87 protein-coding genes (2 of these 87 only partly in view) are annotated in these 115,343 nt (G+C 72.0%); 34 read left to right on the plus strand and 53 right to left on the minus strand.

The features are described from left to right. Positions 1–10,497 carry the 5' portion of a non-ribosomal peptide synthetase gene (locus OO60_RS32590; RefSeq protein WP_033262781.1) on the minus strand. The gene continues 7,146 nt to the left of window position 1, outside the view, so only the first 10,497 of its 17,643 coding nucleotides appear in the window; the start codon lies at positions 10,495–10,497; its stop codon lies beyond the left edge, outside the window. A gap of 872 nt (positions 10,498–11,369) precedes the next feature. Between OO60_RS32590 and OO60_RS32595 the strand changes: the two genes are divergently transcribed. Both OO60_RS32595 and OO60_RS32600 read left to right on the plus strand, forming a co-directional pair. Continuing rightward, the gene (locus OO60_RS32595; RefSeq protein ID WP_003081099.1) at positions 11,370–12,773 is read left to right on the plus strand and encodes an alpha/beta hydrolase; all 1,404 of its coding nucleotides are present in this window, start codon (positions 11,370–11,372) and stop codon (positions 12,771–12,773) included. Positions 12,774–12,923: 150 nt separating this feature from the next. Further along, positions 12,924–14,561: a CotH kinase family protein gene (locus OO60_RS32600; RefSeq protein ID WP_003081101.1), complete on the plus strand. Its 1,638-nt coding sequence runs from the start codon at positions 12,924–12,926 to the stop codon at positions 14,559–14,561. Here OO60_RS32600 and OO60_RS32605 read toward each other — a convergent pair whose 3' ends face one another. Continuing rightward, positions 14,562–15,428, minus strand: coding sequence for a DUF3616 domain-containing protein (locus OO60_RS32605; RefSeq protein WP_033262782.1), 867 nt, complete (start codon positions 15,426–15,428; stop codon positions 14,562–14,564). It lies immediately after the preceding gene. Positions 15,429–15,564: 136 nt separating this feature from the next. Between OO60_RS32605 and OO60_RS32610 the strand changes: the two genes are divergently transcribed. The 5 genes from OO60_RS32610 to OO60_RS32630 all read left to right on the plus strand — a co-directional run bounded on the left by OO60_RS32610 (position 15,565) and on the right by OO60_RS32630 (position 22,472). After that, a complete protein-coding gene (locus OO60_RS32610; protein WP_033262783.1) occupies positions 15,565–16,527 on the plus strand; it encodes an Lrp/AsnC family transcriptional regulator in 963 nt (320 codons plus the stop codon). Positions 16,528–16,624: 97 nt separating this feature from the next. Further along, positions 16,625–17,455 (plus strand): LLM class flavin-dependent oxidoreductase, encoded by an 831-nt coding sequence (locus tag OO60_RS32615; RefSeq protein WP_033262784.1) that lies wholly within the window; start codon positions 16,625–16,627, stop codon positions 17,453–17,455. 274 nt (positions 17,456–17,729) lie between these two features. After that, on the plus strand, positions 17,730–19,133 hold the full coding sequence (locus tag OO60_RS32620) for a glycoside hydrolase family 10 protein (protein WP_205624130.1): 1,404 nt from the start codon (positions 17,730–17,732) through the stop codon (positions 19,131–19,133). Beyond that, on the plus strand, positions 19,118–20,473 hold the full coding sequence (locus OO60_RS32625; protein WP_003073880.1) for a glycoside hydrolase family 43 protein: 1,356 nt from the start codon (positions 19,118–19,120) through the stop codon (positions 20,471–20,473). The genes OO60_RS32620 and OO60_RS32625 overlap by 16 nt, the downstream gene beginning before the upstream one ends. Positions 20,474–20,498: 25 nt before the next feature. Further along, complete coding sequence (locus OO60_RS32630) at positions 20,499–22,472, plus strand: family 43 glycosylhydrolase (RefSeq protein ID WP_033262785.1); 1,974 nt, start codon at positions 20,499–20,501, stop codon at positions 22,470–22,472. A 173-nt stretch (positions 22,473–22,645) separates the two neighbouring features. Here the strand turns inward: OO60_RS32630 and OO60_RS32635 are convergent, their stop codons facing one another. From OO60_RS32635 to OO60_RS32645, 3 genes are all read right to left on the minus strand, one after another. Then, positions 22,646–23,368 (minus strand): trypsin-like serine peptidase, encoded by a 723-nt coding sequence (locus OO60_RS32635; RefSeq protein WP_003073884.1) that lies wholly within the window; start codon positions 23,366–23,368, stop codon positions 22,646–22,648. 25 nt (positions 23,369–23,393) lie between these two features. Beyond that, entirely contained in the window at positions 23,394–24,797 is a 1,404-nt protein-coding gene (locus OO60_RS32640) for a hypothetical protein (RefSeq protein WP_003073885.1), read from the minus strand. Positions 24,798–25,212: 415 nt separating this feature from the next. After that, complete coding sequence (locus OO60_RS32645; protein WP_033262848.1) at positions 25,213–26,367, minus strand: TetR/AcrR family transcriptional regulator; 1,155 nt, start codon at positions 26,365–26,367, stop codon at positions 25,213–25,215. A gap of 180 nt (positions 26,368–26,547) precedes the next feature. On the opposite strand from OO60_RS32645, the gene OO60_RS32650 reads away from it, so the two are divergent. After that, positions 26,548–27,726, plus strand: coding sequence for an oxygenase MpaB family protein (locus tag OO60_RS32650; protein ID WP_033262786.1), 1,179 nt, complete (start codon positions 26,548–26,550; stop codon positions 27,724–27,726). A gap of 54 nt (positions 27,727–27,780) precedes the next feature. On the opposite strand, the gene OO60_RS32655 is transcribed toward OO60_RS32650, so the two are convergent. After that, positions 27,781–28,065, minus strand: a complete 285-nt coding sequence (locus OO60_RS32655) for a hypothetical protein (RefSeq protein ID WP_003104721.1) — start codon at positions 28,063–28,065, stop codon at positions 27,781–27,783. A 16-nt stretch (positions 28,066–28,081) separates the two neighbouring features. Next, positions 28,082–28,729, minus strand: a complete 648-nt coding sequence (locus tag OO60_RS32660; protein ID WP_155848983.1) for a hypothetical protein — start codon at positions 28,727–28,729, stop codon at positions 28,082–28,084. Positions 28,730–28,848: 119 nt separating this feature from the next. On the opposite strand from OO60_RS32660, the gene OO60_RS32665 reads away from it, so the two are divergent. The 3 genes from OO60_RS32665 to OO60_RS32675 all read left to right on the plus strand — a co-directional run bounded on the left by OO60_RS32665 (position 28,849) and on the right by OO60_RS32675 (position 30,947). After that, complete coding sequence (locus OO60_RS32665) at positions 28,849–29,460, plus strand: helix-turn-helix domain-containing protein (protein ID WP_033262787.1); 612 nt, start codon at positions 28,849–28,851, stop codon at positions 29,458–29,460. Between the two features lie 84 nt (positions 29,461–29,544). Then, the gene (locus tag OO60_RS32670) at positions 29,545–30,438 is read left to right on the plus strand and encodes a hypothetical protein (protein WP_003104726.1); all 894 of its coding nucleotides are present in this window, start codon (positions 29,545–29,547) and stop codon (positions 30,436–30,438) included. A 14-nt stretch (positions 30,439–30,452) separates the two neighbouring features. After that, positions 30,453–30,947 (plus strand): hypothetical protein, encoded by a 495-nt coding sequence (locus OO60_RS32675; RefSeq protein WP_155848984.1) that lies wholly within the window; start codon positions 30,453–30,455, stop codon positions 30,945–30,947. Here the strand turns inward: OO60_RS32675 and OO60_RS32680 are convergent. From OO60_RS32680 to OO60_RS32720, 8 genes are all read right to left on the minus strand, one after another. Further along, positions 30,926–31,459: a hypothetical protein gene (locus OO60_RS32680; RefSeq protein WP_003104730.1), complete on the minus strand. Its 534-nt coding sequence runs from the start codon at positions 31,457–31,459 to the stop codon at positions 30,926–30,928. The two genes, OO60_RS32675 and OO60_RS32680, sit on opposite strands and share 22 nt — an antisense overlap. 10 nt (positions 31,460–31,469) lie before the next feature. Next, entirely contained in the window at positions 31,470–31,949 is a 480-nt protein-coding gene (locus OO60_RS32685) for a TspO/MBR family protein (RefSeq protein WP_003104732.1), read from the minus strand. Further along, positions 31,946–33,310: a TIGR01777 family oxidoreductase gene (locus OO60_RS32690; protein WP_051767833.1), complete on the minus strand. Its 1,365-nt coding sequence runs from the start codon at positions 33,308–33,310 to the stop codon at positions 31,946–31,948. Before OO60_RS32690 ends, OO60_RS32685 begins: the two co-directional genes overlap by 4 nt. A 103-nt stretch (positions 33,311–33,413) precedes the next feature. Continuing rightward, positions 33,414–35,402, minus strand: a complete 1,989-nt coding sequence (locus OO60_RS32695; protein WP_033262788.1) for a hypothetical protein — start codon at positions 35,400–35,402, stop codon at positions 33,414–33,416. Then, complete coding sequence (locus tag OO60_RS32700) at positions 35,399–37,246, minus strand: hypothetical protein (RefSeq protein ID WP_003099825.1); 1,848 nt, start codon at positions 37,244–37,246, stop codon at positions 35,399–35,401. The genes OO60_RS32695 and OO60_RS32700 overlap by 4 nt, the downstream gene beginning before the upstream one ends. A gap of 102 nt (positions 37,247–37,348) precedes the next feature. Continuing rightward, a complete protein-coding gene (locus OO60_RS32705) occupies positions 37,349–39,142 on the minus strand; it encodes an SPFH domain-containing protein (protein WP_003099828.1) in 1,794 nt (597 codons plus the stop codon). A 1-nt stretch (position 39,143) separates the two neighbouring features. Beyond that, entirely contained in the window at positions 39,144–40,325 is a 1,182-nt protein-coding gene (locus tag OO60_RS45145; protein WP_003099831.1) for a GUN4 domain-containing protein, read from the minus strand. 122 nt (positions 40,326–40,447) lie between these two features. Then, on the minus strand, positions 40,448–41,038 hold the full coding sequence (locus OO60_RS32720) for a TetR/AcrR family transcriptional regulator (protein ID WP_003099833.1): 591 nt from the start codon (positions 41,036–41,038) through the stop codon (positions 40,448–40,450). A gap of 93 nt (positions 41,039–41,131) precedes the next feature. On the opposite strand from OO60_RS32720, the gene OO60_RS32725 reads away from it, so the two are divergent. After that, a complete protein-coding gene (locus OO60_RS32725) occupies positions 41,132–42,151 on the plus strand; it encodes an NAD(P)-dependent alcohol dehydrogenase (RefSeq protein ID WP_003099836.1) in 1,020 nt (339 codons plus the stop codon). A gap of 6 nt (positions 42,152–42,157) precedes the next feature. Here the strand turns inward: OO60_RS32725 and OO60_RS32730 are convergent, their stop codons facing one another. Next, the gene (locus tag OO60_RS32730) at positions 42,158–45,130 is read right to left on the minus strand and encodes an NACHT domain-containing protein (RefSeq protein ID WP_162146236.1); all 2,973 of its coding nucleotides are present in this window, start codon (positions 45,128–45,130) and stop codon (positions 42,158–42,160) included. A 136-nt stretch (positions 45,131–45,266) separates the two neighbouring features. Here OO60_RS32730 and OO60_RS32735 point away from each other — a divergent pair, with 136 nt between their 5' ends. Beyond that, positions 45,267–46,274, plus strand: a complete 1,008-nt coding sequence (locus OO60_RS32735; RefSeq protein WP_003099840.1) for a LacI family DNA-binding transcriptional regulator — start codon at positions 45,267–45,269, stop codon at positions 46,272–46,274. A 6-nt stretch (positions 46,275–46,280) separates the two neighbouring features. On the opposite strand, the gene OO60_RS32740 is transcribed toward OO60_RS32735, so the two are convergent. Next, positions 46,281–46,730 (minus strand): MarR family winged helix-turn-helix transcriptional regulator, encoded by a 450-nt coding sequence (locus OO60_RS32740; protein WP_003099842.1) that lies wholly within the window; start codon positions 46,728–46,730, stop codon positions 46,281–46,283. 90 nt (positions 46,731–46,820) lie between these two features. On the opposite strand from OO60_RS32740, the gene OO60_RS32745 reads away from it, so the two are divergent. Next, a complete protein-coding gene (locus OO60_RS32745) occupies positions 46,821–48,038 on the plus strand; it encodes an amidohydrolase family protein (RefSeq protein WP_003099846.1) in 1,218 nt (405 codons plus the stop codon). Between the two features lie 97 nt (positions 48,039–48,135). On the opposite strand, the gene OO60_RS32750 is transcribed toward OO60_RS32745, so the two are convergent. Together OO60_RS32750 and OO60_RS32755 are read right to left on the minus strand one after the other, a co-directional pair. Beyond that, positions 48,136–50,007, minus strand: a complete 1,872-nt coding sequence (locus OO60_RS32750; RefSeq protein WP_240490777.1) for a glycoside hydrolase family 55 protein — start codon at positions 50,005–50,007, stop codon at positions 48,136–48,138. Positions 50,008–50,167: 160 nt separating this feature from the next. After that, positions 50,168–51,013, minus strand: a complete 846-nt coding sequence (locus OO60_RS32755; protein WP_033262789.1) for an SDR family oxidoreductase — start codon at positions 51,011–51,013, stop codon at positions 50,168–50,170. Between the two features lie 79 nt (positions 51,014–51,092). On the opposite strand from OO60_RS32755, the gene OO60_RS32760 reads away from it, so the two are divergent. Continuing rightward, positions 51,093–51,887 (plus strand): helix-turn-helix transcriptional regulator, encoded by a 795-nt coding sequence (locus tag OO60_RS32760; protein ID WP_033262790.1) that lies wholly within the window; start codon positions 51,093–51,095, stop codon positions 51,885–51,887. A gap of 34 nt (positions 51,888–51,921) precedes the next feature. Here the strand turns inward: OO60_RS32760 and OO60_RS32765 are convergent, their stop codons facing one another. Further along, positions 51,922–54,231, minus strand: coding sequence for an Hsp70 family protein (locus OO60_RS32765; RefSeq protein ID WP_003098190.1), 2,310 nt, complete (start codon positions 54,229–54,231; stop codon positions 51,922–51,924). Then, positions 54,228–54,554, minus strand: coding sequence for a Pepco domain-containing protein (locus OO60_RS32770; protein ID WP_240490761.1), 327 nt, complete (start codon positions 54,552–54,554; stop codon positions 54,228–54,230). The genes OO60_RS32765 and OO60_RS32770 overlap by 4 nt, the downstream gene beginning before the upstream one ends. Positions 54,555–54,741: 187 nt before the next feature. Between OO60_RS32770 and OO60_RS32775 the strand changes: the two genes are divergently transcribed. Then, positions 54,742–55,362 carry a TetR/AcrR family transcriptional regulator gene (locus OO60_RS32775; RefSeq protein ID WP_003098196.1) on the plus strand — a complete coding sequence of 207 codons (621 nt, stop codon included), beginning with the start codon at positions 54,742–54,744 and terminating at the stop codon, positions 55,360–55,362. A gap of 67 nt (positions 55,363–55,429) precedes the next feature. Continuing rightward, a complete protein-coding gene (locus OO60_RS32780; RefSeq protein ID WP_033262791.1) occupies positions 55,430–56,518 on the plus strand; it encodes a winged helix DNA-binding domain-containing protein in 1,089 nt (362 codons plus the stop codon). Here OO60_RS32780 and OO60_RS32785 read toward each other — a convergent pair. Then, entirely contained in the window at positions 56,515–57,474 is a 960-nt protein-coding gene (locus tag OO60_RS32785) for a helix-turn-helix transcriptional regulator (protein WP_004560492.1), read from the minus strand. The two genes, OO60_RS32780 and OO60_RS32785, sit on opposite strands and share 4 nt — an antisense overlap. Before the next feature lie 111 nt (positions 57,475–57,585). Here OO60_RS32785 and OO60_RS32790 point away from each other — a divergent pair, with 111 nt between their 5' ends. After that, positions 57,586–58,044: a nucleoside deaminase gene (locus tag OO60_RS32790; protein ID WP_004560491.1), complete on the plus strand. Its 459-nt coding sequence runs from the start codon at positions 57,586–57,588 to the stop codon at positions 58,042–58,044. A gap of 24 nt (positions 58,045–58,068) precedes the next feature. Further along, a complete protein-coding gene (locus tag OO60_RS32795; RefSeq protein ID WP_033262792.1) occupies positions 58,069–59,031 on the plus strand; it encodes an isopenicillin N synthase family dioxygenase in 963 nt (320 codons plus the stop codon). Here the strand turns inward: OO60_RS32795 and OO60_RS32800 are convergent. Further along, positions 59,018–60,298 carry a GGDEF domain-containing protein gene (locus OO60_RS32800; protein WP_033262793.1) on the minus strand — a complete coding sequence of 427 codons (1,281 nt, stop codon included), beginning with the start codon at positions 60,296–60,298 and terminating at the stop codon, positions 59,018–59,020. The two genes, OO60_RS32795 and OO60_RS32800, sit on opposite strands and share 14 nt — an antisense overlap. 217 nt (positions 60,299–60,515) lie before the next feature. Here OO60_RS32800 and OO60_RS32805 point away from each other — a divergent pair, with 217 nt between their 5' ends. Continuing rightward, positions 60,516–61,475: a chitinase gene (locus OO60_RS32805; RefSeq protein ID WP_205624223.1), complete on the plus strand. Its 960-nt coding sequence runs from the start codon at positions 60,516–60,518 to the stop codon at positions 61,473–61,475. Positions 61,476–61,545: 70 nt separating this feature from the next. Here OO60_RS32805 and OO60_RS32810 read toward each other — a convergent pair whose 3' ends face one another. The 11 genes from OO60_RS32810 to OO60_RS32860 form a co-directional block, all read right to left on the minus strand. Then, positions 61,546–62,037 carry a hypothetical protein gene (locus OO60_RS32810; protein ID WP_003097509.1) on the minus strand — a complete coding sequence of 164 codons (492 nt, stop codon included), beginning with the start codon at positions 62,035–62,037 and terminating at the stop codon, positions 61,546–61,548. 260 nt (positions 62,038–62,297) lie between these two features. After that, a complete protein-coding gene (gene murJ, locus OO60_RS32815) occupies positions 62,298–64,079 on the minus strand; it encodes a murein biosynthesis integral membrane protein MurJ (RefSeq protein WP_240490756.1) in 1,782 nt (593 codons plus the stop codon). A gap of 75 nt (positions 64,080–64,154) precedes the next feature. After that, complete coding sequence (locus OO60_RS32820) at positions 64,155–64,412, minus strand: hypothetical protein (RefSeq protein WP_033262794.1); 258 nt, start codon at positions 64,410–64,412, stop codon at positions 64,155–64,157. A 382-nt stretch (positions 64,413–64,794) separates the two neighbouring features. Next, positions 64,795–65,391, minus strand: coding sequence for a TetR/AcrR family transcriptional regulator (locus OO60_RS32825; protein ID WP_003097506.1), 597 nt, complete (start codon positions 65,389–65,391; stop codon positions 64,795–64,797). After that, positions 65,391–66,557: an acyl-CoA dehydrogenase family protein gene (locus OO60_RS32830; RefSeq protein WP_081655924.1), complete on the minus strand. Its 1,167-nt coding sequence runs from the start codon at positions 66,555–66,557 to the stop codon at positions 65,391–65,393. The genes OO60_RS32825 and OO60_RS32830 overlap by 1 nt, the downstream gene beginning before the upstream one ends. After that, positions 66,554–68,503: an acetyl/propionyl/methylcrotonyl-CoA carboxylase subunit alpha gene (locus tag OO60_RS32835; protein ID WP_003097504.1), complete on the minus strand. Its 1,950-nt coding sequence runs from the start codon at positions 68,501–68,503 to the stop codon at positions 66,554–66,556. The genes OO60_RS32830 and OO60_RS32835 overlap by 4 nt, the downstream gene beginning before the upstream one ends. Positions 68,504–68,510: 7 nt before the next feature. After that, on the minus strand, positions 68,511–70,109 hold the full coding sequence (locus tag OO60_RS32840; protein WP_003097503.1) for an acyl-CoA carboxylase subunit beta: 1,599 nt from the start codon (positions 70,107–70,109) through the stop codon (positions 68,511–68,513). After that, complete coding sequence (locus tag OO60_RS32845; RefSeq protein WP_003097502.1) at positions 70,106–71,254, minus strand: acyl-CoA dehydrogenase family protein; 1,149 nt, start codon at positions 71,252–71,254, stop codon at positions 70,106–70,108. Before OO60_RS32845 ends, OO60_RS32840 begins: the two co-directional genes overlap by 4 nt. After that, a complete protein-coding gene (locus OO60_RS32850; RefSeq protein ID WP_003097501.1) occupies positions 71,251–72,939 on the minus strand; it encodes an acyclic terpene utilization AtuA family protein in 1,689 nt (562 codons plus the stop codon). The genes OO60_RS32845 and OO60_RS32850 overlap by 4 nt, the downstream gene beginning before the upstream one ends. After that, the gene (locus tag OO60_RS32855; RefSeq protein ID WP_003097500.1) at positions 72,936–73,727 is read right to left on the minus strand and encodes a TIGR03084 family metal-binding protein; all 792 of its coding nucleotides are present in this window, start codon (positions 73,725–73,727) and stop codon (positions 72,936–72,938) included. The genes OO60_RS32850 and OO60_RS32855 overlap by 4 nt, the downstream gene beginning before the upstream one ends. 115 nt (positions 73,728–73,842) lie before the next feature. Continuing rightward, positions 73,843–76,929, minus strand: a complete 3,087-nt coding sequence (locus tag OO60_RS32860; protein WP_003097499.1) for an NACHT domain-containing protein — start codon at positions 76,927–76,929, stop codon at positions 73,843–73,845. 775 nt (positions 76,930–77,704) lie between these two features. Here OO60_RS32860 and OO60_RS32870 point away from each other — a divergent pair. From OO60_RS32870 to OO60_RS32885, 4 genes are all read left to right on the plus strand, one after another. Then, positions 77,705–78,544: an enoyl-CoA hydratase-related protein gene (locus OO60_RS32870; protein ID WP_003097493.1), complete on the plus strand. Its 840-nt coding sequence runs from the start codon at positions 77,705–77,707 to the stop codon at positions 78,542–78,544. Then, on the plus strand, positions 78,541–79,125 hold the full coding sequence (locus tag OO60_RS32875) for an acetoacetate decarboxylase family protein (RefSeq protein ID WP_003097491.1): 585 nt from the start codon (positions 78,541–78,543) through the stop codon (positions 79,123–79,125). The genes OO60_RS32870 and OO60_RS32875 overlap by 4 nt, the downstream gene beginning before the upstream one ends. 224 nt (positions 79,126–79,349) lie before the next feature. Next, a complete protein-coding gene (locus OO60_RS32880) occupies positions 79,350–82,283 on the plus strand; it encodes a ribonucleoside-diphosphate reductase subunit alpha (RefSeq protein WP_033262798.1) in 2,934 nt (977 codons plus the stop codon). Positions 82,284–82,369: 86 nt separating this feature from the next. Further along, positions 82,370–83,443, plus strand: a complete 1,074-nt coding sequence (locus tag OO60_RS32885) for a ribonucleotide-diphosphate reductase subunit beta (protein WP_033262799.1) — start codon at positions 82,370–82,372, stop codon at positions 83,441–83,443. A gap of 48 nt (positions 83,444–83,491) precedes the next feature. Here OO60_RS32885 and OO60_RS32890 read toward each other — a convergent pair whose 3' ends face one another. Then, complete coding sequence (locus tag OO60_RS32890) at positions 83,492–83,944, minus strand: NUDIX hydrolase (protein WP_004560247.1); 453 nt, start codon at positions 83,942–83,944, stop codon at positions 83,492–83,494. Positions 83,945–83,951: 7 nt separating this feature from the next. Further along, complete coding sequence (locus OO60_RS32895; RefSeq protein WP_004560249.1) at positions 83,952–84,356, minus strand: pyridoxamine 5'-phosphate oxidase family protein; 405 nt, start codon at positions 84,354–84,356, stop codon at positions 83,952–83,954. 102 nt (positions 84,357–84,458) lie between these two features. Between OO60_RS32895 and OO60_RS32900 the strand changes: the two genes are divergently transcribed. The 3 genes from OO60_RS32900 to OO60_RS32910 all read left to right on the plus strand — a co-directional run bounded on the left by OO60_RS32900 (position 84,459) and on the right by OO60_RS32910 (position 88,512). After that, on the plus strand, positions 84,459–85,919 hold the full coding sequence (locus OO60_RS32900) for a cytochrome P450 (protein WP_004560250.1): 1,461 nt from the start codon (positions 84,459–84,461) through the stop codon (positions 85,917–85,919). Between the two features lie 237 nt (positions 85,920–86,156). Then, on the plus strand, positions 86,157–87,974 hold the full coding sequence (locus OO60_RS32905; protein ID WP_004560252.1) for a putative bifunctional diguanylate cyclase/phosphodiesterase: 1,818 nt from the start codon (positions 86,157–86,159) through the stop codon (positions 87,972–87,974). Between the two features lie 76 nt (positions 87,975–88,050). Further along, positions 88,051–88,512, plus strand: coding sequence for a peroxiredoxin (locus tag OO60_RS32910; protein ID WP_004560254.1), 462 nt, complete (start codon positions 88,051–88,053; stop codon positions 88,510–88,512). On the opposite strand, the gene OO60_RS32915 is transcribed toward OO60_RS32910, so the two are convergent. From OO60_RS32915 to OO60_RS32930, 4 genes are all read right to left on the minus strand, one after another. Beyond that, positions 88,478–89,032 carry a GNAT family N-acetyltransferase gene (locus OO60_RS32915; protein WP_004560256.1) on the minus strand — a complete coding sequence of 185 codons (555 nt, stop codon included), beginning with the start codon at positions 89,030–89,032 and terminating at the stop codon, positions 88,478–88,480. The genes OO60_RS32910 and OO60_RS32915 overlap by 35 nt on opposite strands. 38 nt (positions 89,033–89,070) lie before the next feature. Further along, on the minus strand, positions 89,071–90,279 hold the full coding sequence (locus OO60_RS32920; RefSeq protein ID WP_033262800.1) for an LCP family protein: 1,209 nt from the start codon (positions 90,277–90,279) through the stop codon (positions 89,071–89,073). A gap of 96 nt (positions 90,280–90,375) precedes the next feature. Beyond that, complete coding sequence (locus OO60_RS32925) at positions 90,376–91,629, minus strand: SAM-dependent methyltransferase (RefSeq protein WP_003071203.1); 1,254 nt, start codon at positions 91,627–91,629, stop codon at positions 90,376–90,378. A 94-nt stretch (positions 91,630–91,723) separates the two neighbouring features. Continuing rightward, positions 91,724–92,416, minus strand: a complete 693-nt coding sequence (locus OO60_RS32930) for an alpha/beta hydrolase (protein ID WP_003071205.1) — start codon at positions 92,414–92,416, stop codon at positions 91,724–91,726. 118 nt (positions 92,417–92,534) lie between these two features. Between OO60_RS32930 and OO60_RS32935 the strand changes: the two genes are divergently transcribed. Together OO60_RS32935 and OO60_RS32940 are read left to right on the plus strand one after the other, a co-directional pair. Beyond that, entirely contained in the window at positions 92,535–93,263 is a 729-nt protein-coding gene (locus OO60_RS32935; protein ID WP_003071209.1) for an SIS domain-containing protein, read from the plus strand. Positions 93,264–93,375: 112 nt separating this feature from the next. After that, entirely contained in the window at positions 93,376–94,530 is a 1,155-nt protein-coding gene (locus OO60_RS32940; protein WP_003071212.1) for a serine hydrolase domain-containing protein, read from the plus strand. A gap of 125 nt (positions 94,531–94,655) precedes the next feature. On the opposite strand, the gene OO60_RS32945 is transcribed toward OO60_RS32940, so the two are convergent. Continuing rightward, on the minus strand, positions 94,656–96,530 hold the full coding sequence (locus OO60_RS32945) for an ABC transporter ATP-binding protein (protein WP_033262801.1): 1,875 nt from the start codon (positions 96,528–96,530) through the stop codon (positions 94,656–94,658). 97 nt (positions 96,531–96,627) lie between these two features. Beyond that, on the minus strand, positions 96,628–97,059 hold the full coding sequence (locus OO60_RS32950) for a MarR family winged helix-turn-helix transcriptional regulator (RefSeq protein ID WP_003071217.1): 432 nt from the start codon (positions 97,057–97,059) through the stop codon (positions 96,628–96,630). A 56-nt stretch (positions 97,060–97,115) separates the two neighbouring features. On the opposite strand from OO60_RS32950, the gene OO60_RS32955 reads away from it, so the two are divergent. Together OO60_RS32955 and OO60_RS32960 are read left to right on the plus strand one after the other, a co-directional pair. Further along, on the plus strand, positions 97,116–97,970 hold the full coding sequence (locus OO60_RS32955) for an LLM class flavin-dependent oxidoreductase (RefSeq protein ID WP_033262802.1): 855 nt from the start codon (positions 97,116–97,118) through the stop codon (positions 97,968–97,970). 32 nt (positions 97,971–98,002) lie between these two features. Beyond that, positions 98,003–99,358 carry a glycosyltransferase 87 family protein gene (locus OO60_RS32960; RefSeq protein WP_051767834.1) on the plus strand — a complete coding sequence of 452 codons (1,356 nt, stop codon included), beginning with the start codon at positions 98,003–98,005 and terminating at the stop codon, positions 99,356–99,358. Here OO60_RS32960 and OO60_RS32965 read toward each other — a convergent pair. From OO60_RS32965 to OO60_RS32985, 5 genes are all read right to left on the minus strand, one after another. Further along, the gene (locus tag OO60_RS32965) at positions 99,345–99,554 is read right to left on the minus strand and encodes a helix-turn-helix domain-containing protein (protein WP_003071237.1); all 210 of its coding nucleotides are present in this window, start codon (positions 99,552–99,554) and stop codon (positions 99,345–99,347) included. The two genes, OO60_RS32960 and OO60_RS32965, sit on opposite strands and share 14 nt — an antisense overlap. Positions 99,555–99,732: 178 nt before the next feature. Then, positions 99,733–101,361, minus strand: a complete 1,629-nt coding sequence (locus OO60_RS32970; protein WP_003071241.1) for an ABC-F family ATP-binding cassette domain-containing protein — start codon at positions 101,359–101,361, stop codon at positions 99,733–99,735. Between the two features lie 182 nt (positions 101,362–101,543). Beyond that, positions 101,544–102,194, minus strand: coding sequence for an acVLRF1 family peptidyl-tRNA hydrolase (locus OO60_RS32975; protein ID WP_003071244.1), 651 nt, complete (start codon positions 102,192–102,194; stop codon positions 101,544–101,546). A 57-nt stretch (positions 102,195–102,251) separates the two neighbouring features. Continuing rightward, positions 102,252–105,134 carry a S8 family serine peptidase gene (locus tag OO60_RS32980; protein WP_003071246.1) on the minus strand — a complete coding sequence of 961 codons (2,883 nt, stop codon included), beginning with the start codon at positions 105,132–105,134 and terminating at the stop codon, positions 102,252–102,254. A 352-nt stretch (positions 105,135–105,486) separates the two neighbouring features. Beyond that, positions 105,487–107,049 carry a deoxyguanosinetriphosphate triphosphohydrolase family protein gene (locus OO60_RS32985; RefSeq protein ID WP_003071249.1) on the minus strand — a complete coding sequence of 521 codons (1,563 nt, stop codon included), beginning with the start codon at positions 107,047–107,049 and terminating at the stop codon, positions 105,487–105,489. A gap of 116 nt (positions 107,050–107,165) precedes the next feature. Between OO60_RS32985 and OO60_RS44735 the strand changes: the two genes are divergently transcribed. After that, complete coding sequence (locus OO60_RS44735; protein ID WP_003071252.1) at positions 107,166–107,462, plus strand: PASTA domain-containing protein; 297 nt, start codon at positions 107,166–107,168, stop codon at positions 107,460–107,462. A 173-nt stretch (positions 107,463–107,635) separates the two neighbouring features. Here OO60_RS44735 and OO60_RS32995 read toward each other — a convergent pair whose 3' ends face one another. Continuing rightward, positions 107,636–108,271 (minus strand): SRPBCC family protein, encoded by a 636-nt coding sequence (locus OO60_RS32995; protein WP_003071255.1) that lies wholly within the window; start codon positions 108,269–108,271, stop codon positions 107,636–107,638. Further along, a complete protein-coding gene (locus OO60_RS33000; protein WP_003071258.1) occupies positions 108,268–108,615 on the minus strand; it encodes an ArsR/SmtB family transcription factor in 348 nt (115 codons plus the stop codon). Before OO60_RS33000 ends, OO60_RS32995 begins: the two co-directional genes overlap by 4 nt. A gap of 137 nt (positions 108,616–108,752) precedes the next feature. Between OO60_RS33000 and OO60_RS33005 the strand changes: the two genes are divergently transcribed. Then, positions 108,753–110,426: a GGDEF domain-containing protein gene (locus tag OO60_RS33005; RefSeq protein ID WP_033262803.1), complete on the plus strand. Its 1,674-nt coding sequence runs from the start codon at positions 108,753–108,755 to the stop codon at positions 110,424–110,426. On the opposite strand, the gene OO60_RS33010 is transcribed toward OO60_RS33005, so the two are convergent. Next, the gene (locus tag OO60_RS33010; protein WP_033262804.1) at positions 110,406–111,044 is read right to left on the minus strand and encodes a TetR/AcrR family transcriptional regulator; all 639 of its coding nucleotides are present in this window, start codon (positions 111,042–111,044) and stop codon (positions 110,406–110,408) included. The two genes, OO60_RS33005 and OO60_RS33010, sit on opposite strands and share 21 nt — an antisense overlap. Before the next feature lie 38 nt (positions 111,045–111,082). On the opposite strand from OO60_RS33010, the gene OO60_RS33015 reads away from it, so the two are divergent. Further along, positions 111,083–112,291 carry a glycosyltransferase gene (locus OO60_RS33015; protein ID WP_003071336.1) on the plus strand — a complete coding sequence of 403 codons (1,209 nt, stop codon included), beginning with the start codon at positions 111,083–111,085 and terminating at the stop codon, positions 112,289–112,291. A gap of 64 nt (positions 112,292–112,355) precedes the next feature. Here OO60_RS33015 and OO60_RS33020 read toward each other — a convergent pair whose 3' ends face one another. The 3 genes in view from OO60_RS33020 to OO60_RS33030 are tightly spaced (at most 8 nt apart) and all read right to left on the minus strand, a layout consistent with a single transcriptional unit that may run on beyond the window. Continuing rightward, positions 112,356–113,366: a sulfotransferase family protein gene (locus tag OO60_RS33020; protein WP_280513809.1), complete on the minus strand. Its 1,011-nt coding sequence runs from the start codon at positions 113,364–113,366 to the stop codon at positions 112,356–112,358. A gap of 8 nt (positions 113,367–113,374) precedes the next feature. Then, on the minus strand, positions 113,375–114,163 hold the full coding sequence (locus OO60_RS33025; protein WP_003071342.1) for an SDR family oxidoreductase: 789 nt from the start codon (positions 114,161–114,163) through the stop codon (positions 113,375–113,377). Beyond that, positions 114,160–115,343 carry the 3' portion of a hypothetical protein gene (locus OO60_RS33030; protein WP_003071345.1) on the minus strand. It continues 7 nt past the right edge of the window, so only the last 1,184 of its 1,191 coding nucleotides appear in the window; its start codon lies off the right edge, out of view; its stop codon occupies positions 114,160–114,162. Before OO60_RS33030 ends, OO60_RS33025 begins: the two co-directional genes overlap by 4 nt.

Consider the following 115,343-nt stretch of genomic DNA (forward strand, 5'->3'; position numbering starts at 1 on the left):
GTCCCAGACGACGCGGCTGCGCAGCACCGGCGTGTCCGCGACCACCCGCTGCCACGCGCGGGCGAGGCGGGCGGGGTCGTCGATGCCGGTCAGCCGCAGCCGCACCTGGTTGAGGTAGGTCCCGGCGGCGCCGTCGACGAGGCTGTGGAAGACCATGCCCGCCTGCATCGGCGTGAGCGGGTAGATGTCCTCGACCCCGCGGCCGTCGCCGGCCAGCCGGTCCACTCCGGCCTGGTCGAGCCGGGCGAGCGGGAAGTCCGACGGCGTGCGGCCGCCGGCGTCCGGCCGGGCGCAGTGCTCGACGATCCCGGTGAGCGCCTCGAGCAGGGCGCCGGCCAGCCGGCGCACGGTGGCTTCGGTGTGCACGCCCGGCGCGTAGTGCCAGGTCAGCTCCAGCTCGTCGCCGACGACCGCGCCGATGACGTCCAGCTGGTGCGGCCGGGTCTGCCCGGGGTGGGCCGCGCCGCCGAGGCCGCCGCCGTGGTCGAACCGGCCCAGGTAGTTGAAGCTGATCCGCGGGTCGATCTCCGGGACAGTGCCGGTGAGGTAGCGCAGGGCGCCGTAGCCGATGCCCCGGCGGGGAACCGCGCGGAGCTGTTCCTTCGTCGCCTTGAGCGCGTCACCCCAGTCGCCGCCGGTCGCGGTCAGCTCGACCGGGAAGATCGACGTGAACCAGCCGACCGTGCGGGAGAGGTCGAGGCCGGGGAACAGGTCTTCCCGGCCGTGGCCTTCGACGTCGGCCAGCACGCGGTCGCGGCCGGTCCAGTCCCGCAGGACCCGGCCGAGCGCGGCCAGCAGGACGTCGTTGACCTGCGTCCGGTACGCCGCCGGCACGTCGTGCAGCACCGCACGGGTCGCTTCGGCGGGCAGCCGCACGACCACGGATTCCGCCGAGCCGTAGGTGTTCTCGCCCGTTCCGTCGACCGGCAGCACCGGGTCGGCGCCGATCGCCGCCCAGTGGGCGAGTTCGTCGTCGAACCCGCCGCCGTCCGCGTGGCCGGCCAGGGTGCGGGCCCAGTCGCCGAAGGACGTCGTCCGGGGCGGGAGCTCGCCGCCGGCCAGCAGGGTTTCCAGGTCCTCCAGGAGGATCCGCCAGGACACGCCGTCGACGACCAGGTGGTGCGCGGTGAGCGTCAGCGTCGTCCCGGCCAGCCCGGCGCGCAGCAGCGGCCCCTTTTCGAGGTCGATGGTGGCGTCGAGGACATCGGCGACGTCGTCGGTGTAGTGCTGGCCGCCGGGGGTGAACCGCAGGCGCAGGGCGTCGTGGTGCCGTTGGAGGTCCTGCAGCGCGCGGCGCAGCACGGCCGGGTCGGGCGGCTCGGGCAGTTCCACCGAAACGGACTGGACGAACTGCTCCGGGTGCACCGGCCGCGGGTCGAGGTACCAGTGCTGCACCGGTGTCAGCGGGACCTCGCCGGTCATCGGCCCGTCGTGCGCCGCGACGGGCGCGGCCGGGGTGGCGGCGAGGGCGAGCGCGGCGACGGTCGGGTGGTCGAACACCTGGCCGGGCATCAGGTCGAGCCCGGCGCGGCGGGCGCGCGACACCACCTGGATGGACAGGATCGAGTCGCCGCCGAGCTCGAAGAAGTTGTCGTCGGCGCCGACCCGGGCCACCCGCAGCACCTCGGCCCAGATCCCGGCGAGCAGCCGCTCGGCGTCGGTGGCGGGTTCGCGGTAGCCCGGCGAGGCGGCGAAGTCCGGTGCGGGCAGCGCCCGGCGGTCGACCTTCCCGTTTTCGCTGAGCGGCAGGGCGTCGAGCGGCACGAACACGGCCGGCACGAGGTAGTCCGGCAGCGACCACAGCAGGAACTCGCGCAGGTCCGGTGTCCCGGCCGCGACGACGTAGGCGACGAGCCGTTTGGTGCCGGCGGTTTCCGCCGCGACGACGACGGCCTCGGTGACGTCCGGGTGGGCGGTCAGCGCGGTTTCGATTTCGCCGAGTTCGACGCGGAAGCCGCGGATCTTGACCTGGTCGTCGGCGCGGCCGACGAACTCCAGGACCCCGGCGCGGGTCCAGCGGACGAGGTCACCGGTGCGGTACATCCGCTCCCCGGGCGCGTCGAACGGGTTCGCCACGAACCGTTCGGCGGTCAGCCCCGGCTGCCCGAGGTAGCCGCGGGCGAGCCCGGTACCGGCCAGGTACAGCTCGCCGACCGCGCCCGGCGGCACCGGCCGCAGCCCGTGGTCGAGGACGTGGGCGGCCATGTCGTCCAGGGGGCCGCCGATCGGCACCACGTCCGGCACCACGTCCCCGGGTGCCACCGCGAACCGGCTGGCGAAGGTCGTCGTCTCGGTCGGGCCGTAGCCGTCGACGACGGTCAGGCCCCGGCACGCGGCCCGCACCTGGCGGATCGCTTCGGCGGGCACGACGTCCCCGCCCGTCCACACCTCGGCCGCCCCGGCCAGGCAGGCCGGGTCTTCCTGGGCCAGCAGGCGGAACAGGCCGGCGGTCAGCCAGAGCGCGGTCACGCCGTGCGCGCCGATCAGCCGGCGCAGGGCGTCCGCGTCGATGTCGCCCGGCGGCGCGACGACCACGCGGCCGCCGTTGAGCAGCGGTACCCAGACCTCGTACGTCGAGGCGTCGAACGCCAGCGGGGAGTGCATGAGCACCGTCCGGTGCGCGGGGCCGGCGAAGCTGCGGTCGCGCGCCAGGCCGGTGATGTCCCGGTGGCTGACGGCCACGCCCTTCGGCGTCCCGGTCGAGCCCGAGGTGTACATGACGTACGCCAGGTTCGTGGGCCGCACCACGACATCGGGGGCTTCGGCCGGGCCGTCCCCGAGTTCGCCGACCCGCAGAATGTGTCCACTGTGGACGTCCTGCGCGAGCGCGCGGCCGGCGTCGTCGGTGATCAGCACGCGCACGCCGTCGAGCAGCGTCGTCAGCCGCTCGCGGGGCGCTCGGGCGTCCAGCGGCAGGTAGGCGCCGCCGGCCTTGAGCACCGCCAGTTCGGCGACGACGACGTCGGCCGACCGGCCGAGCAGCAGCGCCACCAGGCCGTCCCGCCCCGCTCCGGCGCCGAGCAGGCGGTGGGCCAGCCGGTTCGCCCGGGCGTCCAGTTCCGCGTAGGTCAGGGTTTCCCCGCCGGTGACGGCGACCGCGCCGGGCGTGCGGCGGACCTGCTCGGCGAACAGCTCCGGCACGGTCGCGGCCGGGTGGTGCTGCGCGGTGTCGTTCCACCGCGCCAGGTCGTGCCGCTCGGCCTCGGTGAGCATGCGCAGCCGCGAGATCGGCTCGTCCGGCCGGGCCGCGAGTTCGGCCAGGAGGATTTCCAGGTGCCCGGCGAACCCGGCGACCGTCTCGGCGTCGAAGAGCGCGGGGTCGTAGCCGAACAGCAGCTCCAGGCGGTCCTCGCCGGGGTAGGCGACGACGCTGAGCGGGTAGTTGGTCGTTTCGACGCCCCGCAGTTCGCGCAGGCCCAGCTCCGCGGTCACCGGGTAGTTCTCGAAGACCAGCAGCGTGTCGAACTCCCCGCCCCAGCTCTGCAGCCGCGCCAGTGACAGGTGGTCGAACCGGCGGGCCTCGGCCTGCGCGGCCTGGAGGTCGCGCAGCCAGTCGGCGACGCGGGCCTGCTCGCCGACGTCGGCGACGACCGGCAGCGTGGTGATGAACATGCCGGTGATCTCGTCGGCGCCGGGCAGTTCGGCGGGCCGCCCGGACACCGTGGTGCCGAAGCAGACCTCCGGCCGGCCGCCGTGGCGGGCCAGCAGCACCGCCCAGGCACCCTGGACGAGCGTGTTGAGGGTCAGGCCCTGCCGCTGGGCGGCGGTCCGCAGCGGCGCCGCGGGCAGCTCGACCCGCAGCGACGCCGTCGACTCGACGGCGTGGCCGTCGGGGGTGCGGTCGGTGCGCAGCCGGACAGGCTCGGGCCGGCCCGCCAGCTGCGCGCGCCAGAACCGTTCCGCGGCCGGCTGGTCCTGCCCGGCCAGCCACCGGACGTGGTCGGCGAACGGGCGCCGCGCCGGCAGCGGGCGCCCGGCGTGCGCGGCCGAGACGTCCGAGAGCACCTGGAACAGGCTCCAGCCGTCGAGCAGCAGGTGGTGGAACGTCCAGACCACGCGGACCTCGGTCGGCGAGACCCTGGCCAGCAGCAGCCGCATCAGCGGCACGGAACCGAGGTCGAGGCCGGCGGCGCGGTCGGCGGCCAGCACGGTCTCCGGGTCCTCGGGCGCGGTGGTCCAGTCGCGGTACTCGATCGGCAGGGTGACCTGCCGGTGCACCACCTGCACGGGCTCGTCGACGCCGTCCCAGACCACCTGGCTGCGCAGGACTGGCGTCCGGTCCGCCACCCGCTGCCAGGCGCGGCCCAGCGCCGCCGGGTCCGGGACGTCGCTCTGTACGAACGTCACCTGCTGGAGGTAGGCGTGCCGGCCGCCGCCGGTGAGCCGGTGGAAGAGCATGCCGGCCTGGGCCGGGGTGAGCGGGTAGATGTCCTCGACGTCGCGGCCGTCGCCGGCCAGCCGGTCCACCCCGGCCTGGTCCAGGTGCGCGAGGGGGAAGTCCGACGGCGTGCGGCCGCCGGCGCCCGGTTTCGCGCAGTGCGCGACGATCCCGGCCAGTCCCCGGGCGAGGTCGTCGGCGGCCGTGCGGATGGTGGCTTCCTCGTGCAGCTGGTCCGAGTAGAACCAGGTGATCTCCAGGCGGCCCCCGGTGACCCGGGCGACGACGTCGACGGCGTGCGCACGGACGTCGGCGGGGTGCTGCCGGAGTTCCAGGTCCCGTTCGAGGCCCCGGTACAGCTCGCCCCCGGCCTCGAACCGGCCGAGGTAGTTGAAGCTGAGCCGGGGCCTCACCGCGGGAGCGGAACCGGTGAGGTGGTGCAGCACGCCGTAGGACAGGCCGCGGGCGGGGACCGCGCGCAGCTGTTCCTTGACGGACTTGAGGAGGGTGGCGACGTCGCTCCCGGGGACGTCGAGCGCGACCGGGAACAGGGAGGTGAACCAGCCGACCGTGCGGGACAGGTCGACGTCGTCGAACAGGTCCTCGCGGCCGTGGCCTTCGAGGTCGACCAGCACGCGCTCGGCGCCGGTCCAGCGGCGCAGGGCTCCGCCCAGCGCGGCCAGGAGGACGTCGTTGACCTGCGTCCGGTAGACGCCGGGGACGTCCTGCAGCAGCGCCCGGGTCAGCTCGGCGTCGAGCCGGGTGGTGACCGTGCGGGTGCTCGCCACCGTGCCGTCGCCGTCGGTGTCGAGGGGGATCTGGGCGCCGTCGACCGCCTGCCAGTACGGGAGGTCGCCGCCGAAGTCGTGCCCGGCGAGCCGGTTCGCCCACTCCTGGAAGGCCGTCGTGCGGGCACCGAGGGCGCGCCCGTGGTAGGCGTGGTCGAGGTCCTCCAGCAGGATCCGCCACGAGACGCCGTCCACCACCAGGTGGTGCACGGCCAGGCGCAGGGTCGTGCCGGTGAGCTCCGCGCTGACCAGCGGGCCGCGTTCGATGTCGATCTCCGCGCCGAAGACGTCGGCCTCGGCCGGCTCGGCGTGGTGCTGCGTCCACCCGCCGGCCGTCTTCCGGAAGCGCAGCCGCAGGGCGTCGTGGTGGGCGACGACGGTGTTGACCGCCGCGCGCAGCCGGTCTTCGTCGACGTCTTCGGCGAGCCGGACGCTCAGCTGCTGGACGAAGTGGTCCGGGTCGGCCGGGCCGGTGTCGAGGAACCAGTGCTGGATCGGCGTGACGACAACCTCGCCGGTCGCCGCGGGCCGCTCGGCCGCGGGCGCGGCGACCCCGGCCGCCGCGGCGAGCGCGGCGATCGTCTGGTGCCGGAAGACGTCCTTGGTGGTGATCCGCAGGCCGGCCTTCGCCGCTTCGGACACGAGCCGGATGCTCAGGATCGAGTCGCCGCCGAGCTCGAAGAAGTTGTCCTCGACGCCGACCTCGGGCAGGCCGAGTGCGTCGGCCCAGATGGCCGCGAGCAGCCGCTCGGTCTCGGTCCGCGGGGCGACGCGGGTGGTGCCGCCGGTGAAGTCCGGGGCGGGCAGGGCACGCCGGTCGAGCTTGCCGCTGGGGTTCAGCGGCAGGCGGCCGAGCGGCACGAACGCCGACGGCACGAGGTGCGCGGGCAGCGAGGCACCGAGGAACTCCCGCAGGTCGGCGGGTGCCTCGGGCACGACGTAGGCGACCAGCCGCTGGTGCCCGCCGTCGGTGCGGGCGACGACCACGGCCTCGGTGACGTCCGGGTGCTGCCGCAGCGCGGTCTCCACCTCGCCGGGCTCGATCCGGAACCCGCGGATCTTGACCTGGTGGTCGGCGCGGCCCAGGTACTCCAGCTCACCGCGCGCGGTCCAGCGCACGACGTCGCCGGTGCGGTACATCCGGGCGCCCGGCTCGCCGAAGGGGTCGGCGACGAACCGGCCGGCGGTCAGGCCCGGCCGGCCGAGGTAGCCGCGGGCCACCCCGGCGCCGCCGAGGTGCAGCTCGCCGGGGACGCCGACCGGCACCGGCCGCATCCCGGCGTCGAGGACGCAGGCGCGGAGGCCGGCGATCGGGCGGCCGATCGGCGGGGTGCGGTCGGTGTCGTGGTACCACGCGGTGGCGTACACAGTGGACTCGGTGGGCCCGTAGATGTTGGCGATCCGGCTGCCGGGCAACGCCTTCCGGATGTCGTGCAGCGCGTGCAGCGTCAGCGCTTCGCCGGCCAGGACCACAGTGGACGGCCGGACCGACACCGCGCCCTGGGCCAGCAGCTGCGCGAACGCCGACGGCACGCCGCTGACCAGGCCGACCGGCCGGCCGGTGTCCTCGCCCTCGCCGAGGGCCAGCACGTCCCGGACCACCTCGACGGTGGCGCCGGTCATCAGCGGCGCGAAGATCTCGAACACCGAGACGTCGAAGTTCAGCGACGTCGAAGCGACCACTGTGGACCCCGGCCGGAAGACGTCCCGGAAGTCGTTGCCCGCCCACGCCATCAGGTTCGCGGCGCTGCGGTGGGCGACCACGACCCCCTTGGGGCGGCCGGTCGAGCCGGACGTGTGGATCACGTAGGCCGGGTGGTCCGGGTTCGTGGCGCGGCCGAGCGGCTCGCCGGAGCAGCCGTCGAGCAGGCCGGGGTCGTCGAACGCCAAGGTGGGCACGGCGCCGGGACCGCGGCCGTCCGGCGTGAGCAGCAGGGCCGGGGCGGCGTCCTCGAGGATCAGTTCCTGGCGGTCGGCCGGGTAGGCCGGGTCGACCGGGAGGTAGGCGGCGCCGGACTTGAGCACGCCGAGCAGCGCCACCAGGATCCGCTCGGTGCGCGGCAGCGAAACGGCGACGAACCGCTCGGGCCCGGCACCCCGTCCGGCCAGGATCCGGGCCAGCCGGTTGGCCTGCTCGTCGAGCTCGGCGTAGGTGAGCGAGCGGCCCTCGCAGACGACGGCGACCGCGTCCGGCGTGCGGGCCGCCTGGGCCTCGAACAGCTGCGGCAGCGTGGCTTCCGGCGCGGCGGGCACCGGACCGCGGGAGAGCTCGGCGAGGTGGGCCAGCTCGGCGTCGCCCATGATCGGCAGCCCGGCCACCGGCCGGTGCGGCTCGGCGACCACGGCCGCGGCCAGCGTCCGCAGGTGCCCGGCGAACCGGTCGATCGTGGCGGCGTCGAACAGGGCGGTGTCGTACTCGATCGCGAAGCCGCGGCCCTGCGGCTGGAACTCCAGCACCAGGTCGAACCGGGCCCGGGGGCGGGGCAGATCGTGCTCGCCCAAGCGGAGGGCGCCCGCCTCCCGGGGCCGGACCAGGTCCTGCTGCAGCACCAGCAGGACCTGCACCAGCGGGGTCCGGCTCGGGTCACGGGCCGGCCGCAGGTCGTCGACGACCTGGTCGAAGGGCACTTCCGCGGCGGCGAAGGCCGCCAGCGTCGTTTCCCTGACCCGGCCGAGGAAGGTGTCGAACGGTTCTCCCCGGTCGATCGCGGACCGCAGGACGAGGGTGTTGACGAAGAAGCCGGCGAGCCGTTCGAGCTGGTCGTGGTCGCGGCCGGACACCGCGGTGCCGACGGCGACGTCGTCCTGCCCGGTGTAGCGGGCCAGCAGCACCTGGACGAGCGCGGTCAGCGTCGTGAACAACGTCGCCCCGGTGTCGTGGGCCAGCTCGGTGAGGCCGGCGGGCAGGTCGTACCGGCGGATCGCGCCTTCGGTGGCGCGCACGGGCGGGCGCGGCCGGTCGGTGGGCAGGTCCAGGGGCTCGAGCCCGGCGAGCTGCGCCCGCCAGTACGCCAGCTGCCGGTCGCGCAGCGGGCCGGCCAGCCGCTCGTGGTGCCAGCGGGAGTAGTCGCGGTAGCCGATCTCCAGCGGGTCGAGCTTCTCCCCCGCGTACAGCGCGGCGAGCTCGTCGACGAGCAGGCCGACCGACCAGCCGTCGGTGACGATGTGGTGCTGGCTCAGCAGGAGCACGTGGTCTTCGGGGCCACGGCGGAGCAGCAGGGCACGCGTGAGCGGCCCGGTCCCCAGGTCGAACGGGCGGTCCAGCTCGGCCGCGAGCTGCCCGTCCAGGTCGGCTTCGGCCTCGGCCTCCCGCAGGGGGATGGTGCCCTCGTCGGCGACGACCTGGACGCCTTCGCCGTCGACGGTCCGGAACGTCGTCCGCAGTGACTCGTGCCGCGCGGCCAGCGCGTCGAGGCAGGCACGCAGCGCGTCGCGGTCCAGCGGGCCGGTGAGGGTGAGGCCGACACCGGCGTTGTACTCGGTGCTGCCGGGGTTCTGCCGGTCGAGCACCCAGAGGCGGCGCTGGACCGGCGACAGCGGCACCACGGCGTCGTGCGGCACGGACGCGATCCGGCCGGCGGCCGGGGTGTCACCGTCGGGCAGCAGCTCGGCGAGTTTCGCGATGGTGCGGGCGTCGAACACCACCCGCGGCGAGAGGTCGGCGCCGAACCGGGCGCGGATCCGGGCGAGTGCGCGGGCGCCGAGGATCGAGTCGCCGCCGAGCTCGAAGAAGTCCGCGTCGACGCCGATGTCCGGGACACCCAGGACGTCGGCCCAGATCTCGGCGAGGGCCCGCTCGGCCGGGGTCCGCGGCGGAAGGTGCGCGGCCTGCACCTGCGCCTGCCAGTCGGGTTCGGGCAGCGCGTCGCGGTCGAGCTTGCCGTGGTGGGTCAGCGGCATCCGCTCGAGCGGGACGATCGCGGCCGGGACCATGTAGGGCGGCAGCCGGTCGGCCGCGGCGGCGCGCAGCCGCGCCGGGTCGGCGTCTCCGGCGAAGTAGGCGACCAGGCGCTTGACGCGGTCCTCGCGGGCGACGACGACCGCCTCGCGGACACCGTCCTGCGCGAGCAGCAGCGCTTCGATCTCGCCGGGTTCGATCCGGAAGCCGCGGATCTTGACCTGGTGATCGGCCCGCCCGACGAACTCCAGCTCGCCGGTGGTAGTGCGGCGGACGACATCACCGGTCCGGTACATCCGAGCGCCCGGCGCGCCGAAGGGGTCGGCCACGAACCGGCTCGCCGTCAGCCCCGGCCGGTCGAGGTAGCCGCGGGCCAGGCCCGGGCCGGTGACGTAGAGCTCGCCGATTTCGGCGGGGCGCAGCGCGTCGTCGAGGACGTAGGCGGTGGCCTCCGGCAGCGGGCGGCCGATCGGCGGCGTGCCCCCGGGGACCAGCGGGTCGCTCCAGGTGGCCACGACGGTGAACTCGGTGGGGCCGTAGGAGTTGATCATCCGGCGCCCGGGGGCCCAGGTCCGGACCAGTTCAGGCGGGCAGGCGTCCCCGCCGACGATCACCGTGCGGAAGTCCGGCAAGGCGTGCCCGGCCGGCAGCGTGGCGAGCGCGACCGGCGGGATGAGCGCGTGGGTGACCCGGTGCTCGGCCAGGACCTCGGCGAGCCGGTCGCCCAGCAGCGGGCCGGGTGGCGGCACGACCAGGGCCGCCCCGTGCGGCAGCGCCATGCCGAGCTCCAGGATGGACGCGTCGAAGCTCGGCGAGGAGAACTCGAGGACCCGGTCGCCGGGCCGCACGTCGTACTGCTCGCGCATGGCGGCGAAGAAGCCGGGCAGGCCGCGGTGGGTGACGAGCACGCCCTTGGGCACGCCGGTCGAGCCGGACGTGTAGATGAGGTAGGCCGGGTGGTCGACGTGCAGCGGGCGCGTCCGGTCGGCGTCGGTGAGGTCGGTGTCCGGCTCGGCCCGATCGTCGAGTTCGCCGAGGTCGAGGGTGGCTTCCGCGTGCCCGCGGCCCACGACCAGCACCGGCCGCGCGTCGGCCAGCATGAACGCGATCCGCTCGGCGGGCTGGCCGGGGTCGACGGGCAGGAAGGCCACGCCGGCCTTGGCCGCCGCCAGCTGCGCCACGACGAGGTCGGCCGACCGCGGCAGGACGAGCGCGACGACGCCCTCCGGGCCTGCGCCGCGGGAGACCAGCAGCCGCGCCAGCCGGTTCGCCCGTGCGTTCACCGCCGCGTAGCTCGTCGCGACGCCGGCGCCGGTCAGCGCCGTCGCCCCCGGAGTGCGGGCGACCTGCGCTTCGAACAACTCGGCCAGGGTGCGCACGGGCACCGATCTGTCGTCGTCGGCGGCGGGAACCGAGACGTCGTATCGCGGCATTGCGGAAACCTTTCGAGCACGGGTGAGGGCGGCGCAGGGGCCGTCGATGCGCGGGGAGAGCACATCCGGATCGGGCCTGCGACCAGGCGATTCACGAATTGCGATGGAGCAGCGGGCCGGTTCCGGCCGTCGACCCCCCGAGGCCGGGAACCGGTTCTTTTTGCCACTCGTTCAACAAATCGGCCCGGCGTGCCACCCGCCGGGCGAACCCGCTGGAACGAGCGCAAGACACAGTGATCCTTTCCACCCGGACCGCCGCGGCGAGACTCGGAAACAGTTCCGATATCGGCGGTCACCCCCGCGGTGCGATTGCGCACCAGCGACCGCCGAACGCGTGCGACAACCGGCGTTCTTCGTGCAACAGGTCGGTCATCCGGCCGTCAAGTACCCCCAAGACCAGCCGGATTGGCATCACGCTACCCAGAGAACGCGTTGCTCGTACCGCCGAACGGAGCATTGGCGAAAATGTCCAAAAATCGCATCGCTAAGTCCGGACAGCGAGTAGTTCGTCGTCGATTTTTGTTCACTCTTCTGCCGGAAAATGTTACCTCGATTGGGAGGTTTGAGTTTGCTGCAGTGCGCCTACCTGCACCGATCCGGCGCCAGCCGGGTGACGAGCGGAGCCAACCGGGCGGATACCCCTGCAGAAGCAAGTATCGAAATTCGTGGTCCACGTTACGGGACGTCACCCGATTGGCGGGTAACACGGACATCCGCGAAAAGATCGCGTCACGGATGCACCCGGCGCAGATCTTCACGGTCGCCGTCAAGCGGACAAACTTCACGCCGTAATGGTGACCCGGCGATTGCCGCGCCTTGCGACCCGCGGCCGGCTACCCCTACGGTCGGCGAGTCGACGAAGGGGAGGCGGCGTGCGCGTGTTCGCAGCGGTACTGGGAAGCCTGCTCATCCTGGCCGGCGGCACGCCCGCCGTGGCCGGCCCCGGCTGGTCGCCGGCACCGATTGTCTGGACAACCTGTCCCGACGACCCGGACAGCCCCGCCCCGCCCGACGGCGAGTGCAGCACGCTGCAGGTGCCCCTGGACTGGGCGCGGCCGTGGGGCCCGTCGATCAGCCTCGCGGTGGCCCGGCACCGGGCGTCCGATCCCGCGCACCGGCTCGGCGTGCTGCTGGCCGATCTCGGCGGCCCCGGCTCGTCGAACGCGGAGTTCGCGCTGAGCCCCGGCCTCTTCAGCCCGGAGGTCCAGGCCCGGTTCGACGTGGTCGGCTTCGACGTGCGCGGCACCGGCCGCAGCGAGTTCGTCAAGTGCGCGGACACGACCGCCCCGCCGGACGACGAGCCGGCCGGCCGCGCGCAGTTCGACGCGCTGCGCAGCTACCAGGAGAAAGCGGTTTCCGACTGCCGCGCCCGCAACCTCCCCGTCTTCGACCACGCCGACACCGGCGTCAACGCCGAGGACATGGACGCGGTCCGCCGCGCGCTGGGCGAAGCCCGGATCAGCTTCCTCGGCATTTCCTACGGCACGCTGCTCGGGCAGCAGTACGCCGAGAAGCACGGCGACCGGGTCCGGGCGCTGGTGCTCGACAGCTCCATCGACCACAGCGCCGGCCTGGAGCGCTTCCTCGGCGACCGGGCCGCCGCCGCGGACGACCTGCTCCGCCAGTTCGCCGCGTGGTGCGACCGGACGGCGACCTGCGCGCTGCACGGCCGGGACGTCCTGGCGCTCTGGCCGCGGGCCCTCGCGGTGGCCGACGGGCTGCCGGCGCCGCACAACTGGCTGCGCGACCGGGTGTTCAAGGACATGTACGGGCCCGACTGGGCCGACGCGGCCCAGGTCATCGACAGCACCCTCGCCGGGCAGCCACCGGTGACCGCGCAGTTCGAGTACAACTACGACTCGATCCGCCTGGCCGTCGTCTGCCAGGACTTCGACCTCCGGATCCGGGATTTCGCGCAGTACCGCGTGCTGCACGCCGAAGAGCTGCGCCGCGGGCCGCTGATGCGCGGCAGCATGCTGGGCCACAGCGAGGCGATGGCGTGCCTGGGCGTCCACGGGCCGCCGTCGAACCCGCCCCACCGGCTGAACCTCTCGCGCGCCCCGCAGGTCCTGCTGCTGAATTCCCGGTACGACCCGGCAACGCCGTACGCCTGGGCCCTCGCCATCCACCACCAGGCACCGGCGAACACGACGTTGCTGACGTACGAGGGCTCGGGCCACGGCGTCTACCCGCGCACGGCCTGCACCCGGGCGGCGGTGGACCGCTACCTGCTGACGCTGGAACCGCCGCGGCACGACGTCAGCTGCCCGGCCTGACCACGCGACGGCTCGCGCCGATCCTTTCCGGCGCTCTCCCACCGCCCGCCCCGGCCATCGGTGATACACCAACGGAAATGGTATCCGCCCCGGAATTTTCGCGACAATTCCGTCGCCGGGTTCGCGCGAATTCCGCCGTACAATGGCCGGATGAGCAGCCAGGAACAGCAGGCCCTCGACGCGCTCTACGACGTCGACAACGTGCTCACGATCGATATCGTGCTGCCGCAGGCGGACTGGGACGCCGTGCGGGGCGAGCAGCCCGCCGGCGGGGTGTGCAACTTCGACTGGGCCGGCGGAAGCCGTTACACCTGGCGGAAGGCGACGTCGGTCGAGATCTCCGGGACGAAGTTCCCGGCGCGGACCTCGTTTCCCGACGTCGGGATCAAGAAGAAGTCGTTCTGCGGTTCGATCGACAGCGACAAACCCTGCCTGCACATCGACTTCGGCAAGTTCCTCGACGCGAACAAGGGGCCCGTCCAGCAGCTGATCGGTTCGCGGTACCTGACGCTCAACAACTCCGTGCAGGACCTCTCCTATCTGCGGCAGCTGCTCGGGTACAAACTGTTCGAGCTCGCCGGTCTCCCCCATTCCCGCGCCAACTACGCGCGCGTGCTCGTGAACGGCACGCCGATCGGGCAGGGCGTGGCCCGGGTCAACAGCCCCGGTGTCTTCGTGAACGTCGAACCGATCATGCCCCGGTACATCGAACGCAACTTCGGGGACCACAAGGGGAACCTGTACGAGATCGAGCACCAGGACGACTTCGTCGACGGCCGGTTCTCCTTCGTCGGCGTGGAACCGCTGTCGAGGTTCGACGACAAGGCCGACCTGCGGTTCGCCATCGACCACCTCGCCGCGCACGGGCTCGCCGGCGCGGCCGACGTCTTCGACCTCGACCAGTTCACCCGGCTGTACGCGATGGAGTTCTTCCTCAAGCACTGGGACGGCTATTCCCGGAACACCAACAACACCTACGTCTACAACGACGTGGACGCCGTCGCGCAGCCGGGCGTGGACGACATCGACTTCAAGCTGATCCCGTGGGGCCTCGACCAGACCCTGCAGCCCGCCCGCCACTTCCGCCTCGACACGGCCGGGCTGCTCGCCAAGCTGGTGCGCGACGACCCCGGGCGGCGGGCGCAGGTGTTCGACCGGATCCGCGAGTACCGCGAAACCGTGTTCGGCCGCCGGACCCAGCAGGAGGTCCTCAAGCCGCTGCTCGACCGGATGGCGGCGGTGCTGACCGGGCTCGGCGTCCCGGACGTGCCCGCCCAGCTCACGATCGTGCGCAAGCAGCTGCGGCTGGCCACGTCCGCCGGCTACCTCTGCGGCGGCCTGCCGGGCGCCGAGGGCGCGTACGTCCGCGACGACGTCACCAACGAATGCATGCACGCCGGCGCCTCCGAGGCGGTCGCGGACGGCTTCGAGGTCACCCACCGGCTCCGGCCGGCGAACGTCGACGACGCGGACCTGTGGTGCTTCGCCCCTTCCGGCGGCGGTCAGGGCGGCGGGCAGTCGGTGCGGAGCAAGGCGTCCGGCCGGTTCCTCCACGCGACCGCGACGACGTCGGCCCAGGGTCACCCGCTGCTCGCCACGCAGGCCGCGGACGACGCGTTTTCGGTCGTCCCGGCCGACCCCGCCGACGACGAATTCACCTCCGGCGGCCGGTTCACGCTGAAGAACGTCCGCACCGGCCTGAGCGCGGCGTTCGGCGCGGACCCGACGCCGGCCGGGAAACCCCGCGTGTACCAGGACCCCGCGCCCACGCAGCTGTACTTCACCTGATCAGAGCACCGCGTACCCGCCGGCGTCGTCGACGACGAGGAGCCGCTCCTCGCCGTCGACCGTGAAGGCCGTGACGCCTTCCGGCTTCGCGGTCCGGTGGAAGGCGACGTCGAGCAGCTCGACCCGGCCGCGGCCGGGGTGCCAGGTGCCGAGCCGGAACGGCGCGTCGCCGTCGCTGGCCGACCGCCCGAGCAGCACCAGCAGGTCCCCGGCCCGCCCGGCACCGGCCAGGTCGCGGATGCCCCACGGCACGGCCGGGTCCGGCAGCGGCAGCGCGACCACCTCGGGCGCCCCGAGGACGGCGGTCGTCCACCGCGCCGCGCCGACGTCGGCCGGGACCCGGACGACGGTGGCTTCGCCGGGCGTGGCCGGCCCGCGCAGGCCGAACAGCAGGGTGCCCGCGTCCCAGGCGAGGCCCTCGACGTTCAGCCCGCCCGCATCGGGCACCAGCCGCCCGGCCGCGGCGAACTGCGGGAGGCGCGCGAGGAACCAGGCGCGGAAGCCGTCCATCGGCTCGGCGGGCAGGTCACCGTCGCGCCGGTAGCGGACGCGCACGAGACCGTCGCTGACCCGGTCCCCGTTCCCGGCGCACAGCGAAGAGGCGACGACGAGGAAGGTTTCCCCGGCCACGTCGGCCCGCGTCAGCCCTTCGGGATCGCGCAGGGCGGTCCGGCCCAGCCCGGCCAGCCGCCGCCGGTGGATCCGCTCGACCGTGGTGATCCGGGGGTCGAAGGTCAGTTCGAAGAGGGAGCCGGGATCCTTGTTGTCGACGAAGACGAAGTGCCGCGAGCCGACCCGGACCACGCCGGAAGCGTTGAACGGCACGGCGCCGTTCTTCTCGGGGAAGGGCACCGGCCTGACCTTCACGACGGCACCTCCCCGGACCCGCGTCCGATACCGGCTGAGTCGCGGACCCCGGCCGTGCCGTTACGGCCGGCGCGGCCGCCATCGATTTCGGCGCCAACTGCCCCCGGACGCGGTGCTCGGTGATTAGGGTTCCGGGGTGGACCGAGTGGAACTGGGATTGCTGCAGGCGCTGCAGATCTACGGGCGGGTGCCGTTCAGCCAGGTGGCCGAGGTGCTCGGCGTGTCGGACCAGACCGTCGCGCGGCGCTACCAAGCGTTGCGCGCCTCGGGCGCCGTCCGGGTCGTGGGGCAGACGGCGCCGGACGCCGTCGGGGAGGAGTCCTGGCTGGTCCGGGTCGCCTGCACGCCGGGCGCGGCCGACGGGCTCGCCCGGGCGCTGGCCAACCGGCCGGAGACGTCGTGGGTGCACATCGCCTCCGGCGGCTCGGAGATCGTCTGCATGGTACGCACCCCGGCGCAGGCGGCGACGTCGTCGGTGCTCGCCCGCCTGCCCCGCACGCCGCCGGTGACCCAGGTGAGCGCGCACTGCGTCGTGCACGTCTTCTTCGGCGGCCCCACCAGCCAGCTGACCAAGTCCGGGCCGCTGACCCGGGCCCAGGCCGAGCAGTTCCGGCCACCGGACCCGGTGCTCCCGGACGACCCGGTCGAGCTGACCGGCGGCGACCGCGCGCTGCTGGCGGAGCTGGCCCGCGACGGCCGCACCGGCTTCCGCGAGCTCGCCGCGGCGACCGGCTGGTCGCAGACGACAGTCCGGCGGCGGCTCGGCGAGCTGCGCGACTCGGGGGCGCTGTACTTCGACGTCGACTTCGCGCCCGAGGTGCTGGGGCTGCGCACGGCGGCGTCGCTGTGGCTGTCGGTGGCTCCCCGCCACCTCGAGTCCGCCGGGACCGCGCTCGCCGGGCACGCCGAGGTGGGGTTCGCCGCGGCCACGACCGGGCCGGCGAACCTGTACGTCAGCGTCCTGTGCCGCCACCCCCGCGCGCTCTACGGCTACCTCACCGGCCCGCTGGCCGCGCTGCCCGGCGTGTCCGCGGTGGAGACCGCCCCGGTCATGCGGACCCTCAAACGGTCGGAAACCGCCGTCCAGTCTTCGAAATAGGAGGATAACGCCGAAATTCGCGGCTTTCCTGGGGTTGTTCCGGCACGGCGATGACAGTGGGGCCCGTCCTGGTGCCCTCTCTGATCGGAGACCTCCCATGTCCCTCGGCCTCGGCCTGCCCGTCGCCCGCCCCGAACGGCTGCTCGACTGGGCGAAACGCGCCGACGACGGCCCGTTCCGCACCCTCGGGCTGGCGGACCGCCTCCTCTGGGACAACCCCGAGCCGCTGGTCACCCTGGCGGCGCTCGCCGGCGCGACGAGCCGGATCCGGCTGCAGACCGAGGTCCTGCTCGCCCCGCTGCGCGAACCCACGCTGCTGGCGAAGCAGGCGGCGACCCTGGACCGGCTGTCCGGCGGCCGATTCACGCTCGGCCTCGGCGTGGGCGGGCGTGCGGACGAGTTCGAGCTCGTCGGCGTGGACCTGCGCACCCGTGGCCGCCGGTTCGACGAGCAGCTGAAGCTCATGCGCGACATCTGGTCCGGCGGCCCGGTCGGCCCGGCCCCGGCCCGTCCCGGCGGTCCCGAGGTGCTGATCGGCGGGTTCGCCGAGCCGGCCCTCGACCGCGTGGCCCGGTTCGCCGACGGACTGCTGTGCGCGACCGCGCTTTCCGCGGCGGGCCGGCAGTTCGAGTACGTCGAAGCGTCCTGGGCCCGCGCCGGGCGGCCCGGACGGCCGCGGCTGGTGGGGCAGGTGACCGTCGCACTGGGCCCGGAGTCCACTGTGGAGGAAGCGCGCGAGCAGATTCTCGCCTACTACGCGTTCGATCCGCAGCTGGCGGCCGCGACGGCCGGCCGCCTGCTGACCACCCCGGCGGCGATCCGGGACGCGGTCGCGGAGTTCACCGCACTGGGCGCCGACGAGGTGGTCTGCTACTGCTGGTCACCGGACACCGACCAGGTGGACCGTCTCGCCGACGTCCTCTGCTGACCACGGGTGCGGCGGCGGCCGGTGGGCACAATTCCACATTCCCCCGTTCCCGCCGGCCGCCGCCGTGAAATTTTCATTCGTCGGCTCCGCCTTTCAGCCGAACGGTTCGGCGGATCCGCGCCGCCTCTTGTGAGCGTGAACATCCGATGCCACACTGCGTTCACCGTCACCCAGGAAAGGCGGCGGCCGGAAAGTTCCGCGGTGAATGGTGCGCCGGCTCCCGGGAATGCGTGACCGGCCCGCAACCCCGTACCCACGAAACGAAGGTGTGAACATGAAGACGAAAGCGCGGTCGTTCTCCCGAGCCGCGGCGGCTTCCGCTTTCCTGGCGACGTCCCTGGGGGTCTCGCTGGTGCTGGCCTCCTCTGCCGCCGGCGCGGCCTCGACGCTCGGTGCCGCGGCCGCCCAGACCGGCCGGTACTTCGGCGCCGCCGTTGCGGCGGGCAAGCTCGGCGACTCCACCTACGTGAACATCCTGAACCGCGAGTTCAGCATGATCACCCCGGAAAACGAAATGAAGTGGGACGCCACCGAACCCAACCGCGGGCAGTTCAACTACAGCGGCGGCGACCGGATCCTCAACCAGGCGGTCAGCACCGGCAAACGGGTGCGCGGGCACGCTTTGCTGTGGTACCAGCAGGAACCGGGCTGGGCGCAGCGCATGGAGGGCTCCGACCTGCGCGCCGCCATGATGAACCACGTCACCACGGTCGCCACCCACTACAAGGGCAAGATCTACGCCTGGGACGTCGTCAACGAGGCGTTCGCCGACGGCGGCAGCGGCGGCCGGCGCGACTCGAACCTGCAGCGCACCGGCAACGACTGGATCGAAGCCGCCTTCCGCGCCGCGCGCGCCGCCGATCCGGACGCGAAGCTCTGCTACAACGACTACAACACCGACGGCGTCAACGCGAAGAGCACCGGCATCTACAACATGGTGCGCGACTTCAAGTCCCGCGGTGTCCCGATCGACTGCGTCGGTTTCCAGTCCCACCTCTCCGGCAACCCGCCCGGTGACTACCAGGCCAACCTGCAGCGGTTCGCCGACCTCGGCGTCGAAGTCCAGATCACCGAGCTCGACATCTCCGGGTCGAACCAGGCCGGCGCCTACGGCACGGTGACCCGCGCCTGCATGGCCGTCTCCCGCTGCGCGGGCCTCACGACGTGGGGCATCCGCGACACCGACTCCTGGCGCTCCGGGGAGAACCCGCTGCTGTTCGACGGCAACGGGAACAAGAAGGCCGCCTACACCAGCGTTCTCGACGCGCTGAACGCCGGCGGCCCGACCGTGCCCACCACCCCGACGACGCCGACCACCCCGACCACCCCCACCACGCCGACCACCCCGACGACCCCGACCACCCCCACCACGACCACGCCGGTGCCGAGCGGCTGCAGCGCGTCGGTCTCCCTGAACCAGTGGAACGGCGGGTTCGTCGCGAACGTGAAGGTCACCGCGGGTTCCACCGGCCTCACCGGCTGGCGCGTGACGACGAACCTGCCTTCCGGCGCCGCCGTCACCAACTCCTGGAGCGCCGGGAACAGCGGCACCACGGGCAGCGTCACGTGGACCAACGTCAGCTACAACGGCACCGTCGCGGCCGGGCAGTCGACGGAATTCGGCTTCCAGGGCACCGGGACCGCCGAAGGGGTGACGGCCTCGTGCGCCGCAAGCTGACCTGCCTGCTGGCCGCCGTCGTGGCCGCGCTCGCCGTCGTGCCCGGCGCGGCCCACGCCGACAACCCGATCGTGCAGCACATCTACACCGCGGACCCGGCGCCGCTGGTGCACGACGGCCGGGTCTACCTCTACACCGGCCACGACGAAGACGGCTCCACCTACTTCACCATGAAGGAGTGGCGCGTCTGGTCCTCTTCGGACATGGTCAACTGGACCGACCACGGCTCGCCGATGAGCCTGTCGACCTTCAGCTGGGCCAAACAGGACGCCTGGGCGGGGCAGGCTGTAGAGCGCAACGGGAAGTTCTACTGGTACGTCCCGGTGGTCAACCGGGCCACCGGCCGGATGGCCATCGGCGTCGGCGTCGCGGACAGCCCCACCGGGCCGTTCCGCGACGCCCTCGGCCGCCCGCTCGTCGAGAACGGCGAGATCGACCCCACGGTGTTCATCGACGACAACGGCCAGGCGTACCTCTACTGGGGCAACCCGAACCTCTGGTACGTGCGGCTGAACGCCGACATGACGTCGTACTCGGGCGGTGTCAACCAGATCCCGCTCACCACAGCCGGGTTCGGCACCCGCCCGAACGGGGGCAGCCGCCCGACGATGTACGAGGAAGGGCCCTGGGTCTACAAGCGCAACGGCACGTACTACAACGTGTTCGCGGCCAAGTGCTGCTCGGAGTTCATCGCCTACTCCACCGCGCCCGGCCCGACCGGGCCGTGGACCTACCGCGGCACGGTGATGCCCACGCAGGGCAGCAGTTTCACCAACCACCCCGGCCTCGTGGACTTCAAGGGCAGCTCGTACTTCTTCTACCACAACGGCGCCCTGCCCGGCGGGGGTGGCTACACCCGCTCGGTGGCGGTGGAGAAGTTCGCCTACAACGCCGACGGCAGCATCCCCACCATCACCATGACCACCGGCGGGCCACCGCCGGCCGACACGCTGAACCCCTACACCCGGCAGGAAGCGGAAACGATCGCCTGGGGCTCCGGCATCGAGACCGAACCGGCCTCCGAGGGCGGCATGAACGTCGGGTGGATCGAGAACGGCGACAGCATCAAGGTCCGCACCGTCGCGTTCGGCGCCGGCGCGAAGTCGTTCACCGCCCGGGTCGCCTCCGCGGCCGCCGGCGGGACGATCGAGCTGCGCCTGGGCAGCGCCACCGGCACGGTCGTGGGCCGCTGCGCGGTGGCCGGCACCGGGGGCTGGCAGACGTGGACGTCGGTGTCCTGCCCGGTCACCGGCGCCACCGGCACCCAGGACCTGGTCCTGCGCTTCACCGGCGGGAGCGGCTACCTGTTCAACGTGAACTGGTGGCAGTTCGCCGCCTGAAATTTTCGTCGAGCGAAGGAACACCATGTCGTTACGTTCGCCGGTCCTGGCGGCGGCCACCGCGGTCGCCGCCGGGGCGGCCGCGACCCTGGTCGCGCTGTCCGCCCCCGCCGCGGCCGCCACCGGCTGCTCAATCAGCTACACGAAGACGTCGGAGTGGCAGGGCGGGTTCGGCGCGTCCGTGTCGATCACCAACCTCGGTGACGCGGTCAGCGGCTGGACGCTCGAGTGGTCCTTCGCACCCGGCCAGCAGGTGGGCCAGCACTGGAACGCGACGCTCACCCAGGACGGCACGCAGGTGACCGCGAAGAACGTCGCCTACAACGCCGCCATCCCCACCGGCGGCAAGGCGGAGTTCGGGTTCAACGGCACCTTCTCCGCGAGCAACCCGGTTCCCTCGTCGTTCCGGCTCAACGGCACCACGTGCACCGGCGGCGTCGACACGCCGACACCCACGACGACTCCCACCACCCCGACCACCACGACGACGCCGAACCAGCCGGGCACCTTCACGAACCCGGTGGTGTGGCAGGACTTCGCCGACGGCGACATCATCCGCGTCGGCGACACCTACTACTACTCGGCCTCCACGATGCACTACTCGCCGGGCGCGCCGATCCTGCGCTCCTACGACCTGGTGCACTGGGAGTACGCCGGCCATTCGGTGCCGAAGCTGGACTTCGGCGCCAAGTACGACCTGAACGGCGGACGCGGGTACGTCCGCGGCATCTGGGCGTCGTTCCTCAACCACCGGGCGAGCAACAACACGTTCTACTGGGGTGGCTGCATCGACTTCGCCAAGACCTACATCTACACCGCCACCGCGGTGGACGGCCCGTGGTCGCGGCACACGACGATCGACAAGTGCTACTACGACGCCGGGATGCTCATCGACGACGACGACACGATGTACGTCGCCTACGGCAACACCACCCTCAGCGTCGCCCAGCTGTCCCCCGACGGGAAGACGGAAGTCCGTTCGCAGCAGGTGTTCCAGACGCCGTCGAACATCGGCACCCTGGAGGGTTCGCGGTTCTACAAGCGCAACGGCAGCTACTACATCTTCGCCACGCGCCCGGCCAACGGCCAGTACGTCCTGAAGGCCAGCAACCCGTTCGGCCCCTACACCGTGCAGCAGGTGCTGCTGGACCTGCCGGGCCCGATCCAGGGCGGCGGCGTGCCGCACCAGGGCGGGCTGGTGCAGACGCAGAACGGCGACTGGTACTACATGGCTTTCGTCGACGCCTACCCCGGCGGGCGCGTCCCGGTGCTGGCCCCGATCACCTGGACGGCCGACGGCTGGCCGCGGCTGCAGACGGTCGACGGGCGCTGGGGCGTCACGTACCCGAAGCCGAACCTGCCGCCGCCACCCCGCCAGGTCGAGCCGATGACCGGCACGGACACCTTCCAGGGCACCGCGCTCGGGCCGCAGTGGGAGTGGAACCACAACCCGGACCCGGCGAAGTTCTCGGTCGGCAACGGGCTGAAACTGTCCACCGCCACGGTCACCAACGACCTGTATTCGGCCCGCAACACGCTGACCCGCCGCATCCAGGGCCCCACCTCCACCGCGACGGCCACGCTGGACCTGACGTCGATGCGGGACGGCGACCGGACCGGGCTCGCGATGCTGCGCGACTCGTCGGCGTGGATCGGTGTCAAGCGCGACGGCGGCCGCAACCGCGTCGTCATGGTCACCGGACTGACCATGGACGGGAACTGGAACACGACCGGCACCGGCACCGAGGTCGCGGCCGCGGACCTGCCGGGCACGAAGATCTGGCTGCGCGCCAACGCCGACATCCGCCCCGGCACCGGACGGCAGGCCCGGTTCTCCTACAGAACGGACGGGGTGACGTTCACCCCGCTGGGCAGCGGGTTCACGCTGAACAACGCGTGGCAGTTCTTCATGGGCTACCGGTTCGCCGTGTTCGACTACGCGAGCCAGTCGCTCGGCGGCGCGGTCACCCTGCAGCGGTTCGACCTGACCACGCCGTAACCCGTTCGGCGGTAAACCGGACGCCCCGGGATTTCCACCGGCCTGCACCACGGACTCGCCGCCGTCGCGGTGGTTCACTGGTCACCGGAGCCGACCCCCAGGGCTCCCGGGCCGCCGGGCCGCACGCCACGAAGGTGGCCGCCGCACCGGCCCGGCGGCCACCCCTCGGCGGGCTACTTCCAGGACTCGATTTCGGCGATCACCTCCCGGGTCAGCCGCACCGCTTCGTTGGACTTCTTGTCCGCCGCCACCCCCGCGTGGATGCCCACGGCGGCGGGCGAGCGCTCCTCCAGGTACGGCGACACCGGGGCCCCGCTCTGCCCGCCGGAAGTGGAGATCCGGTAGTTCAGGATGCGGGTGCCCGGCGGGCTGAGCAGCTTGCCGCTGTCGTACCACAGCGAGTTCTCCGGCGCCTTGTCGTCGGGGTAGCCGGCGACCTGCCACGTCGCGGCCTCCAGGCCGGTGTCCGTCGCGGGAAGCATCTGGTACAGCGTCACCTCAGATGGCAGCGGCGCCGCCAGCCCGAGCAGGCAGTAGTCGTACGGCCGGCCGCCGGAGGGGTACTGCCCCGGGTAGGTCCACGCGGTCGCCTTGACCACGCCGAACGGCGTCCGGGTGGCGTCCCGGGCGGCCTGGAACGTCACCGCGACGGCCCGGCCGCCGTTGGCCTGCTTGTAGACCGCGTGGGCCGCGGTCACCACGTACCGCGGGGCGATGGCGAACCCGGTCGACTCCCAGATTTCGCCGTCGGGCATCGTCGCCGACACCAGGCCGAGGCCCGACCAGGGCGGCTGGGTGGTCTGCTGCACCCGCTCCCGGCCGTCGGGGTGGAACGGGATGCCGACCTGGGCGTGGGCGCGGACCGGCTGGTGGAACACGGGCAGGGTGGTCGTCATGGCAGTCCTCCTTGGGGTTTCGCGGTCAGACCTTGACTCGCCGGGGTGCGGTCGAACGGCTCACGCGCGGCGCCGGCACCAGGCCGCCGGTCACCATTTCCTCGACGCGCGCCAGTACGCGGTCGACCTCTTCCGGCGATGCCGCGGTGATTTCCGGGCTGCCGTCTTCGCGGATCCCGGCCACCGACGCGAATTCGGTGAGCGCCTGGGTGTTCAGGTACGAGACCATCGTCGAGTACTGCTGCGGCGTCCACTCCCCGGATTCGACCTTGGCCATGTAGAGCAGCAGTTTCTTCCGCTTGGCCTCCTTTTCGGTGTTGATCCGCTGCTGCAGCCCGTCGTGCTTGGCCTTGGTGACGCAGCCCTGCTGCATCAGCTGCAGGTCGTAGAAGTGGCTCTCGGTCGACGCCGCGCACGGCACCGCCAGCGCCATCGAGCTGTTGAACCGGACCGGCATCATGCCCTCGAACGTCACCGTCTGGTCGAAGGTGATTTCCTGGTTGAAGAAGTTGCTGACGTACCCGACGTTGATCGACGTGGTGAACGGCAGCAGTTTCGACGCCCACTTCTCGTCTTTCGTGGGTTCCTGCGGGGTCGGGTTGGGTTCGAACTTGAACATCCCTTCGCCCGCGGTGATCTGCTTGTTGATCGCCTCGAAGAGGGTTTTGGTGCTGTTGAGCATCTGCCAGCCGAACTCGTTGCCGCCGCCGCCCTGGACGTACCGGATCTGGACGACGTTGTTCGTGATCAGGTCCTGGGTGATCTTGTCGATGCTGGTGCCCAGGTTGAACCAGCCGATGTTCAGCCCGACATCGACCTTCGTGCGGGTGTACTCCCAGACCCGCCGGAGGTCGGCGTGGATTTCGGCCACCCACGGGTCGGCGTAGAGCTCGGCCTCGCCGGAGAGGTTGATCGCGAAGTCCGGCCGCGGTTCCGCGTTGTCCTGCTCGCTGCCCACCAGTTCGGCGAACAGGCTGTTGCCGCTGCCGATCTGGTAGCCGGTGCTGGCGCCCAGCGACATCTCGTTGGGGAAGGTGGCCGAGCCGCCGGTGCCCATGTCCACGATGTGCTTGGCGAAGATCGGCTGCACGGTGACGTTGTTCAGCACCAGCGGCACCAGGTTGGGTTTCTTGACGCCGTAGACGTCCCCGATCACCTTGCTGATGTTGGCCCGCTGGGCCGTGGTGATCTCCGGCACGGCGGTCCCGGACAGGTTGCCGCCGACGCAGCTCTGGTAATCGCCGTTGCCCATGTCGACCCAGTACGGCTTGGCGTTGATGCCGTAGTAGTCGACCTTGAAGTTGCGCAACGTCTCGCCGAGGACCGAATCGATCCGCAGCGGGAAGTAGTGGAACATGTCCTGCTTGTCCTTGTCCTGGTACGCGACGACGCCATCCGCCGCGGCAGGACGGTTGAGCCTTCCGGCCATGGGAAACTCCCGAAACGAAGGAAAAGGTGAAGGGGCAGGTGCGCAATTTCGGTGGCCACCGGTTCCGCGCCTCATCGACGGTACGCAGAATTCGCGTGGCTCCATCAGTCCACGAACTGATGAGCTTCCCTCACCGCGGGTCACGACGGCTTCCCGATCGCCCGGGATTTCCCCCGGTCCGGCAGAATCGTGCCGCCAAGCGGACCGCTTTCCCCGTGGCGAGGCCACGGCGGCTTCCCCGCCCCGCCACCGGAAACCGGGCCGGCACCCGCGCCGCCGCCCGGTGAACATCGCTGCTCCACGTGAGGGAAACGCTTACCGTTCGGGGAAATCCCGGCGCGGCGCGGGTCAGCGGTCCGCGTCCCGGTTACGCCACCCGGAGGACCGGCGCCGATCGATCCGGGTGGTTCCCGCGTCAGAACCCGAGCGCCGCCGCCAGCAACGCCGCCACCGCGGCCCGGTGTTCGGGCCGGTCCGCCCACCGCAGCAGCCTTCCGGCCTCCACCACCACGCCGAAACCCGCGTGCACCAGCACCCGCGCCTGGCGCGCGTCCAGCTCCGGGCGCGCCTCCCGCAACTGCTGCTCCCACACCGCGATGTGCTCGCGCTGCGCCGCCACCAGGGGGCGGCGCAGCGCCGCCGGGAGGCCCGCGATCTCCGCGTCGGCCACGCTGGTGAGCGCGTGGTGCTCGAAGCTGTAGGCCACGTAGGTCGCCGTCAGTGCGGCCAGCGCGTCGTGCGGGCCCGCCGTCCCGCGGACGTTGTGCTCGACCGCCTGGGCCAGCAGGCCCGCGGCCTGCAGGCAGGCCGCGGCCAGGATGTCGGCCTTGCCGGGGAAGTACCGGTAGAGCGCGGACGGCACCAGGCCCACCGCCTCGGCGATCCGGCCGTTCGTGACCGTGGCGAAGCCGTCCCGCTCGAACAGCGGGACGGCGGCCGCGAGGATCTCCGACCGGCGGGTGCGGGGCACGGGCGCGGCCGGGAGTTCGACGACGCGCGCGTTCGCCGCCGGAGCCGTCGCGGCCACGCGCAGCGCCGCCTCCTGCAGGAGGGTCTCGGCGCGGCGCTGGGCGATCGACGTGTGGTGCATCGTGACGGACCCGATCGCCCCGAGCGCGGCCACCGCCCGCAGCTGCTCGCCGGGCCACGGGTGCGCGCGCCGCACGGCGTCCGCGACGCGGCCGACCACCGACGCGAACTTCGCCCGCAGCAGCCTGCGGTCCGCGCGTTCGAGGTACCGGGCTTCCCACCGGTACACGCCACCGGACGCGCGGTGGGCGACGGTGACCCGGGTGACGGCGGCGAGGACGTCCGGCAGCCCGGCGTCCGCCGGGACCTCGCCGAGCGCCGCGACCAGCCGGTCCGCCATGACGTTCGCGCACTCGGCGAACAGCGCGTACTTGTTCGGGAAGTGCCGGTACAGGGCGGCCGCGGTGATGCCCACGCGCGCCGCGATCTCCTCCATCGACGCCGCGTGGTAGCCGCGCTCGCTGAACAGCGTGGCGCCCGCTTCGACGATGAGCTGCCGCCGGTTGCGCGGCCGGACGGCCGCGGCGGGCCCGGCCGTCACCGCGGCCGCCGGGGCGAGGTGCGCGGGGCCATGGGTGCCATCCAACCACAGCGCGGCTAGGTCTTGCCGACCCGCGAGCGACCTCTTATGTTAATGAGGAATCTCGTCTTGATGCCCTGCCGCACGATGGATCACGACCGCTGAACGGCCTACTGCCTACCATGGAAGCTAGGTAAGTAAATGAGCAATCTCAGCAGGAGGAACGTCCTTACGCTCGGTGTCGCGCTGGGTCTGGTGAGCGCGGCGAGCGTCGTCCCCGCCTGGGCGGCCGGCGCCGCCGACCCGTGGTGGGTCTGGGACGACGAGGTGGACCGCCTGGTCGCGGGCCTCGTCGACGGCGGTCAGGTGCCCGCCGTCAACACCGCGCTGCGGTCGTGGGTGAACAACGGCGACCCGCTGCCCGCCGGGCTGCCGTCGGGCCTGGCCGGCTGGCTCGGGCGGGTGAACGGGCTGCCGTCCTGGGCCGACGCCGCGAAGCTGCGGCGCGCCGCCGACTTCAACCGCCGCAAGGACACCTACCTGTTCATGCTGTACGGCCTCGGCAGCGGCATCATGAGCACGGTCATCCCGCGGGAGGCCCGGTCGGTCTACTGGTCGGCGGGCGGGGCGAACATGCAGGACCGCGCGGCCAAGACGTTCACCTTCGGCTACGACCTCAGCGACCTCAACGCGTTCGAACCCTCGGGCCAGTTCGTCGTCACGGCCAACAAGACTCGGCTGGTGCACGCGGCGGTCCGGCACCTGCTGCCGCAGTCACCGCACTGGCGGGCGGTCTCCGACGAGCAGGTGCCGATCAGCAACGGCGACATCCTGGTCACCTTCCACAGCCTCGGCACCTTCGTGCACCGGAAGCTGCGCGAATGGCACGTCCCGATGTCGGCCGCCGACGAGGAGGCCTTCCTGCACCAGTGGCAGGTCGCCATCCACCTGCTCGGCGTGCGCGACGAGTTCATCCCGAAGACGTGGGCGGAGGCGGACGCGCAGTCGGCCCAGGTGCTCACCCCGCTCCTGGCCCCGACGACCGAGGGCAAGGAGCTGGCCGAGGACCTGCTCGGGCTGACCGCGCAGATCGACCTCGGCGTCACCCGCGGGTTCCTCAACGAGTTCGTGCGGTACGTGCTCAGCGACGAGGTCGGCGACTGGCTCGGCCTGCGTCGCGACTACGCGGCCGCCGCGCTGGTGCGCACCGGGTGGCCCGCCTACATCGCGTTCCGCGAGGGCCTGCTGCCGATCGCCCCGGCGGGTTTCTACCTGTTCGACCAGTTCCTGCGCGCGATCGCCATGCTGTTCCTCAACAAGGCGTCGTCCCCGGCGAGCACGCCGATCACCATCCCGACCGGGAACCGGCCCGGCGCCTGACGGGGTGACCGCTCCGGTCACCGGACCGTGACCCGGTGACCGGAGCGGGGCCGGTCAGCAGAAGTACTGCGCCAGGACGTAACCGCCGTACGGCGAGTTGATGTGCCACCACACGTTGTCGTTGTGGTTGTCGACGTTCACCCGGACGCCGTAGCCGATCGTCTCGCCCGGGATGGCCGGGCCGCCCGCGTACGAGCGGACCGTGACGCTGTCCGCGCCGCACTGCCAGCGGACCTCGTCCACCGCGCTGCCGCCGGCGCTCGCGATGCCCGGGGTACCCAGGCAGATCGCCGCGGCCACCAGCACACCCGCTCCGATGACGTTCTTCGCACTGCGCACGATCGTTTCCTTCCGGTCAGTCGTTGTCGTTGTAGAGGGAAGCCGGCCGCTGGACGCAGCCGATCGGCAGGAACCCCCAGCCGAGCACGGTGTCGCGCACCACGGCCGCCTGGCCGTCGCGCGTGGTGAAGCGGTAGCGGACGCTGCTCTGCGGCGCGCCCGCCGCCGTCGCCCAGTGACCGCCGTTCGACGCGAAGTCGGTTCCGTAGAAGTAGTTGAAGTACAGCGTGCACGCCGGGTTGGCCGGCACCGAGCTGCCGTCGGTCGCCTGGTGGGCGGGGGCGTTGTAGTCACGGCCCACGGTCAGGCGGTGCGAGATCGTCGCCTGCGTGGTGGCGGAGCAGCTGTCCGCCACCGGCCCGGCGTCGGCGCCCATCGAGCCCGGGAGCACCCAGCCGCACATGTTGACCGTCGACTGCGCGCGGCCGAAGTGCCAGTTGGCGCTCGTGGTGACCTCGTCGTCGAAGGTGTCCCCCGGCATCGCCCGGCCGACGTAGTACCCGCTCGGCTTGTTGACGATCCAGCTTCCGCCCCCGTCGATGGGTGCCCCCGTGCTCGGCGACGGCGCGGTCTTGATCCGGTGCACCTCCCCGGCCTGCGCGGCGGGCGCCGCCGTCAGCAGCGCCAACCCGAGGGAGACAGCCAGTAATCGGAGTTTTCCCATCGCACCTCGTTTCGTTCGGTAATCGGTGACCTCACCGAATGGATCCTGGTGAACGGCCGACAGCGGCGGCTAGGGTTCGGGACGCACCCGGACGGATCCGGACGAGAAACGGAGCGAAGATGCCGACCGGAACGACGACGCAATTGATCGGTGATCTGCACGGGATCCGCCGCAGAAACGGCATGCCGAGCTTCGCGGAACTGGCCCGAAGAACCGGCTTCCCCCGCAGCACGCTGCACGACGCGCTCCGGGGTGACCGCCTGCCCGCCTGCGACCTGGTGGTGGCGGTGGCCGAGGCGTGCGGCGAACCGGGCCCAGCCTGGAAGGAACGCTGGATCGCCGCGGCGGCCGCCGAGCAGGACGGCCGTCCGGCACCGTCCGGCGGCCGTCCGCACCCGTCCGAACCGCCGCCGACCAGGCGGATCAGCGTCCGGACGGCCCTGGTGGTGAGCGCGGCGGCGGCGCTGACCGGCGCCGGCGTGGCGCTGCTCGGCACGGCGGACGAGCCGTGCGTGCCGGCCCGCGACTACCGGGTCACCCGCGCCGGAGCGGTCCTCGACGCGGCGGGCAGCCCGATCGGCGAGGTCCGCACCGCCGACGTCGTCCAGGTGCGCACGCTGACCCACGACCGCTACCCGCACCGCTACTTCGGCACGGTCGCGCGCACCGGGATCAGCGGGTACGTCGACGAGGCCAAGCTGACGTTCACCGCACCCCGCTGCACGTCGTGATCGCGACCCGGGAACCCGCGGCCCCATTCCCGGTGCCGTAGGATCGGCTTCTTCTCGCGGGGGCGGCGATCTTGGGGGAGTTCGATGACCGGCAACAGTTCTCCGGCGAACAACGTCGAGGGAAATGCCGCGCAGATCCTGCAGGCCCGTGACATCACCGGCGACGTTTACGTCGGCAAGCGGCCCATGCGGCCGCGGTGGTGGCTGATCGGCGGCCTGGTGGTCCTGCTCGCCGCCGGCACCGGCGCCGTCGTCTGGCTGCAGCCGTCCGGGCCGGCCGGCCTGCGCGTGACCGCGGACCTGTCGGCCAACGACGCCGGGCCGTGGGGCTACGCGAGCGAAGACCCGGGGTTTCCCGGTCCCGAGCTGGCCGCCCGGCTCGCCCGCCCCGGCGCCGTCACCGATTCCGCGCTGGCGCACGACGTCCGGGTTTCCGGCGGCGCGAGCCTGCTGCACCAGGTCATCCGCCTGCACCTCGAGGGCCCGCGGACCGGGCAGGTCGTCGTCACCGACATCCGGGCGGTGATCCGCAAGCGGCGGCCGCCGTTGAGCGGCAGCCTCGTGTGGTCACCGCCGCAGGGAGCGGAGGATTCGGCGCAGACGCTGCTCGAACTGGACGACCGGTTCCCCGTCCTGCAGTCGGCCGTGCGCGACGACGTCCACGACCGGAACATCCCGGCGGGTCCGTACTTCCCGACGCACACGATCAAGCTCACCGGTGGCGAAACCAGCGAGGTGATCGTGACCGCGTCGGCGGCCAAGGGCGCCTACGAGTACGCCCTCGCCGTGTTCTCCCAGTCCGGGACGGAGATCAAGCAGACGATCGTCGACGACGGCGGGGAGCCGTTCCGCGTGAGCGGATTCCCCTGCAGCGGCCGGGGGCAGGCGGCGTACCGCACCTTGTACTTCGGCCAGGCCGACACCACCGTCTCCCGCCAGCCGGATCCGCAGCACTTCGACGGTGTGAGCGAATGCTGATCAGGGGAGGCTCCGTGCGGAGAAGAACCCGGTGGCTCGTCGCCGGTGCGGTGCTTTTGCTCCTGCTCGGCGGCACCGGCTGGCTGGCGTACCGTGGGAACGATCCGGAAGCTGCTTTACCGCCACCGGACGAGCCGGTGTGCGGGGCGATCAGGATGGTCGACCGGACTGGCCGCCCCATAGCCGAACAGCTCGTGGTCCCCGTCGCCGCCGTCCACGACGCAGCCTGCCACCGTGACTACGAAGCGCTGTCCGAGTGGATGGAGAACCCGTCCGGCACCCGCATGGCCGAGCTCCGGGCGAACGACGGCGCCCCGCTGACGATCCTCGCGCAGACCCTCGAAGGCGCCGCGATCACCGATCAGGGCGGTCTGACCTACTGCCACCCCCATGGCGCGATCGCGGTCTTCTCCCGCGGAACCCCAGCCCACCAGGGCCAGCTGACCGTTTTCACCCTCACCGGCGACAACCCCATGTCAGCAGCCTGCTACGACGCCAGCCCCCGGTAGACCGGGACCGAGACCCGCCGGGCGGGCCCGGTCCACGGCGTGCGCCCCCACGGCTTGGCGACCGAAAGCCACGTCATGAACAGGAAAGCCACGAGGTTGAGCGCCGCACCGTAGGCCAACGGACCGGCGGCCGGGCTCTCCAGCCCGCCGGCGGCCCGGTTCTCCTCCACCCAGACACCGAGGCCGAACGTGCTGTACCCGATCACCGCCACCGTGAGCACCAGCTTCACCAGCACCCACCAGTAGCGGGCGACGCCCCACTTCGTGACCACGCACAGCACGAGACCGCCGGCGAGACTGGCGAACGCCGCCGGGATCACCACGAAGTCGTCGATCTTCTCGATCATCAGGTAGCACACGATCCGCACGTCCGGCCGGTCCGTGTAGCCGGCCGTCATGGCCAGGACGACGTTCGCGGCGCCGGCCCCCAGCCAGCCGACCGACACGGCCACGTGGACGAAGACCAGCAGCTGCCGCAGGCGCTTGCCCGCGGTCCACCCCCGCAGCACCATCAGCGTCCCCTCACGGGTTGAGCACGACGATCGCCGCGTTGAGCGCCGTGGCGAACAGGGTCCAGGCCAGGTACGGCAGCTGCAGCGCGGCGGCCGCCGCCGAGCGCCGCCGGAACACCACCAGCGTTCCGGCGACCACCACGTCGAGGACGACGATCTCCACCAGCGCCAGGGTGTACGCGCCGGCCGCGAAGAACAACGGCGTCCACGCCGCGTTGAGCACCAGCCCGGCCGCGTACCAGGCGAATTCGCGGCGGGTGCCCGAAGCGCGCCAGAACAACCAGCCCGACACCGCGATCAGCACGTACAGCACCGTCCACACCGGACCGAACAGCCAGGACGGCGGCGCCCAGCCCGGCTGCACGAGTCCGTTGTAGACAGTGCGGGACTGCGTCGCGGCCAGGCTGCCGACGACGGCCACCACGGCGACCGCGGCGAGGAAACCGGCCAGGGCCAGCGGGGACCGGGCGGATCGGGGCAGCGTCGTCATGCCGGGTCTCCCGCGGTCGAACCGATCAGCCCGGTGGCGGGGGCGGCCGCGGTGCCGAGCAGGTGCGCGAGCGCGTCCGCCAGCCGCGGGTGGCGGAACTCGTGACCGGCGTCGAGTAGCCGCCGTGGCTCGACCCGCTGGTCGGCGAACGCGAGTTCCCGGGCGCCGTCGGCACCGAGCAGCAGCCGCGGGCCGAACGCGGGCACCTTCAGCAGCGTCGGCCGGTTCAGCACCTTGCCGAGGACCCGGGTGTATTCGGCGTTGCGCACCGGCTCCGGGCTCACCGCGTTGACCGCACCGGACAGGCCCGGATCGGTCACCGCGCGCAGGTAGACGTCGGCCAGGTCGTCGATGCCGATCCACGGCATCCACTGCCGCCCGCTGCCGAGCGGGCCGCCCAGCCCGGCGGCGAACAGCGGGTACTGCAGGCGCAACAGGCCGCCGCGCGGGCTGAGCACCAGCCCGGTGCGCACCCGCACCACCCGGTGCCCCGCCACCAGGGCCGGTTCCGTCGCCGCCTCCCATTCGGCGACCACGTCGGCGAGGAACCCGGTGCCCCGCTCGCTTTCCTCGGTGAGAACCACATCGCCGCGGTCGGGCCCGTAGTAGCCGACCGCGGACGCCGAGACGAACACCTTGGGCCCGCCGGCGGTCCGCGCGGCCAGTGCGGCGAGCGCCCGCGTCGGCGCGATGCGGCTTTCGCGCACGGCCCGCCGGTGCCGCTCGTCGAACCGCCCGGCCACCGAGGCGCCGGCGAGGTGCACCACGGCGTCGACGCCGTCGAGCAGGTCCGCGGCGGGGTCATCCGGCTGCCACTCCCGCTCGCCGTCCGCCGCGACGGGCCGCCGCACCAGCCGGACGACCTGGTGGCCGCCGGTGGTCAGCAGGGCCGTCAGCGCGGTCCCGACGAGCCCGCTCGCCCCGGTCACCGCCACGGTCAGCGGCTCGTGCCGGTACCGCCGGTGCGCGGCCAGGTCGGCGGCCAGCTGCCGGTGCCGGTAGGCGAACATGGCCCGCAGGAAGGCCTCCGGAACCGGCGTGTCGACCTGATCGGTGACGGCCGTCCGGTCGGGCCCGGCCGCCTCGAAGCGGTGCGTGTGCCGCCACCGCAGCAGCGGGCTGGCCAGCCGGTCGACGAACTGCCGCGGGGGCGCGTAGCCGGCCGCGTCGTGGGCGGCCACCCACGGAAGCCCGCCGGGCAGCAGGAGTTTCGCGGTGCCGTCGCGCAGGGAACCGGCTTCGGCCCCGACTCGCACGGGCTGCCACGGCGGGGTCAGCCTGGTGATCGCGCCGGGCCGGGCGTGCCAGGCGAAGACGTCGTCGACCGCCGACCGGACGACCGACCGGAACACCTTGACCACAGCCACCCCTCGATGCGCAGACGCTGCAATGCACCGAATCCTAGGACGAATTCGGTCAGTTCGCCCGGCGAAGTGTGGTAATGCGATGCAGATTCGATGCAGTTCAGCCTTCGGTTCGCTGGGTGACGATCGTGGTCGGGGTCAGCTGCGCGGGCCGGCCGGCCATCGCCGCGGTCACCGCACCGACGCTGACGTCGAGCGCGAACGCCCAGCTGAACACCACGAGGATGTCGCCGAGTGTGCCGGTCCAGGCCGGTTCGAGCCAGCGGTAGGCGGCGAGCGACAGGACAACGGCGAGCACCGCGAAGCGCGCCAGGCCCACGGCCCAGCGAACGCCGGTGACGAGGACCTGACGCCGGCCCAGGGAGACCCGCGATCGCGCCACCGCGCGCCGCGCCGGGACGTGCAGCGCGGGCCGTGCCGGCGTCCCGGTGAAACCGGCGGCCGCCTCTGCGTCCGCTGACCGGCCGAGCTCGGTCACCCCCAGCTCCAGCAGTGCGGGAAGCTGAGCGGCGGCCGCGGAAAGGGGCAGGGATCCGGCCAGCGCCGCGCGGACAGCGGCCGCGGCGGCCGCGCCCGGTGTGCGCTTGGCTTCCGGGAGGGCGGCGGCGAACACCTCGACGGCCTGCCCGAGCCGGTCGACGAGCTCGGCTTGCGCGTGCGCGGCGCCGTACGCGGCGGTCACCACAGCGGCGGACGAGGCGTCGGACGCGGGAGCGGTCAGCGCCGCCAGCTGACGAGCCCGGCCGGCGACCGGGCCGAACACGGGAGCGGGCCGGGCGGTGAGGACCTGCGCGAGCTGTCCTGCGCCCTCGGTGATTTCGTCCTGGTACTGGCGCGCGCTCCCGGCGATCAGGCCGACGTCCGTCTCGAGTTCGTCGAGCGCGGTCCGCGCACGGGAGAGGTTTCCGCGGTCCAGCAGCCCGTCGAGCTCGTCGAGGCGCTTCCGCGCCTTGGCCAGGAGGCCGGCCCACGGCACGGGTCCGGGCACCGGCCGATCCGGGCGCACCACCTTTTCGAGCTCGGGCAGGGCCGAGGCGACCTCCGCCAGTCCGGTGTCGAGTTCCTCGAGCGCGGTGTTGGCTCGGGTTTCGGCCTCGGTGACGAGGGTGTCCAGTTCTGCCGCCGGGCGCAGCAGCCACCGGCGGGACTTCGCGTCGAGGTCGGTGAGCAGGGCGCCGATTTCCCGGCGGAAGTGGTCGTCCTCCCGGCCGGCGGTCAGCTCTGCGAGCCGGGCGGCGAGCTCGGTGGCGCGGCCGGCGGCCGCGGCGCGGTCCTGCACGGCCACCAGGATCCGGCGGACGGACACCCCGGCGAACAGCCCCAGCAGGGCGAACACCACGATCAGCGCCGGATCGCGCCGGGTGGTCACCCGGAACTGCACGGTCAGCGGCCGGGCCAGCTGCGCGGAGTCGAGCTGCACGGTGCGGGTCACGGTCCCCAGCGGTGGCGTGCCGGTGATCCGGTACGGCAGCGTGAGCGCGGCCGGGCCGGTCACGGGCATGGCCGGGCCGGTGACCACGACCTGGTCGGCGCTGCTGTCCAGCCCGGTCACGAGGAGCTCGGTGATCCGCGTGTCGGGCCCGGCCCCGACGTGCAGTTCGGGCAGCTCCTCGCGGGTACCGCCGATGCCCCACTCCGGGAACCACACGGTGCGCTTGACCTCGATCGCCGCCGTGGCCTGCAGATCGGCTCCTGGCCGCTTGAAGACGACGTCGACGAGTTCCGAACGCCCGCCGTCACCGACGGCGACCGTCGCCGTGTAGTCGCCGACGCGCTTCAGATCGTCGACGCGCACGTCGAAGCGCAGCGCCGGCACGGCGGGCTCGATCCGCACGCCGATCGCCTGCATCGTCTCCGCCGGAACGGGCCTGCCGTCCCGCACGACCCGGACGACCCGGGCGGTGAGTCCCGTGACGGCGACCCCGGGTGCCGGGGTGAGCGGCAGCAGCACGACCGCATCGGCTTCGGCAGGCAGCGTCGCCGACGCCCCGGACGACAGCTCCACCAGGTCGTCCGCGCTCGCCGGGCCGGCCGCGAGCACCACGGCACCGATCGCGAACGCACCGGCGAGCAGGATCGACCGCCTCATGAGGCCTCCAGGACGACGTCGGCCGAGCCGAAGGCGACGAACGCCAGCGCCGGCACCTGTTTCTCCGCGAGGAGGTGCTGCCGGGCCGCCTGCATGGCCGCTCCGACGCTGGCCCCGCTCCCGGCGAGCGTGGCGACCAGGCACCGGGCGAACTGGCGGGCGTGATCGGTCATGATCACGCATTCGGTCGCGACCACCCCGCTGGCCCCGACCGCGGTCAGCGCCGAGACGTGGTTGGTGAGGTTGCCGGGAAGCAGCACGCCCGAGCCGCAGGCCAGCAGCAGGATCAGCGGCGACGGCGCGGTCCACGACCCGGAGACGACCCGCTGTTCGGTGATCATCCGCGGGGTCAGCCGGATTTCGGCGGTGCCGCAGTCGATCTCCTGCGTGTCCGCGTCGTGGTGACCGAGGATGGTGACGACGGGCGCGCGGTCCCCCGGGTCCCACAGCAGGGACAGCAGCCGGTGTTCCTTCCCGAGTTTCCGCGGCGCACCGATCGCGGCCAGGTCCGAGACCAGGCCGGTCACCTCGGCGTCGACGACGCCCAGCGCGAGGTCGACCTTGAGCTTGCCGCGGTGGGGTACGAGGTGGCGGGCGAGGTCGCCGGACCCGTCGAGGCGTTCCTCGACCTGGTGGCGCACGCCCCAGAAGCCGCGGGCGCAGATCACCCGGCTTTCGCGGTGGTGGCCGCACCGCTTCCCCGAGCCGGGCGGGTCGAATCCCCAGCACACGGGTCCTTCCGGAGGGCCCGCCGGCAGGAGCCAGTCGTACAGCAGGGTCCACGGCACGGAGTGGTGCCGCTCCGCGCGGGTGATCTGGATGATCTCGTCGGATCGGAGGGTCAGCTCGCGAAGCGGCTCCCCCGCCGCACCGGGCAGTTCGCCGAACAGCGCCGCCCAGACCGCCCAGCCGCCCTCGGCGAGGGCGCGCAGGGCCGCGTCCGGCCCGAGCGTTCCCCGGGCCGCGTCCGTCATCGTGTCGCGCAGCGCGGGGAGGACCCTCGTCCGCACGTCGTCGTTCACCGGGAAGTGGAACACGGTTCCGGTGGACTTGACGAACACCCGGTGCCGGCCGTCACCGGCGTCCGCGTTGACGACCAGCGAAACGTACCGCGGCCGGAAGTCGGCCACATTGGCCCACGCCGTCGTCGCGGAGTACTCCAGCCGGGCCGCGGTCACCTCTTCGTCGAACCACTGCTCCCGTTCCCCGACCCGGGCGACCAGCCGGTAGGTCTGGATCAGGTTGTCCCGGTGCAGGACGTTGACCCGCACCCACGCCTCGCCGGGCTCGGCGGGTGCGCGCAGCTCGAAGACGACGGTCTCGGACGGCCCGGCCGGGGGCAGCCGCAGCGGCCGCACCGGCGGACCGTCCACGGTGAACCCGCCGGTGTAGATCACCACTTCCAGTTCGTGCCCCGACGCGGAATCCGGCAGCAGCGGGTCGATGCCCGGTTGCGGCCCGCGTACCACCGACCACGGCGACCGGCCGCCGATCCGCGCGTCCAGCAGGTACTGCCCGCCTGCCTGCAGCGCGCACCGGTCGCCGACGAAGGGCGTCTTTTCGGCCGCCTCGATGCCGGCACCGCGGCGGAGGGTCAGGTCGAAGACCCGCGGCGGGTCCGGAAAGATGTACTTCCAATCGAATTCGATTCTGTTGTACCGCGCCCGCGGGAAATCCCTCCGGAGCAGCACATCCGCGCTCAGCAGCCCGACGACCGCGGGCAGCGCAGCCAGCACCAGCAGCCACACGAGTTGCGCCCGGCCCGCTTCGACCAGGACGGCGGCAAGGACGAAGGCCAGCGTCGTCACGACAGCGACCAAGGCCTGCAGCCAGCGGATGCGCACCGCTCCTCACCTCCCGCCACACGCGGTCACAAGGGTGAGTCGCGCGTGCGCCGGACGGCGTAACCGGGTCAGCCTCACACTTCGATCACGAAAGCGGCCGGCCTACTCCCCGGCCACGCCGTCCCCGTTCTCGATCGGCTTGGGCTGGTCCTGCCGGGGCAGCGTCTTGGTGCCGTCCCGCTGGGCTCCCCAGTCCTTGAGCACGTCCAGGATCTGCGCGGCCGGCATGACCCGGAGCAGGGCGTCGACGCTGTCGCTGCCGCCCCCGCCGCTGATGATCTGCGGGACCTGCGCCTTGGCGTACTGCGCCAGCACGCGCTCGACCCCGACGTACTCCGGCCCGAGCTGCTCGGCCAGCACCTTCACCTTGACGTACTTCAGCTTCTCGCGTTCCTCCTCGACCTTCACCCGCATCATCTCGATCTCGGCGAGCACCTTCTCGTTCTTCTTCTCCGCCTCGAGCTCGGCGAGCCGGGCGTTCGCCAGGGCGATCGCCTGTTCCTGCAGGGACACCCGCTTGCGGCGCTCGTTGATCTCCGGGTCGTCGCACTCGAACTCTTCGAGGTTCGTGCTCGTCGCGATGACCCCGATCGGGGCCAGCGCCTGCCGCACCTCACCCGTGAGGTCGTTGCAGAGCTCGTTGTACTTGGTGATGAAGTCGAGGATCGTCCGCTCGCCCGAAACCCGCCGGAAGTAACCGTCCACAGTGGACACCAGGACCTTCTCGACGAGCTGCTTCACGGTGGCCAGCCCGCCGATGTCCTTCGTCGTGCCGAACCGGAGGACCAGCTGCGGGGCCACCTCCCGCGGGATCTGCACGGTCTGCTTCATGTCGAGGCGGACCGTGTGACCCTGCACGTTCAGCACGATCTGGTCGAGGGAGGCGTCCAGGTTGTCGTCGGACTTCTTGTGCTTCGACCACTCCAGGATCAGCTCGCGCGTCGGGATCCGGACGACGTGGGCGAACCAGGGGTTGAGGGAATAGCGCCCGGAGTCGTGCAGGGTCTCCTGCTGGACGCCCTTCCGGCCGCCGCCGGCCAGGAAGACCCACGGTTCCTGGAAGCTGTGGTGCCCGGGCACCGGCGGCGCCACCGACGAGCGGTTGCCGGGGCCTTCGACACCCACGTGCGTCACGACGACGCCGGTTTCGGCGACCTCGAGCTTGATGTCGCGCAGGTCCGCGAGGTCGATGCCCTCCCGCTCGGCCACTTCCGGCGTTTCGACGGTGATGACCTCGAACATCTCGGTGTTGATGTCGTAGTGGCCGCCGGTGAGGATCTGCTGCTGCGGCCCCTGTTCGCCACCGCCGGCGAGGAAGCTGACACCGTCCCGGAAGAAGTCGCACTCGACGTGCTTGGCCAGCTGGCTGCCGGGCGCCCGGATCCCGCCGACCTTGGCCTTGACGACGCCGATCGTCCCGTCCGGGACGCGGGTCCGCGGCACGGTGACGACGTCGAACAGCTCGGTGTTGATCTCGTAGGTGCCGCTGGTGAGGACCTGCTGCTGGGCCCCACGCTCGCCGCCGCCGGCGAGGAACGTGACGCCGTCCCGGAAGTCGTCGCACTCCACGTGTCTCGGCAGGGAGCCCTTCACCCGGCAGTTCCGGTCGACCTTGGCCTTGACGATGCCGACCATCCCGTCCGGCACGGTGACCCGCGGCACGGTCCGGACTTCGTGCAGGAAAGGCATCAGCCAGGTGCGGCTGTTGGACCGGAGCGTCCGTGCCTGGACGCCCCTTCCCCCGCCGACGCTCACCGCCGAGTCGTCGTCCCCCTCGGCCCGCCGGCCGAATTTCCGGACGACGATCCCGACTTCCCCGGCGGGAACGGTGTGCAGCCCGGCCACCCCGAGGTACCCGGCGGCGGCGAGCAGCACGATGAGAACCACGAATTCCACGTCACCACTCCGATTTCCGCAGCTGTCCGTGAACGGCCATGATCATGGACGCCCACTCGTCGTGCCATTCCGGATGTGTTTCGCGCTCCGGATTGCGCAATGTCGGGTAGAACGGCCCGCCCGCCTCCGCCCGCCGCGTGAACGCGGGATACGGGGGCGAAACCTCTTCCTGGTCCGCGCGCCAGCCGATCCGCACGCACACCTCGCGGAATTCGCGGCGCTTGGACAGTTCCAGGCCGGCCAGCCGCTGGTGCTGGGCGCGGAATCCCCAGGTGCCGCCGGAGGTGTCCGCCCACGCGGCGTCCAATTCGGTGATCAGCGCAAGCGGGAGCCGGGCGCCGTCCGACGCGCGCAGCCATCCGCTGCGGCCGCGGCCTGCCGCTTCGGCCAGCACCAGCGTGGTCACCGTGTCCGCGTGGTCGACTTCGCCGTCCTCGAGGAGTTTCCGGATCTGCCGCACCCGGTCCGTGAGCGCCGGATCCAGTCCGGGTTCGGGCTCCGGCGGCGGCGTCGCGGGCGGCGGCGACGTGCGTGCGGGCGCCGGCTCGGGCCGTTTCGGGAACGGGATCCGGAAGGGCTCGGCCCGGGTCTCGGGCGGCCGCGGCGGGAGCGCCGAAACCCCTGGTACGTGGAGGTATGCGGGTTCCCGGAATTCCTTGACCTCGATCCGGACCGGCCGGAACTGCCCGGGCCGCAGCCCACCGAGCCCCGATCCGACGACCTTCCGGTAAACCGGGCCGGAGATGATCTGCGCGAGGTGCGCGCGGGGATTCTCGTCCAGCGCGGCCCGCAGCGGCTTCGAGTCGAGCAAGCGGGCGGTGATGATCGAAGCCGGCCCGGCCCAGCCGAGCGGGCCGGCGGTCATGACATCGCTGTGCATGGCGACGCGCAGCCGGATCCGCATTTCCGGTTCGTGATCTTCGTTGTGGTCCGCGAGCCGGATGTCCAGTTCGTTGACGAACCCGCGGACGACCGCGATCAAATCCACGTCGGGCGGCACCATCGCCAGTTCGCCGTCGCCGCCGGGCTGCCGGTCCCACCGGTCCCGGCCGATTCCCGCGCTCTCCGCCGCCTCCCCCAGAATTCGATCGAGTTCCCGCTGCAGCACGACGTGCCTTCGGACGGGCCGGTCACTGTACTTCTGGATGTCGACTCCGAGCACGAAACGTTCGAAGAGAGACACGCAACCTCCTGCGCGGCGCCCCGACCGCTCGAACCGACGAGAGTGACCGGCCCGACAATACTCCCTTCGAATGCCGCTTCTGTGCCAGAAGGCACACAAGCAATAGTTTTTTTCCGCAAGCGTTACTCTTCCACGGCGCGGCCGGCGTTCGCGCGAAGAACGGGCATCGCCAGATCGTCGACGACGTGTTCGGCGAATCCCTCGTCCAGCGGCAGCCGCCACAGCCACCGCATGAACATCACCGACGCGACGACCTCTTCGAACAGCCCGGCGTCGGCCGGGCCGGGCAGTTCCCCCCGTTCGACGGCCCGGCCGACCGCCTCCGCCGGGAGCCGCGCGCCGCTGGAGAACCGGGCCTCGAGCTCGTCGACGAGCTCCGGGTCGGCGGCGCGGGCCTGCACGAGGCCGACCGCGAGCCGGCCGTCGAACCCGGTGAGCACGTCGGCGAAGCGGCGGGTGTGGGCGAGCAGGTCGCCGCGGAACGTGCCGGTGTCGACGGTCCACTCGGTCTGCGTGCCGTGGTAGCGGGCCATGGCGGCGACGGTGATCTCCCGCTTGTTGCGCCACCGGCGGTAGATCGTGGCCTTCGACGTGCCCGACCGGGCGGCGACGGCGTCGATCGTCATCGACACGTACCCGGCCTCGGCCAGCAGCTCCAGCACGGCGTCGAGGATGCGGGCGTCCCGGGTGGGATCCAGGGGGCGAACACTCATGCCGTGAGCATATCAGTGCACTTCACAGCGCTGAACAGTACGAAACCGTTTCGTACTGTAGGGTCGACGGCGACTCCGAGAGGAAGGGACACCATGACCGTCACCTCCTACGCGGCGCACTCCGCGGGCACCCGCCTCGAACCGTACGGCCGCGAGCCCGGCCCGCTCGGCGCGCTGGAAGCCGACGTCCGCGTGACGCACTGCGGCGTCTGCCACAGCGACATCGGCCAGATCGACGACGAGTACGGCATCACCCGCTACCCCTGCGTCGCCGGCCACGAAGCCGTCGGCGTGGTCGAAGCCGCCGGCAGCGCGGTCGACACCGAGCTGCTCCCGATCGGCACCCGGGTCGGCGTCGGCGCGATCGCCGGGGCCTGCTTCCGCTGCGCCTTCTGCCTCAGCGGCCGGCACAACCTCTGCCCGCAGCGCGACGACACCGTCATGCGCGGCGACGGCGGCGCCTTCACCGAGCTGCTCCGCGTCTCCGACTGGCGCACCGCCTACCCCATCCCGGACGCCATCCCTTCCGCACAGGCGGCTCCGCTGATGTGCGCCGGTGTCACCGTGTTCGCGCCGCTGCTGCGCCACGGTGTCCGGCCGGTCGACCGGGTGGCCGTCGCCGGGGTCGGCGGGCTCGGCCACCTGGCCCTGCAGTTCCTGGCCCGGTGGGGTTGCGACGTCACCGCCATTTCGCGGTCACGGTCCAAAGAGGACGAAGCCCGCTCGTTCGGCGCGACCTCGTTCATCGCCACGGGCGAAGAAGGCGCTCTCGAGGCCGCGGCCGGAACGTTCGACTTCGTCCTCTCGACGGTGTCGGCCGACCTGCCGTGGGACGCCTACCTGGACCTCCTGGTCCCCCAGGGCAGGCTGAGCATCGTCGGCGTCCCGCCGGAGAAGATCGCGGTGCACCCGATGAGCCTGCTCCCGGCCGAGAAAACCGTTTCCGGGGGCGTTCCGGCCTCCCCGGCGGAAACCAGGCTGATGCTGGACTTCGCCGCCCGCCACGGAATCGGCCCGCAGGTGGAGCTGTTTCCCGTGGCCGAAATCAACGACGCGATCGACACCGTCCGGGCCGGCCGGGCCCGCTACCGCGCGGTGCTGACCCTCGTTTGACGCGGGTCACGGCAGCAGATCGGGACAGATCTGCCTCGTCAGGGCGAGCAGATCCGCCTTTTCCTCGATCTCCGGGCCGTCGGCGCGCAGCAGTTCCCGCACCGTGCGGTCCACCATCGACGGCGGCAGCCGGTCGCGCAGGATCCGGAGCTGGTTCAGGAAGAGCACGCGGAACCGCCGGCGCGTTTCGTGGTCGTAGGGCGCGAAACCGTGCACGGCGTGTTTCAGGCAGGGGAAATACGCGGCCGCCAGCTCGTCGGCACCGGCTCCGCTCCCGGACTTGAGCCAGAGGGTGATCAGCGCGTTCGCGGGCGAAAGGGGTCGCGCGTCGCCGAAGCCGTAGAACGTGGTGATCATGTTCCCGTAGCCGTCCGCGAACGGCGCCAGTGCGTGGACCGCGGTGTCGCCTTCGACGCTGCACAGGAACTCGATCTCCGACGCGAGCGTGTCGAAGGAGAACCGGATCCACCCGCGGTAGCTGTCCTCCCCGATCGGCTCGGCGTTCGGCTGGAACCGGTAGGACCAGTAGAGGTCGATGTCCGGCTCCGGGGCCTCGGACCGGGCCGCCCCGTTCGTGACCCGGACGACTCTCCTGCCGTCCTGCCGGCCGCGGAACAGCGTCAGCGCCTCGACGAGTCCGTGCCGTCCTTCGGCGGACAGCTGGGCGGCCCACAGCGTCGCGGTCTTCGTCCACTCCCGGACGGGATGCTCGACATCGGGGAAGAGCTGGTCGGTCGTGACCTCGAACGGCGGTCCTGTGACCAGCAGCAGGCACAGGTTCGCGGAATACCGGGCACAGCGCGCGGGCACCAGGACCCGGTCCGGCCGGTAGCCGGAAAGGGTGGAGTCCCTCGGCAGCAGCGCGGCGCGGAACAGCGTCAGGAGGGTGTCGTACACCGGGCGGAAGCGCGGCGCCGCCAGCTCGGCCACGATACTGCCGATGAAGGCGGGCACGGTCTTCCGGTCCGTGAGCGAGGCGAACGACAGCAACGCGTGGAAGAAGTCGTCGTTGTCGCGCCGCCCTTCGGCGAGGGCCAGCAGTTCCCGCACGGTGAGCCGGGCGATGAGGTACTCGCCGAACGTCGGGTGCATGAACTCGTACGTCCGCAGGCGGAGGTGCTCGTCCTTGCGGGCCTGCGCGGTGTGGATGAAGTAGAAACTGCTGATCACCACCCTGGCACTGGCCTCCCCCACCGGCAGCGCGGCGAGATCGGCGTCGAGCTCCGCCGCGGTGACCCACTGCCGGCCGCGGTTGAACATGGCGAACGCCGCGACCGACAGCCGGACCAGCTCCCCTTCGACCAGCCGCGTCACCTCCTCGTCGGGCTCGTCCGCGTGCTGCTTGAGCACCTCCCGCCGCGCGAACCCGGTCAGCAGGCCCTCGTAAAGCTGCACCTGCCCGATGGCGTCCCCGTGCTCCGCGAGCGGGCACTCGGTGCGGTCGTAGATCGCCAGGAGCAGGAGCAGCAGGGGCTGGCGGGCCAGCTCGGCGTGCGGCCGCAGGACGTCGACGGTGAGCGCCGTGCCGTTGAGGCGGCGCCACGGGCCCAGCCACTGCTCGATCTGCTCGTCGTCGAACGGTTCGAGCAGCAGGCTGACCATTCCGCCGACCGGCCGGGCCCGGTCGGCCACCGACACGCGGCTGGTGACGATCACGACGACCGGGTGCTGCAGATCGGCCTCCCGCTGCTGGAACCGGGCCAGCCGCTCGAGGAAGTCGGACTGGCTCGTGTTCGTCGCCTGCAGGAGTTCGTCGAACCCGTCGAGCAGGATCACGGGCACCGCGTCACCCGCCGAGCGGGCGACCTCGCGCCAGGGCAGCTGCTCCCCGGTCGAGATGCGGAGCCCCTGCTCGATCTGGGTCTGCACGTCGCTGTCGGCGGAAACCTCGCGCAACGGGACCGGAACGGCCAGGAAGTCGCCGGCCGGCAGCCGCGCCGCGAGCACTTTCGCCAGCATCGACTTCCCCGACCCCGGCTGGCCGAGGACGACGAGGGGCGCCTCGGTGGCCGACGGCGACGTCAGGTGCCCGATCAGGAACTCCTGCAGGTCGGTGCGGACGGGCTGGCCGTCCCACCACCCTTCGTCGGCGATGTTTTCGTTCCCCACCTCGGCGGCGACCCGGAAGCGGGGGTTCACGTAGGCCTCGGCGACGGTGGGCAACCGGATGCCGGCCGGGGTCGCCGGCAGCAGCGGCCGGGACAGCACCGCCTCGTGGAACCGCGCCAGCCTCGCCCGCCGGTCGTCGGGGGTCCGCCCGGACGCGATTTCCGACAGCACCCGGGTGACCCCCGCCAGGCCGGCCCGCAAGCGGCGGAGCTCGGCCGTGACCGCCTGGTGGTCGGCCCGGCCCGCCCAGAAGGCGACCTCGGGGAAATCGCCGGCCAGGCGCCGGAACATGTCCTCGTACGTCGTGACCGCCTTGGCCGTGGCTTCGCCGAGCACCGCCGTTTCGGTGGCCCGCCTGCCCCGCTCGTCCAAGCGGTCCCACCCGGCCAGCCCGGTGAGGAATTCCAGCACCTCGCCCGCCATCCGGGTGTAGTGGCCGGCCAGGGCTTCGATCGTCTGCTCGTAGGACCGGTGCGGCGCCAGCACGGGCGCCGGTGTGCGCAGCAGTGCGGTGGTGAACCGGTCCGGCGGGGTGAGCCCGAGGCCGGCGAGGTCGAAGGGCAGGCGAACCGACGCCACGGCGTCGAAGAACGCCGCCACCACGATGACGCTGTGCGCGGCGGACAGCTGTTCGCCGCGTTCCACCCGGCTGCTGCCGCGCAGCCGTGTGCTCAGCCGGGACACCAGTTCGCCGGTCAGCCGGCAGAATCCGGACTCCGCGTCGAACAGGCTCACCGCGACCGCGGACCCGGTGGCGGACAACGCGAACAGGGCACCGCCGGTCAGCTGGTCGAGGGCGGTCACCACCTTGTTCGGTGCCCCGCCACTCAGCACCAGCACGGCGTCCGCGTAGCTCATAGCCCTCGACATCCCGCCACCTCCACCCGGTAGTCGGCGGGACACGGGGCGGTGTTGCGGTATTGCGGCTTCCGGTCCGGCGGGGGTTCCCGCATTACCCCCTTGACGCGCGCCGCCACCCGGTACGGTGCGCTCGCAGGAGGTACGCATGCCCTCGATCCGCGACGTCGCCAAGCAGGCTCAGGTCTCCACGGCCACGGCTTCCCGGGCCCTGCGCGGGCTTCCCGCGGTGACCGCCGAGACGCGGGCGCGAGTCGAACGCGTGGCCGCCGAACTCGGTTACGTCATCCCGTTCAACGCCTCGAGCCTCGCTTCGGGCCGGACCAATTCCGTCGGGATCGTGGTGCCGTTCGTCTCCCGGTGGTTCTTCGGCACGGTGGTCGCGGGTGCGGAGACCGTGCTGCGCGAAGCCGGCCTGGACCTCGTCGTGTACGGGGTGCCGGGCGCGCCGAGCCGGGAACGGTTCTTCGCCGAGCTGCCGGTGCGGCGGCGGGTCGACGCGGTCCTCGTGCTGTGCCTGCCGCTGACCCGGTGCGAGGCCGACGCCCTGCTGGCGCTCCGGATCCCGGTGGTCCTCGTCGGCAGCACCGCCGACGGCATCTCGTCGGTGCGCATCGACGACGTCGCCTCCTCGGCCCGGGCGGTGCGGCACCTGGTCGAGCTCGGGCACCGCCGGATCGGGCTGCTCGGGGAAAGCGACCCGCCGCCCCACGGGTTCACCACGCCCGGCCTGCGCCGCAACGGCTACCTCCGGGTCCTGGCCGAAGCGGGCATCGAACCCGACCCGGACCTGGAGGTGGCCGGCCGGTTCACCGCCACCGAAGGCGAAGCCGCGATGGCCCGCCTGCTCGCCCGGCGGAACCCGCCGAGCGCGGTGTTCGCGATGTCCGACGAGATGGCGTTCGGCGCGCTGCAGGCCCTGCGCCGGGCCCGGGTCGACGTCCCCGGCGGCATGTCGGTCATCGGCTTCGACGACCACGAGCTGGCGGCCGCCCTCGACCTTTCGACGATCGCGCAACCGGTCTTCGCCCAGGGGGAACGCGCGGCCGGGCTCCTGCTCGACCAGCTGCGGCGGCAGGCCCCGCCCGCGGACGTCGTGCTCCCGACCGAGCTGGTCCGCCGGGGCACCACCGGACCGGCGGCCGCGCTGAACTGACCGCCGTCAGCGCTCTTCCGCCACCCGCCGGCGGGACCACGCGCCGGCGTCGGTGGTGTAGCGGACGAGGAGCCGCGCGAACTGGAGGCGTTCCTCCGGCGGCCAGCCGGCAGTGATCTCTTCGAACACCGCGCGCTGCTCGGCGGCGAACCGCGTCCGCTCGGCCTCGCCGCGTTCGGTCAGCTCGAGCACGGTCCGGCGGCCGTCGGCCTGGGACGCCGCCCGCCGCAGCAGGCCGTCGGCGATGCAGGCCGCGACCGTGCGGCTGGCCACCGGCTGCACGACGCCCATCTCCGCGGCCAGCCCGCCGACCGTCAGCTCGCCCGGGGCGTCGGCGACCACGTTCAGCACCAGGTTCCGGGACAGGTCGCGGCTCGAGGCCGGGGTGCGCCGGCGCAGCCGGGACAGGGCCGGGCCGACCTGGTCCAGCAGCGGGTCTTCGGCGGAACTGGTCACCCGCCGGATCGTAGTACCCCCCGCATTTGCATACCAGTGGCAAACTCCATAGCATTAGGTATGCAACTGCGACGAGAAAGCGAGGCCGCCATGGCCACCACTGCCATCACCGGGGCCCGGGTGTTCGACGGGGAGAAGCCGCTGGGGGTGCAGACCGTCGTCCTCGACGGCCCGAAGATCCGGCGGATCGGCGGCGACGTGCCCGAGGGCGCCGAAACCGTCGACGGCCGGGGCGCGACCCTGCTGCCCGGGCTCATCGACGCCCACGTCCACTCCAGCCCCGGCTCCCAGGCGCTGGCGCTGCGGTTCGGCGTCACGACCGAGCTGGAGATGCAGGGCTTGCACACCCGCGAAAACCGGGCGCACATCACCGAGGACGACACGGTCGCCGACATCCGGTCGGCGGGGTTCGGCATCACCCCGCCCGGCGGTCACCCCAGCGAGCTGATGCCGGAGGGGTTCCGGCCGGCGGGCGACCTGCCGCCGGTGAGGCCGCTGATGCCGTTCTCCACCACACCGGAGCAGGCCGCAGCGTACGTCCCCCAGCTGCTGGCGCGCGGTTCCGACTACATCAAGTTCATGATCGACGACGGCAGCGTCGAGGGACACCCCGGGCTGCCGATGCTCGACCAGGCCACGCTGAACGCGGGCGCCGCCGAGGCCAGGAAGCACGGCGCCCTGACGGTGGCCCACACGCTGACCCTCGACGCCACCCGGATGGCCGTCGAGGCGGGCATCGACGGCGTGGTCCACGTGTTCATGGACCGGCCGCACACCACCGAGATCGTCGACCTGATCGCCGGGGCGGACATGTTCGTGGTGCCGTGCATCTGCCTCGACGCGTCGATGATGGGCATCACCGGCAGCACCCTCGCCGACGACCCCCGCGTGGCCCGCCGCCTCGACGTCAAGTGGGACGAAACCCTGCGGTCGAGCTACCACCGCTACCCGCAGGGCAAACTCGAGGACGTCCTGGAGACGGTGCAGGCATTGGCCACGGCGGGCGTGGACATCCTGGCCGGCACGGACGCGTCCATGCCCGAAACGTTCTTCGGCGGCCTGGCCCACGGCGCCAGCCTGCATCAGGAACTGCAGTACCTGGTGGCCGCGGGTTTGACGCCCGCGCAGGCCCTGCGCGCCGCAACGGCCACGACGGCCCGCCGGTTCGGCCTCTCCGACCGGGGCCGGATCGCCGAGGGCCTCCGGGCCGACCTCCTGCTGGTGGACGGCGACCCGGCGGAGAACATCGCGGACACGCTGAACACCCGCGCCGTCTGGCGCCGTGGCCGCAGGCTCGCGCAGGCGTGACCACGGTTCTTGTGCTGTCCGGCAAGGTGAATCGGGCGCGGCTGCCGGACGTTCCCGTCCGGCGGGTCAGCGCCGGGACGGGAACGGGCGGCCCCGGTCAGCCGATGTTCTTCAGAAACAGGGACTTCGCCGTGCTCGTCTTCGAGTCGTCGACGCCGTGCCCGTGGGTGTAGTCGCGCTGTTCGTTGTGCGCCCAGTCCGCGATCGGCTTGCCGCCGACGTCGAGGTGGTGGAACGCGGACCCGTCCCAGCCGAACTGGTAGATCTTCGCGTGGTCGGCGTAGTACGGCGTGTACGCCGCGCCCGCGGTGATCTGCTTGGTCATCGTGTTGGCGAAGAAAACGTTGCGGGGGCCGGAAGAACCGGACCACTTGACCGCCTTCTGCCCGGCCGACCAGTAGATCGGGAACCACGCCGAGTCGTCCGGTGCGTCGCCGCCCTCGTCGCCGCAGTGCGCGGTGCAGTTGCCCGAGCGGTGGGCGTAGGAGACGTTGTTCGTGTTGTTCTCGAACAGGTTGTTGCGCTCGTAGCCGCCGTGGATGTTGAAGTCGGAGTCGATGTCGTTGCCGATCACCACGTTGCCCGAGGCCGACCACTGGAAGGTGAAGTGCCGCAGGTCACGGGTCGTGTTGCCGGCGTAGAGCGAGTCCCACACCCGCGAGCCGCGGAAGTAGCCGTTGCCGCCCTTGCCCTTGTTCCACGAACCGTCCAGCTCGTTGTTCACGATCTGCAGGTTCTTGGCCTCCTCGGTCACGATCGGGTGCGACCCGGTCATGATCGCGTGGATGCCGCGCACCCACGAGTTCGCCGCCCACTTGAACACGATCCCCTGCATGGCCAGGGAAGGGGCCAGGTTGCCGTAGTTGTCCTTGGCCTGTTCGGGCGTCACGCCGGGCGGCGGCGCCTGGGTGAAGGCGAAGTCCTCGAAGCCGACGCCGACGACCGGGTCCACGATCGGCGCCGCCTTCGACGCGTACACCGTGCCGTCGATCGGCGCCGAACCGTCCGAAGTGGAGTCGACCGGGACGTCGTACTCGAGCGGCTTGTCGACGGACACCGTGTGGTTCTTGGTGTCCACGGCGGTGACGGTGAACCACTGCTGGCGCATGTGCAGGTTCTGCAGCGGCCACGTCGTGGGCACCGCGTTCATCGACTGGTAGAACTTCATGCTGTTCGCGGCCCGGATGTTGACGAAGCCGCCGACCTTCAGGCTCGCCGTCTTGGCGCCGGTGGCCAGGTAGACGGTCCGGTCGCCGGTGCGCGCGGCGAAGCCCTTGTCGCCGGGCTTTTCCCGCAGTTTCAGGCCGGCCTTCCAGTGCACGTTGACCGTGCCCTCGAAGAGGTCCTTCCGGTTGGCGGGCGCGGACGCGTACTGGTCGGCGTAACTCGGTTCCACGCCGCGCGACTGCACCCGGAACAGGCCGCGGCCGGGCCACAGCCAGCCCCCGGAGCCGTCCTCGTAGTTCATTTCGTGCTGGTCCCACTGGTCGCCGTCGGGGGTCACCACGTCGTATTCGGTGTTCTTGTCCGGCCGGTACACGAACTTCGTCCGGTCGGTGCCGGCGCCGCGGAGGATCAGGTAGCTGGCGTCGACGTGGATTTCGTGCGTGACGTCCAGCGTGCCGGCCGGGAACGTGATCAGGCTGAGCTTGCCGTAGCCCGCCGAGGGCGAGCACGAGGTGTGGATCCGGTCGATGGCCGCCTGGATGCCGGCGGTGTCGTCGACCCCGTCGTCGGGCTTGACGCGGTAGGTGGTGGCGAGCTGGGCCGCGGTGATCCGGCAGCTCGCGCTGGGGTTGACCGCGTCGGCGCCGGGCAGGTCCTGCCCGCCGCGGAAACCGGCCTTGCTCCAGTCGTAGAGGCCCGGCACCGGCGCCGCGCGGTTGCCCGCCGACGTGTCCAGGGTGGTCAGTGCGCCCGAGCCGGGTGCGGCGACGGCAGCCGGGGCGAAGCCGGCCGCAACGCACACGGCGGCCACGATCAGTGGTGCGGATTTTTTCCTGCGGGACAACGGAAACCTCCATAGCCGGGCTGGTTGGCACCAGGACTGCTCGAAGGCGGCGGTGAGACGACCATACCGCCGCCTCCCCCATTAGTAAAGTAACCTTCCAAATGGGGACCGGGCCGGCTCAGCGGAAGCCGGCGGCGTGGTCCGCGGCCCACGCGGCGAAGTTCCGCGCCGGGCGGCCGGTGACGTCCCGGACCGTCCCCGTCGTCGGCTGCGGCCGGCCGACCAGCGCCGCCAGCCGCCGGATCCGGGCTTCGATCACCTCGGCCGACCCGGCGCTGCCGAGCCCGCGGGCCTCGAACACCGCGGTCAGCTCGCGGCGGTAGCCGTCGAGGTCCTGGGTCTCGACGCGAACCGGACGCCCGGCGACGCGGCGGATCAGCGACACCTGTTCCCGCACCGTCAGCGACTCGGGCCCGGTCAGCTCATACACCGCACCGATGTGCCCGGAGGTCAGCGCACACGCGGCGACGGCGGCGATGTCGGCTTCGTGGATCAACGCCGAATGCGAGTCCGGGAACGGGTCGCGCACCACACCGCCGCGGACGGACGCCGCCCACAGCAACCGGTTGGCCGCGAACCCGCCGGGACGCAGGAACGTCCACGGGATGCCCGCGTCCCGCACCGCCTGCTCGGCTTCGCCGTGGGCGCGGGTGATCGCGTCTTCCGACGTCGCGTCGGCGCCCAGGGCCGACAGCAGCACCACCTGCTCCAGCTCACCGGCCCGGGACAGGAACCCGTCCAGACCGGCCGTGCCCGCGTAGACGAACGCCTTCGTGACGCCGTCGAGCGCCGCGTCCCAGCCCGCGGGCCGGGCGAGGTCGGCCGCGACCACCTCGACCCCGCCGGGCAGCCGGGCCCGGCCCGGGTCGCGGCCGGCCGCCCGGACCTCGTGTCCGCCTTCGAGCAGTTGTCCCACCAGCGCGCGGGCGACGTTCCCGCGGGCGCCGGTCACCAAGATCGTCACGCCCCCGAGCCTCGCCGCCGGGGCGCCGAGCGGGGTAGGCACTGGCGGTACCACCCCGGCGCGGGGTGATGATGGCAGCGTGGACAGGGCGGAACTGAGCGGCTTCCTGCGCAGCCGGCGGGCGCGGCTGCAGCCCGCCGACGTCGGCCTGGAACCCGGCCCGCGGCGGCAGGCACCGGGGTTGCGGCGCACCGAGGTCGCCCTGCTCGCCGGCATCTCCATCGACTACTACGTCCGGCTCGAGCAGGGCCGCGGGCCGAACCCCTCGAAGCAGGTCCTGACCGCGCTCGGGCGGGCGCTGCGGCTGACCGGCGACGAACACGCGTACCTGCGGCAGCTGGCACGCCCGGCTCCCCCACCCCCACCGCGACCGGTCCCCGGCAACGTCCTCCGGCTGCTGGACCGCCTCGCCGACGTCCCGGCAATGGTGATCGACGCGGCCTACGACGTGGTGGCCTGGAACCGGCTGCTGGCCGCCCTGATCGGCAACCCGGCCACCTGGCCACCCAGGCGGCGCAACCGCCTGCGCCGCCTGTTCGACACCACGGACACGATCACCGGCAACCGCCTGGAGCTGGCCCGCCTGTGCGTCGCGGACCTGCGCGCGGCCGGCCGCTACCCGGCCGACCCCGCGGTCCGCGAGCTGGTCGACGAGCTGCTCGGGGAGAGCCCGGAGTTCGCGAGGCTGTGGGCGGAGCGGGAGGGGGTGGTCCCGCGCACGCTGACCAAGGTGACGAACCACCCGGTTGCGGGCCCGCTCGAGCTCGACTGCGAGATCCTCGCGGTCCCCGGCCACGAACACCGGCTGCTGATCTATACGGCAGCGCCGGGCTCACCGTCCGAGGAAGGGCTGAAGCGGCTGCTCACGGGGTGACGGCACGCCTCCCACGGTGAGCGGCGACCGTGCCTCAGCGATCCTGGCCCAGCTTGTTCAGCTGGTACCGGCTCACCGAGTCCGTCTTCTCGTCGCGAAGCGTCAGGTACACGACACCGTTCGCCTCCACATCGGCGGTCAGCACGATGTCACCGCCCGTCGCCACGACGGGGATGGTCCCGAAGACCAGGCCCGATGATCGCGGAATCTCGACGAACGTCATCTCGTGGGTGGTGCCGGCCTTGCCGGTCAGGCGGAAGCTTTCGGCATCCCTGGTCGGGATCGTCCTCGACGAATCCAAGAGGGTCATGACTTCTTTGTTGCTTCCGGCGTCGGGGGACACCAGGTGCAGGCTGCCTTCCTTCCCCGACACGCGAACGCCCACCCCGAACCGCAGCGCGTTCAGCAGCAGGAAGCCCCGCTGGAACCCGGTCAGCACGCCGGCCTGGGTGCCGAGACCGTGCGCCACGGCGGTCTCCTGGTAGCTCGAGACGACTTCGGCACCGGGGAGGACCGAGGCGATCTGCTCGGACACGGTGAAGATCTTCGTGCCCTGCCCGGCCAGGAGGACCTTCCCGCCGCGGCTGATCCACGCGCTCACGTCCTCGCCGAACCGGAGCCGGGGGAAGACGGCGCCGAGGGTCGAGCGGATGGTGTCGTTCAGCTCGGCGGTGAGCTGCCGGAACCGCGCGCGGTCGAGTTCGATGCTGATGTCGACCAGGCCGTGGGAACCGCCGTCGAGGTCGGTCAGCAGCATGGTCGTGGCATCCCGGTAGCCGAGGTCCCGCTTGGCGCGCTCGGCCTCCCGGCGCAGCTTGTCGCGCACGGTCGACGTCAGTTCGCCGTGCCACCCGTGCACCGTCCGCAGCTGGTCCTCGGCGTAGGCCACCAGCGCGTCGTCGAAGTCGAGCCCGCCCACCTCGTTGCTGCCGGTGACCGCCCTGACCTCCGCGATCCCCTCCCCGGCTTCGACCAGCGCGACGTCGAACGTGCCCCCGCCGAGGTCGACGACCAGGTAGTCCTGCTCCTGCTCGGGGGTCGCCATCAGGGTCAGCAGGGACGCGGCGTTCGGCTCCCCGATCATCCGGGTGACGGTCAGGTCGGCCAGTTCGAAGGCTTGTTCCAGCGTGTCGATCTGGCGCAGCGTGAAGTTCGCCGGGTGGGAGGCGAGGCACCGCCGGACCGGCGTGCCGAGCGCCTCCTCGGCGTTGCGCCGGAGCGATCGCAGGATCAAGCCGACCGCGAGCACCGGTTCGATGCTGCGGCCGTTGACGGAATAGCCGGCCGAGCGCCCGAGATCGCGTTTCGCGTGCCGGATGGTCGACGACGGCCGGTACGGCGTCGCCTCGACGGCCGCGGCGCCGACCAGGTAGTCCATGTCCGGCAGGAAGTGCAGCACGGAGGGCACCAGCGGCCGTCCGTCCGGCCCGGGGAGCAGCAGGACGTCACCTTCGGGCCGGTACCACGACACGACGGAGTAACTCGTGCCGAAGTCGATGGCGAGCAGCGGATCGTCGACGGCACCGGGAGGAACCACCGGAGCGACGCGCCTGGCCCGCCGCTCGGTGCCGATCGGCGTCGTCGCGCGCCACTGGTTGCGCGTCCGCTCGGAGACGAGTTCGAGGTGCTGCACGCCGAGCGGCTCGACCCGGGAGTGCGGTCGCTGGTCGGGCTTCCCGTGTGCCCTGGCCAAGGCCGGCACCTGGGTCGAAAGGTAGGCATCGAGTTCGTGGATCGTCCGGCACCGGCCCGCGGGACTGAACGCGGAACACAGCGCTTCGGTGAAGACGCCCGCCCTGATGCCGTCGACCTCGTACGACACCCGCCCCGGACGGCACGAGCAGAAGGAGACGACACCCGGCGGGCACAGGGCGTCGACGTCCACGCGAGGCAGCGACGCCGAAGCCGCCTTCCCGCCGTCCAGGACGTTCCGGCAGGCATCGAGGAACAGCACGAGGTGCGGCGCTGCGGCCGCACCGAGGTAGCGCACGATCACGTCGAACCGCAGGGCCGTGTCCTCCACGGCCGCCCGCACGCAGTCGATCGGCAGCAGGTACTGCGTGTTGTCGCCGGCTTGGAAGCCGTGGCCGGAAAAGAAGAAGTAGAGGATCCCGTCGGGCCGGGGATCGGCCGCCATCCGGGTGAGGTGCCGCAGCAGGTTGGTCCTCGTCGGCCGGTGCGACGCCGGCATGTTGTCGTGCAGGAGGACGAGGTCTGCATCGTCGACGCCGCAGACCGTGCGCAGCGTGTCCGCGACCCTCGCCGCATCGGTCTGCGCGTGGCGCAGCGGAGCGATGTCGGGGTCCTCGTAGCCCGCGCAGCCGACCACGAGCGCGCGGTTCACGTCCCGGTGCCCTCGGTACGGCGGAAGACCAGCTTCACTCCCCCCTTGATTTCGCTGGAGAAGGACCCGACGAGCCGGACTTCGCCCTTCGCGGTGAGGTCCAGGTTCACCTCGAAGGCATCGAGCCCGAACGCTTCCGATGCCTCCCCGGCCCGCCGGAAGGCGTTGGCCAGCCGCGAGCAGACGGCCGACAGGTTCCGCGCCAGCTCTTCCGAGTCCAGTTCACCGATCCGCCCCGCGACCTGGCGCGCGGTCGAGAACAGGCCCTTCTCACCGTCGACGCCCGGATCCACCCACACGATCGGGATGCCGGCTCCGCTCACCGCCGTCACTGCCTCGCCCTCGCCTTCGTCCGACGCACCAGCTTGCACCGGAAAGACTCGGGATGATCAAGCATCGTGTTACGACCGCGTCCTGGGTGCCGCTGACAAAGCGGCCGCTTACAATGGCGGGCAGCGGATCGGCCGTCGGGGCCGCCGGTGGGGCGGGGCGATCTGGGAGGATCAGCGGATGACGATGTCGCTGTCGGCCGAACTGTGGCCGGACGTGCAGCCCGAGACCGCGCGGCGGCTCATGCTCGCCGGGGTCGAGGCCTTCGCCAAGCGCGGGTACCACGCCACCACCACGCGGGACATCGCCGGGGCCGCGGGGATGTCGCCCGCCGCGCTCTACGTGCACTTTCCCTCCAAGGCCGCGCTGCTGTTCGCCATCAGCCGCTACGGGCACGAGCAGACCCTCGCGCTCGTCGAGAACGTCGTCGCCAAGGAAGCCGATCCGGTGGCGCGGATCCGGCTCATCGTCGAGGACTTCGTGGCCTGGCACGCTCGGCGGCACACCGTCGCCCGGGTCGTCCAGTACGAGTTGCAGGCGCTGCCCGAGCAGGAGTTCGAGGTGGTCGCCGAGCTGCGGCGGCGGATCGAGCGGATCGTGCGGGAAGTCATCGCCGCGGGCACCGACGCCGGCGTGTTCACCGTGTCGGACCCGCACGTCGCCGCGCGGGCCGTGCTCTCGCTCGGGGTCGACGTCGCCCGCTGGTACACCGAGCGGGCGCGGCAGACACCGACCGCGCTCGGCAAGGAGTACGGCGGGCTCGTGCTGCGCATGCTCGGCGTGATGCCCGTCACAGACTGAGCGGTCGTTCAACACCCCTCGCCAATAGCGGTCACACTCTGTCCGCTTTCTCTGCCAGAGTGACTCCGTGCCGAAACTGGACACGCGCGCCCTCAACCGCGCCACGCTCGCCCGCCAGCTGCTGCTCGAACGGGCCACCCTCCCCGTGCACGACGCCGTCGCACACCTCGGCGGCCTGCAGGCGCAGGAGCCGCAGGAACCGTTCACCGGGCTGTGGTCACGGCTGCGCGGCTTCGCCCCGGCGGCGCTGGACGAGCTGCTGACCGGGCGGCACGTGGTGCGGACCCACCTCATGCGCCGGACCGTGCACCTGCTCACGGCGGGCGACGTGCTCGCCTGGCGGACCCGCTTCGACGCGATGCTGCGCCAGCGCGTCCTCGGCACCTACCGCCGCGAACTCGCGGACGTCGACCTCGGCGAGCTCGCGGCCGCGGGCCGGGCGGTGCTGGCCGACGGCGAGCCGCGCTCGATGGGCGAGCTGGCCAGGGCGGTCGCCGGCCGGTGGCCCGCCGCGGGGCCGCGGCCGCTCGGCGAGATGCTCGTCGCCGCGCTGATCCCGATGGTCCAGCTGCCGCCACGCGGGCTGTGGCGGACCAAGGCCGGCGTGCGCAACCTGCCGCTGCCGGCGTGGCTGGGCCGTGACGGCGACCCGCTCGACCCGGCCGACGGTGTCGGGCAGGTCCTGGTGCGCCGCTACCTGGCGGCCTACGGCCCGGCGGCGACGGCGGACCTGCGCGCGTGGTCCGGCCTGGCCGGGCTGCCGGCGGCGGTGAAGGCGGTGCGCGAAGAGCTGGTGGCCTTCCGCGACGAGCGCGGCCGCGAGCTGCTCGACCTGCCGGACGCCCCGCGCCCCGGCCCGGACACGCCGGCACCGGTCCGGTTCCTGCCGGCGTTCGACAACGCGATCCTCGGCTACGACGACCGCACCCGCATCATCGACGACGCCCACCGCGGGCTGTCGGTGGCGGGCGAGCGGGTGGTGCTGGTCGACGGCCGGGTCACCGCCACCTGGACAACCGACGGTGACGCGGTCGTGGTGCGGCCGCTGCGGCGCCTGACCGCACGAGAACGCCGTGAGGTGGCCGCCGAAGGAAGCGAACTGGCGGCGTTCCTGACCGACGGCGAGAGCGACCGCGCGCGGGTGGAACCGAGCTAGGGCCCGACCGCCCGCGCGAACCGCTCCGCCACCTCCCGCAGCCGCTCCACCAGTCCCGCCGGTGCCTCCTCCACCACGAAGTCGTACCCCCACTGCGCCAGGTGGTACGGCACCGCGTCCAGACTGTTCGCCCCGGTCCGCACCCGGCAGCTGTGCTCGTCGACCGCCTCCACCACCCCCGCCGTCGGCGGGATCCGGCGGGCCAGCACCTCGGCCGGTGCGGCCACGCGCAGCACGAACTGGTGCGAGTACGGCGCCGTCGAGATCTGCCGCGAGACGTACTCGGCCAGGTCCGGCGCCGGTGGCTCGCGCGGGGCGAACCGAAAGCCCGCCGACGGCACGCCCGTGATCCGGTCGACCCGGAACGTCCGCCACGCCTCGCGGCCGAGGTCGAACGCCACCAGGTACCAGCGCCGTCCCGTGTGGACCAGGCGCAGCGGCTCCACCGACCGGTCCGTCGAGGCTCCCGTGCGGTCGCCGTAGCCGAAGCGCAGCCGCTCGTGGTCGCGGCAGGCCGCCGCGATCGCCGTCAGCACCGACGCGTCCACCGTCGGCCCCGCCCCCGGCAGGGAGAGCGTCGCCGCGTGCAGGGCGCCGACCCGGGGGCGCAGGCGCGCCGGCAGCACCTGCTCCAGCTTCGCCAGCGCGCGCACCGACGTCTCCTCGATGCCGCTGACCGTGCCGCTCGCCGCCGTGCGCAGGCCGACCGCGACCGCCACCGCTTCGTCGTCGTCGAGCAGCAACGGCGGCAGGGCCGCGCCCGCGCCGAGCCGGTAGCCGCCCGCCACGCCCGGGGTCGCGTGCACCGGGTAGCCGAGGGACCGCAGCCGCTCGACGTCGCGGCGGATCGTGCGGACGTCGACCTCGAGCCGGGCCGCCAGGTCCGCGCCCGGCCAGTCCCGGCGGGCCTGCAGCAGGGACAACAGCCGGAGCAGGCGTTCCGAGGTGCCGTACATGGCACGCAGTGTGCCAGACATCGAGGACAGATCCGGTCCGCGATCCGCCGGATAGTGCAGTCGGGCGGTCAAACACTTGCCAGGCGCCGCCCCGGCCGGAAAGAGTGGCGCATGCCGATCGACCCGCACGCCCTGCTCGCCGTCGCCCGCGAAGAAGCCGAGCTCGGCAAGGCCGAAGGCGGCGTGCCGATCGGGGCCGCGCTGTTCGACACCGCGGGCACCCTGCTCGGCCGCGGGCACAACCGGCGCGTGCAGGACGGCGACCCGTCGATGCACGCCGAGACCGCGGCCTTCCGCAACGCCGGCCGCCGCCCGCACTACCGCGACACGATCATGGTCACCACGCTCTCGCCGTGCTGGTACTGCTCCGGGCTCGTCCGTCAGTTCGGTATCGGGCGCGTGGTCGTCGGCGAAGCGGAGACGTTCCACGGCGGGCACGACTGGCTCGCCGGGCTGGGCGTGGAGATCACCTTGCTCGACGATCCCGGCTGCACCGCGCTGATGACGGAGTTCATCGCCGCGCGCCCGGACCTGTGGTTCGAGGACATCGGGGTGGAAAAGTCCGAATAGGACAGTGCTGGACGAGGAGCCGGTATGCCGTCAACCGTTCCGCTCGTGGACCTGTCGCCGTGGTTCGCGGGCACGTCCGAGGGCCGCGCCGACGTCGCCGCCCGGATCGACCACGCCCTGCAGGAGTCCGGCTTCCTGCTGGTCACCGGGCACGGCGTGCCGGACGGCCTGCGCACGCGGACCCGTGAGCTGGCCCGGCAGTTCTTCGCGCTGCCGGAGGACGTCAAGCAGCGCTACGCGGTCACCGTCGGCGGCCGCGGCTGGCTGCCGCCCGGCGTCGAGGCCAACGGGTACGCGGAGGGCACCGAGACACCGCCGGACCTCAAGGAGTCCTACTCCGCGGGTGCGGACGCCAAGCTCGGCGTCGCCGAGATCGACGGGTTCTGGTTCCAGCCCAACGTGTGGCCGCACGAGGTGCCCGGCCTCGGCGAGGTGGCCACCGAGTACATGCGCCGGATGCGGGCGCTGTCGGACCACCTGCTGGAGATCTTCGCCGCGGCGCTCGGCCTCGCGGAGAGCCACTTCACCCGGCACACCGCGCACCCGACGTACACCTTCAACATCAACTGGTACCCGCCGATGACCCACGTCGGGCCGCCGGAGCCGGACCAGTTCCGGATCGGCCCGCACACCGACTTCGGCACGGTCACCGTGCTCGACCGCCAGGCCGGGCTGGGCGGGCTGCAGGTCTGCACGGCCGACGGCGGGTGGGAGGACGCGCCGTTCCACCCGGACGCGTTCACGGTGAACATCGGCGACCTGATGGCCCGCTGGACCGGCGACCGCTGGCGGTCGACGCGCCACCGCGTCCTGCCGCCGCCGGCATCGGCCCCGGACGAGGACCTGGTGTCCCTGATCTTCTTCTACGAAACCGACCACGACGCCCGGATCACGTCGCTGGCGCCGCCGCTGGGCACCCGGACCTACCCCGAGGTGATCGCGTCGGAGTACCTGCGGGAGAAGCTCGACGCCATCACGATGAGCTGACGTCCGGTTCGGCGCAGACCGTCCGGTTGCGGCCCGCCGCCTTCGCCCGCAGCAACGCCGTTTCCGCGGCCGGCAGCGCGTCCGCGAGGCCGCCGGCCGCGCAGCCCGCCACGCCGATCGACACCGTCACCCCGACGAACTGCGGGCCGTCGCCCGACGCCTTCAGCGCCACCAGCGTCGAGGCGATCCGCAGCCGGATCCGCTCGGCGATGGCCATCGCGTCGAAGGCGCCGGTGCCGGGCAGCAGCACCGCGAACTCCTCGCCGCCCGAGCGGCCCACGAGGTCGGCGGCCCGGACCTCGTCGCGCAGGGTGCCGGCGACCGCGCGCAGGACGGCGTCGCCGATGCGGGCGCCGTAGCGGTCGTTGAGCAGGCGGAAGTGGTCGAGGTCGAGCAGCAGCACGGCCGGGCCGGGACCGTGCCCGCCGAGCCGGTCCAGCCGGGCCTCGGCGGCGCCGCGCCACGACGCGGCGGTCAGCACGCCGGTGCCGGGATCGAGGGTGACGTGGTCGCGGCGCCCGGCCCCCAGCCCGCCGCGGTGCAGCACGACCGTGGCCCCGGCCAGCAGCGGCACCAGCAGCGGCGCGGCGCCGGCGGCCCAGGCGAGCGGGAGGCCGAACGCGGTCATCGCGGCGTCGAAGGCGTGCCCGGCGGCGGCGTCGCGGGGACGGCGGGGCCCGTCGGCGCCGGTCACGAGGGCGGCGTTCACCGCGAGGAACACCACCCCGGCGACGGTGAGCAGGCCGACGGTCCGGGCGTCGAGGGCCTCGCCGAGCGGCCGGACCCCGGTCGCGGTGAGGAAGGCACCGGCGGCGAGCCCGGCCAGCGCCGTCGCCGCGGCGCCGAACACCTGCCGGTACCCGGGTCTTCTGCGGACCCGGAACCACTGGTGCAGCGCGGAGAGCACGACCAGCGCGACGGCGAGGCCCGGCCGGAGCACGAGCACCCCGGCGAAGATCCACGGCGTGTCGACGCCGGGGCCGAGCAGGGTGTCCTCGCGGTGGCGTTCCACCGGCCGCGCGAGTTCGGCCGACACCAGCATCCCGCCCAGGAGCAGCGCGAACGGCCCCAGCATCGCGGGCAGTGGCGGGAAGCGGAGGGCGGCGAGCACGACGGCGGCGACGGCGAGCGCGTCGACCCCGAGGAGGTAGCAGACCTGGCCGCGGCGCGGCAGCCGCCACAGCGCCCAGCGCTGCAGGACGAGGGCGGGCAGGAACCGGCCCGGGCGGCGTTCCCCGCCGGCGGCGACCGTGGAATCCCCCACCATTTCGGCAAAGTAGCCGGAATGCGGGCCGGTGTCGATCCGCCTTCAGGGGAATTTCACATCGGTGGTCCGGACGACTCCGTGGGTCATTTTCCGACCGACGGAGGGTTGACACGCAATATTGGTCTAGTCCATTGTGTGGTGGCACACAGCACTCCTCCCGGGTTGATCCCGCCGCCTCAAACCGGAGGTGCTCCACCTGCGCGTTCGGAGGACCCCCATGAAATCAGTGCGCCGTCTGCTCACCTTCGCGGCCGCGGCTTCGGCCGCAGTGGCGACGACGGTCGGGCTCGCCCCGCAGGCCATGGCCGCGGTCGACCCGGTGCTCGCCTCCCCGTACCTCTACCAGTGGGGCGGGCAGACCAGCCCGACCGCCGCGATGTCCGCGACCGGCGTGAAAGCGTTTACGCTCGCGTTCGTGCTGTCGGACGGCTCCTGCAACCCGAAGTGGGACGGCAGCCGTTCGCTGACCGGCTCGGACAAGACGATGATCCAGAACATCCGCAACGCGGGCGGGGACGTGATCCCCTCCTTCGGCGGCTGGTCCGGCACGAAGCTGGGCTCGAAGTGCACGTCGGCGTCGGCGCTGGCCGGCGCGTACCAGAAGGTGATCGACGCCTACGGCCTCAAGGCGATCGACCTCGACATCGAGAACACCGACGAGTTCCAGAACAACACGGTCCAGGACCGCATCCTCAACGCGGTCAAGCTGACCAAGCAGAAGAACCCGAACCTGAAGGTCGTCATCACCATCGGCACCACCACGACCGGCCCCGACTCGTGGGGCAAGCGCCTGATCAACCAGGCCAAGGCGATCGGGGCCCCGGTCGACGTCTGGTCGGTCATGCCGTTCGACTTCTCCAGCGGCGGCGACATGGCCGCGCACACGAAGTCCGCGGTCGACGGGCTGAAGAACCAGCTCAAGACCACGTTCGGCTGGAGCGACGACACCGCCTACCGGCACAGCGGCCTCTCCTCGATGAACGGCAAGACCGACAACGCGGGCGAGACGGTCACCGTGGCGAACTTCAATTCCATCCGCAGCTACGCGGCGAGCCACCACCTGGCCCGCTTCACGTTCTGGGCCACCAACCGCGACTGCAGCGGCGGCGGCGAATGCAGCGGCATCACGCAGGACAAGTACGCGTTCACCAAGGTCGTCGCCGGCTACACCGGCTGACACGGGCCCGTAGTGGGGCAGTCGGAGGCCCTCTCACCGGCATCGGGGTCGGTGAGGGGGCCTTCGCGGGTCAGTGCCCCCAGCCGCCGCAGTAGTACGGGTTGCACGGGTAGGAGTTCCACGGCGGCGGGCTCCAGGTGGGTGGTCGCACGCTCGTCGTCGGGGACGGCGGCGGCAGCTCGACCGTCACGGTCGGCGTCGGGGTCGGCGTTTTGCGCGCGTGCATGACGACCGGGGACGGCGTGGTCGTTTCGGTCGGCACGGCCAGCACGGTCGAGGACGAAGGCACGGCGCTGGCCGGCTGCAGCTGCGGGAACTGCGTGGACCCGGGCACCGGATCCGACCGCGTGGCCAGCACGAGCACCAGCCCGCCGAGCACGACGATCACCGCCGAAGCCAGCGCCATCCGCGCGGCCCCGCTCGGCCCGGGTTCGCCCCCGGTGTCCCGGCGCGCGGCCAGCTCGGCGGCCCGCGACCCGGGTTTGCGCGGCCGCGCCCCGGTCTGCCGGAGCAGTTCGTCGACCGTGACCCGGTCCCGCCGCCTGCGCGCACTGCGCGTCATGCACGACCTCCACCTGATACCCCCGCCGCCGCGCTCGCCCGCGGCGGCCTGATCCGGGTGGATAGTAGAAACCCTTGCAGGAAAAGTAAACGCGCTGATCGCCGCGGTCTCGTTACCGTTCCGAGACAACCGGATCGCCCTCCCGGCCGTAGCCGTCAACGAGCGGGCAACCCCCCTGCCGCCACTGCCGCGAATGACTCATTCGGGACCTCGGACGTCCCGAATGAGTCATTCGCGACGTTCGAACCGGCGGTGCGACCTCAGCGAGGCACGAAGCGGCGCCGCAGGCCGGCCACCCGGCGGGTCACCGGGGCGAACTCCGGCAACCTCAGCACCGCCAGCAGCCCGAACGGCACCGCCATCCCCAGCAACCCCTGCACCGGCAGCTTCACCCACGCGCCCGGGATCACCCCGAGCGACGCCGGCACCGCGTACCCCGCCAGCACCGCCGCCACCACGCCGAGCCCGCTCACCGACAACGTGATCAGGCCGACCCGCAGGGACCGCTTGCTGCGCAGGTGGCCGAGCCGGACCCACAGCCACACCTGGCCGAGGACCGCGCCGACCACGAACCCCGCGCCGTTCACCAGCATCACGCCGTAGACGATGTGCTCGCCGTCGAGCAGGCCGCGGCAGAGCAGCAGCAGGGGGATCTTCACCGCCGTCATCACCAGCATGATCAGCGTGGGCGTGCGGGCGTCCTTCATCGCGTAGAACACCCGCAGCTGCAGCATGACCAGCGCGAACGGCAGCAGCCCGACCGCGGAGACGGCCAGGGTCTGACCGAGCCGTTCGGCGTCGTCCAGGGTGCCGCGGCCCCAGGTGAAGATGGCGATGCCGATCGGGGTGCCGACCACGGCCAGCACCGCCGAAATGGGCACGAACAGCACCGTCGACATGCGGGAAGCGAGCGAGAGGTCGCCGACGAGGGACACCGTGTCGCCGTCCGCGGCGGCGCGGCTCATCCGCGGCATCAGCGCCGTCAGCAGCGAGACGCCGAGGATGCCGTACGGCAGCTGGAACAGCAGGGACGCGTAGCTGTAGGCCGTGACGCCGCCGCTGTTGCCGCCGGTCAGCACGCGGGTGGTGATGACGAACCCGACGTGGCTGACCACGACGTAGCCGAGGATCCAGGCGGCGAGCCCGCCGAACTCCTTGATCCGCGGGTCGAAGCCCCAGCGCCAGCGGAACCGGAACCCGGTGCGCAGCAACGCCGGGATCAGCACGAGCGCTTGCGCGACGATGCCGAGCGTGGTGCCGAGGCCGAGCACGAGCAGCTTCGGGTCGCTCATCCGGACCGGATCGAGGGTCAGCTCCCCCGGCACCAGCGCGAACACCACGAGCGTGCCGGTGACGACGACGTTGTTCAGCACCGGCGCCCAGGCCGGCGGGCCGAAGACGTTCTGCGCGTTGAGGATGGCCGAAAGCAGCGCGAACAGCCCGTAGAACAGGATCTGCGGCAGCAGCAGGTACGCCAGCGCGGTGGTCAGCCCGGGGTTCGCGGTCGGGGACGATTTGTCGACGTAGAGCGCGGTGAACAGCGGGGCGATCGCCACCGCGACGGCCGTGCCGGCGACGAGCAGCACCAGCGCCATCGTGATCAGCCGCTGCGTGTAGGCGCGGCCGCCGTCCGGGTCGTCGTGGGAACGGACCAGCAGCGGCACCACGACACTGGCCAGGACGCCGCCGAAGAGCAGCTCGAAGACGATGTTCGGCAGCGTGTTCGCGACGGTGAAGGAGTCGTTGACGACCCCGGTCCCGACCACGGCGGCCAGCAGCAGTTTCGCGACGAACCCGGTCACCCGGCTGACGGCGGAGGCGACCGCCATCCGGCCACTGGAGCGGGCCAGCGACGAGCCGGCCCCTTCCCCGCGGCCGGCGCTGACCGGCGACGCGGGCGGCCGCGCGACGATCTGGCCGGCGAACTCGTCGTAGGGCCGCCGCGAGACGTCGAGGTCACGGGTCGGCCAGTGCGGGCCCCGCAGCTCGCTCGGCAGGAAGACCGTCGCCTCGTCGTCCACCGGTGGTGGGTGCTCCGCCATGGGGACAAGACTGCCAGGTCAAGGGCACGCACGGGAGACCGAACACCTGTTCGACCCCGCGACGCTGCGTGACGCTCAGGCAGCGACGGTGATCGCCAGCGCGGCCCGGCCGGCCTCGGTCAGCTCGGCGGCCACGCGCCCGGTGCCGCCTTCGACGGCGGGCCGCAGGTAGCCGCCGTGGGCGAGGGCGTGCGCGGTCATCTGGTCGCAACAGGCGAATCCGTCGATGAAGAGGTCGGGCTCGCAGCTGCAGGACATCTGCGCACGTCCCGCGGCCACCGCCTTCAGCATCGCCATCGCGCGGTGGGTGAGCTCGACTCCTGAACCGGACACCGGACTGCCTTTCTCGTTCGTCACTACAACGGGTTATTCGCCCGTTGGGCCGATTGTGTTACTTGCGGCAGTATGACGTTTGGGGGGCGGGTCGGGTTCCGTCCGGTCTCGGTGTCGCTTGGCTTGTGGTCGGGTTCTAGGGCAAAAGATGTCCTCGCCGGACGGGCAGGCTCTGGGATGACCTTGGGTTTCGTCTTTGCGCTCGCCTTTTCGTGGGGGCCGCGGGAGGTCATCCCGTCGCCTGATTGAGGCCTATCACTTTGAGCCAGGCCCGCAAGGTTGCGCTTCTGTCTCGCGGTCGTTGGTGGGTTGCGGGCCTGGCTCAAAGTGATTTTTCGGCCTCAGGCGACGGGATGACCTCGCCGCTCCTTTGGCTGGTTGCTCAGCCGAGGCGGAGCTCCAGGGTTCGGGCCCACTCGCGGACGATTTGGCTTCGTCTGCGGGTGTCGTCGGTCAGGAGGTTGGCCAGGCCCAGGCCTCGGGCCAGGTCCAGGGTGGCCTGGACCAGTTCGCGCACGCCAGGGCGGGACTCGTCGACGCCCAGCAGCTCCACCGTCACTCGGTGGGCCTCGCGGCCGACTCGGGCCTCCAAGGGCACCAGTACGTCGCGGAGGGCCTCATCGGTCGCCGCCACCGACCACAGTTGCAGGGCCGCTCGGAACAGCGGGCCGGTGTACAGGTTCAGCACCATCTCCACCACGCGCTCGATGCGGGACGCGCCGCTCGGCAGGTCGGCCGCCTGGGCGCGTAGCTCGTCGATCTGGGCCTCGCCCAGCAGGTCGACCGCCGCCACCACGAGGTCCTCGCGGGCCGGGAAGTGGTGCTGGGCCGCGCCGCGGGAGACGCCCGCCCGCTCGGCTATTCCGGCCACCGTCACGCCGTGCCAGCCGCGCTCGCCGAAACTGTCGAGCGCGGCTTCGACCAGGCGCCGCCGCGTGGTGCGGCTGCGTTCCTGCTGGGGTTCGCGGATTCCGGTCACTAGTACGACTTCGGGAGGCCGAGGCTGTGCTGGCCGACGAAGTTGAGCACCATTTCGCGGCTCACCGGGGCGATCCGGCCGAGCCGCACCGCCGTGACCAGGGTGCCCAGGCCGTATTCGGTGGCCAGGCCGTTGCCGCCGTGGGTCTGTACCGCCTGGTCGGTTGCCCGGATTGCTACCTCGGCTGCGGCGTACTTGGCCATGTTGGCCGACTCGCCCGCGCCGAAGTCGTCGCCGGAGTCGTAGAGGGACGCGGCCTTCTGCGTCATCAGCTTGGCCAGTTCCAGCTCGATCTTGATCTCCGCCAGGGGGTGCGCGAGACCCTGGTGGGCGCCGATCGGGGCGCCCCAGACCTGCCGCTGGTTGGCGTAGCCGACCGCCTTCGCCAGTGCGTACCGCGCGATGCCCAGGGAGAACGACGCGCCCATGATGCGTTCCGGGTTGAGGCCCGCGAACAGCTGCGCGATGGCCGCGTCCTCCTCGCCGACCAGTGCCTCGGCCGGGAGCTTGACGTCGTCGAGGAACAGCGAGAACTGGTTCTCCGGCGCCACGATGTCCATCGGGATCTTCGTGTACTCGAAGCCCTCGGTGCCGGTCGGCAGGATGAACAGCGCGGGCTTGAGCCGGCCGGTCTTCGCGTCCTCGGTGCGGCCCACCACGAGGACCGCGTCGGCCTCGTCGACGCCGGAGATGTAGACCTTGCGTCCACTGAGGACCCAGCCGTCGCCGTCGCGCTTGGCGGTGGTGGTGATCTTGTGCGAGTTGGAGCCGGCGTCCGGCTCGGTGATCGCGAACACCATCCGCTTGGTGCCGTCGGCGATGCCGGGCAGCCACTGCTTCTTCTGCTCTTCGGTGCCGAAGCGGGAGATCACGGTGCCGCAGATGGCCGGCGAGACCACCATGAGCAGCAGCGGTGAACCCGCGGCGGCCAGTTCCTCGAGGACGGCCGCGAGGTCGGCGATGCCCGCGCCGCCACCGCCGTACTCCTCGGGGATGTTGACGCCGAGGTAGCCCAGGCGCCCGGCTTCGTCCCAGAGTTCGTGCGTCTTCTCGTCCGCGCGGGCCTTGCGGGCGTAGTACTCGTGCCCGTACTTGGCGCCGAGTTCGGCCACGGCCTTGCGAAGCGCGATCCGCTCCTCCGGCTCGATGAAGTTCATCGCGTTCATTCTGCTTCTCCCACCACCGCGAGGATCGTGCCCACTTCGACCTGCTGTCCCACCGTCACCGGCAGTTCCGCCACCACGCCGTCGGCGGGCGCGGCGATCCGGTGTTCCATCTTCATCGCCTCGAGCCACAGCAACGGGTCGCCCGCCTTGACCGGATCTCCGGCCTGGACGGCGAGCCGGACGACCGTGCCCGGCATCGGCGCGACCAGCGAGCCCGCCGCGAGCGCCGCGTCCGGGTCGGCGAACCGCGGCGCGGCCTCGAGTGCCACCGAGCCGAGCGCGGAGTCCACATAGGACACACCGTCGTGGCGGGCGACGTCGAACGTGCGCCGCACCCCGGCGACGTCGAGCACGACCCGGCCGGGCTCGTTCGACACCAGCTCCACTTCGAAGCCCTCCGCCCGGAGGCCATCGCGGGTCAGCGAGTAGACCACCTCGTGCTCGCGGCCGGCCACGGTGAAGACCTTGCGCTGCCCGGCCGAGCGGACGTTGCGCCAGCCGCTGGGCAACCGGGCCTGCGTGGTCGCTCGCGCCCGGTTGGCCGCCGCTTCCGCCAGTGCCGCGGCGAGCGCGGACAGCCGCTCGGTGCCGGGCGTGGCCAGCGGCGCGGCGAGCGTGTCCAGGCCGTGGCGGTCGAAGAACGCCGTGTCGGTCTCCCCCGCCAGGAACGCTTCGTGGCGCAGGATGGTGACCAGGAGGTCGCGGTTGGTCACGACGCCGTGGATCTTCGACGCCGCCAGTGCCTTCGCGAGCCGCCGGGCCGCCTCGGCCCGGGTCGGCGCCCAGGTGATCACCTTGGCGAGCATCGGGTCGTAGTGCACGCCGACCACCGAACCGGTTTCGAATCCGGAGTCGAGCCGGAGACCGGGTCCGTGCTCGAACGAACGGTCCACATCGGGCACTTCGAACGTGTGCAGCGTGCCGCTCTGGGGCTGCCAGTTCGCGGCCGGGTCTTCGGCGTAGAGCCGGACTTCGATGGCGTGGCCCACCGTCGGCGGCGGGTCGGCCGGGAGCCGCTCGCCCTCGGCGATCCGCAGCTGCAGCGCGACGAGGTCGAGGCCGGTGACGTTCTCGGTGACCGGGTGCTCGACCTGCAGCCGGGTGTTCATCTCCAGGAAGTAGAACCGGCCGTCGGGCCCGGCGAGGAATTCGACCGTGCCGGCGCCGACGTAGTCGATCGCCTTGGCCGCTTTGCGCGCGGCGTCGAACAGCTCCTCGCGCATCGCCGCGTCGACGAACGGCGACGGCGCTTCCTCGACGACCTTCTGGTGGCGGCGCTGGATGGAGCACTCCCGCTCCCCCACCGCCCACACCGTGCCGTGCCGGTCGGCGAGGACCTGGACCTCGATGTGGCGCCCGGTTTCCAGATACCGCTCGCAGAAGACGGTCGGGTCGCCGAACGCCGATCCGGCCTCCGCCTTGGCGCTTTCCACGGCCTCGGCGAGTTCGGACAGTTCCCGCACCACCCGCATGCCGCGGCCACCACCACCGGCGGATGCCTTGACCAGCAGCGGCAGGTCATCGGAGGTCACCGACGCCGGGTCCAGTTCGGACAGCACCGGCACCCCCGCGGCAGCCATCAGCCGCTTGGACTCCACTTTGGAGCCCATGGTCTCGATGGCTTCCGGCGGCGGCCCGACCCAGGTCAGCCCGGCGTCGAGGACGGCCCGGGCGAAGGCGGCGTTCTCGGACAGGAAGCCGTAGCCCGGGTGGACGGCGTCGGCGCCGGTCTCGGCCGCGGCCTTGACCAGTAGCTCGGCCCGCAGGTACGTCTCGGATGGCGCGTTGCCGGGCAGCCGGACGGCCGTGTCCGCCGCCAGCGCGTGCGGGGCGGCGGCATCGGCGTCGGAGAACACCGCGACCGTGCCGATCCCGGCGTCGCGGCAGGTGCGGAAGACGCGGCGGGCGATCTCGCCGCGGTTGGCGACCAGCAGGTTCTGGATCATCGCTCGCTCACATCCGGAAGACGCCGAAGCCCTCGGCGCCCTTCACTGGTCCATTGTGGATCGCGGACAGGCTCAGGCCCAGCACGGTGCGGGTGTCGCGCGGGTCGATGATGCCGTCGTCGTAGAGCATGCCGGAGAGGAACATCGGCATCGACTCGGCCTCGATCTGCCCCTCCACCATGGCGCGCATGGCCTTGTCGTGCTCCTCGTTGTACTCCTGGCCCCGGCTTTCGGCCGCCGCGCGGGCCACGATGGACAGCACGCCGGCCAGCTGCGCCGGGCCCATCACCGCGGACTTCGCGCTCGGCCACGCGAACAGGAACCGCGGATCGTAGGCGCGGCCGCACATGCCGTAGTGCCCGGCGCCGTAGGACGCTCCCATCAGGACGGACAGGTGCGGCACCTTCGAGTTCGACACGGCGTTGATCATCATCGCGCCGTGCTTGATGATCCCGCTCTGCTCGTACTCCTTGCCGACCATGTAGCCGGTCGTGTTGTGCAGGAACACCAGCGGCGTGTGGATCTGGTTGGCCAGCTGGATGAACTGCGCGGCCTTCTGCGACTCCTCGCCGAACAGCACGCCCTGGGCGTTGGCGAGCACGCCGACCGGGTAGCCGTGGATGCTCGCCCAGCCGGTCACCAGCGACGAGCCGTAGAGCGGCTTGAACTCGTCGAAGTCGGAGCCGTCGACGACACGGGCGATGACCTCGCGCGGGTCGAAGGGCACCTTGAGGTCGGTCGGGACGATGCCGAGCAGGTCCTCGGTGTCGTACAGCGGCTCGGCGTAGTCCGGCTTCGGCGTCGGGCCCTGCTTGGTCCAGTTGAGCCGCTTGACGATGTTGCGGCCGAGGCGGATCGCGTCCTGCTCGTCGGCCGCCAGGTAGTCGGCCAGGCCCGAGGTCCGGGCGTGCATCTCGGCGCCGCCGAGCGACTCGTCGTCGGACTCCTCGCCGGTGGCCATCTTGACCAGTGGCGGGCCGCCGAGGAACACCTTCGCGCGTTCCTTGACCATCACGACGTAGTCCGACATGCCCGGCAGGTACGCCCCGCCCGCGGTGGAGTTGCCGAAGACCAGCGCGATCGTCGGGCAGCCTGCGGCCGAAGCTCGCGTGATGTCGCGGAAGATCCGGCCGCCCGGGATGAAGATCTCCTTCTGCGTCGGCAGGTCGGCGCCGCCGGATTCGACGAGGTTGATCGACGGCAGCCGGTTCTGCGCGGCGATGTCCGCGGCGCGGAAGCTCTTCTTGGTCGTCCACGGGTTGCTCGCGCCGCCCTTGACCGTCGGGTCGCTGGCCGAGATCAGGCACTCGACGCCTTCGACGACGCCGATCCCGGTGACCAGGCTGGCGCCGACGCGGTAGTCGGTGCCCCAGGCGGCCAGCGGCGACAGCTCCAGGAACGGCGAGTCCTCGTCGAGCAGCAGCTCGATGCGTTCCCGCGCGAGGAGCTTGCCGCGCTTGCGGTGGCGTTCGACGTACTTCTCGCCGCCGCCCGCGACGGCCTTGGCGTGCTCGGCGTCGATCTCGGCGAGCTTCTCCAGCATCGCCTCGCGGTTCGCGCCGAACTCGGCGGCCCGCGTGTCCACTGTGGACCTCAAGGTAGTCACGAGGTGTATCCCAATCGCTTCGCGGCCAGGCCGGTGAGGATCTCGGTGGTGCCGCCGCCGATGCCGAGGATCCGGACGTCGCGGTAGTGGCGCTCCACTTCGGACTCGCGCATGTAGCCGAGCCCGCCGTGCAGCTGGACGGCTTCGCTGACCACCCATTCGGCGGCCTCGACGGCGGTGTTCTTGGCGAAACAGGCTTCGGCGATGACCTCTTCGCCCGAGACGTGCCGGATCGCGGCCTGCCGGGTGTAGGTGCGGGCGACGTCGGTCTTGCGCGCCATCTCGGTGAGCTTGTGCTGCACGACCTGCCGCGAGATGAGCGGGCGGCCGAACGTCTCCCGCAGCCGGCACCAGTCCAGCGTCAGGTCGAGCGCCCGCTGGGCGTGCGCGTACGCCTGCACGGCCAGGGAAAGCCGTTCGGTGACGAACTGGGTGGCCACCTGCGCGAACCCGCTGTTCTCGGCCCCGACCAGGTTCTCCACCGGCACCCGGACGTCCACGTAGGACAGTTCGGCGGTGTCGGAGCAGAGCCAGCCCATCTTGTCGAGCTTGCGGCTCACGGTGAATCCCGGTGTCCCGCGTTCGACGACGATCAGCGAGAGCCCGTGGGCACCGTCGCCACCGGTCCGCACGACGGTCGTGACGAAGTCGGCGCGGCAGCCGGAGGTGATGAACGTCTTGGCGCCGTTGATGACGTATTCGTCGCCCTCGCGGACGGCGGTGGTCCGGATCCCGGCGACGTCGGAGCCGCCGTCCGGCTCGGTGACCGCCAGCGAGCCGATCTTGGCCCCTTCGAGGGTGGGCCGCACCCAGCGCTCGAGCTGGACCGGGTCACCCGCTTCGGCGATGTGCGGGACGGCGATGCCGCAGGTGAACAGGGACGCGAACAGGCCGCCGGAGCCGCCCGCGTAGTGCATTTCCTCGGCGACGACCAGGGCGTCCAGGTAGTTGCCGTCGCCCCCGCCGACCTCCTCGGGGAAGGCCACGCCGAGCAGCCCGAGTTCCCCGGCCTTCCGGTGCAGCTCACGCGGCAGCTCGCCGGCGCGCTCCCAGTCGTCGAGGTGCGGCAGGACCTCCTGCTCGACGAACTTCCGCACGGTCTTGCGCAGCTCGGCCCGTTCGGGCGTCCGGAAGGGGTCGGTCACAGCAGGACCTCCGGGACGTCGATCGTGCGCGACCGCAGCCACTCGCCGAGGGCCTTGGCCTGCGGGTCGAACCGCGCCTGCGACGCGACGCCTTCGCCGAGGATGCCCTCGACGACGAAGTTCATCGCCCGCAGGTTCGGCAGCAGGTACCGGGTGACCGGCAGGCCGGCGGTCTCGGGCAGCAGCAGCTTGACCTCCGCGACGGTGAGCCGGTGCACCAGCCACCGCCAGGCTGCCTCCGACCGCACCCAGACGCCGACGTTGGCGTTGCCGCCCTTGTCGCCGCTGCGGGCCCCGGCGATCGTGCCCAGCGGCACCCGCCGCACCGGCCCGTGGTCGAGGGGTTCGGGCAGCGCCGGTTCATCCACTTCGGACAGGTCCCGAGTGGACACCGAGGGCGCTATGTCGACACGCATCCCGTCCGGCAGGACGGCCACGTGCGGCACCTTCTCCGCGGCCACGTAGGCCGCGGTGTAGACCCCGTACGGCGAGGCGTCGGACGGCGGCGCCGTCACGTGGAAGCCGGGGTAGCTGGCCAACGCCAGTTCGACGGCGGCACCGGTGAACGCGCGCCCGGCGACCTTCGGATCGGCGTCCTTGACGGCGACGTGCAGCAGGGCGCTCGCGGTCTGCTCGGTGTCGGCGTCGGCGTGGTCGGTGCGGGCGAGGGTCCACCGGACGCCGGCGGGCGGCCGGTCCTTCATGGACGCTTCGAGCTGGTCCTTGACCAGAGCGGCTTTCGCCTCGATGTCGAGTCCGGTGAGGACGAACGTGGTCTCGTTGCGGAAGCCACCGAGGGTGTTCAGGGCGACCTTCAGCGTCGGCGGCGGCGCTTCCCCGCGGACGCCGGAGATGCGGACGCGGTCGGGTCCGTCCTGGCTCAGTGACAGCGTGTCGAACCGGGTGGTGACGTCCGGTCCGGCGTACCGCGCGCCGGTGATCTCGTACAGCAGCTGCGCGGTGACCGTGCCGACGTTCACCACGCCACCGGTGCCCGGGTGCTTGGTGATGACGCTGGAGCCGTCGGCCTCGATCTCGGCGATCGGGAACCCGGGCACGCCGAGGGTGTGCTCGGTGAAGAAGGCGTAGTTGCCGCCGGTGGCCTGGGCACCGCATTCGATGACGTGCCCGGCGGCGACCGCGCCGGCAAGGGCGTCGAAGTCGTCGCGGGCCCAGCCGTAGTGCGCGGCGGCCGGGCCGACGATGACGGAGGCGTCGGTGACGCGGCCGGTGACGACGACGTCGGCGCCCGCGTTCAGGCACTCGGCGATGCCCCAGGCCCCGAGGTAAGCGTTGGCGGTCAACGGTTTCCCGAGGTCCAGCTCGTCCGCGCGCGCAACGAGGTCGTCGCCTTCGACGTGCGCGATCTTGACGTCGAGGCCGAGCTCGGCGGCCAGCTCCCGCAGCGCGTCCGCGAGCCCGGCGGGGTTGAGCCCGCCCGCGTTGGCGACGATCTTGACGCCCTTTTCCCGCGCCAGGCCGAGGTTCTCCTCCATCTGGCGCAGGAAGGTCTTGGCGTAGCCGCGGCTGGCGTCCTTCATCCGGTCGCGGCCGAGGATGAGCATGGTCAGCTCGGCCAGGTAGTCGCCGGTCAGGACGTCGAGGGGCCCGCCGGTGAGCATCTCGCGGACGGCGGAGAACCGGTCGCCGTAGAAGCCCGAGGCGTTGCCGATGCGGTAGGTCATGCGAACTGCCCCGGCTTCCGGCCGTTCCCGGGCGGCCCGGCGAAGGCCTGCGCGATGCCGAGCCATTCCTCGACGTCGGCGCCGTGGGCGACGAGCCCGGTGTCGGCGGGGTGCCGCCGCTGGGTGACGACGAGGCAGAAGTCCAGCGCGGTACCGGTCAGCTTCTGCTCGGCGTCCTCGGGCCCGAACGCCCAGGTGGAGCCGTCGGGCGCGGTCAGTTCGACCCGGAACTCCCCGGCCGGCGGCGCGAGCGAGTGCACCTTGTAGGCGAAGTCGCGGGTCCGGGTGCCGAAGCGGGCGATGTGCCACAGCCGCGCGGTCGGCTCGCGGGTGAGCCCGAGCGCGTCGAAGACGTCCTGCCCGTGCGCCCAGGTTTCCATCATCCGCGCGGTGGCCATCGAGGCGGCGCTCATCGGCGGCCCGTACCAGGGCAGCTTCTGCCCGTCCGGCACCGCCGCCAGCGCTTCGGCCAGCAGCCTGCGCCCTTCACGCCAGTCTTCGAGGATCTCCCGCGGCGGCCGCTGCGCCCCGGCCTCGGCCCCGTCGTCGACGTAGGTCTCCCCGGTTTTGAGCAGCTCTTCGACCTCGGCCTGCCAGTCCTCCGGATGCGCAGCCGCGATCAGCGCCTTCCGGTCGGTCCAGGCCAGGTGGGCGATCTGGTGCGCGATCGTCCACCCCTCGGCGGGCGTCGCGCGCACCCAACCGGCCGCGGGCAGCGCCGCAACCACCTCGTCGATCGTCCGTGTCTCCGCGTCGAGATCCCCGAGGATCACGCCGAGGTCCGCCATCGCCCGCCTCCTTGCGTCCTGCGGCCAGCGTGGCATCGGCGGCCGGAAAAATCAAGCACGCCTGATTGTTTTGCGGTCACCGCGGACGGTGTCACGCACTGTCGTGGTCCCGGTGCTAGTACCGCCACAGGTAGAAGCGGCGGAGCACCGCGATCGCCCGCCCGCGGTCGGTTTTCGAGACGCTCCGATCCCGGCTCAGGTCGTCGATCAGATCGATGATCGTCATCCGATCCAGGTCGATGTTGCCGACGGGATCCACCCGGAAGTCGTCCGACGTGGACGTCCGGACGTCCATCGCGCCCGACAGCCGCGTGTATTCGCCGAGCATGAGGTTGGCGAGCAGCTCGGCCGCGTCGACCCGGGCCACTCCCGTCACACCCCGGTCGCCGATGAACCCGAGGAGGAGGCGGACCCCAGCGGGCTTGTCGATCGTTCCCTGCAAGCCGGCCGCGAAGACCCGGGCCCGATCACCGAGGGAGTGGTCGCCGACCAGCGCCGTCACCGCCTCGGCACCGCGGCGGCCGCCGACCTGGAGCATGATTTCGAGGACCCGCAGCCTGCCGTCGTCGTCGAGCGTCGTGTCCCGGACGAGCGCATCGAGCAGGTCCATCGGGTGGTACGCCTCCATGGCGGCCAGCATCTCGACCGCGCCGATGCGCACGTTGTGGTCACTCGCGCGCTGCGTCGCGATGCGTTCGAGGTCCCGCAACGCGTCGGTGTCCCCGCGTTCGGCCAGCGCACCGGCCGCGCGGATGCCCACGTGCGGATCGACCGAGAGGTCCGACGCCAGTTTCGACAGCACGCTCTCGGCTTGGGAACCACCGTGCCTGACCAGCGCGCGGACCGCCTCCTCGCGCACGTAGACCGGGACGTCGGCGGCTCGGGCCAGGCCGCCGAGCAACTCGCTCCCGCGTGCCTCACCCGCACCGGCGAGGACACCGGCGGACCGGACCCGCGAGTACCCGTTCACCCCGGGGTCCAGGGCGAGCTCGGCGAACAGCTCGGACGCCAGCGCCGCGTCGTGCTCGCGGAGGATCATGACCGACGCGACTCGTTCGCGCCCGGCCAGCGTGGCGTCGCGGGCGAGGTCGACGAGCAGGCGGGACACGTGACCCGGGTCCAGCGACCCGACCCGTGCCGCGAGGGTGGCCCGCATCCGCGAGCCGATCGACTTGTTCCTCGCCAGCTCGTCCAGCAACCCGACCGCGGCGGAGGCGTCGACGTCGACGTCGATGACCGCTTCGGCCGCCCGGGCCCGGACGGCGGGGTGGAGATCGTCGTCGCGGGCGATCGAGCGCAGCCGGTCGATCGCGTTCTCCGCCCCGGCGGCGGCCAGGAGGCGGAGGGCCAGGAAGGCGTTCTCGAACCGCTCCCGATCGCCCCGCACGACTCCGCGAGTACGACGTGAAGGTGCGGAACCCACCGGGCCGCCCAGGCTCCGGACCAGGTCGGCGAGCTTCCGCGCCATCGCCTGCACGACGTCTCGCGGGACATTGGTTCCGAGGCGGAGCAGCACGGCGATGAAACCGCACCCGGCCAAGCCGCCGAAGCTCACCAGGCGGAGCAGGTGGTCGACGACCGCGTCCGGCACGCCGCCGCACTGGTCGAGGACGAAGCCCGTGAACGAGGTGTCGACCTCCGGTGGCGGCGGCACCCGGCGGTTGAGGATCCGTTCGGCGAAGGTGGTGCGACGTCTTCGCCCGAAGAGCGCAGCCAGCGACTCCAGGCAGGCCGGCGCCGAGCGCGTTGCGTGGGTGGCCGCCAGGAACTCCCCGACGGTCTGGTGGAAGAAGGACAGTTCACCGCCGCGGAGGATCACCAGGCCACTGCGCTGCAGCAGGCTTTGCAGGTACTCGCGCCAGACGGTCGGCGGGACTCGTTTGGGGCACTCGGCGCCCGGCAGCCCGGAGACGATGTCCAGGATCGACGCCGAGCTGCCGGCGTGCATCTCCGCCGCGGACCGGGAGATCAGCTCGGGCAGGCGTTCGAGGGTCCGCCAGCCTTCGCTCAGCGCCTCGTCGCCGTAGCGCGCCAAGCTGGCCCGGACCTGGGCCTGGATACCCGACGTGTCCGCGCTCTGCATGCGTCGCGTCAGCTGCTCGACGTACTTGCGGAAGATCTCTCCCCGGCTGGCCGGCAACGGCGCGTCCGGGTTCGCCCCGTGCAACTGGCAGAGCAGCGCCGCCATCAACGGGGTCCGGGCCAGCCCGAAGACCCTGGTCCGCCGCACCGCGCCGGCGAACCGCTCGGCCACCCGGTCCGGCTCGGCCAGCCCGAGCACCCGGAACCAGTCCGCGGAGACCCGGTTGAGGTCCGACCAGGTGAACGGCTCCAGTTCGTACACCGGGGCCTGCGCCCCGAGGACGGAAAGCTCCCACTCGGGCAGGGGCCGGGTGGCGATGACGAACCGGTACTGCCGCCCCCGGCCGCCGTCGGAGATCCCGTCCAGGGCGGCCAGGAGGTTGCGGCGGCCGGCCGGGTCGGTGATTTCGTCGAGTCCGTCGACCATGACGAGCCACGGCACGTCCTCGTACGGGCCCTTCGTGAACAGGTCGTCCGGCAGCTTCTCGAGGAGGCCGAAACTGCTCAGTTCGGCGGTCGCCGCCTCCGCGAGGGCCGCCGCCAGCGGTTTTCCCGCCAGGGCGGCCGCGGACACCAGGATCGGCAGCGAGGTTTCGAGCTCGCCGGCCCGCCGCGCCTCCACCGCCCGGATCAGATGGGTGCGGAAGAGGCTGGTCTTGCCCCCGCCGGGTGCGCCGACGACCACGCAGATGCGGTCGTTGTCCATGATTTCCTCGGCGGACATCCGGCCCGACACCCGCCGGGACGGCGGCATGGACGCCCACGAAGCAGCCTCGCCGGCCAAGGCCGTGACCGGGCTGGCGACCAGCTTCCCGGAAGCGGCCGACCGCGCACGGGTCCCTTCGAGCCGGACCCGCTGCCGCACGTAGACCTCGGTCAGCGGGGGCGTGTTCCCCGGCAGCACGCCCGGGTAGGGGTGCTCTTGAGCCGCCCGGACCGCCGCCGCGACGTAGTCGTCGATCAGGCCGTGCGCGGGGCTGCCCGCCTGCTCGGGTCCCCCCCGCGCCCGGCTCTTGGCGGATCGGCCGGGCTGGGCCGCCTCCAGCAGGTCGGCCCAATACCGTTCCGCGGGAGCGGTGACCCCCGCCAGTTCGCTCCACACCCGCACGAGCGCGAACACCGCGGCCAAACTGCCTGCCGATGGCGTTTTGGCTTTGGCGAAATTCTCCGGCAGCCAGTCACTGAGCCGCTGGCCGCGGAAATCGGCGACGAGATACGGAGATCTGCGCAAGATCCGTTCGGTTTCGTCCTGGGACAGCGGACGAAGACCCGCCTTGCGACGCGCGGCGTCGGCCGTGCCCCGGAGGGCGCGCAACTCGTCGTACAACCGCCGCTCACTCCGTGTAGCGATGGCTCCCTCCCCGCTCCCGTCCTCGCCCGCAGCGGGTGATTCTTCCGCCGGAAGAAGCGTGCAGCGTAGCCCACGAACCGCCCGCTCCACCCGCACTCCGGGCCAACTCGCCGGAAACCGAAGCACGATCCTCCGCCACGAGCACACGGCCGAGGAGGCACTGATGCACAGCCGCAAACGGGTCCACACTGACGGCGAGCCGACGGCAGGAGGAATCGTCGCCGCCGCGCGCCGAGAATTGTCCTCGCGCGTCGCGGAAACCGGTTCCCCCGCGCGCACCCCGGTGATCCGCTTCGCCTTCACCGGCGGCCGAGAAGCACTCTTCCGAATTGTTTCGCTGTTCGTCCCGCGGGTCTGCGCCGCCGCGACCGGCGGTGCTTCGGCGTCGGCGAGCGACCGTGTCACCCGGGACGTCGGCAAGGCGGAACCACTTCCGGCACCCGCGCGCCGGAAGGAGCGCAGCCGTGAACGACGGTGAGGCCGATCCCCGCGGAGCCACTATTGACATCTTGCCAGTAGCGTCCGGCTGCAATAGCTTCGTCGCATGGCCGACTACGCCGAGATCACCTACGCCGTCGAGGACCGGGTTGCCACGGTCACCCTCGACCGGCCCGAGGCGCGCAACGGCTACACCATCCGGATGGCCGACGAGCTCGCCGCCGCCATGGACCGCGCCGATCGGGACGAGGACGTCCGCGTGGTCGTGCTGACCGGTGCCGGCCGGGACTTCTGCGTCGGGGCCGATCTCTCCCAGGGCGGCTTCGACTTCGATCCCGCCGCCGGTCCGGATGCCGCGTGGCAGGAGCCCGCCGGCCGGTGCTCGAAGCGGATCTTCACCATGCACAAGCCCGTGATCGCCGCCCTGCACGGGGCCGCCGTCGGGGGCGGGCTCACCATCACGCTCTCCTGCGACTACCGGCTCGCGTCGGCGGATTCGCGGTTCGGGTTCGTCTTCACCCGGCGCGGCATCTACCCCGAAGGCGCCTCCGCGTGGTTCCTCCCCCGGCTCGTCGGGATGGGCACCGCGCTCGACTGGATGATCAGCGGGCGCGTCTTCGACGCGGCCGAAGCGTTCGAAAAAGGTCTGGTGCACCACGTTTTCCCGGCCGGGACCGTGCTGGACGAAGCGCACAAGCTCGCCGCGGAGATCGTCGAGAAGACCGCGCCGGTGTCGGTCGCCGTCACCCGGCAGCTGCTCTACCGGATGGCGAGCGCGGATTCGCCGTTCCCGGTGCACGAGCTCGACTCGAAGCTGATCGGCGGCCTCGGCACCAACCCGGACGCCGTCGAGGGCGTCCTGTCGTTCCTGCAGAAACGGCCGCCGTCGTTCGGCATGCGCGTCGAGCAGGACCTGCCCGACTACCTGCCCTGGCTGGAGAAATGACCCCGTACCCGCCGCAGCCCTGGACCCTGGTCGCCGACGCCCACGTCTCGATCTGGCGGGTCCCCGCGCGTGACGTGCACCCGGGCGCCCTGTCCGTCGCCGGGTACACCAGTGTCTTCACCGCCTGGATCGCCTACCGCGAGCCCGGGCAGCTCAGCTACCACGAGCTGCTCGCCGCCGTCCCGGTGCGCGGCAAGCGGACCACCTGCACCATCACGCAGATCTGGGTCGACTCCGAAGTCTCCCTCGCCGGCGGCCGCGAGCTGTGGGCCATCCCGAAGGACCTCGCCGCCCTCCAGTTCACCGACCGCACCTGCACCGCGGCCACCGGCGACGACTGGATCGCCACCGCGGCCTTCACCCCTCGGCCGGGCTCGCCGCTCGCCCTTCCCAGCCGGTTCGACGTCCTCCAGGACCGCGGCGGCACCCCCGTGCGGACGCCGGTCGGCGCGAAGATCCGGCCCGGGCTCGCCGCGGCCGACTGGACGATCAACGCCCGCGGCCCGCTCGGCTACCTGGCCGGCCGCCGGCCGTTCCTGAGCCTCTCCCTGCCCGGCACCGACCTGCGGTTCGGGGCCTGAGCAGCACCTCTGGGTGATCACACCACCCCGCCAGAGTGAACTCACGACACGCCATCTGGGGTCCCGCGCGCACACCGACCCCAACATGTAGTCTCTGGTGACCGGCAGCCCCCAGCGACGGGGAGACCGCTGCAGAGGGTGGCCGGGCAGCTTTGGAGAACCTGCAGCACACGGCCTCACGAGGCCGTGTGGCGATCGAACGCGCCCGAAATCAGGAGACACGCATGTCAGTCGAAACCGGTCAGCGGCCCTCCGCGACCGCCTCACCCACCGCGATCCGGGTCATCCGGCGGGACGGCAGCGTGTCGCCGTTCGACGCCGGGAAGATCTCGGTCGCGCTGACCAAGGCGTTCCTCGCGGTCGAGGGCGGCGACGCCGCCGCGTCCTCCCGCGTGCACCACGTCGTGGCCGAGCTGACCCAGCAGGTCGAGACCACCCTGCTGCGCCACGCCGGCCCCGAGACCGCCCTGCACATCGAGCAGATCCAGGACATCGTCGAGCTCGCGCTGATGCGCGGCGAGCACCACAAGGTCGCGCGCGCCTACGTCCTCTACCGCGAGGAGCGCGCGAAGGCCCGCGAGGCCGCGAAGCCCGCCGCCACCGAGGTCGCGCTGAACGTCAAGGGCACCGACGGCGTCCTGCGCCCGCTCGACTGGGCCCGCGTTTCCCACGTCGTGGGCGAGGCCGTCGCCGGCCTCGACGACGTCAGCGCCGAGCCGGTGCTGGCCGAGGCCAAGCGCAACCTCTACGACGGCATCAGCGCCGACGAGCTGGCCCTGGCCCAGGTCCTGGCCGCCCGGGTGCTGGTCGAGCAGGAGCCGAACTACTCCTACGTCTCGGCCCGCCTGCTGCTGGACAAGCTGCGCGGCGAGGCGCTGAGCTACCTCGCGCAGAAGCCGCGCCAGGCCAGCCAGGACGAGATGGCGACCGAGTACCCCGCGTACTTCCGCGCCTACCTGCGCCGCGCGATCGAGCTGGAGCTGGTCGACGGCGAGCTGCAGCGCTTCGACCTGGACAAGATCACCGCCGCGATCCGCCCGGAGCGCGACCTCGACTTCGGCTTCCTCGGCCTGCAGACGCTGTACGACCGGTACTTCCAGCACCACGACGGCACCCGCTTCGAGCTGCCGCAGGCGTTCTTCATGCGCGTCGCCATGGGTCTCGCGATCCGGGAGGACGACCGCGAAGCCCGCGCGATCGAGTTCTACGAGCTGCTGTCGAGCTTCCACTTCATGGCCTCGACGCCGACGCTGTTCAACTCGGGCACCACGCGCCCGCAGCTGTCGTCCTGCTTCCTGACCACGGTGGACGACGACCTGGACTCGATCTTCCAGGCGTACAAGAACAACGCGCTGCTGGCGAAGTACTCGGGCGGCCTCGGCAACGACTGGACCCCGGTCCGCGGCCTCGGCGCGCACATCAAGGGCACCAACGGCCAGTCGCAGGGCGTCGTGCCGTTCCTCAAGATCGCCAACGACACCGCTGTCGCCGTCAACCAGGGCGGCAAGCGCAAGGGCGCGGCCTGCGCGTACCTCGAGACGTGGCACGTCGACATCGAGGAATTCCTCGACCTGCGCAAGAACACCGGTGACGACCGCCGCCGCACCCACGACATGAACACCGCGAACTGGGTGCCGGACGAGTTCCTCCGCCGCGTCGAGGCCGACGCGCAGTGGACGCTGTTCTCGCCGAACGAGACGCCGGACCTGCACGACCTGTACGGCAACGAGTTCGCCGCCCGCTACCGCGAGTACGAGGCGATGGCCGAGCGCGGCGAGATCAAGGTCTTCCGCAGGATTCGTGCGGTCGAGCTGTGGCGCCGCATGCTGACCATGCTATTCGAGACCGGGCACCCGTGGATCACGTTCAAGGACCCGTGCAACTTGCGCTCGCCGCAGCAGCACGTCGGCGTCGTGCACTCGTCCAACCTGTGCACCGAAATCACGCTGAACACCACCGTCGACGAGGTCGCGGTCTGCAACCTCGGCTCGGTGAACCTGCTCAAGCACGTGACTGCCTCGCCCGCCGGCGATGGAGGCACTAACACAGTCGGTTTGGACACCGCGCGGCTCGAGAAGACCGTGCGCACCGCCGTCCGCATGCTGGACAACGTGATCGACATCAACTTCTACACGATCCCGGAGGCGCGCCGCTCCAACCTGCGCCACCGCCCGGTCGGCCTGGGCATCATGGGCTTCCAGGACGCGCTGTTCGAGATCGGCGTCCCGTTCGCCTCCGACGAGGCCGTGAAGTTCGCCGACGTCTCCATGGAGCACCTCTCGTACTACGCGATCTCGGCGTCGACCGACCTGGCCGAGGAGCGCGGGCAGTACCAGTCGTTCGAAGGCTCGCTGTGGAGCAAGGGCATCCTGCCGATCGACTCGATGCAGCTGCTCATCGACGCGCGCCAGGGTGACGGACTCGACGTCGACACCTCGTCCACTTTGGACTGGGCGCCGCTGCGCGAGCGCGTGAAGACCGTCGGCATGCGCAACTCCAACGTGATGGCGATCGCGCCGACCGCGACGATCTCCAACATCTCCGGCGTCGGGCAGTCGATCGAGCCGCTGTTCCAGAACCTGTTCGTCAAGTCGAACATGTCCGGCGACTTCACCGTCGTCAACCCGCACCTGGTCAAGAGCCTCAAGGAGCGTGGGCTCTGGGACGAGGTGATGGTCAGCGACCTCAAGTACTTCGACGGCAGCCTCGGCCAGATCGACCGCGTCCCGGACGACCTGAAGGCGCTGTACGCGACGGCGTTCGAGATCGAGTCGAAGTGGATCGTCGACGCCGGTTCGGTGCGCCAGAAGTGGATCGACCAGGCGCAGTCGCTGAACCTGTACATCGCGGCGCCGAGCGGCCGCAAGCTCGACCAGCTGTACCGCTACGCGTGGCACAAGGGCCTCAAGACCACGTACTACCTGCGGGCGCAGTCCGCGACGCACGTGGAGAAGAGCACCCTGCGCGGCACCGACGGCAAGCTGAACGCCGTCTCGGCCACCCCGGCCCCGGCGGCCGCCGCCCCGGCGCCTGCCCCCACGCCGGCGCCTGCCCCGTCGCCGTCGCCGTCGCCGAAGCCCGAGCCGGACGTCGACTTCGTGGCCACCGAAGGCGCCGCCTGCCGCATCGACGACCCCGACTGCGAAGCCTGCCAGTAAGCCCCCTCCCGCGGCTTGTCGTGAGTGGTAAGGAGGGTTAGAACCCTCCTTACCACTCACGACCCCGCCTGCCCGAAGTGAGCGATATGACCAACGTGGAGACGACGGACGCGACCGGCCTCGGGGAGATCGAGGTCGGCGCCGCCCGGATCAACGTCGACGACAAGCGCATGATCAACGCGCGCGCCGACGTCAACCAGCTGCTGCCCATGAAGTACAAGTGGGCGTGGGAGAAGTACCTCGCCGGCTGCAACAACCACTGGATGCCGACCGAGGTCGCCATGCAGGCCGACATCGCGCTGTGGAAGTCGCCGGACGGCCTCACCGAGGACGAGCGGCAGATGCTCAAGCGCAACCTGGGCTTCTTCGCGACCGCGGAGTCCTTGGTGGCCAACAACATCGTGCTCGCGGTGTACCGGCAGATCACCAACCCCGAGTGCCGCCAGTACCTGCTGCGCCAGGCGTTCGAGGAAGCCGTGCACACGCACACCTTCCAGTACATCTGCGAGAGCCTCGGCCTGGTCGAGGGCGAGCTGTTCAACATGTACCGCGAGGTTCCGTCCATTTCGGACAAGGACGCGTGGGCGCTGAAGTACACGCAGAACCTGGAGAACCCGGACTTCGAGACCGGCACGCCGGAGGCCGACCAGGCGTTCCTGCGTGACCTCGTCGCGTTCTACGTGATCTTCGAGGGCATGTGGTTCTACACCGGCTTCGCGCAGATCCTGTCGCTGGGCCGCCGCAACAAGATGGTCGGCATCGCCGAGCAGTACCAGTACATCCTGCGCGACGAGTCGATCCACCTGAACTTCGGCATCGACTGCATCAACCAGATCAAGATCGAGAACCCGCACCTGTGGACCGAAGAGTTCCAGGCCGAGGTGCGCGGGATGCTGCAGGAGGCGTGCGAGCTGGAGGTCAACTACGCTCGCGACACCATGCCGCGCGGCATGCTCGGGCTGTCGGCGCAGCTGTGCGAGCAGTACATGCACTTCATCACCGACCGCCGCGCGCAGCAGATCGGCCTCCAGCCGATCTTCGGCGAGACCGAGAACCCGTTCCCGTGGATGTCCGAGGCGATGGACCTGAAGAAGGAGAAGAACTTCTTCGAGACCCGCGTGATCGAGTACCAGTCGGGCGGCGCGCTCGACTGGGACTGAGTGCCCGATGTTGCCGGCCCCGCCCTGGCTCGCCAGGGCGGGGCCGTTTCACGTCCACACCCGCGCGGCGATCTCCGCGTCGAGCGGGCTCATGTCCGGGCCGGCGGGCTCGCGAGGCGACCACCACCGGAAGCCGAGCCCTTCCTCGCTCAGGGCGAGCCGGGGCGCGGTAGCGAGCTCGGCCCGGTAGACGGCGAGCAGCTCCCGGCGCGCAGGATCGACCAGATCGAACTCCGCCACGGCGGCGAAGGTCAGCACCACCCCGCGGAGGCCGGTCTCCTCGGCCAGCTCGCGCGCCGCGGTCTCGCGGGCGGTCTCCCCGGGCTCCCGCATCCCACCGGGTAGCTCCCACTGCCCGCGGCGGGCGTCGAGCATCATCAGCACGGCACCGGCGTGGCCGGCCACGACCAGGGCGGCGGCCACCGCCGGCAGCTCGCTTTCGGCCACGCGGCGCACGTCGAGCAGCACGTTGCCGGCGCGGTCTCGGAGCGGAAGCGCCACCCCGTCCTCAATACGCGAAGCGGCGCACGGTCTCCGGGTGGATGACCAGCCGGAGCTGCTCCCCCTTCAGCATCTCCTCGAGGTCGGCCGCACGGACCGGGTCGTCGAGGTCCCAGTACCGCGCCGCCAGCCGGGCCGCGAGTTCGTGGGCGCCGCCGGACTCGATCGAGACCCGGCCGGTGACCGCAACCCACCGCTCGCGCTCCCCCACCGGCGCCGCGACCACGATCGACGCGCGCGGGTCGCGGCGTGCGCGGCGGACCTTGAGCGCGTCCGCTTCGCTGAACAGCTGGATCGTGCCGTCGTCGGCCGCCTCGAACCACACCGGGCGGGGTTCGCCGGTGGCCACGGTCAGGAAGCCGTGCAGCGGGCGGCGGAGGAACTCGAGGTCGTCGGGGGTCAATTCGCTCATGCCTCCAGTGAACCGCAAACCACCCGAAAAGACGGCCGCACGGGTGTTGTCAGACCGTCAACAAGGGTGCATCGTGGAGGGGTCGCCGATCTCGACGGGGAGATGGTCACTTTGCCGGGCACCGTGAGCCGAGCCGCCGAAGCACTGCGCGAACGCGTTCCGCCGCTGACCGCGCTCCCCCTGCCGCACAAGGTCGACGAACGCTGGCTGGCCTCCCGCTGGCCCGTCAAGGAACTCGCGACGCCGCCCGCGGGCAGCGGCCTCAAGCCGGTCCTGGGCGACGAAGGGCCGCCGGTGGTCGGGCACATGCTGGAGATGATGCGGTTCGGCCCCGCGTTCGGCCTGCGCCGGTACGAGCTCTACGGCCCGGTGTCGTGGACCGCCGGGTTCGGCCGCCGGATCGTCGCGCTGTCCGGGCCCGAAGCCACGCAGATCGCGCTCGTCAACAAGGACAAGGCGTTCTCCCAGGAGGGCTGGAAGTTCTTCATCGAGAAGTTCTTCGAGCGCGGCCTGATGCTGATGGACTTCGGCGAGCACCACCTGCACCGCCGGATCATGCAGGAGGCCTTCACGCGGCCGCGGCTGGCCGGCTACGTCGGCGAAATGGGGCCCGCGCTGCGCGAAGGCGTCGCGGGCTGGGGCGCGACCGAGCGGCCGCGGCTGTACTGGGCGCTCAAGCAGCTGACCCTCGACGTCGCGACCCGCGTGTTCATGGGCATGCGCAGCGGCGCGGACGCGGCCCGGATCAACCGCGCGTTCGTCAGCTCGGTGCGGGCCGGCACCGCGTTCGTGCGCTTCCCGGTGCCGGGCGGCCGGTGGTCGGCGGGGCTGCACGGGCGGAAGGTCCTCGAGCGCTACTTCGGCGAAACCCTGCCCGCCAAACGGCGTTCCGGCGGGGACGACCTGTTCGCCGCCCTCTGCCAGGCCACCACCGAAGACGGCGACCGGTTCTCCGACACCGACATCGTCAACCACATGATCTTCCTGATGATGGCCGCGCACGACACGACCACCATCACCAGCAGCGCCATGGCCTACTACCTGGCCAAGCACCCGGAGTGGCAGGAACGCGCCCGCGCGGAGTCCCTGGCCCTCGGCGACGACATCCCCGACATCGCCGCCGTCGAAAAGCTCGAAACCCTCGACCTGGTCATGAAGGAGGCGCTGCGGCTGGTGGCCCCGGTGCCGTCACTGACCCGCCAGACCGTCAAGGACACCGACGTGCTCGGCCACTACATCCCGGCGGGCACCCTGGTCGGCGTCTCCCCCACCGTCAACCACTTCACGCCCGAGTGCTGGACGAACCCCTTCGCGTTCGACCCGGAACGCTTCGCCGAGCCGCGGCGCGAGGACAAGTCGCACCGGATGGCGTGGATGCCGTTCGGCGGCGGCGCGCACAAGTGCATCGGGCTGCACTTCGGCGGCCTCGAGGTGAAGTTGCTGATGCACGAACTGCTGCGGGCCTACCGCTGGTCGGTTCCGGAGAGTTACACCGCACGCTGGGACTACGTCTCCCTGCCGGTGCCCGCGGACGGGCTCCCGGTGCACCTCACCCGGCGCTGACCCGGGAGCCGTCCACCGCTGCATACAGTAGGTAACGAAAAGTTACCGGTTGTGGAGATTCGTTCACTCGTTCAGCCGGTAGACACCCCGTTACGCACATGATGGCGTGGCATCGATCGTGGGCGAGAGCTGCCTGGTGTGGCTGCATGATCCCCGACACCGTGTCCGACCTGGCCATACCTGTGCGTGAAGAGGTGGAGTGTGCCTGAGCCCGGTGCCGCGCCAGCACTGCTGGACGTGGCGCGCCGGTGGGCGGCGACGTTGGCCGACACCAAAGGAGTAACACTTCCCACGAAGGAGCTCGAATCCCTGCTGCTGGAGGTCGCGAACGACGCGGTCGACCAGGCCGGCTCCCGCCACGACGGCGCGCTCCTGCGGTTCAGCGCGCTCTACGCCGCGTCGCCGATGGGGATCGCGCTCGCCGACCCCGACGGCGCCATCGTGGAGGCCAACCTCGCCCTCGGCCAGCTGCTCGGCTGTTCCCCGGATCGGTTGCGCGGCAGGCGTCTCACGGCCCTCGGCTCCACCGATCACGACGTCTCGCGGCTGGAAGCGGGGCTGGCGCAGGTGCGCGCGGGGCGTGAGCGCTACCAGGAGCGGATGCTGCTCGACCACGCCGAGGACGGCCAGCTCTGGACCGACGTCACCCTCGCCCGGCTGCCCGGCGACCGGCCGGGGTCGGTCTACCCGGTGCTGATGGTGTCGGACGCGAACGAGCTGCACCTGCTGCAGGAACGGCTGCTGCACCAGAACGTGCACGACCCGCTGACCGGGCTGCCGAACGCGTCGTCGTTCACCACCAAGCTGGAGGCCGCGCTCGGCGCCGGCGCGCGCGACGACATCGCCCTGGTCTACCTCGACGTCGACGGCTTCAAGGTGATCAACGACGGGCTCGGCGCCGGCGTCGGCGACCAGGTGCTGCGCGGGGTGGCGAACAAGCTGTCGGCGGTGTTCACCGGCCACCACGACGGGTTCGTCGCGCGGCTGTCGGGCGACGGCTTCGCGGTGCTGCTGCGCGGCGAGCTCGCGGCGACCGAGGTCGTCGGGCTGGTCGAGCGCGCTCTGGAGGACCTCAACGAGCCGATCTACCTGGGCGGGCACGGCATCGGCGTGAGCGCGAGCGCGGGCATCGTCGTGCGCGCGGCCGTCGAGGGCGGCGCGGCGGAGCTGCTGCGGGCGGCGGAGATCGCGCTGCACCGGGCCAAGGAGGCCGGCAAGGCGCAGTGGATGCTGTTCGACCCGGAGCTGGACGCCCGCGACCGCGGCCGCTACCAGCTGGGCGCGGTGATCGCGGGAGCGCTGGAGAACGGCGAGTTCTCCCTCGTGTACCAGCCGACCGTGAAGCTCAAGCGTCCGGACGAGCTGGCGGCCATCAACGCGGGGCTGCGGTGGAACCACCCGGAGAAGGGCGAGCTCGGGTCCGAGGAGTTCTACCCGCTGGCCCAGACGACGGGCATGACGGTCCCGCTGGGCCGCTGGCTCCTGGCCGAGTCACTGGCGGCCACGGCCCGCTGGCGCGCCCGCCTGGGCGACGCGGCCCCGGACGTCTGCGTCCGCCTGCCGGCCCGGCTGGCGATCGACCCGGACCTGGTCCTGCTGGTGAAGGAGCAGCTGGACAAGCACGAGCTGCCGGCCCGGGCGCTCAGGCTGTGCACGGACCGCGACTCGATGCTCGACCCGCGGGGCGAGGTCCTGGATTCGCTGGCGGTGCTGGCGGACCTGGGCGCGCAGCTGGTGCTGACGATTTCGGGCTCGGCGGACCTGGAGCTGATCCCCCAGCACCGCCTCCCGGTGAAGCACGTGATCCTGTCGGGCCCGGTGGTCGACGCGCTGGACACGGACGACCCGGCGGAGCCCGACCTGCGGCACCTGACCCAGCTGATCACCCGGGCGCGTGAGCTGCAGCTGCGGGTGGGCGCGGAAGGGGTCCGCACGCACGAGCAGGCGGCCCGGCTGCGGCAGCTGGGCGTGGTCGCGGCGCGGGGCCCGTTCGTGTCGGATTCGGCCACCGGCGACGAGGTCGACGAGCTGATCAACCGGCACCCACGGCGGTAGGCCGGACCAAGCCGGTGGCGCGGCGGCTCCGAACACCCGGCAGGATGGGTGTTGCCGCCGACGAGAAAGGACGTCCATGGACGCCGGAGACCTCGCCCCCGATTTCACGCTGCCCGACGACCAGGGCCGGGAGCGCACGCTCTCGGACTTCCTGGCCACCGGGCCCGTGGTCCTGTTCTTCTACCCGGCCGCGATGACCGGCGGCTGCACCGCGGAAAGCTGCCACTTCCGCGACCTGGCCGCCGAGTTCGCCGCCGTCGGCGCGCACCGGGTCGGGATCAGCCCCGACGGCGTCACCAAGCAGCGCCAGTTCGCCGAGGCCAACAGCTTCGACTACCCCCTGCTGTCCGATGTGGAGGGTGAGGTCGCGAAGCAGTTCGGCGTGTGGCGGAAGCTGCTGCCGCTGCACACCAAGCGGGCCACGTTCGTGATCGGCGAAGACCGGAAGATCATCGCGAAGATCAAGAGCGAGCTCAATTTCACCGTGCACGCCGACGAAGCGCTCAAGGTGCTGCGGGAGCGGAACAAGGTTTCCTGACCAGCCGCCACACGTGGTTCGTGCCGCTGCACGAAGGCGCCAGTGGCTTTTCCGCCGGTTCCGAACGCACCTTCGTGAACCCGAGCCGCGCGGGCACCGCTCCACTTCGGACGTTCCGCTCGTCGTGCTTGATCTCGACGTACCCGGCGCCGAGGCGGAACGCTTCCGCCGTCAGCAGCCGGACGGCCCGGGTGACCAGGCCGCGGCCGACGAAGCCCTGGGCGAGCCAGTAGCCGATCTCGACGCCGCCCTCGCGCGCCATGACGCCGACGGCCCCGGCGATCGAGCCGTCCACGCGGATCGCGAAGTCGTGCGCTTCGCCGCTCGCCCAGTTCCGCCGGGTGGTGCGCAGGAATTCGGCGGCGTCCCCGGCCGGGTAACCGCCGCTCGCCCAGATCAGCCACGGGCGCAGGTGCCCGAGGGACCCGCCGACCGTCGCGGTGAGCTCCGGCTCGTCGGCGAACTGCCAGCGGGCCAGGGTGAATCCGTCTTCGCGGTAGGTCTCGGCCGGGGCTTCCATGCACCTCATGGTGCCCCGGCCGGGACATCGGGCGCGAACTAATTCACGATGACGCTGTCCGGGACCTCGCTGTCGTTCTTCAGCGCGTCGAACAGCTGCTTCGACTTGGCCTTGTCCCAGTTCTCCGCCGAGCCGCTGGTCACCGGGACCGTCGTCGTCACGACGCCGCCGGAGGAGATCCCGCGCATCGCGATGGCCAGGCCGGCCAGGTTGTGGACGTGGTCGCCCGAGTCCATCGTCAGCGCGTCCGGCGCCGAGGACAGCAGCGGGAAGAAGTCGAACGGGTTCAGCAGCGTGCCGGGGCTCGCGATCTGGCTCACCAGCGCACCGATGAACTTGCGCTGGTTGGCGACGCGGTCGAGGTCCGAACGCGGGGTCGCCGCGCTGTGACGCATCCGGACGAAGCCCAGCGCCGACCGGCCGTCCAGCGACTGGCAGCCCGCCTTGATGCTGATGCCGGTCATGGTGTCGTCCATGTCCTTGTCGATGCACATGTCGACGCCGCCGATCGCGTCGACGATCTTGGCGAACCCGCCGAAACCGATCTCCGCGTAGTGGTCGATGTGCAGGCCGGTCGCGCCTTCGACGGTCTGCGCGAGCAGCTTCGGGCCGCCGAGCGAGAACGCCGCGTTGATCTTGTTCTTGCCGTGGCCGGGGATCGACACCTGCGAGTCGCGGGGCAGCGACAGCAGCGTCGGCTTGGTGCTGTTGTCCGGCAGGTGCGCGACCATGATCGTGTCGGTGCGCTGCCCGCCGCCGGCCGCGGCGACGTCGCCGGTGGCGAGCCGCTCTTCGTCCGCCTCGGTGAGGCCCTCGCGGCTGTCCGAGCCGACGATCAGCCAGTTGGTGCCGGACGCGGCCACCGGGCGGCCGGAGTAGTCGGCCAGCGCGTCGACGCGCTTGATCGAGAACTCGAGGTAGACCCAGATCCCGGCGAGGAACACGACGAACACGAGCACCAGCGCGCCCAGGACCTTGCCGATGCTCCAGCGGCGACGCCGGCGCGGCGGCCGGGACGGCGGGTAGTCGTCCTCGGGCGGACGGCGCGGCGGGTCCTGGCGCGGGGGCGGCGGGGCGTACTCGGGTTCGCGGGTGCCCATCGGGCGGGTGCGCTCGTCGTACGGGCTGCGGCCCCGCCCGGGCAGCGGCATCATCTGCGCGCGCTGGTGGTCCCGGGACCGGCCGGCAGGCGGCCGGGGCGGCGGCATCCGGCGCCCGCCGTCGTCGCCACGGTACGTCATCACCATCACCCAATCCCGATCCGGACAAAACTGTCGGCGTCAGTACACCGCACGTCTCCGCTAGGAGGACGTGCGGTACCGGGGTCGGGTTGCCGCGGGAGGTTACCGGCCGGTCGCCTCGTAGCCGAACTGGTGGACCTTGAGGTACCCGGACCGGAACCCGGCCTCGGAATAGGCCAGGTAGAACTCCCACATCCGGCAGAAGACGTCGTCGAACCCGAACCCGGCGATGTCGGCCCAGCGGTGCAGGAACCGTTCGCGCCACCACCGTAGCGTGCGCGCGTAGTCCTGGCCGAACTCGCGCATCCCGGCCAGCTTGAGCCGGGCGTTCGCCTTGACGCCGTCCTCGATCGAGCGCACCGACGGGATGATGCCGCCCGGGAAGATGTACTTGTGGACCCAGGTGTAGGCGCGGGACGCGGCCAGCATCCGGTCGTGGTCCATGGTGATGGCCTGCAGGCCGAACCGCCCGCCCGGGCGCAGCCGCTCGCCGATCACCCGGTAGAACTCCGGCCAGTAGGCCGCGCCGACGGCCTCGATCATCTCGACGCTGACCACGGCGTCGTACCGGCCGCTCGACTCGCGGTAGTCGCACAGCTTCACGTCGACGCGGTCGGCGAACCCGGCCGCCGCGATGCGTTCGGTGGCCAGCGCGCGCTGTTCCTCCGAAATGGTCAGGGACGTCACGTGGGCGCCGCGGGCGGCGGCGCGGATCGCGAGTTCACCCCATCCGGTGCCGATTTCGAGGACGTCGCTGCCTTCGCGGACGCCGGCGTAGTCCAGCACGCTGTCGATCTTGCGGTGCTGGGCGGCGGTGAGGTCGTCATCGGGACCGAACAGGGCCGAGGAGTACATCATCGACTCGTCGAGGAAGGCGCCGAAGAGGTCGTTCGACAGGTCGTAGTGCCGGTGGATGTTGGCCCGCGCGCCTTCGAGGGTGTTCTCCTCCGACGGCGGCTGCGTGCGCTCGGCGATCCGCCGGAACTTCTGCAGCACCGGGGGCACCAGCGTGGCCATCCGCTCGGCGAACGGCGTCAGCACCTCGGCCAGCTCGGACGCGGTCCAGTCCCCGGCCATGTAGGCCTCGCCGAAGCCGATCTTGGCGTCGACGCCGAGGCGGTGGAAGAACGCCTCCGGCCGCAGAATGCGCATTTCGGGCGATTCCGGCCCGCCGGCGCCGAGCACCGTGCCGTCCGGGAACGTCACCCGCACGTCGAGCGGGCGGACCGCGCGGCGGAACAGCGCGGCGGCGATCCGCGCGCGCAGGGCGGAATGGGGCGGGGTGGCCAGGCCCGGCCACCGGGACTCGTGCGGAACGTCCCGGGCCGACGCCCGGTCAGCGCTCGAAGTGGTCACGGTTCTCCCTCCGGCCGGCCAGGTGCGCCGGTGATCGATCCTAGTCGCCGCACCCCCGCGGCGCGTTTCGCCGAATGCCCTGTTCGGGGCGTTTTCACACCGGTATCCGCAGCCGCCCGGGCCCGGTCTCGGCCCAGGCCGCGCGGAGGGCACCCCCGTCGTCCCCGGCGAGCAGGTCCAGGGTGAACGCCACGGTCAGCCTGGTCCACACCCGGGCCCGGCGCAGCATCGCGTGCCCTTCCCCGGCGATCTCGAACCGGGCGACGCGGGCGGCGACGCCCGCGGCCCGTTCGGCGAAGGCGTGCGACTCCGCCGGGCTCGTCATCCGGTCGCGGGTGCCGTGCACGATCAGCACCGACCGGCCGGCGACGGCGCCGACCGGCTCACCCCGCGGCGTCCACGGCGCCAGGGCGCAGACCCCGCGCACGGCCGGGTCGTCGGCCACGCGCAGCGCCACCCGTGCCCCCATCGAGTGACCGACCAGCACGACCGGCAGGCCGGGGTGGTCGGCGTGGATGCGTTCGAGCGCCCAGCGGGCGTCGGCGACCGGGTCCTCGGCGGGCGCGTTCCAGCCGTAGCGGCGGTTGCGCAGCAGGCGGACCTCGACGCCGTGACGGCGGCCCGCCCGATGCAGGGCACGGGCGATCGGGACCATCCGCAGGTACGCCAGCTTCCAGGGCGGCACCGCCCCCGTACCGAGCTCCGCGCCGCCGTGCAACACGAGCACGACCGCTTCGGTCCGCCCGCGCGCCGGCCACCGCGACACCGCCGGTTCCGCCTCGCTCACCCCGCGTCCTCCTCATCGCCCGCATCCGGGTCAACCCCGCCCGTCCACCGGGCTATTCCACCGCGCACCACCATCTTCGCGGTAGATTCGGCGCCCGATCCCCGACGGAAGGGTGGGTGTGGTGAGCGCCACGGACATCGCGGGCAGTGTCGCCAAGCAACTGGCGGACGTCGAGCAGGCCAACGCCGAGGCGGTGCGCGCGGCGGCGGACCTCGTGCTGGGGGTGATCCGGGCCGACGCACTGGTCTATACCGCCGGCGCCGGGCACTCGCTGGCCGCGGTCGCCGAGACGTTCTACCGGGCCGGCGGGCTGGCCTGCGTCTACCCGCTGTACCACCCGGAGCTGCTCCCGCTGCACGGCGCGGTGCACAGCACGCAGACCGAGCGGCGCACCGGCCTGGCCGCGGAGGTGCTGGCCGAGCGCGCGCCCGGGCCGGCCGACGTGCTGGTGGTGTTCTCGACCTCCGGCGTCAACCCGTACCCCGTCGAGCTGTGCATCGAGGCGCGCGAGCGGGGCGCGGCGGTGATCGCGGTGACGTCGCGGGCGTGCGTCGCGGCGGCCCCGCGGCGGTCGTCGAGCACGCTGGTCGAGCAGGGCACGGTGGTGCTGGACTCGCTGGTCGTCCCCGGTGACGCGAGCTACCCGCCGGACGCGCCGCGCATCGCGCCGCTGTCCACTGTGGTCAACGCGTTCCTGTGGAACCTGGTCCTGGCCCAGGTTTACGACCGCGGCACCGCCGAGGGCCTCGACGTCCCGCTGTGGCGCAGTTCCAATGTGGAGGGTGGCGACGAGGCGAACGCCGCACTGCTGGCGAAGTACGGGGAAATCGTGCCGCGCCTGCGGTGAACCGGGTGAAAAAGCACCGGCCGGGCACGTCTTGACGGCGCGTGCCCGGCCGCCCTAGCGTCGACATACCGACTGGTCGGTGTGGATCGGTCGCCACTCCGAGGGAGGTCCCATGGACAGTGCCACGGTGCACGGCGAGTGCGCCCCGGGGTTCGAGCCGGTGCGCGCGGCTTTCGAGGAGAACTTCCGCAGCCGCGGCGAGCTGGGCGCGGCCTTCACCGCCATCCGCCACGGCGAAGTCGTGGCGGACCTGTGGGGCGGCTGGTCCGGGCCCAAGCGGACCCGGCCGTGGCAGCCGGACACCCTGGCCAACGTGTGGTCGACGACCAAGGGCATGACGGCGATCTGCGCGCACCGGCTCGCCGACGCGGGCGAACTCGACGTGGACGCGCCGGTCGCGAAGTACTGGCCGGAGTTCGCCGCCGCCGGCAAGGGCGAGATCCCGGTCCGGTGGCTGCTTTCGCACCGCTCCGGCGTGCCCGGGATCGGCCTGGACCGGCCGGTGGCGGTCGAAGAACTGTACGACTGGGACCTGATGACGTCGCTGTACGCCGCCCAGGAACCGCTCTACGAGCCCGGGTCCGCGGGCGGCTACCACGCGCTGGCCTACGGCTGGCTCGTCGGCGAGGTCGTCCGGCGGGTCGCCGGCCAGGGCGTCCGCGAGTTCTTCGCCGAGCAGGTGGCCGGGCCGCTGGACGCCGACTTCTCGATCGGCCTCGCCGCGGACGCCGACCTCGGGCGCTGCGCGACCCTGGTGGACCCGGTGCTGACCGAGGAGATGGCGAACGCGCTGGCCACGGCGTTCGCCGCGGCCGGCCCGGTCGCGCAGGCGGCGCTGATGAACCCCCGCCTGCAGGGCCACGACGCCAACGAACCGGCGTGGCGGCACGCGGTCATGCCGGCGTTGAACGGCCACGGCACGGCCCGCGCGATCGCGACGATCTACGCGGCGGTCGCCGACGGCACGCTCCTGTCCCCCGCGGCACTGGCCAGGGCCCGCGAGAGCCAGGGCAAGGAGATCGACGCGGTCCTCGGCCTCCCGAACGAGTGGGGCCTCGGCTTCTACCTCGGCAGCGACGCCCGCGGCTTCGGCCCCAACCCCACGGCCTTCGGCCACGACGGCCTCGGCGGCTCAACCGGCGGCGCCGACCCGGAAAACGGCATCGCCTTCGGCTACACCCTCAACCAGCTGGGCCCCCTGATCCGCGACGACCCCCGCAAAATGGCCCTGGTCCAAGCCCTCTACGAGTCCCTCCCCAACACGTAACCCGCGTGATCAGAGCCGGAACCCACGTGATTGAGCCCGTAACTCGCGTGATTGAAGCCGGAACTGGCGAGTTCCGGCTTCAATCACGCGACATCCGGCTTCGATCACGCCGGTTCCGGCTCTGATCACGCGACGGCAGGTTCCTCGTCGGCGAACTGGGTTGCGTGGAGGGTTGCGTAGCGGCCGTTGGCCGCGAGGAGCTCTTCGTGGGTTCCGCGCTCGACGATTTCGCCGTGTTCCAGGACCAGGATGCGGTCGGCCGCGCGGACCGTCGAGAGGCGGTGGGCGATGACCAGGGCCGTGCGGCCCGCGAGGGCGTGCGTGAGGGCCTCGGCGACCGCGGCTTCCGACTCGGAGTCCAGGTGCGCCGTCGCCTCGTCCAGGATGACGACCTTGGGCTGGGCCAGCAGGAGACGCGCGATCGTGAGCCGCTGACGCTCGCCGCCGGAGAGGCGGTAGCCGCGCTCGCCCACCGTCGTGTCCAGGCCGTCGGGCAGCGAATGCACCAGCTCGCCCAGCCGCGCGCGCTCCAGGGCCGCCCAGATCTCGTCGTCGGTGACGTCCGGCCGCGCGTACGCCAGGTTCGCCCGGATCGTGTCGTGGAACAGGTGCCCGTCCTGGGTCACGACGCCGACGGTCTCCCGCAGCGAAGCGAACGTCAGGTCCCGGACGTCCACATCGGACAGCCGCACCGCCCCGGCGTCGACGTCGTAGAGCCGGGGCAGCAGCGACGCGATCGTCGACTTCCCCGCGCCCGAAGACCCGACCAGCGCGACCATCTCCCCCGGCTCGGCCCGGAACGAGATCCCGTGCAGTACCTCTTCGCCGCCGCGGTGGTCGAGCGTGGCGACGTCTTCCAGCGACGCCAGCGAGTACCGGTCCGCCGCCGGGTACCCGAAGCGGACGTCCGAGAACTCGACCGAGACGCCGCCCGAAGCGGCCGGCAGCGCCCGCGCGCCCGGCTTCTCCTTGATCATCGGGTCCAGGTCGAGCACCTCGAAGACCCGCTCGAACGACACGAGCGCCGTCATGACGTCGACGCGGACGTTGGCCAGCGCGGTCAGCGGCGCGTAGAGCCGGGTCAGCAGCAGGGCGAGCGCGACGACCGTGCCCGGCGCGAGCTTGCCGGTCAGCGCCAGGTACCCGCCGAGGCCGTAGACCAGCGCCTGCGCCAGCGCCGAAACCAGGGTCAGGCTCGTCATGAACCAGCGGGTCAGCATCGCGGTCCGGACGCCGATGTCGCGCACGCGCCCGGCCCGCAGCGCGAAGTCGTCCGCCTCCTGCACCGGCCGGCCGAACAGCTTGACCAGCGTCGCGCCCGGTGCGGAGAACCGCTCGGTCATCTGCGTGGTCATCCCGGCGTTGAGGTTCGCCGCCTCCCGCTGCAGCCCGGCCATCCGGCGCCCGAGCCGCCGCGCGGGGATCACGAAGATCGGCAGCAGCACCAGCGCGAGCAGCGTGACCTGCCAGGACAGCGTCAGCATCACGGCCAGCGACAGCGCCAGCTGGATGACGTTGGTGACCAGCCCGGACAGCGTCGCGGTGAACGTCCGCTGCGCGCCGATGACGTCGTTGTTGAGCCGCGAGACGAGCGCGCCGGTGCGGGTGCGGGTGAAGAACGCGATCGGCATGCGCTGCACGTGCTCGAACACCGCGCGCCGCAGGTCGAAGATGATGCCCTCGCCGATCCGCGCGGACTGCCACCGTTCGACCAGCCCGAACCCGGCGTCGGCGACCGCCAGCACGGCGATGACGACGGCGAGCCAGATCACCAGCGGCAGGTCGCGGCCGCCGACGATCGCGTCGACCACCTTGCCCGCCAGCACGGGCGTCGTCACGGCCAGCACGGCCGAGACGACGGTCAGCACGAGGAAGGCCAGCAGACGCCGCCAGTGCGGCCGCGCGAAGCGGGCGACGCGCTTGAGCGTGCCGCGGCTCAGCGCCTTGGGTGTGTCGCCGGCGCGCATCGCCGAACTCCACAACCCCCACATGTTGTCCACGGGAACCCCCAGTCTCGGAAACCTCTACAATAGCTGAGGTTTTCGGCGGATATGACCTGGACAACGTCGCCGTTGCCCGATTGCTTCCCCGAGCCGTTCACTCCGCGCGAACGACCCGCTGCAGGGCGGCGCGCAGCCGCTCGGCGTCTTCGGCGGACAGCGGTTCGAGCAGCAGCGCCTCCGCCTGCCGCGTCACCTCTTCGCCGGCCACCCGGACCCGCTCGCCCTCGGGCGTCAGCGTCACCAGGCGCTTCCGGCGGTCCCCCGGCGCCACCTCGCGGCGGACCAGGCCCTTGGCCTCCAGCTCGTCGACGAGCGCGACCATCGTCGTCCGGTCGACACCCAGGCGGGCGGCACCGTCCTGCTGCGACTGCGCCGGCCCGGCCCCGAAGAGCGCCAGCAGCGCGAGCTGCCGCCCGGTGACGCCGAGCGGCGCGTACAGCGGCTCGGCGAGCTCGGCCAGCCGCAGCTGGGCGTGCTTGAGCAGGTAGCCGAGCCGCCGGGTGACGGCGGGAGGAGCGCTGGACATGGGAGAACTCTACACCTACGCTGATCGTCAGTAGAGCTGATGATCAGGAGTCCAACATGATTACCGTCGGCCTGAAGCCGCCGCAGCAGCACATCGGCATCGCCGCCCTCCGCGAGACCTGGGCGATCGCGGACGAAGCCGGTTTCGACGGCTGCTGGGTGTTCGACCACCTCGCCCCGATGGGCCCCGACCGCACCGGCGACGTCTTCGACGGCTGGAGCCTGCTGGCCGCGATGGCCGAAGCGACCGGCCGGGTGCGGATCGGCTGCCTGGTCTCCGGCAACACCAACCGGCACCCGGGCACGCTCGCCAAGCTCGCCGCGACCGTCGACCACCTCTCCGGCGGCCGGCTGGACGTCGGCCTCGGCGCGGGCGGCGACGCGCTGACCGACGCGATGATGGGCACACCGACGCCGCCGGCGGTCGAACGCGTCGAACGGCTGGCCGAAACCTGCGAAATCCTCCGTCTGCTGTGGACGCGGCCGGAGACCACCCACCGCGGCCGCCACTACACGCTGACCCGCGCGATCAGCGACCCGAAGCCGGTGCAACGGCCGAAACCGCCGCTGTGGCTGGGCAGCAGCGGCGAAAAGCGCGGGCTGCGGGTCGTCGCCGAGCACGCCGACGTCTGGCTCAACGCCGCCCTGCCCGGCACGGAAACCGCCGAGCTGCAACGGCTTTCCCGCGTCCTCGACACGCACTGCGCGGCGGCCGGGCGCGACCCGGCAACGCTCCGGCGGGCCGTGCAGTTCCGGCTGCCGTCCGATGCGGACAGTGCCCTGCGGCTGGCACGCAGCTACGTCGAGGCCGGGTTCACCGAGCTCGTCCTGATGCCCGCCGGCCGCGACGGCGTCGTCGCGGCGTCGGAGGCGGCCGCGAAGCTGCTCCCCCGCCTGCGAGACGTCGGCTGAACCGGACGAAGGCGCCTCGGTAGCCTGGCGACGTGGAAACGGAGGTGGGCCAGGCGCCCGCATGGCGGCGCGCGGCCCGGCTCTTCACGGCGCCTTCGCGCACCGAAGAGGCCGCGCTCCTGCGCTGGGACCTGGGCTTTTACCTGGCCTGCCTGGCTTTCGCGCTGCCGACGGCACTCCTGTCCGAATTCTACGGTTACCGCGTCTGGGGCAACTTCGCGACGGTGGCGTACGGCCTCGGAGCGGCGCACAGCGGCTACCTGTTGCTGTCGGCCCGCCGGGGGCGTACGCCGGGCGGCGTACTCGGTTCCCGCTGGTGCGCCGTCGCCGCCGTCGCCCTGTTGGCGATGATCCTTCCGTTGGCGCTTCTGGTGATTCGCCGCCTGACCGGGGTGGACTGGCTGATCACGCCGTTCTCCTGGGCCGCGCAGCCCGAGGTCTGGGTGATCGAGCGGTCCGCGGATCTGCTGCTGCACCACGGAACCCCGTACGTCGACGTCACCGCGCTCGGCCGGGCGCCGGTGGTAAACGATTACACGCCCTACGGCCCGGTGATGGCGCTCTTCGGCCTGCCGCGGGCACTCTTCGGCGGTACGCCGCTGACGGACGCGCTCACCGACGCCCGCTGGATGTTCGCCCTGGCCGCCTGCGCGTGCGTGCTGGGCACGCTGAAGCTGCTGAAGTGGCCGCGCGTGCCGGTCGGAGCCGCGCAGCTCGCGCTGGCCTGCCCGCTCACCGCGCTCACCTGGGCCGTCGCCGGCCCGGACCTCGCGATCGTCGGGCTGCTGGTGCTCAGCTGCGCGCTGGCCGCCACCGGGCGCGTCGCCTGGTCCGGCCTGGTGCTGGCGCTGGTGATCAGCGCGAAGCTCATCGTGGCGCCCGCGGCCGCGGTGCTGGCGGTGCTCGTGCTGGTGCGCCGGGGGAACGGGCTCGACGGGGCGGCGCTGGGCCGGTTCGCGGCGGCGCTGGTGGCGACGACGGCCGCGCTGCACCTGCCGGTGTACCTGGTGGATCCGGCGGCGTTCGTGGAGCACGTCTTCCGGTTCCCGCTCGGGATGGGCGTCGTGCGGTCGCCCGCGGCCAGCCCGCTGCCGGGCCACCTGATCGCCGAGACCGGCGTGATCGGCCAGGTGACCGCCTTCGTGCTGGTCGGTGCCGCGGCCGTGGCCATGCTGGTGTGGCTGGTGCGCCGGCCCCCCGCGAACGGCTCCGGCGCACTGCTGCGCATCGCCGTCGGACTCGGCGCGTTGATCCTGCTCACCCCGGCCACCCGCTACGGCTACCTGGTGTACCCGCTGGTCCTGCTCGGGGCCCACCTGGCGTTCCGGGTGGCCGAAGTTCCCGCTGCGCCCCCCGCGCAGCAGTCCGCGACTTCTACTTCTTCTTGACCCTGGTGGCCCCGCCGCGCCCCCGCAGCTGGACGCCGGACTCCGACAGCACCCGGTGGACGAACCCGTAGGACCGCCCCGTCGACTCCGCCAGTGCCCGGATGCTCGACCCCTTCTCGTATTTCTTCTTCAGGTCAGCGGCCAGCTTGTCGCGCGTGTTGCCGGTGATCCGCGCGCCTTTCTTGAGATCAGCCACGTCGATCGCCTTCCCGCCGAGAGTGTTCTGGGCCACATATCGGCCCCTGCCGGGGCAATGATCGAACACTGAGCGCCGGAATGCCAGACGACAGCCGCGAAACAGCCGAAATTGCGATCACATTGGGCCATTCCAGTGCTCTGCGGCGAGTGATCTTGCACCCGAATGGACGCACCGCTCAGGCGAGCTGGACAAGTTCGAGGTAGTCCGCCGACCAGTGGTCCTCGGTTCCGTCGGGCAGCAGGATGACCCGCTCGGGCTCGAGCGCCTCGACCGCGCCCGGGTCGTGCGTCACCAGCACGACGGCGCCGGCGAAGCTGCGCAAGGCGTCCAGGACCTGCGCCCGGCTGGCCGGGTCCAGGTTGTTCGTCGGCTCGTCGAGCAGCAAGACGTTGGCAGCGCTGGAGACCAGGCCCGCCAGCGCGAGCCGGGTCTTCTCGCCACCGGAAAGCGTGCCTGCGGGCTGGTCGAGTTGTTCACCGGTGAAGAGGAACGAGCCGAGCAGGTTCCGCAACTCCTGCGCGCCGGTGTCCGGAGCGAGATGTCGGATGTTTTCCCACACCGACGCTTCATGATCAAGAGTTTCGTGTTCCTGTGCGTAATAGCCCAGGCGCAATCCGTGACCCGGAACGACGGATCCGGTGTCCGGGGTTTCCATTCCGCCGAGCAACCGGAGCAAAGTCGTCTTTCCGGCACCGTTCAGCCCGAGTACGACGACCTTCGAACCGCGGTCGACGGCGAGATCGACACCGGTGAAGATTTCCAGTGAGCCGTAGGACTTCGAGAGCCCTTCGGCGGTCATCGGGGTGCGGCCGCAGGGCGCCGGCTCGGGGAACTTGATCCGGGCGACCTTGTCGGCCTGCCGGGTGTCCTCGAGGGAGGACAGCATCTGCTCGGCGCGGCGCGCCATGTTCTTGGCCGCCACGGCCTTCGTCGCCTTCGCGCCGAGTTTCGCGGCCTGCTGCTGCAGCGCCGACGCCTTCTTCTCGGCGTTGGCGCGCTCGCGGCGGCGGCGCTTCTCGTCGGTGGCGCGCGCGTCGAGGTAGCGCTGCCAGCCCATGTTGTACAGGTCGAGCTCGCCGCGGGTGGCGTCGAGGAACCAGACCTTGTTGACCACGTCGGCCAGCAGCTCGACGTCGTGGCTGATCACGACCAGGCCGCCGTCGTGCTGCTTGAGGAAGCCACGCAGCCAGTTGATGGAGTCCGCGTCGAGGTGGTTGGTCGGCTCGTCGAGCAGCAGGATCGTCTCGGACTTGCCGCCGGCCCCGGCTTCGGCCGCGGCGAACAGGATCCGCGCGAGCTCGACGCGGCGGCGCTGGCCACCGGAGAGCGTCCCCAGCGTCTGCGCCAGGATGCGGTCGGCCAGGCCGAGGTTGGAGCAGATCCGCGCGGCTTCGCTTTCGGCGGCGTACCCGCCGAGGGAGGCGAAGCGCTCTTCGAGCCGGGCGTAGCGGTTGATGGCCTTGTCGCGCGCGGCGTCGTCGACGAGCTCGGCCATCGAGGCCTGCGCCTTCTCCATGTCGCGCATCAGCTTGTCCAGACCGCGCGCGGAGAGCACGCGGTCCTTCGCCGTGACCGAAAGATCACCTTCGCGCGGGTCCTGCGGCAGGTAGCCGAGCTCGCCGGTGCGGCGGACCTCGCCCGCGTGCGGCTCGCCTTCGCCGGCGAGGACCTTCAGCGAGGTGGTCTTGCCCGCGCCGTTGCGGCCGACGAGGCCGATGCGGTCGCCGGGCTGGATGCGGAGGGTGGCGCCGTCGAGCAGGATGCGCGAACCCGCGCGCAGCTCAAGGCCGGTGGCCGTGATCAAGGGAACTCCCGTGGAAAGGGGGCGTACGGAGGACAGCGTCGGGCGGCCGCACGGGCCGCGGCGTCACTCCAGCTGGATATCCACGTAGCCCAGTGTACGGGCCGCAGTCCACCGGTTTTCTCCAGTGTGCGGGGAGTCACCGGCTCGTGAGTGGTAAGGCGCGTTCTAACCCTCCTTACCACTCACGACGGCGCGCGGAGGGTGACCTGCACGGACAGCGCCCGCACGGCGGCCTCGCCGAGGACCGCCCGGCTCGGGTCGCCGACGTCCAGCACGCGGGGTTCGGCGCGGGCGAACAGCGGCGCCAGCCGCCGGTCTTCGCGCAGCTCGCCGAGGGCCCGCCGGTCACCGCCGAGCACCACGGCGTCCACTTCGGACAGCCGGGGCAGAAGCACCTCGAAGGCGTCCCGCGCGGCGGCCTGGAGCGCCTGCCGCGCCTGTCCTTCGCGACGCCGGGCGAAGCGCTGCTGCGACCAGCCGCCCGCGGCCGAGCGGCCGTGCACGAGGTGCCGGTCGGTCCGGGACACCTCGACGCGGCCGTCGCGGACCACGCCGACACTGTGCCCGCCGAGCCGCACCAGCAGGAGCGCGATCCGCCGCGGCCGCAGGGCGTGCGCGACGAGCGCGTCGACAGAGGGGTCTTCGAGGGGCTCGAAAGGGACGGCGGCGGTCGCGGTGGTGCCGTCGCCCGCGGTCACCCGGAGCCCGTCCGGCGCGGCTTCGGTGGCCGCGATGCCGCCGTGCCGGCCGGCGAACCGCTCGAAGAAGCCGGCCAGTCGTTCCGGCGGCACCTCGACCGTGTGGCCGCCGCCCGCGGCTTCCCGTGGCTTCACGAAGAAAACGGTACGGGGCCGCCGCGATCACCGCGACGGCCCCGCACCGGGTACTGCCTACAGCGGGTGCACCGGGCCGTTGTTCGTCACGCCCCGGACGTTCGACGGCGCGCCGGCCGCCGGGGGCTGCACGAACCCGTTGATGTGCAGGGCCACCGCGCGGATCGAGCCGGTGTCGCTCGCGGCGGCGTCGACCACCGAGAACGTCCACGTGCCGTCGGCGGCCGCGCCGGCCAGGTTGCCGGTCAGGGCCTGCGTCGGCCGGTACGAGCCGGTGAACGGCGCGTTGGACGAGGTCACCGTGCTGAACGCGGTCGCCGCGTTGTCGGCGAAGACCACCTGGCACAGGTTCTTGCCCGAACCGCCGTTGCGCTGGAACACCGTCGCCTTGGCGCCCGAAGGCGCGGTCAGCGTGCCGACGAGGTCACCGACGTACGAGTGGTTCAGACCCACCGTGGTCGACGCCGGGTCGGTGCTGCAGCTGGTGCCGTCCACGGAGAACGTCACCTTCGACGCGCGGCCGACCCCGGTGACCGGGATGGTCACCGACGCCCCGACCGGGCTGTTGTCCGGGATCGCCACCGGCGCCCCGGTGTAGGCGAAGTCCTTCGCGACCGGCGACGGGGTGCCGACCGGCAGCGAGAACGTCGACGTCGTCGGCGAGTGCGCCCCCGCGAAGGTGACGCGGGCGTTCAGCACCACCGGCACGCCGAGCTGCTGGCTCGCCGGGACGGTGATGGTGAAGTCGTTGACGCCGGTCTGTCCCGGGCTGATGGTGCCGTAGGACTTGGCCCGCGGCGCCACCGTGACACCCGGGGTCGGGCTGGTGAGCACGACGCTGGTGGACACCGCGGTGCCGTCACCGTCGTTGGTCACCGGCAGCGTCACCTTGGCGGTGTCGCCCGGGTCGAGCGCCGAACCACCGTCGGCCGGGGTGACCGTCGGCTGCTTGGCCACCGCGAGCGGCTGCGGGCTGGCACCGGTGTAGGCCAGCACCTTGTCCGCGAGGATGACGCCGGAGCCGGTGAAGTTGTCGCGGCCCGGCTTCTCGATGTCGATCGCGGTGTTGATCAGCGCTTCCCGCACCTCCGCGGGCGGCAGGCCGGGGTTGCCGGACAGCACGAGCGCGGCGATCGCGGCCGCGTGCGGGGCGGCGGCCGAGGTCCCGAAGAACGGGTTGAACCCGGTCACGCTGGTCTGCACGCCGTCGGCCGCGGTGATCTCCGGCTTGTTCCGGACCTCGCCGCCGGTCGAGGACACGTTGCCCGGGGTGATCGGCGTGCCGTTGGCCTCGTAGAACACCCGGCGCGGGCCGTCGGAGGTGAACCGCTCGGCCTTGGTCGCGCCGCTGAACGAGCCCGGGAACGGGCCGGCCGGGTTGGCCGGGTCGCCCGGTTCGAGCGGCCGGCCGAACGCCGCCGCGGCCGGGGCGGCCGCGACGCTGAAGGCGTCCCGCGCGGCCGAGTGGCCGACCGTCACGCCCGGGGTGTTGTACGCCTTGAGCCCGTCCGCCGAGTCGGAGAACCGGCCGCGCAGCGCGGACAGCGACAGGTAGCGGTTCTGGCCGGAGAACTTCACGATGGCCAGGCGCAGCCCGGTGCCGCCGAACGTGGGCGTCTGCAGGATCTCGTACGGGTCCTGCGTGCCGTCCTGGACGTTCTGGCTGAAGCTGACCACGGCGCCCGCGGAGTTGAGCAGGTAGAGGTCGTAGTCGTTGGACGACGCACCGAGCGGGTCCGACCAGTGCAGCGTCACCGGGACGCCGGCCGAAGACGCGTTCGAGATCGGCTCGTAGATCTGGGTGCCCGCGGCGCCGGCGAAGTTGTGCGCGGTGCCGGCGAACTTGCCGATCGCCTTGCCGGAGTCGACGAAGTCGCCTTCCCAGTGCCCGGCGGTGCCGCTGGCGACGTTGCCTTCGTTGCCCGCGGAGGAGAAGTACAGGGCGCCGTCGGCGGTGACGTCGTTCACGGCCTGGGCGATGATCCAGTCCTGGAACGGCGATTCCTTGAAGTAGATGACGTCGTCGACGATGACGTCGCAGTGCGACTGGAAGCGCAGCTTGCGGATGTTGTCCGCGAAGCTGGCGTCGGAGTTGAACGCCGAAGCGAAGCCGAGCGCGGCGCGGGGCGCGAGGTCGTGGATGATCTCGAGCATCGCGGTGCCCTCGTCGCCGTCGCCCTCTTGGCCGGCGATGACGTCGACGTCCGGCGGGAGCTCGCCCCTGGCCTGCGACGCGGCGAGGGAGTCGACGCCGTCGGACAGCGCGCACGCCTTGACGCCGACACCAGTGACGCCGAACTGCTGGCGTGCGATGTCGGCGTTGTGCGCGCGGTCGCCCTCGCTGGTCAGGGTCGCGGCCGCGACGGCACTGCGCTGGGACTTGGCGGCGACGGCCTTCTGCAGCTCGCCGGCGATGCGGTCGGCCTTCTGCTGCTTGGTTTCGGTCCTGGTCTCGGATTTGCCCGGCGTCGTCGCCGGGGTGGCCAGCTCGCGGGCGGTCATCGCCTGGTCGGCCTGCTCGACGCGCTTGACGTCGTCGCGCGCGGCGATCTCGCTGACCTTGGCCACCGGGAGCTCGGCCCGGACGCTGGCGTACCGGTCGGACACCGCGCGGATGCCCGCCCCGGCCTTCGTGAGCCCGGCGATGAGGTCGGGCGAGACCTTGCTCGCCCGGATGTCGACGACGACGGTGCCGCCGTCGCTCACGCCGGACTGCAGCGCGTTCAGCTGCTTCCCCAGCCCCTTTTCGGCGACCAGCAGCTTGCTGTCTACTTTGGACTCGGTGGCGGTGCGGCCCGCCTTGACCGCCTGCAGCGCGGCGATCTGCAGTTGCGCGGTTTCACTGAAGGTGTCCGGCCCGGACGCGGGAGCGGCCCCCGCGACGGGCGGCGAAACGAGGCCGAGGGCGGCGAGCAGTGCCGCGGCCCCGGCGGTGAGCACAGTGGATCTCGATCTGGTGGAACGGGTACGACGCACGTGCGCCCTCCGATTCTCCAAGGCGCGTGCCCCGACTCACGCTGACCGACGCCGGTGATCACCGGCTGGATCCAGCTAAGTACCGGTAGTTCTCCGTAAACATCAGCCGTTCGAGTGACAAAGGACGGATAATTTCCCGAATACGCCGGATGACGTAGGCCGTTCAGCGCAGCGGTGAACCGGTCACCGGACACGCACCGGACAAATGATCGTCCCACCGCCCTCCGCAAGGGGCGACCACGGACTGGGAAGTCCACAAGCAACACGCCGCCGCGTGCAACCGGCGGGGGCGCAGGGAAAATCCGTTACGGCGCCGTCAGAGGACGAACGAATCCGACCACGGCTGCGCAGCGCGCCCGGACAACGCGTCCAGCAACGTCACCGCCTGCTTGTCCGTCAGCGACGCCACGAAGTCGACCACCGCCCGGCCGCGCGCGAGCCCGCGCACCGCGTCCGCGCCCGTCACCGGCTCGCCCGTCGCGCCCACGAGCAGCTCCGGTGCCGTGCGCGCCAGCCCCGCGTACTCCGCGCGCGCCAGCTCGACCAGGTCGTGCAGCCGGCGCGGCAGGCGGGACACCTCGTCGCGGTCGAGCAGCCACGCGTCGAGCGCGTCGACCAGGCTCGTCACCAGCCCGGCCTGGCCGCGCTGGTGCAGCGCGAGGTCGGGGCGCAGCAGCACGAACCGGCGGTGCACGAACTTGAGCACCTGGACCTCGTGCCACTGGGCGGGGCGCAGCGAGACGTGCCCGGTGCGGGTGGACGGCGAGGCCAGCAGGAACACGCCGTCGACCAAGCGGGCCGTCCAGTTCGCGGAGAACGCCGCCGTCGCCTGCTCCGCCTCGATCGAGCCGTCGAACTCACCGGCCAGCAGGCCGTCCACCAGTTCCGCGCGGACCCGCGCGACGGCGGCGGCGAACGCGTCGTCGTCGACGATCCACGCGTCCTTGGCGTGCATGCGGCGGCGGAGGCGTTCCAGCGAGCGGCCCGGGCGGCGCAGGTCCGCGTGCAGCGTCTCGTCGTCCAGCGCGGCGAGTTCGGCCGCGTGCTCGAGCCACTCCCCCAGCTCCGCCGCGACCGGCGCGTGCTGCAGCACCCCGATGCGGTGGAAGTCCTGCAGGTCGTGGATGGCGTAGGCGATGTCGTCGGCAGTGTCCATCACGGACGCTTCGACCGTCTGCTGCCAGCCTTCGACGCGGCCCGCGAAGGCCGCGCGCGCCTGCTCGAAGTCGTCGAGTTCGGTGGCGTAGGCGGAGAACTTGGCCGCACCGGTGCCAGGCAGGTCACCCGGCTCGGCCGCCCCGCGCGGCGGCACGGCCAGCGCCGACGGGTGCGGGTCGGGGTGGTGCAGCCGCAGCCACGGGTACTTGAGGACGGCGGCGCGCACGGCGGCGGTCAGGTCGAGCCCGATCGCCGACGGCCCGCGCACGTCGGTGGTGGTGATGATCCGGAACGTCTGCGCGTTGCCCTCGAAGCCGTCGGCGAGGCCGAAGCGGTGCCGGGCGATCCGGTCGAGCGTCTGCTCCCCGAGGTGCCCGAACGGCGGGTGCCCGAGGTCGTGGGCGAGCGCGGCGGCCTCGGCGACGTCGGGGTCGCAGCCGCCCAGCTTCTCGGCCAGCCCGGCATCGGGCCCGCTGGTGACCCGCTCGGCGATCGCGCGGGCGACCTGCGCGACCTTGAGGCTGTGGGTGAGCCGGTTGTGCAGCAGCCCGGCCCCGCCGGCGCTGACGACCTGCGTAACGCCGCCGAGCCGCGCGAAGAACGGCGACGCGGCGATCCGGTCGCGGTCGATCCGGAACGGGCTGGTCGCCAGGTCGGTGAACCCGCCGACGTTCGCCACGGGATCGCGCCGCGCGGCCCGCGGGTCGGTCTCCTGCTCCATGCACCCGACCTTATCCCGCAGGTTCCCCCGAACGGCGGGCAGGCGCGTGGGTACCCCACCGGTATGTCCCGACGGATGGTCACCACCCTGGCGGCACTCGCCCTCGCACTGGCCGCGTGCGGCGCCCCGCCCGCCACACCCGGCACGACGACGACCTCGGCTTCGACCGGGACCTCGGCCCCGGCGAAGCTCATCAAGATCCCGGACGTCTCCGGCATGAACCACCAGGACGCCCAGAACGCGATGCAGCGAGCCGGGTTTACAACCTGCGCGAGGTCGACGGCACCGGCCAGGGCCGCGCGCTGGTCATCGACCGCAACTGGCGCCAGACGGCCCAGGACCCGCCGCCCGGCACGGAAGTCGCCCCGGACACGGTGATCACCCTGACCGCGGTCAAGTACACCGACCACTGACCCCGTGTCGCCCCTCCAATCACACGTGATGCCCGCCCAATCACGCGTGATGCCCCTCGGCGCACGCCGGATGGCTGTCCGGCTTCGTGCGACGAGGGGCCACATTCGTGATCAGAGAGGCATCGCGCGTGATGGGAGGGGCATCACTCGTGATCAGGGGGTCGGCACGCGGGTCAGGACTCCGGCGGGGTCGTGTACGCCTTCAGCGTGCGGTCGGCCGCCGCGCGGGCCTGGGCCGGGTCCGCGCCCGCCGCGACGTCGGCCTCGTACCAGGCGTCGTTCGACGCCGTCATGAAGCGGATGCCCTCGGGTGACATCATCCAGGCCATCGCCGCCTCCGGGTCGACGGCCGTGCCCGGCGCTGACAGGTGCAGGACCAGGCCGACCAGGGCGCTGTCCCAGCCGATGCCCACCGCGCCCGGGCCGAACTCCTCCCAGCGGTCGTCGACGTGCGCCACGTGCTCCAGCTCGAACCGGGTCCCCGACCCCTCCGGCGTCAGCCGGACCTCGATCCAGCTGACGTTGCCGCCGAACTCCCACGTCGCGGCGAAGCTGTTCGGCGGGTCGCAGCGCTCGACCGTGCCGCCGGCGTTGCCCTCCAGCTGGTACTTCCCGCCGACCTTCAGCTCGCCCCTGACCGGCAGGAACCAGCGCGGGATGCGCTCGGGATTCGTGCAGGCGTCCCACAGGTCGGCGACGTCGGTGTCGTAGACCTGGCTGATCGTGAGGACGCGGGCCTCCTTCCCCTCGAGCACCCGGTCGCCGAGCGTCCGGCGGACGGCGCTGATCTGGTGGCTGACGTCGATCACGAACCTTCTCCTTCGGTGAGGCGCCGGGCACGTTTGCCGCGGGCGATTTCGGTGGCCAGCGCGTCCAGCGGCGGTGTCCAGTACCGGCGGAACCGGTCGAGCCAGCCGTCGATGTCCCGCAACGGTGCGTGACCGACCGCGTACAGCCGTCTCGTCCCGTCCTGGCGGACGACGGCGAAGCCGTTCTCCCGCAACACCTTCAGGTGCTGGGAGACGGCCGGCTGCGAGATGCCGAACTCGGCCCGGATCACCTCGGTCACCGCGCCGGCGGCCCGCTCGCCGTCGGCCAGCAGCTCGAGGATCCGGCGGCGGACCGGGTCGCCGAGGACGTCGAACGCGTGCACCCGGCGAAGCTACAATAGCCCACTTATATAAGTCAAGAGTGAAACAGCTACTCCGATCTGAGGAAACCGGGTGCCGCCCCGATGAACATCAGTCGACATCGGTTCCGCTTCGCCGCGCGACCCGCGACGATCGGCCCGTGAAGTCGCCACGCGCGGTCCGCTTCGCCTTCCAGCCGCTGTACAGCCTCCACACCGGAGGCGTCGTGGCGCACGAAGCGCTGGCCAGGCCCGGCCACGGAACGGTCCCCGAACTCCTCACCCAGGCGCGCCGGGAAGGCCGGCTCGCCGAAGCCGACCTCGGGCTGGCGGTCGCCGCCGTCCGGCAGGACGCCGAAAACCCGACGTCACTCCCCCTGCACCTGAACCTCTCCGCCCGCACCCTCGCGGCGCCGCAGGCGATGTACGACGACCTCCTGGCCGAACTCGGCGACGCGGGCCGCCGCACCCGTGACGTCGTCCTGGAGATCGGGCCGCCGTTCGCGCCGCTGCCCGCCGGCCGCGCGCTCGCCGGCATGCGGGCGCTCACCGAACTCGGCTTCCGGCTGGCCCTCGACGGCCTCGGCCGCGGCGACCTGCCGCTGGCCCTGCTCGTCGAAGCGCCGATCGACCTGGTGAAGCTCGACCGCACGGTGCTGCACGGGCTGCCGGACGACCCGGCCGCGGTCGCCGTGGTCGAGGCGCTGCTGCACTACACCAACCGCACCGGCACCCGGCTGGTCGCGACCGGGCTGGAGACCGACGCGCAGCTCGACGCGGTCCGCGACCTCGGCGTCCGGATCGCGCAGGGCAACCTGCTGGCCCCGCCGACGGCCGCCGGCCCGGCCCCGGCGCTGCTCACCCGCGGCCGCCGGACGCACGGCCCGGGCGCGCCGGCACCGTGCGTCGGCGACTTCCTCCGCCCGGCGACGACGTTGCCGGAAACGGCGACCTGCGACGAGGTCCGCGAGGTGCTGGCGGCGGCCGACGCGCCGAGCGGCGTGGTCGGGGTGGACGAGCTGAACCGGCCGCGCTGGTCGGTGGACCGGACGCGGTTCCTGGTGGCGGTCACCGGCCCGTACGGGCACGCGCTGCACGCGAAGCGCCCGGCGGCCCGGCTCGCGGACACCCCGCACACGATCGAGGCCCGCGCGGGCGCGATGGAGTTCCTCGAGCTGGTCACCGACGCCGACTGGGGCCGCACCGGCGACGACGTGGTCGTGGTCGACGAGCTCGGCCGCTGCCTGGGCGTGGTGCTGGTGACCGAGGTGGTCCGCGGCGTGGCGGAGGCGAAGGTCGAGGCGGCGGCGGCGCTGAACCCGCTGACCCGGTTGCCGGGCAGCGACACGATCGCCCGCGACGTGGCCCGCCGCATCACGATCGGCGAGCCGTTCGTGGCGGCCTGGCTGGACATCGACAGCTTCAAGGAGGTCAACGACACGGCCGGCTTCGCGGCGGGCGACAACCTGATCCGCGAGCTGGGCGCGGCGCTGACGGACCTGTCCGGCGGCCTCCGCCGGATGCGGGTGAGCCACGTCGGCGGCGACGACTTCCTGGTGGTTTGCGACGTCGACGAGATCGCGACGGTGGCGGGCGCGCTGCTGGACCGCGGGTGGTCGGCGGAGGGCCTGCCGGTGACGGTGTCGCTGGCGACGCTGGTCTGCGCGAGCGGCGCGATCGGTTCGTACCAGGAGGTTTCTCGGCTGCTGGCGCCGCTGAAGAAGCGCGCGAAGGCGGTGCCGGGGTCGAGCTGGGTGCTGAGCCGCCCGGGTTCGGACCGGGTGGAAGTGCTGCGCGGCATCGGAACCCGCGGTTTACAGGCGGCCGCCGGCTGACCAGCCGAGGGTGAGCTGCGCCGGGATCGCCGCGGCCGCCCAGGCCACGTACTCCTCGTGCGCCCAGCCGCACACCGTCGTCAGGTGGTCGTACGCCTCGTGTGACGTGATCAGGCCGATCGCGTCGGCGAGCCGTCCCGCCGATCCGCCTTCCGGCGCCAGGCCCGCCGCCGAGAGGCGGTGCACGATCTCCGCCCGGCGGGCCACCGCCAGCTCCGCCCGGACCGCCGCCACCTCCGCGTCCGCCGCGGCCGCCGTCGTGAACGCGCGCCAGATCGGCAGGGACCGGCGCACCCCCGCGGCCACGTTCGACACCACCGACGGCAGGTCCGCCGGGCCGGCCGGGCCCGCCAGCGCGTCCAGGTCCATCGCGTCCGGGTCGCCCGCGAAACCGTCGCGGAACGCGGCGAGCAGCAGCTGCGGCTTGCGGCCCGTCTGCGTCACCGTCTCCAGGCTCACCCCGGCCTCGGCCGCGATCTGCCGCATGCTCGTGCCCGCGTAGCCGCGCGCAGCGAACAGCTTTCCCGCCGTCGCCACCACATGGGCCCGCGTCCGGCGCGCCCGGGCTTCGCGCACCGATGATGCGTAACGGCGTCGCGCGCCTTCGGGTATCGTCATCAATTGGATGGTACAACGTATCGCTCAAAGGGGGAACCATGAGCCGCGTCCTCGTCTGCGTCCAGCCCGCCCGCGGCCACGCCGGGCCGGCCAAACCGATCGTCGAAGCCCTAGTCGCCGCCGGGCACGAAGGCTTCGTCGTCACCGGCGCGCGTTACCGGGAGGCGTTCGAAAAGCTGGGCGCCACCGTCGCCCTCCTGCCGCCGGAGGCCGACTTCGACGAGACCGACCTGAACGGCAGCGTCCCCGGCCGCGCCGGGAAACGCGGCCTCGGGCTCGCCCGCTTCGAACTGGCGAACTTCGTCCGCGCGATGCCGCACCAGCTGAGCGTCATCGACCGGCAGCAGGCCGACGTCATCCTGTGCGACCCGCTGATGATGGCCGGGCTGGCCCTGGTCCGCCGCGAACGGCGGCCGCGCCTGCTGACGCTCGGGTTCCTGCCGTTCCTGCCGCCGGTGCCGACCGGCCCGCCCGGCCGGTTCCGGGGCCTGACGCTCAAGGCGCTCGCGCCGCTGGTGACCGGGCCGGCGCAGAAACTGGCGGCGGACCTGCTCGGCGGCGACCCGGGCCTGCTGTTCACGGACTGGCCGCTGCACAGCGACGGCGTGCTCCAGCTGACCTGCCCCGGCTTCGAGTACCCGCGCCCGGGCGCTCCCCTGCACTTCATCGGGCCGACGACGGTCAGCGCGGCGAGCGAGCACCCGCTGCCGCCGTGGTGGGGCGACCTGGACGGCGGCCGGCCGGTCGTGCACGTGACCCAGGGGACGGTGGCGAACGACGACCTCGGCCGGCTCGTCGAGCCCACCATCGACGCCCTGGCCGGCGAAGACGTCCTGGTCGTCGCGACGACGTGCGGCACGCCGCTGCGGCCCGGGCCGCTGCCGGAGAACGCGCGGGTGGCGGACTTCCTGCCCTACGACGAGCTGCTCCCCCGCTGCGCCGCCATGGTCAGCAACGGCGGCTACGGCGGCGTCAACCACGCCCTCCGCTACGGCGTGCCGCTGGTCGTGGTCGGGGCCAGCGAAGACAAGCGCGAAGTCGCCGCCCGGGTCGCCTGGTCCGGAGCCGGGATCGGCCGCGCTCGCGCCTCGGCTTCACCGCGGACGCTGCGGCGGGCCGTCCGCACGGTCCTCGACGACCCGCGCTACCGCACCCGCGCCCAGGAGCTGGCCGCGGAAATGGCCGCGGGCCCGACGATGGCCGAAGTGGTCAAGCTCATCACCGAGCCCTCCCGCGGCTTGTCGTGAGTGGTAAGGCGAGTTAGAACTCGCCTTACCCTGTCTCTTATACACATCTGACGCTGCCGACGATCTACTCTGTTTCCAGTCCGAAGTGGTTGTACACAGTGGACACTGTGCCGATCGGGTCCGCGACGAAATCCTCGTACTGCACGTCGAAGAACTGCGCCGGGTCGTGCCGCGCGCGGGCCCAGCCGAACTCGTCGGCGCCGCGTGCCCACAGGTCGAGCTGCCCGCGCCCGATCACCTCGCCGCGGAACTTCGACGACCAGCCGTCCGCGGCCTTCTCGGCGAGGCTGCACATCGACGCCATGATCGTGCGCGGCGACCGGTGCGTCTGGATCACCAGCGCGTCCGGGTAGTTCGCCATCAGCGCGTCCAGCGCGAACAGGTGGCTCGGGTTCTTCAGCACCCACCGCTTGCCCGCGTCGGGAAGCCCGATCAGCTGCAGGTTGCGCTTGTGCCGGGCGTAGGCGTCCGTCCAGTCCTGTTTGGCCAGCCAGCGCGAGTACCGCGGCAGGTACGCCAGGCACTCGAAGGACACCGACCGCATCGACTGGCGCAGCAGCTGCCAGCACTCCTCCACCTGGTCGGCGGACATGTGGTGTACGCCCATGAACTCCGGGTGCTCGACGTGGTGGCGTTCGTAGCCGGCCTGAATCCCCTGGAAGATCGGGTTGTCCGCCCACGTCTCCCGCGGCGGCCGCGGCTGCGGGACCTCGGCGAGCCACACCTCCAGACCCTGGTGCGCCGGGTCCTCGGCGAGCAGCCGGTGCAACGCGGTGGTACCCGTGCGGGGCAGCCCGGTGACGAAGATCGGCCGCTCGACGCGGACGTCCGCGTACGCCGGGTGCTGCTTCCACGACGCCTCGCTCAGCAGCCGCGCCACCAGGGCGCCGCGCAGGAACGCCCGGTGCACCTTGTTGCCGTAGGGCGTCAGCTCCTCGTCCGCCTCGTACGACTCCAGCAGCACGCGCAGGCCCTCCGCGTACTCGTCCGCGCCGAAGTCGGCGAGCCCGGTGAGCTTCGACGCCGAGGCGTGCAGGTCGTCGAAGGTGCCGACGTCTTCCCGGCCGGGGCGCATGGATCCTCCTAGTGGTGGTACTCGCCGCCGTTGACGTCGAGGCACTGCCCGGTGATCGCGCGGGCCATCGGCGAGGCGAGGAACACCACGGCGTCGGCGATCTCGTCGGGCTCCGGCAGTTTGCGTAGGTCTATTGTGGACGCCGTCTCGGTGTAGACGTCTTCGGGCGTGATGCCGCGTTCCTTGGCCAGGTATGCGAAGTACCACTGGAGGTTCGGCCCCCAGATGTACCCGGGCGCCACGGTGTTGACGCGCACCCCGTCCGGCCCGAACTCGCTGGCGAGGCTCTGGGACAGCGACAGCAGCGCCGACTTCGCCATCTTGTAGGCCCCGAACGTCCGCCGCGAGTGCCGCAGCACGGCGGAGTTGATCATCACCAGCGAGCCCTTGCTCTCCTTGAGCGCGGGCAGGAACAGCCGGGTCAGCCGCAGCACGGAGATCGCCGCGGTCTCGAAGCCCGCACGGACCGCGTCGAGGTCCACAGTGGCCAGATCGGTCAGCGGCGGGACGGCGAAGGCGTTGTGCACCACCGCGTCCACCCGGCCGAACGCCTTGACCGCCTCGGTCACCAGGTTCGCCGCGGAGTCGGCGTCGTCGATGTCGGTGCGGACCGCGACCGCCCGGCGCCCGAGGTCGGTCACCTCCTTCGCCACCTCGGTGAGCCGCGACTCGGTGCGGGCGGCGAGCACGACGTCCGCGCCGGCCAGCGCGCTGCGCACGGCGATCGACCGGCCGAGCCCGGGCCCGATCCCCGAGACGACGACCACCTTGTCCTGCAGCAGGTTGTCCACGCTCACCCCAGCATCCGGGCGGCGACGGCGTCCTGCCGGGCCGCGATCCTCGCCGCCCACTGCTCCGGCGTCACCCGCGCATCGGCGTGGTACGGCAGCCGGTCGGGCAGTTCGTCGGTCTTGACCACTTCGACGACCGGGCCGTCGCCGGGGCCGAGGTCGCGCGCGAGCCGCTGCCAGCGGATCTGCACGTACCCCCGGTCGTGGCCGGTCAGTTCGAGCCAGTTCGCCAGTCCGGGATCGCGTTCGGCGATCACGAACCGGATCCTGCCGTCGGGATCGACGCGGGCCTGGTCGGCGGTGAGGCTCGTCTGGTGGTTGATGTAGTCGAGCGAGACGTACCAGAGGCTGCCGAGCTGGATGCCCTGGTAGGGCGCGTCCGCGCAGCGCGGCACGGTGACGATCATCGCCTCTTCGGGGCCGAGCTCGTAGTGCCCGGCCGAGGAGAACTGCGTCGTGAGCCCGCCCGGCGTCGAGCGCGGCTCGGTCAGCGTGTTCACCGGCAGGTCGTAGTAGAACCACTTCGGGAAGGCCAGGAACGTCTTCAGCCGGCTCAGCAGGATCTTGCCGGTGACGCCGTAGCGCTTGGCCAGCGCGGCGCGGTCCGGCACCGGCGGCGCCTGGCCCGCCGTGTCGACGCACCGGATGCGGATCTCACCCCGGCGTTCGGTGGCCCAGTCGCTGTAGACCTCGCGGACGACGAGCATCGACGAGCCCGCGCCGAGCGTGAAGTAGTTCGGCCCCGGGTTCTCGCGGGCCGGGCCGAAGCGCAGCTCGAACCGGCCGTCCGGGCCGATCTCGATCTTCCGGTCGTCGAACGCGGCGAGGCTGTCGGGCACCTCCACCGGCGAGTAGTCGCCGTTGAGGACCTGGAAGCTCAGGTCGGCGGTGGTGCCGCGGACCCCGGTGACCAGGTACTCGCGGTCGTCGCGGATGTTCGCGTTGAAGTACAGCGTGTCCGGGTTGTCCAGGCCCATCTTCGTGTAGGGCCCGGTGGACGCGGTGAAGTACGGGAAGTCGCGCTGGTAGGCCCACGCCATCTGCAGCGACGCCCGGATGCTGCCGGCGAGGTAGTCGTAGCCCTCGAGGAGGTCCTGCTCGGTCCGCACGTGCGGGGCTTCGGCGATCAGCTTCTCGGCCTCGGCGATGGCGTCGGCGAACGGCCGGGTCAACGAGAACTCGTTCT

The sequence above is a fragment of the Amycolatopsis vancoresmycina genome (genome assembly GCF_000716785.1).
GTDB classification, from domain to species: Bacteria; Actinomycetota; Actinomycetes; order Mycobacteriales; family Pseudonocardiaceae; genus Amycolatopsis; species Amycolatopsis vancoresmycina.

Coding starts and splice junctions, on each gene's coding strand:
- OO60_RS32600 (WP_003081101.1), top strand. CDS start 12,924: ATGAGCAGCCAGGAACAGCAGGCCCTCGACGCGCTCTACGACGTCGAC.
- OO60_RS32615 (WP_033262784.1), top strand. CDS start 16,625: ATGTCCCTCGGCCTCGGCCTGCCCGTCGCCCGCCCCGAACGGCTGCTC.
- OO60_RS32620 (WP_205624130.1), top strand. CDS start 17,730: ATGAAGACGAAAGCGCGGTCGTTCTCCCGAGCCGCGGCGGCTTCCGCT.
- OO60_RS32630 (WP_033262785.1), top strand. CDS start 20,499: ATGTCGTTACGTTCGCCGGTCCTGGCGGCGGCCACCGCGGTCGCCGCC.
- OO60_RS32635 (WP_003073884.1), bottom strand. CDS start 23,368: ATGACGACCACCCTGCCCGTGTTCCACCAGCCGGTCCGCGCCCACGCC.
- OO60_RS32640 (WP_003073885.1), bottom strand. CDS start 24,797: ATGGCCGGAAGGCTCAACCGTCCTGCCGCGGCGGATGGCGTCGTCGCG.
- OO60_RS32650 (WP_033262786.1), top strand. CDS start 26,548: ATGAGCAATCTCAGCAGGAGGAACGTCCTTACGCTCGGTGTCGCGCTG.
- OO60_RS32660 (WP_155848983.1), bottom strand. CDS start 28,729: ATGGGAAAACTCCGATTACTGGCTGTCTCCCTCGGGTTGGCGCTGCTG.
- OO60_RS32665 (WP_033262787.1), top strand. CDS start 28,849: ATGCCGACCGGAACGACGACGCAATTGATCGGTGATCTGCACGGGATC.
- OO60_RS32670 (WP_003104726.1), top strand. CDS start 29,545: ATGACCGGCAACAGTTCTCCGGCGAACAACGTCGAGGGAAATGCCGCG.
- OO60_RS32680 (WP_003104730.1), bottom strand. CDS start 31,459: ATGGTGCTGCGGGGGTGGACCGCGGGCAAGCGCCTGCGGCAGCTGCTG.
- OO60_RS32685 (WP_003104732.1), bottom strand. CDS start 31,949: ATGACGACGCTGCCCCGATCCGCCCGGTCCCCGCTGGCCCTGGCCGGT.
- OO60_RS32695 (WP_033262788.1), bottom strand. CDS start 35,402: ATGAGGCGGTCGATCCTGCTCGCCGGTGCGTTCGCGATCGGTGCCGTG.
- OO60_RS32720 (WP_003099833.1), bottom strand. CDS start 41,038: ATGAGTGTTCGCCCCCTGGATCCCACCCGGGACGCCCGCATCCTCGAC.
- OO60_RS32725 (WP_003099836.1), top strand. CDS start 41,132: ATGACCGTCACCTCCTACGCGGCGCACTCCGCGGGCACCCGCCTCGAA.
- OO60_RS32730 (WP_162146236.1), bottom strand. CDS start 45,130: ATGTCGAGGGCTATGAGCTACGCGGACGCCGTGCTGGTGCTGAGTGGC.
- OO60_RS32735 (WP_003099840.1), top strand. CDS start 45,267: ATGCCCTCGATCCGCGACGTCGCCAAGCAGGCTCAGGTCTCCACGGCC.
- OO60_RS32745 (WP_003099846.1), top strand. CDS start 46,821: ATGGCCACCACTGCCATCACCGGGGCCCGGGTGTTCGACGGGGAGAAG.
- OO60_RS32775 (WP_003098196.1), top strand. CDS start 54,742: ATGACGATGTCGCTGTCGGCCGAACTGTGGCCGGACGTGCAGCCCGAG.
- OO60_RS32785 (WP_004560492.1), bottom strand. CDS start 57,474: ATGTACGGCACCTCGGAACGCCTGCTCCGGCTGTTGTCCCTGCTGCAG.
- OO60_RS32790 (WP_004560491.1), top strand. CDS start 57,586: ATGCCGATCGACCCGCACGCCCTGCTCGCCGTCGCCCGCGAAGAAGCC.
- OO60_RS32795 (WP_033262792.1), top strand. CDS start 58,069: ATGCCGTCAACCGTTCCGCTCGTGGACCTGTCGCCGTGGTTCGCGGGC.
- OO60_RS32800 (WP_033262793.1), bottom strand. CDS start 60,298: ATGGTGGGGGATTCCACGGTCGCCGCCGGCGGGGAACGCCGCCCGGGC.
- OO60_RS32805 (WP_205624223.1), top strand. CDS start 60,516: ATGAAATCAGTGCGCCGTCTGCTCACCTTCGCGGCCGCGGCTTCGGCC.
- OO60_RS32810 (WP_003097509.1), bottom strand. CDS start 62,037: ATGACGCGCAGTGCGCGCAGGCGGCGGGACCGGGTCACGGTCGACGAA.
- murJ (WP_240490756.1), bottom strand. CDS start 64,079: ATGGCGGAGCACCCACCACCGGTGGACGACGAGGCGACGGTCTTCCTG.
- OO60_RS32830 (WP_081655924.1), bottom strand. CDS start 66,557: ATGAACGCGATGAACTTCATCGAGCCGGAGGAGCGGATCGCGCTTCGC.
- OO60_RS32835 (WP_003097504.1), bottom strand. CDS start 68,503: ATGATCCAGAACCTGCTGGTCGCCAACCGCGGCGAGATCGCCCGCCGC.
- OO60_RS32850 (WP_003097501.1), bottom strand. CDS start 72,939: ATGACCTACCGCATCGGCAACGCCTCGGGCTTCTACGGCGACCGGTTC.
- OO60_RS32855 (WP_003097500.1), bottom strand. CDS start 73,727: ATGGCGGACCTCGGCGTGATCCTCGGGGATCTCGACGCGGAGACACGG.
- OO60_RS32870 (WP_003097493.1), top strand. CDS start 77,705: ATGGCCGACTACGCCGAGATCACCTACGCCGTCGAGGACCGGGTTGCC.
- OO60_RS32875 (WP_003097491.1), top strand. CDS start 78,541: ATGACCCCGTACCCGCCGCAGCCCTGGACCCTGGTCGCCGACGCCCAC.
- OO60_RS32880 (WP_033262798.1), top strand. CDS start 79,350: ATGTCAGTCGAAACCGGTCAGCGGCCCTCCGCGACCGCCTCACCCACC.
- OO60_RS32885 (WP_033262799.1), top strand. CDS start 82,370: ATGACCAACGTGGAGACGACGGACGCGACCGGCCTCGGGGAGATCGAG.
- OO60_RS32895 (WP_004560249.1), bottom strand. CDS start 84,356: ATGAGCGAATTGACCCCCGACGACCTCGAGTTCCTCCGCCGCCCGCTG.
- OO60_RS32900 (WP_004560250.1), top strand. CDS start 84,459: ATGGTCACTTTGCCGGGCACCGTGAGCCGAGCCGCCGAAGCACTGCGC.
- OO60_RS32910 (WP_004560254.1), top strand. CDS start 88,051: ATGGACGCCGGAGACCTCGCCCCCGATTTCACGCTGCCCGACGACCAG.
- OO60_RS32915 (WP_004560256.1), bottom strand. CDS start 89,032: ATGGAAGCCCCGGCCGAGACCTACCGCGAAGACGGATTCACCCTGGCC.
- OO60_RS32920 (WP_033262800.1), bottom strand. CDS start 90,279: ATGGTGATGACGTACCGTGGCGACGACGGCGGGCGCCGGATGCCGCCG.
- OO60_RS32940 (WP_003071212.1), top strand. CDS start 93,376: ATGGACAGTGCCACGGTGCACGGCGAGTGCGCCCCGGGGTTCGAGCCG.
- OO60_RS32950 (WP_003071217.1), bottom strand. CDS start 97,059: ATGTCCAGCGCTCCTCCCGCCGTCACCCGGCGGCTCGGCTACCTGCTC.
- OO60_RS32955 (WP_033262802.1), top strand. CDS start 97,116: ATGATTACCGTCGGCCTGAAGCCGCCGCAGCAGCACATCGGCATCGCC.
- OO60_RS32985 (WP_003071249.1), bottom strand. CDS start 107,049: ATGGAGCAGGAGACCGACCCGCGGGCCGCGCGGCGCGATCCCGTGGCG.
- OO60_RS33010 (WP_033262804.1), bottom strand. CDS start 111,044: ATGACGATACCCGAAGGCGCGCGACGCCGTTACGCATCATCGGTGCGC.
- OO60_RS33015 (WP_003071336.1), top strand. CDS start 111,083: ATGAGCCGCGTCCTCGTCTGCGTCCAGCCCGCCCGCGGCCACGCCGGG.
- OO60_RS33020 (WP_280513809.1), bottom strand. CDS start 113,366: ATGCGCCCCGGCCGGGAAGACGTCGGCACCTTCGACGACCTGCACGCC.